The sequence below is a fragment of the Flavobacterium gawalongense genome, from assembly GCF_007097265.1.
GTDB lineage: Bacteria > Bacteroidota > Bacteroidia > Flavobacteriales > Flavobacteriaceae > Flavobacterium > Flavobacterium gawalongense.
Window position 1 is genome coordinate 115,344 of sequence record NZ_VJZP01000003.1, and the last position, 95,349, is coordinate 210,692.

The window sequence follows — 95,349 nt, forward strand, 5'->3', positions numbered from 1 at the left end:
GATGCCCGAAACCAAAGGATTATCACTAGAAGAATTAGAACATAAAATGCTTAACCATGAATAATATCAAAAAAAAACTCAGTGTTGTTTGTTTTGGAGAAGTGTTGTTTGATGTTTTTCCTACACATAAAAAAATTGGCGGTGCACCATTAAATGTCGCGCTCCGCCTAGCTTCTCTAGGAGTAAATGCTCAAATAATAAGTCGCATCGGTAATGATGAAATAGGCAAAGAGCTATTAAATTTTATCAAAGAAAATGGTGTGCCTACAAACACCATTCAAATCGACCAATCTTTTTCAACCGGTGAAGTATTGGTTCAATTAGACAAAAAAGGTTCTGCATCCTACACCATCAATTATCCTGTGGCTTGGGACAAAATAGAATGCAACCCAGAAATTGAAAATGTGGTAAAAAAAGCTGATGCATTTGTTTACGGAAGCCTTGTTTGCAGGGATTTAATTTCGTTTACTACTTTATTGGAACTTATCAATTATGCCAAGTACAAAATATTTGACGTCAATTTACGGGCACCGTTTTATACTAAAGAAGTACTTATTCGATTAATGCTGCAATCTGATTTTATAAAATTCAATGATGATGAATTGTATGAAATAAGTAGTTTCCTTAACTCTCCTTATCATTCATTGGAACAAAATATTCTTTTTATTGCAGAGCAAACAAATTCAAAACACATCTGCGTAACCAAAGGCAGCCATGGAGCCGTTTTATATTACAACGAAAAAATGTATTATAATAGTGGCTATAAAATTGAGGTCATTGATACTGTAGGCTCCGGAGATTCGTTTTTGGCAGCACTACTTTACAAATTGTTAAGCAATGACGAACCCCAAAATGCTATTGATTTTGCTTGTGCCATGGGTGCTTTAGTAGCAAAAAATGAAGGTGCAAACCCCAAAATAACAGATAAAGCGATTCATGCATTTATGAACCCCACAAAAAAATAACACAAAATAATCCAGATACCATTAACACAAACAATCATGAAAACTATTATCAAATCATGCTTATTTTCAGCTATGATGCTATTCGTAGCTGAGAGTACAATCGCACAAAACAAAAAGACTACAATAATTAAAAACGCGGATGCCAAATGGTGGAAACAAGCCGTTGTATATCAAATTTATCCACGCAGTTTCAAAGACAGCGATGGTGATGGAGTTGGAGATTTAAAAGGAATCATTTCTAAACTGGATTATGTAAAAAGCTTAGGGATAGATGCGGTTTGGCTCAATCCCATTTACACATCTCCAAATGATGATAATGGTTATGATATTAGCGATTATCGTGAAATCATGAAGGATTTTGGAACAATGGAAGATTTTGATCTTTTGTTAAAAGAGATGCACAAACGAGACATTAAACTCATCATGGATTTAGTGGTGAATCACAGTAGCGATGAGCACGAATGGTTCAAACAATCCAGAAGTTCTAGAGATAATAAATACAGAGATTATTACCATTGGTGGCCAGCCGAAAAAGGGAAACCGCCTTATAGATGGAGCTTTTTTGATGTAAATAGTGAGGCTTGGAAATATGATGCGCAAACAAATTCCTATTACCTTCATTATTTTTCTCAAAAGCAACCCGATTTAAATTGGGAGAACCCAAAAGTTAGATATGAAGTGTATGATATCATGAGATTTTGGTTAGACAAAGGCATTGATGGTTTTAGAATGGATGCATTTCAGTTTGCTTCTAAAGACACAACTTGGCCAGAATTACCAAAAGGATATGAAAAAAACATCATAAAATACTACGGAGTCGGGCCTCATTTACATGACTATTTACAAGAAATGAATAGAGAAGTTTTTAGCAAATATGATATTATGACCGTTGCCGAAGGTGCTGGAAGTTCTCCTGAAGATGCTTTATTATTTGTAGATCCAGATCGAAAAGAATTAAACATGGCCTACCATTTTGAAAGTGTTGATATTGGCAAACATTTAAATGATTTTGGTCTTGTAAAGTACAAAGATATTTTTTCTCGATATGATCAAACCTTTAAAGACAAAGGATGGCTTTCTATTTTTCTTGGCAATCACGATCAACCAAGAATGGTGAGTAAGTTTGGCAATGACACCCCTGAATTTCGAGCAATTTCTTCAAAGATGCTTTCTACCTTTATAATGACAATGCGAGGAACTCCGTATTACTATTATGGCGATGAATTAGGAATGATCAACATTCGATTCGATTCCATAGAGGATTATACCGATGTGGATACGCGCAACAAATATATTGGTTTAAAAAATAGAGGTGGCGATTTACAAGCCTTTCTAGAAGGTCAAAAACAAACATCCAGAGAAAACGGAAGAACGCCTTTTCAATGGGATACAGCTCAAAACGCAGGTTTTACCACTGGAACACCATGGTTGAAAGTAAACCCAAATTACGAAACCATTAATGCCGAAGTGCAAGAAAAAGACCCCAATTCAGTCTTAAATTATTTTAGAAAATTAGTGCAATTACGCAAAAAAGAGCCAACGCTTGTTTATGGAAAATACACGTTATTAGACAACGAAAATCCAAATGTATATGCCTATACAAGAGAACTAGATGGTAAAAAATTATTGATATTATTAAATTTTACGGATAAAAACAGCACTTACAACATTGGGATTTCCACTGCTAAATCTAAAATAATTTTAGACAATTACACTGGAATTAAAAAATTGGAAAACAATATTTTACGCCCTTACGAAGCCATCATAATAGAGCTCAAACAATAATTAAAAAACAACAAATTAGACCAAAATAGATAATTTCTAATTAAACTGTTTCTTGAAAATTGAATTACAACAAATAAATTGTAAATTCGTTTTTCAAGAAACAGTTTTTTATTCGGCTTTTACTATTTAGAGTATCGAAATATGAATAATCCCACTCTCAAACAAATTGCCTCTCAACTGGGAATTTCTATAACAACCGTTTCAAAATCTTTGAAAGGGTACTCAGATGTTAGTGAAAAAACAAAAAAGGCAGTTATAGATTTAGCAAACCAACTAAATTATACTCCAAACAGTTTTGCTGTAAATTTAAGAACTAAAGAGTCTAAGACTATAGGTTTGATAATCCCTACCCTTGTTCATGATTTTTTTTCAAGTGTAATTGACGGAATTCTTGAAGAAGCGGAGAAAAGAGATTACATGGTTATTATTTTACAGTCTAACGAAAAAGTTGAGCTTGAAAAGAAACAAATTGATCTATTATTAAATAAAAGAGTTGATGGGATTTTAATGTCCTTATCTAATGAAACCGGCGATTTTGAACATTTAAAAACTATCATTTCTCACAATACTCCACTAGTACTTTTTGATAAAATTGCAAAGCTTGTTAACTGTTCTAAAGTAACTATTAATGATAGGAAAGCAGCTTACGATGCCGTTTGTTATCTTATAAAAAAGGGATATAAAAAAATTGCTCATTTTAGAGGTTCCTATTTACCTCAAAATTCTATTGACCGATTTTTAGGTTACAAAAAAGCATTGGAGGATAATAACATTATCTATGATCCATCCTTGGTTTTTGTATGTGAAAACAATATGGATTTTGAAGATGGTTATGAAAATGCCATAAAGGTTGTTAATGAACATCCGGAAATCGATGCGATTTTTGCAGTTACTGATTTAGTTGCGATAGGAATTATTAAATATTTGAATGACGTCGGTATTCCTATTCCAAAACAAATTGCTGTTTTTGGCTTCAGCAATTGGTTTATGTCAAGTGTAATAAGTCCTAAACTTTCAACCATTGACCAACCTGGATTTGAAATTGGAAGAAAATCAGCATCAATTTTATTCGATGAAATTAATCTAAAAAAGAACAATTTACCTGTAGTTTTTCAGTCAATTGAATTAGGAACAACTATAATTGAAAGGCAGTCCACTTAAAAATCTAAGAATTTAACAAGGCAGTAAACTACAGTATTTAACAATTTAACTGATCTGCATTAATTAATTTATTTTGATAAAAAAAACAGAAATACGATAAAAATTAACATCTTGTAAAAGAATATACTAAAGTATAGCCGTTTTTAATAAATATAAATTAAGTCTAAGACTTATCAAATTTTAAAAAAACTGTTCCTGAAAAATATTTTCATAAAATTAAATACGTAGAAATCCAATTCATGAAAGATACCACTCTTAAGGAAATTGCAACAAAATTAGGAATTTCAATAACAACTGTTTCAAAAGCATTGAAAAACTATCCTGATGTTAGTGCAAAAACTAAACAAGCAGTAATTGATCTCGCTCAAAATCTACATTATACACCTAACAGTTTTGCAGTAAACTTAAGAACAAAAGAATCTAAAACAATAGGTTTGATAATCCCTACACTTGTTCATGACTTTTTTTCAAATGTTATTCAAGGAATTCTTGAAGAAGCTGAGAAGAGGGATTACCTGGTTATTATTTTACAATCAAATGAAAAATTCGAGTTTGAAAAAAAACAAATTGACCTTTTATTAAATAAAAGAGTTGATGGAATTTTAATGTCTTTGTCTAACGAAACTGATGAATTTGAACATTTAAAGACTATCCTTTCCCATAATACTCCACTCGTACTTTTCGATAAAATTGCAAAACTTGTTAACTGTTCTAAAGTAACTATTAACGATAGAAAAGCAGCTTATGATGCCGTTAGTTATCTTATAAAAAAAGGATATAAAAAAATTGCCCATTTTAGAGGTTCCTATCTACCCCAAAATTCTATTGATCGATTTTTAGGTTACAAAAAAGCATTGGAAGACAATAACATTGCCTATGATTCGTCTCTAGTTTTTGTATGTGAAAACAACCCTGATTTTGAAGATGGTTACGCAAATGCAAAAAAAGTAGTTAATGAACATCCAGAAATAGACGCTATTTTTGCAGTCACTGATTTAGTTGCGGTTGGAATTATTAAATACTGTAATGAAGTAGGTATTGCTATTCCAACACAAATTGCGGTTTTGGGTTTTAGCAATTGGTTTATGTCAAGTGTAATAAGTCCAAAACTTTCAACCATTGACCAACCCGGATTTGAAATTGGAAGAAAATCAGCATCAATTTTATTCGATGAAATTAATCTAAAAAAGAACAATTTACCTGTAGTTTTTCAGTCAATTGAATTAGAAACAAGCATAATTGAAAGAGAGTCAACTTAAAATTTCAACTATTTAATAAAACAGTAAACCCTAATTTATTTAATTTAACTTATAAATATTAATTTGTTTATTTTGGTAAAAAAAATAGAAATAAGATAAAAATTAATATCTTGTAAAAGAATATATGAAAGTATAGCCGTTTTTCATAAACATAAATTAAAATAAAGATTCATCAAGTCTTAAAGAGAAACCGTTTCTGAAAAAATATTTTTATAAATTAAATACGTAGAAATCCAATTCATGAAAGATATCACTCTTAAGGAAATTGCAACGAAATTAGGTATTTCAATAACAACTGTTTCAAAAGCATTGAAAAACTATCCAGATGTTAGTGCAAAAACTAAACAAGCTGTAATTGATCTTGCCCAAAATCTACACTATACTCCCAACAGTTTTGCCGTAAATTTAAGAACAAAAGAATCAAAAACTATTGGTTTAATTATTCCTGAAGTAGTGCATCACTTTTTCTCTAATGTGGTAAATGCCTTAATTGATGAAGCCGAAAAAAATGGCTATCTCGTTATTATTTTACAATCAAATGAATCATTAGCTTTAGAGAAAAAACAGGTAGAACTTTTGATCAAAAAAAGAGTTGATGGAATTATTATTTCACTTTCAAATGAGTCAAATAATGACGATCATTTAAAAGAAATCATCAACAGGAACATTCCTTTTGTCATGTTTGATAAAATCAACAAATTAATTACCTGTTCAAAAGTAATCATCGATGACCAAAAAGCAGCATTTAATGCTGTTCAACATTTGATTGATAACGGCTGCAAAAAAATTGTTCATATTCGCGGCCCTTTAAATCCTCAAAATGCTATTGACCGTTATATTGGATATAAAAAAGCTTTAGAAAAAAACAATATCCCTTTTGACACTAAATTAGTTTACACATGCGAAACCGTAACTTTTCAAGAAGGAATCGATTTTGCAAAACAAATCATAAAAGACCATCCTGATGTTGATGGTATATTTGCAATTACTGATTTGGTTGCAGTTGGTGTATTATCTTATTTTAATGATAACAAAATTAAAGTTCCTCAGCAAGTTGCAGTAATCGGTTTCAGCAATTGGTTTATGTCACAAGTACTAACCCCTAAATTAAGTACAGTGGATCAGCCAAGCCATGAAATGGGAATCGAGTCTTTCAACTTATTATTGGAAGAAATGAATTGTCATAAAGAAGGCATTCCATTTACACCAAGAACTATTGAATTAGACACAAGCATTATTATTAGAGAATCTTCTATAAAAATTTAATTAGCTTAACTTAAAATCAGCGGATTATAAAACATAAAAATTATTCTAAAAAATCAATATTTCGTTTAATTCCCTGAAATTTTGCTCTTTTAAGAGGCGAATTTTTAAACACAACTCTAAATGTTTCTTCAGTAATTTCTCTCCAATCTTTTTTGGACATGGAAAGCAATTCCGGATTTGGATTAAATAATGGCTCATTATGAACTTTTGAAAACTTATTCCATGGGCAAACATCCTGACATACATCACACCCAAAAGCCCAATCATCAAAGCTACCTTTCATTTCTTGAGGAATATTCTCTTTAAGTTCTATAGTAAAATAGGAAATGCATTTACTGCCGTCAACAATATGCGGCCCTACAATTGCTTCTGTTGGGCAAGCGTCAATACAAGCAGTACAAGTTCCGCAATGATCTGTTGTAGGATTATCATATTCTAAATCTAAGTCGATAATTAGCTCGGCAATAAAGTAAAAAGAACCTACTTTTTGAGTCAACAAATTACTGTTTTTACCAATCCATCCCAAACCACTTTTTGCAGCCCAAGCTTTATCGAGTACTGGAGCCGAATCAACAAAAGCACGGCCAGAAACTTCACCGATAGTTGATTGAATAGAAAATAAAAATTCTTTAAGTTTTTCCTTAATTACAAAATGGTAATCCTGCCCATAAGCATATTTTGAAATTTTATAAGAATCCGTATTTTGAAATTGTTCCGGATAATAATTTAATAGAAGAGAAACAACACTTTTAGCATCATCGACCAGTAAAGTTGGGTTTAATCGCTTATCAAAATGATTTTCCATGTATGACATTTCACCATTTCTATTTTTATTAAGCCAATTTTCTAACCGTGGCGCTTCCTCCTCTAAAAACTGGGCTTTAGAAATACCACAAGACAAAAAACCGAGGCGTTTAGCTTCGGATTTGATGAACTGGGTGTATTTAGATTTTTGAATTATGATACAAAAGTTAAAATTAATGGTTTATTCAAACTAGCCCTGATTACTTCACTTAGCTTCTATTTTTATAGGAGTTCAGTGAACTTCGTTTGAAGCGGCATCCTATCTCGTTTTTTAACGAGATAGATATAGCGAATAGCAGGAAATAGCTCCTAAAATTAAAACAATCCGCCTTGAATATTTGTATTTAATTTTCCTAGATGTTTATAGGCTTTGTCAGTGACTTCTCTCCCCCTAGGCGTTCTCATGATAAACCCTTCTTGTATGAGGAACGGCTCATATACTTCTTCGATAGTTTCGCTACTTTCGGATACGGCTGTCGCCAAAGTTGATAGGCCTACTGGTCCGCCTTTAAATTTTTCAATAATTGTAGTTAGTATTTTATTGTCCATTTCATCTAATCCATGGGCATCTACATTAAGTGCTTTTAACGCATAACGGGCAATTTCAATGTCAATTTTACCATTTCCTTTTATTTGCGCAAAATCACGAACACGGCGCAATAATGCATTGGCAATACGTGGTGTTCCTCTACTTCTACCCGCAATTTCGATTGCAGCTTCCATTGTGATAGGCATTTTAAAAATAGCTGCACTTCGTTCCACGATTGTAGTTAACAACTCTGTTGTATAATATTGCAGACGCGATGATATTCCAAAACGGGCTCTCATGGGCGCTGTCAACAGACCAGAACGAGTTGTCGCACCAATTAAAGTAAATGGATTTAGATTAATTTGAACAGTTCTTGCATTTGGCCCCGATTCAATCATTATATCAATCTTGAAGTCTTCCATCGCAGAATACAAATATTCTTCAACTATGGGACTTAAACGATGTATTTCGTCAATGAATAACACATCTCTTTCTTCGAGATTGGTCAACAAGCCAGCTAAGTCTCCCGGTTTGTCTAAAACAGGTCCTGAAGTAATTTTTATGCCTACTTGCAACTCATTGGCAAGAATGTTCGCTAAAGTTGTTTTTCCTAAACCTGGAGGGCCATGAAAAAGGGTGTGATCAAGTGCTTCATTTCTTTGATTTGCAGCCTGAACAAAAACCTTTAAATTTTCTAATATTTGGTCTTGACCGGCAAAATCATCGAATGAAAGCGGCCTTAATCTTTTCTCAAGATCAAGCTCATCAGCATTATAACCGTTTGTTGTTGGATCTAAATTTTCATTCATTTAACAAAGATAAAGAAAGTATTTAGTTTGGAAGAATTCCCTTTGAAGACTTTATCAAAATTATTAATGAAAAAATAAATTAATAATTTTCATATCTCTGGAAAACAAAAAAAGCCTCTACTTTCGCAAAGGCTTTATATTATATTTTAAGATTAGTGATGTAAAACTTCTTCACCTTCTTTCATTGGAACATTTTGAGGTACAAAATCAACATCATGTGCTGGATTACTGTAATCATAAGGCCAACGGTGTACTTCAGGAATTTCTCCTGGCCAGTTACCGTGAATGTGCTCTACAGGTGCGGTCCATTCAAGTGTATTAGATTTCCAAGGATTTTGAACCGTTCTTTTACCGTAGAAAATACTACTGAAAAAGTTGTATAAAAATACCAATTGAAAAGCTCCACCAATCAAAGCAAATGTAGTTATCAGAACATTTACATTTTGCAAATCATCAAATAATGGAAAGTTTGTGTTCGTGTAATAACGTCTTGGCAAACCGGCTAATCCAATAAAGTGCATTGGAAAAAACACACCATAAGCACAAACTGCAGTTACCCAAAAGTGAACATACCCCAGATTTTTATTAAGCATTCTACCGTACATTTTTGGAAACCAGTGATAAATACCAGCAAACATACCATAAAGAGCAGAAATACCCATTACTAAGTGGAAGTGAGCTACAACAAAATACGTATCGTGAACATTGATATCCAATGTACTATCTCCAAGGATAATACCTGTCAAACCACCTGTTATAAAAGTAGAAACTAAACCAATTGAAAACAACATCGCTGGGTTCAATTGTAAATTTCCTTTCCAAAGTGTTGTAATATAATTAAACGCTTTTACTGCAGAAGGGATAGCAATTAACAAAGTTGTAAATGTAAATACAGATCCTAAAAATGGATTCATACCCGAGATGAACATGTGATGACCCCAAACAATTGTTGATAAGAATGCGATTGCCAAAATTGACATAATCATCGCTCTGTAACCAAAAATTGGTTTACGGGAATTAGTAGCAATAACTTCAGATGTAATACCTAAAGCAGGTAACAATACAATATAAACTTCAGGATGTCCTAAGAACCAAAATAAGTGTTCAAACAAAACTGGAGAACCACCCTGATAATGCAATACTTCACCAGCGATATAAATATCGGATAAGAAGAATGATGTTCCAAAACTTCTGTCAAAAATCAATAATAAAGCAGCTGACAATAAAACTGGAAAAGAAACAATACCAATAATTGCAGTCACGAAGAAAGCCCAAATAGTAAGAGGCAATCTTGTCATAGACATTCCTTTAGTTCTAAGATTGATTACTGTAACTACATAGTTTAAAGATCCCATTAATGAAGATGCAATAAATATAGCCATAGAAACTAACCATAATGTCATACCCATCCCTGAACCAGGAATTGCTTGTGGAAGGGCACTCAAAGGCGGATAAATAGTCCAACCAGCTGATGCTGGTCCAGCTTCTACGAATAATGAACAAACCATGATTACACTTGATAAAAAGAATAACCAATAAGAAATCATATTCATAAAACCAGATGCCATATCTCGTGCACCAATCTGAAGAGGAATCAATAAATTACTAAAAGTTCCACTCAATCCGGCGGTAAGAACGAAGAAAACCATTATCGTTCCATGAATTGTAACTAATGCCAAATAAATATCATTTGCCATAACTCCATTTGGAGCAAATTTATCACCTAGTAATATATTAAATATTTTGAATGATTCTTCTGGCCATGCCAATTGCATTCTAAAAAGCATAGACATCCCAACACCAATAACCCCCATAATAATACCCGTTAAAAGGTATTGTTTGGCAATCATTTTGTGATCAATACTAAAGATATATTTAGTAATGAAAGTGTCTTTATGGTGGTGTTCGTGTTCGTGATCGTGTCCGTGATCGTGACCTTCTGCTGACATATATGTTACTTTAAATTTTTCTTAATAATTATTTCATAGCTATTTTAGCAACAGCTGCGGTGTCTTTGGTACTTGTAGAATCTTTACCTGTTCCTCCTTCAACGGGAGCCGGTGCATTGGCAGTTTTTACTTCTTGCACTAAAGTTGCTTTATCACTTAACCATTTTTTATAATCCTCCGGAGTATCTACAATAATTTTCATTTGCATATTGTAATGAGATGCACCACAAATTTTATTACATAACAACAAATAGTCAAAAGTATAAGGATCAAGTGCTGTTTCTCCTTTGGCTACCAATTCAGTGCTTTTTTTTGCTCTTAGCGTATTTATTTTAGCTACTTTTTCTACCATGAAAGGCAATTCTCTATATTCAGCTGTTGTGTAAATTGGCGTAAAAGCAAATTCAGTAACCATTCCAGGAACACAATTCATCTGCGCTCTAAAATGGGGCATATAAGCAGAATGTAGAACATCCTGAGAACGCATTTTAAAATGAACTTTTTTCCCTTTAGGGATATGCAACTCCGTTACAACAATGTCGTCTTGTGAATATGGATCAGATAAATCAACACCAACTGAATTGGCACCTTCAATAAACCTAACATTCGCTTTACCTAATACATTATCATTACCTGAGTATCTGGCTTTCCAGTTAAATTGTTGTGCATACAATTCTATAACTACAGTGTCTTCTTCTTCATCAACAAACATTATGTTTGTCCAAGCATACAAACCATAAAGAATTAAACCCGCAAGAACAACGGCCGGAATAACACTCCAGATTGCTTCTAGTTTGTTGTTGTCTGCAAAATATAATGCTTTTTGATCTTTTTTACCTCTGTATTTAAACGCAAAATAATGTAAAAGAACTTGAGTAATTGCTTGAACAATAAAAATTAAAACCCAAGTAATGTTCATAAGATTATCTACAAGCGCTCCATGCTCAGAAGCAGGCGTATGAAGAACAAGTGGACTCCATTTAAACAATCCATAGATTGTAAAAATATAAATGAATGCCAAGAAACCAAACATTAAATAACCTTGTACATTATTATCATTATCAGTAGCTACTTGAGAACTGTCCGAATTTGAACCTACTTGCGTAAGGTCGAATATTTTCGTCAATTGCCACAAAGCAACAGCTAATAAAACTAAAACTATAATTACCAACAAACTTGTCATCTGTTTTTTTCTTTAAATATTAATAATGAAAATGTTTACTTTCTTCTATAAATGGATTTCTTTTTGGCAACAAAGGAGCTTTAGTCAATGCTGTAAAAACAACATAAATAAATAATCCTAGAAAGAAAAGAACGGATGCGATTTCTGAAATTCCGATAAACCATCTATCTCCTACTGTCCCTGGCATTATCATATTAAAGAAATCTATATAATGCCCTAGTAATATTACAATACCAGCCATAACTAATACCCATGTAATTCTTTTGAAATCTGTATTTATCAAAATCAAAATTGGAAACAAGAAGTTCATCACAACAGCACCAAAGAAAGGAAGGTTATACAATTGTATTCTTGTTATAAAATAAGTTACCTCTTCTGGAATATTTGCATACCATATTAACATGAATTGTGAAAACCACAAGTAAGTCCAAAAAACACTTATTCCAAACATAAATTTAGCCAAATCATGAATATGACTTGTATTAACATGTTCTAAATACCCTCTTGATTTTAAATACAATGTCACCATAGTAATCATAGTGATACCGCTGACAAAAAAACTGGCAAAAACATACCATCCAAATAATGTACTGAACCAATGAGGATCAATCGACATAATCCAATCCCAAGACATAATAGATTCTGACACGATGAAGAAAACTAAAAATCCTGCAGATATTTTAAAATTCTTTTTGTACAAATTATTATCTGTAGCTTCATCTTGTGCCAAACAATTTTTTCTGGAATAATAACGGTATAGATTCCAACCAAATAAAAATATAGCGGCTCTAACAATCCAGAAAGGAAAATTTAAATACCCAGATTTAGTTTGAATTATTTTATCATGTGCTACAACTTCAGGATCTAACCAAATAAACAAATGATTAAAATGCAAACCACATAACACCAAGAAAATAAAAAATAAAACTGAACCTACCGGTAAATACGCAGTTATACCTTGCATTACTCTAAACAAAACCGGAGACCATCCAGCTTGGGCTACTTGTTGTATAGCATAAAAAGCTAACACACCCATTGAAATAAGCAAGAAGAAAATACAAGCAACATATAATGCGGCCCATGGCTTATTTTGCAGTTGGTGTAAAACATGTGTTAAATGCTCTTTGTGTTCAGTAGCTTCTTTAGCATCAGTAGTTTCTTTGTGTTCCGCTGCCACTTCATTTTCCTTGTGAGAAGAATTTGAAACTTCATGCTGAACTTCACCATGACCTCCATGACTATCAGCAGCAAGCAGATTTTCAACTTCCTGAATATCTTTTGGTGCAGTTAAAAAACCATATCCAATTCCTAAAAGACCAACAGCCATTAAGATGAAAGAAAAAGTTTTTAATTTACTTGAAAATGTATACATATCTATTACGATCAGTTTGTTCAACAATTATAATTCGCTTTTTAGTTTTAGAACATAGTCAGTAACTAACCATCGTTCATGGGCACTCAATTGATTAGCGTGTGATCCCATTGCATTTAAACCATATGTTATTACGTGAAAGACACTTCCTTCTGTAATTGGCCTGTCAGCATAGCTTGGTACTCCAAGGAATTTTTCTCTTTCAACTAATTTACCTTTACCGTTTCCAGTTGCACCGTGACAACTTATACAATAAATTTCAAAAAGTGCTTTCCCTTCTTCAGAGTTGTTACTCAATGAATCTAATGGTGACTTAAGATTAGCTTTTGCTAATTCGTAACCAGCAGTAGAATTTTCATATTCATAAACATCAAATCCTCTGTTTATAGTTCCTGATACAGGAAGTTGACCTTCTTTACCATTGTTAAATGCATCCGATTCAGAATAAGTTTCATACCCAACTGACTCATACATGTTTGGAAAATACTGATAGTTTGGCGCTGCATTATTATGACAAGACGAAACTAATATCGTTAAACCAAATAAAAGTGTTATTTTATATATCCTTTTCATAGCTATGATTACTGCTTTTCTATTACTTTAACTTCTACTGCTCCTGTGTTTTTGAAAAATGAAACTAACTCTTCTTCATTATCATTAATAGCAACTTCCATCAAAAAATGATTATCTGTTGTTCTCACATCTGGATTCTCAGCTTGTTTAAATGGCCATAACTTACTTCTCATATAAAAAGTAATAACCATTAAATGCGCAGCAAAGAAAACAGTCTCTTCAAACATAATTGGCACGAATGCCGGCATATTTTCAATATAACTAAAACTCGGTTTTCCACCAATATCTTGAGGCCAATCTTGAATCATTATATAGTTCATCATCCAAGTTCCAAATGATAACCCTAACAATCCATAGATAAAAGCACAAATGGCTAATCTTGTAGGAGCAAGTCCCATCGCTTTATCCAGTCCGTGAACAGGAAAAGGAGTAAAAACTTCTTCAATATGATGATGTGCTGCACGTGTTTTTTTAACGGCATCCATCAATATATCATCGTCATTGTATATGGCGTATATTACTTTATTACTCATGATGTAAATCTTTATTTGCTTCTCTTTCTCTTTTATAATTATCTCCAGTCCCTTTTAATATTGTTTTTACTTCCGCTTGAGCAATTACCGGGAATGTTCTAGAATATAATAAAAACAAAACAAAGAAGAAACCTATTGTTCCAATAAAAATACCGATATCAACGAATGTAGGTGAAAACATTGTCCAAGAAGATGGTAAGTAATCTCTATGTAAAGAAGTTACAATAATTACAAATCTTTCAAACCACATTCCAATATTTACAACAATTGAAATTATAAAAGAAAACATAATACTTGTTCTCAATTTTTTGAACCACATAAATTGTGGTGAAAATACATTACAAGTCATCATTGACCAATATGCCCACCAATAAGGTCCGGTAGCTCTGTTTAAGAAAGCATATTGTTCGTATTCTACACCAGAATACCAAGCAATGAAAAGCTCTGTAATATAAGCAACCCCCACGATAGAACCTGTAATCATAATTACAATATTCATTAATTCTATGTGTTGTATAGTAATATAAGCTTCAAGATTAGAAACTTTTCTCATAATGATAAGCAAGGTATTTACCATTGCGAATCCTGAGAAAACGGCTCCAGCAACAAAATATGGAGGAAAGATTGTAGTATGCCATCCAGGGATAACTGAAGTAGCAAAGTCCATAGATACAATCGTGTGTACAGAAAGTACAAGAGGAGTCGCTAAACCTGCAAGAACCAAAGAAACCTCTTCAAAACGTTGCCAGTCTTTTGCTCTACCGCTCCACCCAAAACTTAATATTGAATAAACTCTTTTATTAAAAGGAGTAATTGCTCTATCACGTAACATGGCAAAATCAGGTAACAAACCAGTCCACCAGAAAACTAATGAAACAGAAAGGTAAGTTGAAATTGCAAATACATCCCAAAGTAACGGCGAGTTAAAGTTTACCCAAAGAGAACCAAATTGATTCGGAATTGGTAAAACCCAATATGCTAACCATGGACGCCCCATATGAATAATTGGAAATAAACCTGCTTGAATAACCGAGAAAATTGTCATTGCTTCTGCAGAACGGTTAATAGCCATTCTCCAGCGTTGACGGAAAAGTAATAATACGGCAGAAATTAGGGTCCCTGCGTGACCAATACCAACCCACCAAACAAAGTTCGTGATATCCCAAGCCCAACCAACTGTTTTATTTAATCCCCATGTTCCAATACCTGTAGATACGGTGTAAATTATACAGCCTAATCCCCAAAGGAAGGCTATTAATGCGATTGAAAATACAATCCACCAATGTTTGTTTGCTTTACCCTCAACAGGTGCAGCTACATCTACAGTTACATCGTGATAAGATTTATCACCTATAACTAAAGGTTTTCTAATGGTTGCTTCGTAGTGAGACGACATAATCCTTTATATTGATTCTTAATTAATTATTTTTTGTACTAGGTATTTCTAACTTTAACGTGATAAATCACATTTGGTTTTGTTCCAACATGCTCCAACAAATGATACATTCTATCATCAGCAGCTAATTTAGTTACTTCTGCTTCTTCATCATTTACATCCCCAAATATCATTGCTCCTGTAGAACAAGCATTTGAACATGCAGTTTGGAATTCACCATCTACGATTGCTCTTCCTTCTCTTTTTGCTTTTAAAATTGTTGCCTGTGTCATTTGAATACACATAGAACATTTTTCCATAACTCCACGAGAACGAACATTAACATCTGGATTTAATACCATACGCCCTAAATCGTCATTCATGTGGTAGTCGAATTCACTGTTTTTGTTGTACAAAAACCAGTTAAAACGACGCACTTTGTAAGGACAGTTGTTTGCACAGTAACGTGTACCAACACATCTGTTATAAGCCATGTGATTTTGACCTTGACGACCGTGTGAAGTTGCAGCAACCGGACAAACCGTTTCACAAGGCGCATGATTACAATGCTGACACATTACAGGTTGAAAAGAAACTTGTGGATTATCACCCGCTTTTTCCATTTCATTAAATGTAGATAATGAACTTGATAAACCAGCTATATTTTCTTTTCTTTCGTTATCGCCTTCAAATGTACTTTCAGAAGAATAATATCTATCGATACGCAACCAGTGCATGTCACGACTTCTTCTAACTTCTGATTTTCCAACAACTGGAACGTTGTTTTCTGCATGACAAGCAATTACACAAGCACCACAACCGGTACAAGCATTCAAATCGATAGAAAGATTAAAATGATGCCCAATAGAACGATCAAAAGAATCCCATAAATCAACTTTAGTTGCTTCTACTTCTTTGTGATCTAAAGATACCATTGGTTGTTCGTTCCACTCTTTAGCATCTTTTGTATTGAATATCTCCAAAGAAGTTTCTTTAATAATATCTCCTCTTCCCATCAATGTTTTCTGACCTTGAACACAAGCAAACTCATGTTCTCCTCCAGCTTTCACCAATGTAACAGACTGTACATTATTGAACCCTTTATATAAAGAATAGGCATTTAAACCTACCATCATTTCTTCTTTCAAAGCCGCTTTACGACCATACCCTAAAGCTAGACCAACAGTCCCAACAGCTTGTCCTGGCTGAACAATTACTGGAACATTTTCTAATTTAGCTCCATCTGCAGTAGTTATAGTAGCATAACTTCCGTTTAAACCACCATTAGCAACAATTTCATTAGACAATTCGTATTTCTTAGCATCAGCATTCGAAACGGTAACATAATTATCCCAAGAAACCCTTGTAATTGGATCTGGAAACTCTTGCAACCAAGGGTTATTAGCTTGCTGTCCATCTCCCATACCTGTTTTAGTATACAAAACAAGTTCTAATCCTTCAGTCGCTTTTGATTTCGCTAAAGCACTTGCAGCGGCACTATAATCCGCAGAACCCGCAGATATTGTTGGTATAACACCAACAAAAACTCCATCATGCAATACTTTATTCCAAGAAGAACCCGAGATTATTGTTGAAGCATTAGCTTTAATATAATCATAGAATGTCCCTGAAATACCACTTAAAGACAATAAAACATCTTGAAATTGTTTAGTCTTGAAAAGAGGACGAATTGTAGGTTGCGTTATTCCGTAAGTTCCTTTTGTGATACTTACATCATTCCATGATTCTAAATAATGAGGAACTGCAGCTGCTATCGTACTTACTAAAGCTGTTTCATCTTCTTTTAAAGAAAATGACACCGATGTTTTTACTTTTTTAAGTCCTTCAACAAAAGAAGTACTATCAGCTAAAGTATAAACTGGATTAACTCCACTCATAATTAAAGTATGAACACTTCCCGCTTTCATATCCATAATTAATTGAGCCACTTTTTCGTTAGACCCTTTTCTTATTTGTCTTGCTCCAGAAGTACTAAAAGCTTCACTTGCCAACACTTGGTTGATAGCTAAAACTAATAATTGAGCATTTTTATCCTGAATACCAGAAACCAATACTCCTTTTGAACCGGCAGCTTTTAATTGTTGAGCTGCTTTTGTTACCTCTGCTTTAAATTTACCATCTAAATTTACCGCAGCAGACGAACCGGTCACAATATTATATATGTGTACTAATGCTTGTTTTTGATTAGCGGTTGACATAGGCACTCGCTTATCAGCAGCAGCACCAGACAAAGTCATGTTAGCTTCTAATTGAAAATGACGAGACATTTTTCCGTTTTTCGGAATTCTGCCTTGAGCATAACCAGAATCATATCCTCCACCTTGCCAATCTCCTAGAAAATCTGCACCAATAGAAACTATAAGAGAAGCTTTTGAAAAATCATAATCTACCAAAGCTCTTTCACCGTAAACAGCTTCAAATGCATCAAGTGCTTCTGACGAAGAAACAGCATCATAAACTACATGTTTTGAGTTTGGATTTTTAGCAATAAAATCAGTAATCAACTTTTCAGTTGAAGGACTTGCTAATGTATTTGTTAATAAGACAATTTGACCGCCTTTTGCTTTGGCATCATCAATACTTGACTTAATTTTTGAATCAGCAACAGACCAAGTTACATCTTTACCATCCATTTTCGGCTCCTTCAAACGCATGTTATCATATAATGATAAGATAGACGCATGAATTCTTGCATTGGCAGTAAATTTTGCCCCAGTAATAGTATTATTATCTATTTTAATAGGACGCCCTTCACGTGTTTTAACTAAAAGGTTTGCAAAATCAAAACCGTCAAAAACAGAAGTTGCGTAATAATCTGCTACTCCAGGAATAATTTGCTCTGGTTGTAACACGTAAGGTATTGACTTGTGCACAGGTCCTTCGCAAGCCGCAAGCGTAGCTGCCGCAGTACTAAATCCAACGTACTTTAAAAAATCACGACGTGTTGTAGAAGAAGATGACAATGCATCATTATTCCCTAAAAATTCATCAGTAGGAATTTCTTCAACAAATTCGTTGTTTTTAAGCGCCTCAACAATAGAACTATTTCCGTCTAGTTCTTCAACACTTTTCCAGTATTTTTTGTTTGATGACATATATAAATATTAAAATCTTAATAATTTGATTAATAGTGACATTTACCACATTCTAAACCTCCCATTTGTGCAGCAGTCAATTTTTCTACACCATATTTTTTAGAAAGTTGTTCATGGATTTTAGCATAATACTCATTGCCTTCCATTTTAACATCTGTTTTTCTGTGACAATCTATACACCAACCCATTGTCAATGGAGCAAATTGTTTTTGAATTTCATATTCCTGAACAGGACCATGACAAGTCTGACATTCAATCCCTGCAACCGTAACGTGTTGTGAGTGATTAAAATATACAAAATCAGGTAAGTTATGAATACGAATCCATTTTACAGGCTGCGTTTTTCCAGTATAAGATTGAGTTGTTTTATCCCACCCAACAGCAGTATATAGCTTTTGAATTTGCTCATCATAAAATGCTTTACTATACTCAGGTGTAGCTGTAGTTTCAGCAACTTCAGCAATATTTTTATGACAGTTCATACACACATTCAAAGAAGGAATTCCTGCATTTTTACTGACACGCGCAGCAGAGTGACAATATTTACAATTGATTTCATTGTCCCCCGCATGTATTTTATGCGAAAAATGAATTGGCTGAATTGGCGAATAATCCTGATCTACTCCAACCTGCATCAAATAACCATATACAAAATAAGCACTCGCCAACAACAAGAAAATTGAAGTAACCAATACTAAAAATTGATTTTTTGCAAATGCTTTCCAAATAGATATTGAAGGTTTTTTCGGAGCAACTTCTATCCCATTTGCCTTAGCGACTTTTCGCAAAACATTGTTTACCAAAAACAACATTATAACAAGCATTGCCATAACAAGAGCTAGAGCACCCAGAATAACATTATTTGAAATACCGCTTTCCTGAGCAGCAGCACCTGGAGCTGCAACAGCACCTGTTGCTGCCGGAGCTTCCGCTTTTGGTTCGGAAGTATATGCAATAATATTGTCTATATCTGCATTTGACAATTGTGGAAAAGCAGTCATTACCGCCTTATTGTTTTCTTCAAAAACTTTCACAGCATCAGCATCTCCAGACTTTATCAAATCAGAACTATTGTTCACCCATTTGTAAATCCAAGACATTTCATATTTACCAGACACACCTCTAAGAGCAGGCCCTGTAGATCTGGCGTCTAATTTATGACATGCCGCACAATTTGCATTAAATAGCCCTTTACCTTTTACAGGATCTCCACCTGTTGTCGCAGCTGGAGCCGCAGTAGCTTCAGTTGCCGCCGGAGCCGCAACTTGCGCAAATGAAGTTAAGGAAAACGTTAGCATCAAAGCTAAGCTGAAAAATAATTTCCTCGAGATCGAATTATGGTTACCCACCTTTTTCATATAGTATAATGATTATCTACTAAAAATTGGCACAGTTTTTTCTACAAACACTTTAGAAAAAACCGAACCTTTATTTTAAAAACTGCGACAAAAATACGACTTAAGAACTATTCTCAAAACCTTAAAATAGTCTTAAATTCAATTTATACTAATTCTAAATAATATTTATTATTTCATTTCATTCCATAAATATTACTTTTGTATAAAAACTATCACATTATGAGAATTTTAACATCCCGAAAAGCCTTTTTTTACGCTGTTACTTTATGCCTTACGACAAGCTATATAAATGCACAAGATCGAAATATCACGGTAAGTCAAGACCCAAAATTCGAACAATTGCTAAATGAAAAAAGAAAAATAAACGTTTCAAACGCCGCAAACGACCGGTATAAAATTCAAATTTTTAGCGGAGAAAGCGAAAAGGCAAAAAACATATTGACCGAATTCAAACAAGAGTTTAGCGACATAGACGGGACAATTCTATTCAACACCCCTAATTATAAAGTTTGGATTGGAAATTTTAAAACGCGTATTGAAGCAGAAAGAAATCTAATTGAGATTAGAAAAAAATACAATAACGTGCATTTGATAAAACCTAACAAATAACAAAAAAAGACACCCAATCAGGTGTCTTTTTTGTTTATTGAACTATCGTTTCTTGGTAATATCTTTTAAGAATAGCTTTTATATCTTCACTGCTTTTCTTACTGCTTTTAAAATCTTTTAAAAGTACTGGATAGGGCATCAACATAACTTTCATTTCATTATTTGATAAATAAAGAAGGCCGCCCCGAATAACAATCAATAAGCATTGGCACTGATGAGTCACTTGCTACGGAAGCAATTGCAACACCAATTAACCCAAACATCGCCCCCATAGCAATGGTATCATTAGGATTGTAAACTACATTTTCTATATAATATTTACCTTCAATTATTTCGATTTTAGCATAATATTTTGCACTAGAATACTTTAAGACATTTATATAAAAAACCTCACCGTCACTGAATCCGTAATAATTCAATTCTTCTGAATCAATGGTTATATTAAGCAAATGAAATCTTTCCTTTATATTCTTAATTTCAAAATTACTATCATCAAGTGGCTTACCATTTAAAACATCTGCATAGGTCAAATAAATGCCTTTTGAAGGAAACACGGTGATCGTTTTACTTTTAGCATTTTGATTAGTATCAAAAATCATGGCAATTTTATCATTATTACTTGTTTTCATGTAATTAGTTAAACATTCCTGCAAAACTTTTTTTAAATCTCTCATCGTGTTTATTGGTAACATCCATACCGTCACTTTCTGTGGAAGCGGTGTATGTTCCAACAATATAATCAACACCCCCTTTAGATTCTATTAATATCAATTACTAAAGTCGCATATGCTGTTTCAGACATTGCACGAGTAAGTTCCGAAACATATAGGTCATTAATTCGAATAGAAATTGTAGGTTTGTTTTCCTGTTTTGGACAAATTACGGAGAGGTAATCAAAAAATTCTTCTACCAAAGGTTTTTCAAAATTCGCTAAGACTTTTCTATTGAATCCACTTTTTTGAACAGTTCCGATATTTTCCTTAAACTGTCTTCCATCGTAAACATTTTCTACATAGAAATTAAAACCTGACACTTTATCATTTTTATCTTTCAGAGATATTTTATGATATTCGTTTTATTTTGAGAAAACACAACAGCGCTAACTGCAATAAAAAATAATGTAACTAGTTTATTCATGGAAATTAATTTTTAGTATGCTATAAAAATAAAAAAATCCCGACAAAATCGGGATTTTAATTATAAAATATTGAAATTCTATTTCAATTTCTTTTTAACCGCTACTTCATGGTACGATTCAATAACATCTCTTTCCTCGATGTCATTATATCCTTTTACTTGAATACCACAATCGTATCCTTTAGCTACTTCTTTCACATCGTCTTTGAAACGTTTCAACGCTAACAATTCTCCTGTAAATACAACTACACCTTCTCTGATAATTCTCATTTTGGCGTTTTTAACAATTTTACCATCCATAACCATACTTCCAGCAATTGAACCAACTTTAGAAATTTTGAATATCTCTCTAATCTCAGCAGTACCCAGAATTTCTTCTTTCATTTCCGGAGCCAACATTCCTTCCATTGCATCTTTCAAGTCATCGATAGCTGCATAAATGATAGAGTAGTAACGGATATCGATTTCTTCTTTGTCCGCTAATTGTCTTGCATTTCCAGCAGGACGAACATTAAATCCGATGATAATTGCATCTGATGCAGAAGCCAACATTACGTCAGTTTCTGTAATAGCACCAACACCTTTATGTATAATATTGATTTGAATTTCTTCAGTAGATAATTTAGAGAACGAATCGGACAATGCTTCAACAGAACCATCAACATCTCCTTTAAGGATAATATTCAATTCTTTAAATTGACCCAATGCGATTCTACGTCCAATTTCATCCAATGTAATATGACGTTGTGTACGTACGGATTGTTCACGCATTAATTGAGAACGTTTCGAGGCAATTTGTTTCGCTTCTTTTTCATCTTCAAAAATATTGAATTTATCACCCGCCGTTGCTGCTCCATCAAGACCTAGAACTGAAACCGGAGTCGAAGGACCCGCAACAGTTACTATATTCCCTCTTTCATCATGCATGGCTTTAATTTTACCATGATGCTTACCAGCCAACATATAATCTCCAATTTTCAAAGTTCCGTTTTGAACTAATATCGTAGAAACATATCCTTTTCCTTTATCTAGGAATGCTTCAACAACAGTTCCAGAAGCCGCTTTATTTGGATTTGATTTCAAATCTAAAAGTTCTGCTTCTAACAATACTTTTTCTAGTAATTCTTTAACCCCTGTACCTACTTTTGCAGAAATATCATGTGATTGAATTTTTCCACCCCAATCTTCAACAAGTAAATTCATACCCGCTAATCTTTCTTTTACTTTTTCAGGATTAGCGTTTGGCTTATCAATTTTATTGATAGCAAATATAATAGGAACTCCAGCTGCTTGAGCATGGCTAATTGCTTCTTTAGTTTGCGGCATGATGTCATCATCAGCAGCAATCACAATAATAGCAATATCCGTAACTTGAGCACCACGCGCACGCATAGCTGTAAATGCCTCGTGACCCGGCGTATCTAAGAATGCAATTTTTTGACCGTTATCTAAAGTTACTCCGTAGGCACCAATGTGTTGTGTTATTCCTCCAGATTCACCTGCGATTACGTTTTCTTTACGAATATAATCCAATAACGATGTTTTACCGTGATCGACGTGACCCATTACCGTAACAATAGGTGCTCTAAAAACTAAGTCTTCTTCTCTATCTTCAACAACTTGAATTGCTTCTTCGATATCTACAGTAATAAACTCTACTTCATAACCAAATTCATCGGCAACAATAGTCAATGTTTCAGCATCAAGACGTTGGTTCATGGTAACCATGATTCCAAGTGACATACAAGTACCGATAACTTTAGTAATTGGCACATCCATCATGATAGCAATTTCACCTACTGTTACGAATTCAGTAACCTTAATGGTTTTACTTCCTTCGTCAATAGCTCTTTGCTCATCATCAGATTTCTGACGGTGCGTGTCTCTTTTATCTCTTCTGTATTTAGCTGCTTTAGATTTCCCACCTTTTCCTTGTAGTTTTTCTAAAGTCTCTCTAATTTGATTTTTAACTTCCTCTTCTGTAGGCTCCACTTTTGCAACAATTGCAGGTCTGTTTCCTTTTACAAAACCAGGTCTTGCACTTCTATTTGCGTTGAATCCACCGCCACCTACATTTGGTGTAATCTTGTTAGGATTTGGCGCACCAGGAACTCCCGGTGTTGCAGGCGGTCTAGGAGCACCCGGTTTAGGGGCAATCCTTTTACGTTTATTTTTATTTGCATTGGCTGCAGCCGAACCTGGAGCACCCGGTTTATTCGGAGTGATTTTAGGTTCTTCCTTTTTCTTTTTCGGTTTGTTGAATTGAGATAAATCAATTATTTGACCCGTTAAAGTAGTTCCAGATAGTTTTTGATATTGTGTTGTGATGGTTTCATCAACAGGCGCTTCATCCGTTTTAACTGCTTCGGTTTTTACAACCACTTTTGGTTCAGCAGCGACTTCTTTGACAGCCTCTGTTTTCACCTCTTTTATCCCAACAACAGGTTTTACCTCTTTTTTGTCTGAAACAACTTTTTCTTGTAAAGGTTTTTCTGGTGACGGTTTTTCAGCTGAAACTTCTTTTTGAACAGATTTTACCTCAGGTACTTTGGCCGCTGGAATCTCTATTTTTTCAACAGCTTTTACAGGCGGGACAACGATAGCTTTTTTTGGATTAAGATCAATCTTACCAACTTGAACAGGACCTGCTATAACTGCTCTCGCTTTTATAACTTCTTGTTGTTTTAGACGCTCTTCCTCTATTTTACGTTTGTCTTCAATTTCTTTCTCTCGTTCTAAACGCAAAGCTTCTTTTTCTTTTTTCTTCTCTTCCCCTACTTCTTTCGAAGCTTCTTTATTCCCTTTGTCACCTGCAAACTGACCGCACAAGACATTGTATACATCATCAGAAATTTTTGTGTTTGGATTTGCTTCAATGGCAATTCCCTTATCTTTTAGATAATCCACAGCTCTTTCCAAAGAAATATTCAATTCCCTTAAAACTTTGTTTATTCTAATAATTCTCTCTTCAGACATAAAACCTTTTTATTATTACCTTTTTTGTTGTTCCTCACTCTAACCCTCTCCAAAGGAAAGGAATATGAAAGTGGAATATTTATTTTGCCAGAAGAAATGACTAACTATCAAATTCTTCTTTCAATATTCTCATTACATCTAGAATTGTTTCCTCTTCCAGGTCTGTTCTTCTTACTAAATCTTCTACATCTTGTTTTAAAATACTTTTTGCAGTATCTAAACCAATTTTTGCAAATTCTTCAATAACCCAGTCTTCAATTTCATCTGAAAACTCAGTCAATTCAACATCATCCTCATCAGCAGTTGCTCCCGCAACATCACCTTCACGGATAACATCTAATTCATAACCAGTTAATAAACCCGCTAATTTAATATTGTGTCCACCACGACCAATAGCTTTAGAAACTTCTTCAAGTTTCAAGAAAACCTCTGCTCTTTTAGTATCTTCATTAATTTTAATTGAAGAAACTTTTGCAGGGCTTAATGCTCTGGTTATGTACAATTGAATATTACTGGTATAATTGATAACGTCAATATTTTCATTTCCTAATTCACGAACAATTCCATGAATACGAGAACCTTTCATACCAACACACGCTCCTACCGGATCAATTCTATCATCATAAGAATCTACGGCTACTTTTGCTTTTTCACCTGGAATCCTTACGACTTTTTTCACCATAATTAATCCGTCAAATACTTCAGGGATTTCTTGTTCAAATAATTTCTCTAAAAACTTCTCAGAAGTTCTAGACATAATAATTTGAGGTTTGTTTCCTTTCAATTCAACGCTTTCAATTATCCCTCTTACATTATCTCCCTTGCGGAAAAAATCAGAAGGTATTTGTTTTTCTTTTGGTAAAATTATTTCATTCCCTTCATCATCAACCAAAATTACAACTCTAGGACGCACATGATGTACTTCAGCAGTGTAAATATCTCCAATTAAATCTTTAAATTGTTTATAAAGATTTGTATTATCATGCTCATGAATTTTTGAAATTAGGTTTTGGCGCAAGGCCAAAATAGCTCTTCTTCCTAAATCAATTAATTTTACTTCTTCAGAAACTTCTTCACCAATTTCAAAATCAGCTTCAATTTTTCTCGCTTCTGTCAATGTAATTTCTTCATTTTCAAAATCCAAATCCTCGTCAGCAACGATTACCCTTCTTCTCCAAATTTCCATATCTCCTTTGTCAGGATTTATAATAATATCGAAATTATCATCTGAACCGTATTTTTTCTTCAATGCATTTCTAAATACATCTTCCAAAATTGCCATAAGCGTTACACGATCAATAAGTTTATCATCTTTAAACTCTGAGAATGAATCGATCAATGCTAAATTTTCCATGCGAATTCTTTAATTAAAATGTTACTGTAACAATTGCTTCTTTAATGTCTCCGTAAGGCAGTTTAAGTTCTTTTTGAACTGTTTCCTTTCCTTTTCCTATCTTTTTAGGCTCTCTTGCTTTCCATGACAAAATTACAAAATCATCATTAGCTTCCACTAATTCCGCTTCAATTATTTCTGCCCCAGTCTTCACAATCAATGTTCGTCCTATATTTTTCTTGTATTGTCTTACTAATTTCAATGGCGACCCAACTCCTACCGAAGCTACTTCTAAAGAATAATCTTGTTCCTCGCGATCCAAGTTATTATCTATAAAACGACTCACATCGATGCAATCCTGAAGTGCAACTCCATTATCACCATCTAAATTCACAATAACCTTGAAAGCATCAGTGATAGTAAGGTCTATCAAAAAAATTGATGACTTTTCTAAAAGGCATTCTGTCAATAACGTATTTACTTTTTCTTTAAATGTCATATTTTTATAAAAAGAGGGGACATTTAGTCCCCTCATTATCTAGATTTTAATAAATAACGGTGCAAATATAGTGTTTTTTTTTATTAATTAAAATAATCGATTGCTGTTAAAATATTTCTTATCTTTAATCTAGCATTAAAATAACTGTTTTTTACATAATTTAAACTTTTTAATTATGAAACGAATTTTAGTCCCAACCGATTTTTCAGAACATGCTGAAGATGCCTTGAAAGTAGCCGCACAAATTGCCAAAAAAAATAATTGCGAAATATTCTTACTGCACATGTTGGAACTCCCAAGCCAAATGAGCGACGCTATTTCTGGCGGAAGCGGTATTCCAGAAGTAATGCTATTTATAAAAAAAGCAAACGAAACCTTTCAAAAAATCAAAGAACGCCCCTATTTAAATGGGATTTCAGTCAGTGAAACGGTACAATTTGAAAGAGCTTCGGATGGCATATTATCATTCTGCAAAAAAAACAAAATTGATTTAATTATTATGGGCTCCCACGGATCTTCTGGAATTGAAGAAATGCTAATTGGCTCCAATACCGAAAAAGTAGTACGCCTTTCAGACATACCCGTTTTAGTTATTAAAAAAGATATCGGCAAATTTGAAGCTAGAAATTTCGTTTTTGCATCTGACTTTTCGAAAGAAATAAAAAAACCATTCAAAAAAATGATTGAATTTACCAAAATCTTTGATGCGAATCTGTTTTTAGTAATGATTTGCACTCCCAATAGCTTCAAAACAACCCTTGTTGCCGAAAAGGTCATGAATGATTTTATTGCTGATTTTGACATTCAAAATTACTCCTTCCATATTTTTAATGATGTCAATATTGAAAACGGAATACTCAATTTTTCAAATACAATTAATGCGGATTTAATAGGCCTTTGCACACATGGCAGAACTGGATTAGCGCATTTTTTTAATGGAAGCATTAGTGAGGACTTAGTAAATCATACTGTAAAACCAGTAATTACTTTTAAAATTTAATTTTCAGTTACAAAAATCAACCTCAAATTAAATTCCCAAAACACTTCTTAGAATTCAAAAAAAATCTTTCAAAAATTTTCAAATAAAAAAAGCCTCTCAAAAATTGAGAGGCTTTACGTTGGTCTACAAGGACTCGAACCTTGAAAGACTGCACCAAAAACAGTTGTGTTACCATTACACCATAGACCAGCATTGCTTTGTTAAGCGAGTGCAAATTTAATACAAATTTTAATTTGTACAAATTTTTAAGCGCTTTTTATTCAAAAAAAATTCATTAAAGATCCCAAACACCCTTTAAAATTTAGGAAAAGACTAAAAACCAAGCTGTTGCTTCACTTCATTTGTTTTTTAGAAAATTTTGTTAATGCTCGCATCGTTACATAAAAAAACATTTTCTTTGTAACTCAAAATTTAACTACAATTTAGTACTGAAATATGGCAACATTCAATTTCAATAAATGGAATACGATTATAGGTTGGTTTACATTTGGAATCGCATTAACAACATACACACTCACAGTTGAACCCACAATGAGTTTCTGGGATTGTGGAGAATATATTGCCACAGCAGCAAAATTAGAGGTAGGACATCCCCCGGGAGCACCTTTATTTCAAATGATTGGCGCCTTTTTTGCCATATTTGCTTCAGATGACCAACATGTTGCCCTAATGGTCAATATGACGTCCGTTTTCTCTAGTGCCTTTACTATATTATTTATGTATTGGTCTTCAACAATTTTATTAAAAAAACTAATTTCTCGATTTTCCGAAACAAATAAAAATAATGATATTGTTATTTTAGGCAGTTCATTTGTAGGCACATTGGCCTATACTTTTTCTGATAGCTTTTGGTTCAATGCCGTTGAAGCCGAAGTTTATGCCATGGCTTCTTTATTAATTGCGTTGCTCTTTTGGTTGGGTTTACGTTGGGAACAAGACATGGAGACCCCTAGAGGGAATAAATGGTTATTGATCATTTCTCTAGTTATAGGACTTTCGTTTGGAGTGCATTTCATGGCTTTATTAACAATCCCAGCCATTGGTTTTCTTTATTTTTTCAAACATTATAAAATTGTTACCGTCAAAAGTTTCATCATTGCAAATATTGTAGTTATCACCATTTTATTGTTTATATTCAAACTATTGCTTCCTTTGACAATGGCTTTCTTTGGTAAAACCGAAGTTTTTATGGTCAACAATTTAGGATTACCGTTTGACTCAGGGACTATTTTTGTTGCACTACTCTTCATCGCTTTCTTTTACTTTGGTTTAAAATACACCAAACAAAAAGGTTTGATTTTCTACAATACTATAATTCTTTGCATATTATTCATTTTAATTGGCTTCTCCACTTGGATGATGTTACCTATTAGAGCAAATGCGAATACCGTAATAAATGAAAACAAACCTTCCGATGCACGTGAGGTTTTAGCCTATTATAACAGAGAACAATATGGCGTTAATCCGTTGTTCTATGGACCTCAATATACAGAAACCTTTGCTGGTTTAGATAAAGAAAATCCTTATTTAGACAAAGCTCCAAACTATGAAAGAGATTACAAAACAGGAAAATATGTTATTGTAAATAATTTCAAAAATGCGGAACAAAATAGCGATGACAATCAAAAAACTATTTTGCCTAGAATGTGGAGTACAGAGCATATAGAGAACTATATGAATTTCACAAATCCTCCACAATTTAAAATAAATCCGGATTATCCTTACGAAGATGACTTGGGCAAATATGGCATTGATCCAAGCCAACTAAGCGAAGAGGATTACAATAAGGCCATAGCGCAGTTGAGAAATGAAGTCGAAAAAACAGTGACTGAATTTAGACAAGCTTACGCTCAAAAACAAATAGACAATGGCGGTTACGTATCTTTCTTGAAAAGTTACGGGGATTACCTCATCATAGAAAAGCCAACAACGGTTGACAATTTTAGTTTTATGTTCGAATACCAATTTGGTTATATGTATTGGAGGTATTTGATGTGGAATTTTGTTGGACGCCAAAGCGATGTACAAGGGAAATACGATAATTTAGACGGAAATTGGATTAGCGGCATAAAATTTATTGACAGCCTGCATTTAGGCTCACAAGATAATTTACCATCAGATGTATTGAATAATAAAGGCCGAAATGTCTATTTCTTTTTGCCTTTTATACTCGGACTTATTGGCTTGATGTATCATGCCAATAAAGATTTAAAGAGTTTTTATGTTTTATTAGCCTTGTTTTTATTCACAGGCCTGGCACTAAAAATTTACTTAAACGAAAGACCTTTTGAACCTCGTGAAAGAGATTATGCTTTAGTAGGCTCCTTCTATGTATTTGCCATCTGGATAGGATTTGGGGTTTATGCGCTGTACGAAAGTGCCTGCAACTATTTGGCTCCAAAAATAGCCGGACCACTACTTATAGGAGCCAGTTTATTAGCCGCTCCTGTTCTTATGGCTTCTCAAAACTGGGATGATCATGATCGTTCTGATAAATATACCGCTGTTGCAATGGCAAAAGCATATCTTACTTCTTGCGATCCAAATGCAATACTTTTTACCATTGGAGATAATGACACTTTCCCGCTTTGGTACGCTCAGGAAATTGAAAAAATAAGAACTGACGTTAAAATCGTAAATACAAGTCTTTTCATGACCGATTGGTATATCGATCAAATGAAAACCAAAACATACGAATCAGATCCTTTGCCTATTTCATTCACACACGATCAATATGTAGGCGACAAACTGGATTATGTAGCGCATATACCAAAAGTAGAAAGCAGATGGGACGTAAAAGACTTTATAAGTTTTATTAAAAACCCAAAATCTACTGTTGAAATGCAAAACGGACAAACCATTCATTTTTATCCAACAAATAAAGTGAGAATTCCTGTTGACAGAAACACTATCATCAAGAACAAAGTTGTTTCTGCTAAATACAATGATTCAATTGTCCCTTATATAGATATCGATATCAAAGGAAATGCATTGTACAAAAACAGATTGATGATGCTTGATATTGTAGCTAATAACAACTGGAAAAGACCTATTTACTTTAGTGGTGGCGCCTTTGATAATGAAGATTATTTATGGATGAAAGATTATCTTCAGTTAGACGGAATGGTTTATAAATTAGTTCCTATAAAAACCAAAATGGGTAAAGACGACAACCAAATGGAAATGGGACAGATTGATGCTGACAAAATGTACTCAAACGTTATGAAATGGGATTGGGGAAATAGTGAAAGCCCGACGATTTATCACGACCCAGAAACCAGAAGAAACAGCATTACTTACCGAATGAATCTTGCCCGATTAATGAATCAGTTAATCGTTGAGGGAAAGAAAGACAAAGCTAAAAACATTATCGATTTGGCCATGACAAAAATGCCTTTGGATAAATTTGGGTATTATTCTTTGGTTGAACCATTTGCTAAAGGATATTATGCTATTGGAGAAAAAGCTAAAGCTCAGGAACTTCTTGAAAAATTAATGACTAAATACAAAGAAAATTTAAATTACTACATTAATCTCAATGCTGTAGATCAAACTGATATTGCTGTGGATATAATAACAGATATAGAACGTTACAGAGGTTTGCTTCTAGTAATGAAAGAAAGTGGTGATTCAACTTTTTACAATAAAAATAAAATAATTTTCAATACGTATATTAAAATGTTTGAACGTTTTGGTCGCGAAAAAGAGTAATTTAATTTGACAATTAGAAAATGTAGCGATATTGAAAAATGTCGCTATTTTTTTTTACTTTTAAATAAAAAAACAAATGAACCTTTATTGGATAAAAACAAATCGGATTATAAAAAAAATATTTTCAAATTATACTTGGGACATTCCCAATACCGAAAACAAAGTATACCTCACCTTTGATGACGGACCAATACCGGAAATCACTGAATGGGTTTTGGAAGAATTAAAAACACACAACGCAAAAGCAACTTTTTTCTGCATAGGAGATAACATTAATAAAAATAACAAAATATTTAAAAAAGTAATCACTGAAGGCCATGCGATTGGAAATCACACATTCAATCATCTGAACGGCTGGAAAACTACAACTGAAGCCTATTTGGAAAATTTCAAACGCTGTGAGGAAATCATTCAGCAATCTGGTATCAACCTAAAATCTAAATTCTTCCGTCCACCTTATGGAAAAATAAAAACTACCCAAGCTAAAGAAATAAGCAAATTAGGGTACAAAATAATAATGTGGGATGTCCTAAGCGCAGATTTTGATCAAAACTTATCTAAAGAAGATTGTTTGGAAAATGTGTTATCAAATATAGAATCAGGAAGTATAATTGTTTTTCATGACAGTATAAAAGCCTTCAAAAACTTAGAATATGTACTCCCTAGAACTTTAGCTTATCTAAAAGAAAACAACTTTATTTGTGATGTTATAGAATAAAAAAGAGCAATCACTACAACTGTTCCTGAACTATGCTAATTATAGTATTAGCATCTAACTCTCCGGATTGTCTCCAAATCATTAAGCCCTCTTTATAAATCATAAGGGTAGGAAGACCTTTTATTCGCAAAGCTTCGGCTAGTTCCTGATTTTTATCAACATCTATTTTTATTACTTTTGCTTTATCGCCAAGAGCAGCCGCAACATCTCTTATTACAGGATGCATAGAAACGGAAGATTCATTCCAATCTGTATAAAAGTCAATCAACACAGGGATTTGTGTATTTATAAGTTCTCCAAATTTTGACATAAAACCAAAAATTTAATTTTCTAAATTTACTAAAAAGAGATAATTATTATACAAATGTAACATTTTAAACGAATTAAGCCACATCCTTACCCTTTTTTAGTTCGATGACTGTAATTTCAGGCATTATTCCGACTCTTCCTGGATAAGCATGAAAGCCAAATCCTCTATTTACATATACATACCGGCCTACATTTTCATATAAACCAGCCCATTGCTTATAAACGTATTGCGCTAAACTCCATTTGAAATATCCTGGAATTTCTATACCAAATTGCATTCCGTGTGTATGGCCTGAAAGCGTTAAGTGAAAATGTTTATCATGATGCTGCACTTCATGTTCCCAATGAGAAGGATCATGACTCATCAAAATTTTAAAATCTTCTTTCTTCACATGTTGAGAAGCTTTGTTTATATCTCCTGCTTTCTTAAAATTATGACCCCAATTTTCTACACCAATTAATGCTATTTTAGCATCCCCTTTTTCAATAAAAGTGTGTTCGTTTAGCAACAATTTAAAATCAATTTGTCCATATAAATTTTTTATGGCTTGAAAATTATCCTCTTTATCCTTTTCTGTAGGCCATGTTATATACTCCCCATAATCGTGATTCCCTAAAACCGAATACTTCCCATACTCATGTTTTTTTATTCTGTTGAACGTTTCTATCCAAGGATGCATTTCCTTTGCATCAGTATTTACAATATCTCCGGTAAACAAAATCATATCTGAATTTTGTTCGTTCACTAAATCTATCGCATAATTTATTTTGTCTGGATTATCGAAACTTCCACTATGAACATCTGATATTTGAGTAATTGTAAAACCATCAAAAGCATCGGGTAAATCCGGAAAAAAGATTCGTTGTTTGATTACTTTATAATTGTATTTACCTACAGTAACTCCGTATATTAATGATAAGAATGGAACTGCTGCCAATCCTAACCCAATCTGACTGACAAACTTCCTTCTTGAAGCAAAGAAAGTTACATTGTCATTCTTCTCTATAAAATAATTTACTGACCCAGCTCCAATTCTAAAAACATCTTCTCCAAGCAATACAAGGGTCAAAACCATTTTGGGAACATAAACTAATAGCACCAAACCCATTGTAAACATAGTCATCTTGGTTTGTCCGACAGAGCGGTCAAATTGCATGAAAGAATAAATAATAAATACTAAAAGCAGCAAACTGATAATCTGGTAAGAGAACAAAACCCATTTCATCTTTATTAAGGTACGTAATGCTTGAAATGCATAAAGTTCTATGATAAGAAGGACAAAACATAATAATAGTATGCGAAGAATCATTTTGTAAAGTTTTAGACAAAATAACAAAACAATTAGTTAAAACGGATTGGTATTAATTAAAATTTAACGGATTCAAAATAGGCATTGTTTTTTAATCTACAAGAAGATCGTCACAATTGTAATAATAGTAAATTGTTTGAATGCAATTTTTAGACTTCACAAAATAAGTTCAGACATGAATTATAAGAAATATTTCAAACTGCCTATTCTTTATCTGACAAGTTTTGTACTTTTGAAAACTATACAAAATCTCAATCATGTCACAACAAAAACGCCTGTTCCTTTTAGATGCTTATGCTTTAATCTTTCGTGGTTATTATGCTTTTATAAAAAATCCTCGAATCAATTCTAAAGGAATGGATACCTCGGCCATCATGGGATTCATGAATTCATTGATGGACGTAATAAAAAGAGAAAAACCAGATCATCTAGCAGTTGCTTTTGACAATGGCGGAAGTCAATTGAGAAATGACATATTCCCCGAATATAAGGCCCATCGTGATGCAACTCCCGAAGCTATAAAAATTGCCATTCCATACATACAAGATTTGCTCAAAGCGATGCATATTCCTATTATAGAAGTGAAAGGTTATGAAGCTGATGATTTAATAGGAACGATTGCTAAACAAGCTGAAAAACAAAATTATAAAGTCTTTATGGTTACACCTGATAAGGATTTTGCGCAACTGGTCTCCGAAAATATTTTTATGTACAAACCCGCCCGAATGGGTAATGGAATAGAAATTTGGGGCGTTCCTGAAGTATTGGAAAAATTCGAAATCGAAAGACCGGATCAGGTAATTGATTTTTTAGGAATGATGGGCGACACCGCCGATAACATCCCAGGCTTACCGGGTGTGGGTGAAGTTACCGCCAAGAAATTATTAAAGGAATTCGGCACCATGGAAAACCTTTTGGCTAATACAGACAAGCTAAAAGGAAAAATGAAAGAAAATATAGAAGCCAACAAAGAAAAAGGATTATTATCTAAGACTTTGGCAACTATACTTTTGGATTGTCCTGTTATTTTTGATGAAACAGATTATGAATTATCGACTCCTGATGTCGAAAAAACAGATGCCCTTTTCAACGAACTGGAATTTCGAAGAATGGCGGAACAATTTGATGCGATATTTAAAAAAGGCGGGACTGCAACAGCAAATAAACCAGTTGATGAGGCTAAATTATATAAAAAACCACAACCCAAAAACGAAGAGCAATTTGATCTTTTTGGGAGTACTATACCAGATGATACCTCAGAAGAAACACGTCATCAATATTATAATTCGTTAGAGAACACCGAACATTCCTATCAGATTATTCAAGGCGATTTAGGACTGAAATTATTGTTACAAAATTTACAAAACCAATCTTCAGTTTGTTTTGATACCGAAACAACAGGATTAGATGCTTTGCATGCGGAATTGGTTGGAATCTCATTTTCATATGAAAAAGGAAAAGGATTCTACGTTCCGTTTCCAGAAAACCAAGAAGAAGCACAAACTTTAATCGAAAAATTTATTCCTTTTTTCGAAAATGAAGCTATTGAAAAAATTGGACAGAATTTAAAATACGATTTAAAAATTCTTTCTAATTACAATATAACAGTAAAAGGAAAATTATTTGACACGATGATTGCACATTATCTGATCAATCCAGATATGCGTCATAACATGGATATTTTAGCGGAAACCTATTTGAAATATTCTCCAAAATCCATCGAAACATTAATTGGAAAAAAAGGAAAAAACCAGAAATCAATGCGTGACATTGAATTGGAAGAAATTAAAGAATATGCCGTTGAAGATGCCGATGTCACTTTGCAACTCAAAGAAATATTCACTTTGGAATTAGATAAAACAGAGACTAAGAAACTTTTTGAAGAAATTGAAATTCCGCTGGTAAAAGTCTTGGCTGACATGGAAAAGGAAGGAATTCGCGTAGATACCGATTTCTTAAAATCTTTATCCAAAACATTAGACGATGATATTAAGATTTTGGAAGCATCTATTTACGAAACTGCCGGTGAGAAATTTAATCTGGCTTCTCCAAAACAATTGGGTGATGTTTTATTCGATAAATTGAAAATTGGAGGATTAAAGCAAAAGAAAACCAAAACCGGTCAATATGCCACAGGAGAAGAAATTTTAAGCTATTTAGCTACCGACTATCCAATTGTTAAAGACATTCTCGACTGGCGTCAATTAATAAAACTGCAAAACACCTATGTTGATGCTTTGCCAAACCAAGTAGACAAAATTACGAATCGAATACATACCGATTACATGCAAACTGTGGCCGCAACCGGACGTTTGAGTTCCAATAATCCAAACTTACAGAACATTCCGATTCGTACTGAACGTGGCCGACAAATCAGAAAAGCATTTGTGGCAAGAGATGAAAATTACACTATCGTTTCTGCCGATTATTCCCAAATAGAATTGCGAATTATTGCTGCATTGAGCGGTGAAGAAAACATGATTGCCGCCTTTCAGAATCACGAAGACATTCATAAATCGACCGCTTCAAAAGTATTTAACGTTCCGTTGGAAGAAGTGACACGCGAACAAAGAAGTCATGCCAAAACGGTAAACTTTGGAATTATATATGGCGTTTCGGCTTTTGGATTGAGTAATCAAACTTCACTTTCCCGTTCTGAAAGTGCCGCTTTGATTGAAGCCTATTACAAAACGTATCCTAGATTGAAATCGTATATTCAAGAACAAATTGAATATGCCCGAGAAAACGGTTTTGTACAAACCATTTTAGGCCGTCGTCGCTATTTAAAAGATATCAATTCAGCCAATGCTGTGGTCCGTGGTGCTTCCGAAAGAAATGCCGTAAATGCCCCGATACAAGGAAGTGCTGCTGATATCATCAAAATTGCGATGATTAGCATTCATAAAAAACTAACTTCCGAGAACTGGAAAAGTAAAATGCTATTGCAGGTACATGATGAGCTTGTTTTCGATGTTCACAATTCTGAGCTGGAAAAAATCAAACCAATAATCAAGTACGAAATGGAAAACGCTTTTAAACTCGATGTTCCTTTGGACGTGGAATTAGGAGCTGGTAAAGACTGGTTGGAAGCGCATTAGAATCTGTTTTTTCAAAATCAAATACAACTATTTGGATTGAAAACTATTAGTTAAAAGGCAAAAAAAGCCATTCAAAATTTTGAATGGCTTTTAAATTCGTCAACTTATTTTAAGGTATTACAATTTCCTCGTTGACTCTCTTTCTTTCAATTTTGTTTTGATTACAACTGTTTCATAAGGGAGATTCTCCTCTTTTGATTCTAATCTGTTAATAAGCAATTTGGCAGCGACTTCCCCTATTTCTATACCATGCTGACTTACAGTGGTTAAACTTGGCGACAATCTTCTGGAAGCAAGGATTCCATCTGCAAATCCTATAATAGAAATTTCTTCCGGCACTTTAAACCCTTTTTTAATAGCAATACGTAATGCCGCTACTGAGTCATTTTCTTCCAGAGCAAAGATTCCGTCAATTGTGTTATTGTCAAAAATCTTCTCAATTTTATCTTTCAAATCATCCTCAGAATCTGTTCGAATAATTAAATTTTCATTTACAGGTATGTTATTTTTTTCCAATGCCTTAAGATACCCTTCAGCTCTTAATTTACCGACACTTAAATTATCTACAGAAGAAAATAAAGCAATGTTTTTGCAACCTAAATCTATTAAACGCTGTGTAGAATTTAAAGCCGAATCGAAATCATCAACTACAACTTTATCACATTCTACGCCTTCAGCAATTCTATCGAACATAACTATAGGAGTACCATCATTAATAATTTCTTTGAAATGATTGTATTCATGAAGTTTTTGCGCTTCTTCTGAAACAGACAAAATAAATCCGTCAATAGTTCCATTACTCAACATTTCAAGAGTATGTGCTTCTTTTTCTAATGATTCATTAGAGATACACATTATTACATTATATCCTTTTTTGTCAGCAATTTTTTCAATTCCGCTAAATACTTTTGCAAAAAAAGAATTCAGAATATTGGGAATTATAACACCAATAGTTTTTGTTTTTCTATTTTTAAGATTCAGACCAATAACGTTTGGTTTATAATTTTTGAGTTTTGCGTATTCTTTAATTTTAATTTTTGTTAATTCACTAATTTCAGGACTATCATTAAGTGCTTTTGAAACTGTAGAAACAGAAACATTCAGTTCTTTTGCAATTTGTTTTAGAGTTGCTTTAGCTTTCATAGGTCGGAATTTATTGCTTTTTAATGATTATAAAAAACATGACAATTTAAAAATAGATTTATAATTGTGTTTCTTTTACAAAACAGTTACTTTATTATGTAAAAACTGCGTTTACAAAAGTGTAATATACAAATTTTATTTGACAACAAATGTAATACAATTATTGAAAGACCTATTATAAGTATAATTCAAAAAAACATATTATAAATTTAATCTAAATATACATTTGATTATCAGAGTAAAAACAAGGAAAAAATAATCATTTAAGGTATTTGTATTTAAAATAATTAATTGTACTTTTGCAACCCCTTTATTGGGGATGGAATGTTTAATTAAAAAAATATTATGGACGCATTAAGCTACAAGACACAATCAGCAAGCAAAGCCACCGTTACAAAAGAGTGGATTGTTGTAGATGCTGATGGTCACAACTTAGGTCGTCTTGCTTCAAAAGTCGCTATGATTTTGAGAGGTAAGTACAAACCAAGTTACACACCACACGTGGACTGCGGAGATAACGTAATCGTTATCAACTCAGAAAAAATTAACCTTACAGGTAACAAAATGGATGAAAAAACATACATCCGTCACACTGGTTACCCAGGAGGTCAAAGAACTTTAACTGCTAAAGTATTGCAATCAAAAAACCCTGCATTACTAGTTGAAAAAGCAATAAAAGGGATGTTACCTAAAAATAAATTAGGTGCTGAACTTTTTAGAAATTTAAATGTTGTTGTAGGATCAGAGCACAAACAAGGCGCTCAAAAACCTAAAACAGTTAACCTTAACGATCTTAAGTAATGGGAGTTATTCACAAAATCGGTAGAAGAAAAACCGCTGTTGCACGTGTTTATGTTTCGGAAGGAACAGGAGTAATCACTGTAAACAAAAAAGCATTCGAAACATACTTCCCAACTGCAACTTTACAATACAAAGTATTACAACCTATGTCCATGACAGAAAATGTAAGCAACTTTGACGTAAAAGTTAACGTTTACGGTGGTGGTTCAACTGGTCAGGCAGAAGCTGTAAGAATGGCATTAGCACGTGTTATGTGTGAAGTAAATGCTGAAAACAGAGGGATATTGAAACCAGAAGGTTTATTGACAAGAGATCCAAGAATGGTTGAACGTAAGAAATTCGGTCAGAAGAAAGCTCGTAAGAGATTCCAATTCTCTAAACGTTAATATTCAATCTGAACTTGTTTCAGATTCTCATGTTCATACGCTGGTTTTATTATCAGCTTAAACTGAAAAGATGCTGAAACGAATTCAGCATAAAAATTTAAAAAACAAAGTTGTTGTTGCTCTCCTACCGAGGTAGGAAATAGTTTAGCATCTAAATGTATATAGCCGAGAAATCGCCATTTATGCATTGCTAATCAACAGAACGTAAACTAGAACAAAAATGGCAAACAAAGTAGAAGTAAAAGAATTACTAGAAGCAGGCGTTCACTTCGGACACATGACTAGAAAATGGGATCCAAACATGGCTCCTTACATTTATATGGAGCGTAATGGTATTCACATTATCAATCTATATAAAACTGCAGCAAAAATTGAAGAAGCTAATGAAGCTTTGAAAAAAATCGCTGCATCAGGTAGAAAAATATTATTCGTTGCTACCAAAAAACAAGCAAAAGATATCGTTGCTGAAAAAGCAAAAGCTGCAAACATGCCTTACATCACTGAAAGATGGCCTGGTGGAATGCTAACTAACTTCGTAACTATCCGTAAAGCTGTTAAAAAAATGGCTACTATTGATAAAATGAAGAAAGATGGTACATTCATGACCCTTTCTAAGAAAGAGCGTTTACAAGTGGATCGTCTTCGTGCTAAATTAGAGAAAAATTTAGGTTCAATCGCTGACATGTCTAGACTACCAGCTGCATTGTTCGTAGTTGATATCAAAGCGGAACACATCGCAATAAAAGAAGCTCAAAAATTAAACATTCCAGTTTTCGCAATGGTGGATACCAATTCTGACCCAAGAGAGGTTGAATACGTAATCCCATCTAACGATGATGCTTCTAAATCAATTGATAAAATTTTATCTTTAGTTACAGCTGCAATTGTTGAAGGACTTTCTGATAGAGGTTCTGACAAAGAAGGTGAAGCTACTGCTGAAGTTGTTGCTCCTGCTGCTGCTGAAGCTGTAGAAGTAGCTCCTGCTGTAGAAGCAGCTGCTCCAACTGCAACTGAAGAATAAATAAACATTTAATTCCAAGTTTTAAATTCCTCTCCATAAAAAATTAGAAACCTAAAGTTGATAATTTAATAAAATTGGAAATTGGATTTGAAACTTGGAATTTTTTACTTTTAACCTTAAAAAATAATACAACATGGCAACAATTACTGCTGCAGACGTAAATAAATTAAGAACAATCACTGGTGCAGGAATGATGGACTGCAAAAAAGCTTTGGTTGAAGCAGACGGAGATTTTGATTTAGCTATCGAAAACTTACGTAAAAAAGGACAAAAAGTAGCTGCTAACCGTTCAGATAGAGAATCCACTGAAGGTGCTGCAATTGCTGTTGTAAATGCTGACAAAACTGCTGGCGTTGTTATCACATTGAACTGTGAGACTGACTTCGTAGGTATGAATGAAAACTTTGTAAAAATGGCTACTGATATGGCTAATTTGGCATTGAATTTTGACAATAGAGAAGCATTTTTAGCAGCTGATTTCAACGGAGTTACTGTTGCTGATAAATTAATAGAGCAAACTGGAGTTATCGGTGAAAAACTAGAAATAAGAACTTTCGAAAAATTAGAAGGTGCTTTCATCGGGTCTTACATTCACTCTGGAAACAAAATCGCTACTTTAGTTGGTCTATCTGCAAAAATTGAAGGTGCTGATGAAGTAGCAAGAAACATCGCCATGCAAGCTGCAGCTATGTCACCTATCGCATTAGACGAAAGTGGTGTTGACGCTGAAACTATCTCTAAAGAAATAGAAATTGCTAAAGATATCCTACGTCAAGAAGGAAAACCAGAAGCAATGTTAGACAATATCGCTAAAGGTAAATTGGCTCGTTTCTTTAAAGACAATACTTTAGTAAACCAAGATTACATTAAAGATAATAAAATGAGCGTTGCTGCTTATGCTAAATCTTTAGACAAAGATCTTATCGTTACAGGTTTCAAAAGAGCTGCTTTAGGATAATTTATTCTAAACTCAATATAAAATCCCATTTCAAAGTAATTTGAAATGGGATTTTTTAATTACTTTACAATTGTATTGATAATATTTTGTAATTGCGTGATCATATTGTCTTTATCTTTGAGTCTTTCCTCATAAAGCAACTCTATTTTTTCCGACTTTTCTTTGTTGTCTTGGTAAATATTTTCTACTTCTTGGTCTCCAATAGCATAATCATTATTAGTTTGATGATAAATGGTGTTTGGATTAATGGCCAAAATTGATTCTAAAGGAGTTTCTAGAATTTCCGCTATTTTAAATAATCGATCTACTGATAATTTGGCCTCACTTTTTCAATTTTAGAATAAGCAACTTGACTAATATCGAGCATGTGAGCCATATATTCATGTGAGAATCCTTTTTGTTTACGAATGTCTTTTATTTTTTCAATCACTGCTTCCATAACTAAATAGTATAATTTAAAATGTAAAAGTAATGAATATTATGGTATTGTTATGGTTTTGTAATAAAAATTTAACAAGATTTGCATTAACAAAAACAGTTATCGAGAAAACCATTTTGTTGCAAAAAAAATGTTTAATTTTAAAAACTAGAAAAATGAATTTAGAAAATTTAGGTTTAGTAGAGCTTAATGCTCAAGAGGTAAGAGAAATTGAAGGAGGAAATTGGGGAAGAGTTGTCGGCTACGTATTGGGAGCAATTGGCGCTTATGACGGATGGAGTGACTTTAAAAGCGGGTGGAATAGCGTGTATTAGCAACGATACTAAAATTAGGATCAAAAGTAGTTGTACGAGATTTAATTATAGAATATAATGGTTGACTTTTTTTCAAAAAAAAATAGTTTATACGTTTTAAAACATTTAGCTATAGCCGTATTAATTGGAATAATTGTAGAGTTTTGTAAATACGCTTTCAATCTTGAAGAACCTGCAAGTGATAAAATGAAAGAAGAGTTTATGTCTCATTTTATTTTATCATTAATTGGAGCGATTATTATCGCTCCAATAGTAGAAGAATCAATATTTAGACTTCCTTTGAAAAAAAATTATTTTTTTCCAATGAGTATTTTAATTTTATTGCTTTTTATCTCAACATCAAAATATAATGTCGTAATAATAGCTGGAATACTATATGTAATCGGCGTCATTTTTGCTCAACTTTTTAATAAAATAATTTCACTTCGATATATTTTAATAGCTTTATCCATAGCCTCTTTTGTATTAGTTCATTTTGACAATACTGACGAAAAAGAGTTGTATGCCTTAGATTCAGTCGATTTAATATTTTTATTTCTTCCACAGCTTGGTTTAGCATTAGTTTTATCAAAAGTAAGACTACAAACTACATTTTTAAATTCTATTGTTTTACACTCATTATACAACCTTATTATATTATCACTAGCATTATTAACAGATTTTTAAAAAAAATTACAAAATGAACATTACAGAAAATAATTTAGAAGAATTAAACCACGACCAATTAACAGAAATTACGGGTGGTGGCTTTTGGTATGACTTCGGTGCTTGGTCACATCGCTTTATTAACACTATGGGCGTCAACATTGCTGCTTATTCAAGTATGGATTATTCAGGCTAATACAGTGTTTTTATTTAATTAGCAAATACTACTGCCTTTAGGCAGTAGTATTATCAACTACTATAATGCCTATTTTAAAAATGTCTTCTATTGGTAAAACAAACCACAAATCTGACAACCTCTATTTTACTACATTATTTCCAAAGACTTAATTTTTATTTATGCCAAAAATCATTCAAACCTTTTGGTTGCCTAAAGATAATGAAAACCCTTTGCTTAATACCGGCGGTTTTGTATGTCCTGAAATTCATTATATGAGTTGGGCTTTTTCATGTTTGCAACTCAAAAAATTTTATTCTGATGTAGAATTACATACAAATCAAGCAGGAAAAGAGATTTTAATTGATTTATTAGGCTTACCCTATACCAAAGTGCATCTTTCTTTAGAGACCGAATTTATGCAAAATTTATTACCTGATATGTGGGCGTATGCAAAGATACACAGTTATAGTCTGCAAAAAGACCCATTTTTACACGTAGATGGGGACGTTTTTATCTGGAAAGCATTTGAAACGGAACTAATGCAATCCCCCTTGATTGCTCAAAATTTGGAGGATAACTTAACTATTTATCACCACAGCTTAGATGCAATAAAAAAACATGCAAATTATATTCCAGATTGGATAAATTTAGATTCAGAACACCCTAAAGCTTATAATGCGGGAATTATTGGAGGAACAGCTATTTCATTTTTTAAAGAATATATTGATTTAGCTTTTGAGTTTTATAAAAAGAATAAAAGTATTCTAGAAAATATAAAGAACATTGACACAAACATAAACACTATTCCAGAGCAATTGTTATTTTATGTTTTATCAAAGTCTAAAAACATCAAGATAAATTGTTTTTCCACTAAAAATGTAAATACCGCATCCGATTTTGAAGAGTTTGTTGATTTTTCGTCAATTCCTCAAGAAAAACAGTATTTTCATTTGTTGGGAGGCTTTAAAAGAAATAAAACGATGAATGATTTTGTTAGTTTTATTTTAAAACAAGAGTATCCAGACTATTGGAAAAAAATAATATCTCTTTATGAGAAAAAGGGAGTGCTAAGTAAAAACACAAAGCGCTACTTAGAATTTCAAGAAAATGCCCATAAAATCATCACTCCTCAAATTGTAGAGTCTAAAAACATTCATTTGGAGACCAAACATCTTTGTAAAATATTTGGACTAGAATTTGAAAACGAATTACAATCTGGATTTTCTAATAAGATTATTAAAGAAAATTATGAGCTAAATATAAAGAGGATTAATTTTAATAAAAAAGAATTTCAAAACCTTTCCATAAAACAAAATCCTTTCCCAATCTATAAAAAGGAAACAAATTTACTAAATCATAAAGATTTTGGTGATTATTACGTTTTTGTATCGCCATATCATGAAGTTATTTTTTCTAAATATGATTGGAAGGAAATTTTAAAAGACAATTCTTTAAACAGTCAGTCTAATATTAATCCGTATAAAAGACAGCTTATTTTATATTTGGATGTTAATTTGTTTTCATCAAATGAATTAACAATAAATGATTTTTTATTCGATTTTATTGAAAAACTGAAAGCAGACAGGTTAAAATTAAAAGACATTCTTAAAATTTACAGCAATAAAGACAAATCCTCCGAGAATATCTTATTTTTAATTAAAACATGGTATTCTTATGGCTTTATTTATTTCTCTAAGTCAAAAAATGATTTTATACCACAAGAGCCTTCAAAAATTTACACAGAACATCAAAATAATTTAAAAACACAAATACACAGTTGCCTAAAATCTATTTTAACACATTATAAAATAGAAAACTATAATCAAAAACTAATTTCCCAATTTAATAATTCAAAAAAAGCCATTTCACTTCATGAAATTATTAAGGTTTTAGAAAGTTTAGATTTTGAAACAAAAGGCGTTCGTGGAAATTTAGATAGTTTAAATGGAATACCTCTCCCTGCGATAGCATTGGTAAAATTAAGAGATTATTTGCCCTTGTACGTAATAATTACGAAAGTGACGGATACCCATGTGACTATTTATAATACCGAGATAAAAGAAGAGGAAGAGTACCAAAAAAACTATTTTTCAACAATATGGGAAGGTATTTTGATTCTTATGATACCAAAAAATTAATCTTTATAATTCAAATAGCCTTCCATGAACTTCAGTTCAGACCCCATAAATAACCTCGAAAATCTTATCGCCAAAAACAAAACCAAGAGCATTTCCATCTATGTGGTGGTGGTTTTAGGAATTTTGGTTTTCCTGTCCTTATTGCCCGTTATCAAAGTGGATATTAGCAGCCAAAGTCGCGGTACGGTGCGCTCTACTACCGATAATGTGCCGCTCACGAGTTTGGTCAATGGCAAAGTAACCTTTGTAAATCTCAAGAACAATCGTGTGTTGCAAAAAGGCGATACGCTAGTAAAGCTTACTCTGGATAATCTGGATACGGAGAAAGCAACCAATCAAACGCTTTCGACCACTATTCAAAATCAGATTCAGGATTTGTCGCTAGTTGTTTTGGGAAAAAGTAATTTACTAAAAACACCAGAATTGCAACAGGAATGGTATAGTTATTCCAGTAAACGAGATGAACTGCTCAGTAAAATTGCGCAAGCCAAAATAGGATATGATCGTAGCAAACAATTATACGACAAAGGTGTAATAGCCAAAGCAGAATTCGAAAAATACAGTTTTGAATTTACGTATGCCCAACAAGCACTGTCTGGATTAGAGAAAAATCAACGGTCTGTATGGCAAAACAAAAAGAGAGAACTCCAAGAACAACTCCAAAATTTAAACGGAACATTGCAAAAAATAAATGTAGAGGCTAAAAACTATGTCGTAATTGCTCCTTTATCAGGTATTGTTGAAAATTTTTCGGGGATTCAAGTAGGTTCGTTCCTTAATGCTTCGCAACCTATTGCTACTATTTCGGCAACGGATCAACTTATTGTGGAAAGTACTGTTTCTCCAAATGATATTGGACTCATCCAAAAAAACCAAAAAGTAAAATTCCAGATTGATGCTTTTAATTACAACCAATGGGGCTTATTAGAAGGGAAAGTAATTGATATAGACCGAAACATTACCATTCAAGGCGAACAAACTTTTTTCAAAGTACGATGCGCTTTAAACTCTACGGTAATGAAATTGCAATCGGGTTATAAAACACATGTATCAAAAGGCATGACGCTAACGATACGATACATTATAACACGAAGAAGTCTATATGATTTGTTGTTTGACAAAGTAGATGATTGGTTGAATCCGAAACAAGTGACAAAATAAATGGCTTCAATAAAAATAAAACAACATGATATTAAAGATTGTGGTGCTGCTTGTTTGGTATCTATTGGAAATCATTACAAAGTTAATATCCCAATAGCAAGAATCCGTCAGTATGCCAATACCGACAAACGTGGCACAAATGTCCTAGGAATTATCGAAGCTGCTGAAAAACTTGGCTTCACTGCCAAAGGTGTAAAAGGAGGCATAGATGCTATTGATAAAATTCCGCTCCCTGCTATTGCTCACGTGGTGATTAAAGAACAATTGCATCATTACATAGTGATTTACTCCGTTGGCAAAGGTAAAATTGAAGCAATGGATCCTGCTTTTGGAAAAATGGAAACCTATACCTTTGAAGAATTTCAGAAAATATGGTCTGGCGTTTTGGTACTATTTGCTCCAAATGATGATTTCACAACGTATAACGAAAAAGTTTCTCCCGTAAAACGTTTTTTGCATTTGGTACAACCTCATAAAACTATCTTGATTCAAGCTTTAGTCGGGGCGATAGTGTTTACCGTACTTGGACTGGCTATGTCTATTTATATACAAAAAATAACCGATTATGTTTTGGTGGAAGGCAATAGAAACTTACTGAATTTATTGAGCGTTTCTATGATTATTATCATTCTACTTCAAGGATATATAGGCTCAAAAAAGAGTGTTTTTGTCATGAAAACAGGGCAGTTGATAGATGCAAAATTGATTTTAGGATATTACAAACATTTACTTCATTTGCCTCAGCGTTTTTTTGACACCATGCAAATAGGAGAAATTACATCCCGAATAAGTGATGCTGTCAAAATACGTTCGTTTATAAACGAAGTGGCTATCGATATGATTGTCAATATATTTATCGTTATATTTTCTTTCACTTTGATGTTTACCTATTATTGGAAATTGGCTTTAGTGATTTTGCTCGTAATCCCGTTTTACGCCTTAATTTATTTTATTTTGAATAAATTCAATAAAAAAGTAGAACGAACCATTATGGAAAATGCAGCCGAATTGCAAACGCAATTGGTCGAAAGTGTTACGCATATTCGTACAGTAAAAGAATTTGGAATTGAAGAGTTTTCGAATTTAAAAACCGAAAATAAATTTGTGAAATTATTGTTTACCACTTATAAATCGGGTTTGAACGGCATTTTTGCTGGAACTTCTACACAGTTTTTAGCTTCTCTTTTTACGGTGGTTTTAATGTGGATTGGTTCAGGATATGTGATTGACAGAGCTATAACACCAGGAGAATTATTTTCATTTTACGCTTTGATAGGTTATTTTACTTCGCCAGTTGCATCCTTAATTGGAATGAATAAAACGGCACAAAATGCCTTGATTGCTGCCGATCGGCTTTTTGAAATCATGGATTTAGAAAGAGAAGAAACCGAAAATAAAATAGAACTACAAAGAGAGGATGTTGGCGACATTAAATTCGAAAATGTAAGTTTTCGTTACGGCTCACGAACGGAAGTGTTTAAGAACTTTAATGCCGTTTTCAAAAAGAACGAAACTACCGCCATTGTTGGCGAAAGTGGTAGCGGAAAAACCACTTTGATTTCGCTGTTGCAAAATTTATACCCAATAAAAGAGGGAAAGATATACATTGGCGATTATGACACACAGTTTATCCACTATCAAAGTCTTCGTACTTGCATAGGTGTGATTCCGCAACAACTCAATTTATTCTCTGGAAATATTATCGGAAATATTGCTCTAGGCGATTCATTTCCAAATATGCAACGCATCTTAGACTTATCCAAACAATTGGGAATTACGGAATTTGTCGAAAAACTACCAAATGGCTTTGACACTCAAATTGGCGAGAACGGAGCCATGCTTTCTGGTGGACAAAAACAGCGTATTGCCATTGCCAGAGCATTATACAAAAACCCCGAAGTTTTATTGATGGATGAAGCCACCTCTTCTTTAGACATCAATTCTGAACGAATTGTAAAAGAAGTAATAGACAATTTTAAAGCTCAAGGCAAAACAGTTATCGTCATTGCTCACAGATTGAGTACTATTGCTAATGCAAATACGATTTTGGTTATGGAAAATGGAATGATTGCAGAATCGGGAAATCACACCAATTTATTACACCAAAAAGGAAAGTATTTTGAATTGTGGAACAAACAAAGTTTCGTTTGACTCTATTAAAGACAACAAATTAAGTGTTGCTACTTATGCTAAATCTTTAGATAAAGATCTTATCGTTACAGGTTTCAAAAGAGCTGCTTTAGGATAATTAAACTTATTCCCTTATTAAAAACGCCTGATTTTATGAGGGCACTGAAAAAGTCCTTAAAGAATTAGATTTCATTAAAAGAGTAGAAAAATAAGATTTTCTACTCTTTTTTTCATCCTGAAAATGAAATACTTAAGCAAAACTCGAATTTTCCTTAATTGCCTTAAAATGTCTAATTACTAAAAAGAGATACTTTTTCAGTGGCCTCGATTTTATCAGGCGTTTTTTTTTGCGAATAATCAAAAATAGTGATTTTAAGTTCAATGATTAGAACTAGTTTTCATTTGCTAATATATTCAATTTTGAATTTAAAAAATACCTACTTATAGGTATTGTAGACACAGAAATTTGTAACGTATTTTGACAAAAATAAATATAACAAAATAAATTTAAATCTTAAGACTATGAAAAAAATAAATTTTTTAATTACATCTTTAGTTGTAATTGGCTTAACAACCATTTTTTATGCTTGTGAAGAAGAGTCGTCAATTGATTCTCCAGTAGATAACACAATTTGCACAACAACTAGTTCAGGTTGTGGTGGATCTTTTGAAACTTGCGCAAATTCTACTTCAGTTTGGTATACATACAACGGAAAAAAGTACACTTGCTCATCTACTAGTAATTGCAACTCGGCTGCAACGGCATTAGTTAATGATATGTGTTCAAAAAGTGCGGTATCGAAAACAGATTTCGATAAAAAAGTACAAGATGTATTAAATACTTTTCCTACCAATAATAAGTAAGCTAGTCAAAAAAATACTTTACAATATTTTTTACTTGAAAGCAGTTTTATATTGTTCAAAATATGAAAATAAAGTATCCAATCATTTAAGGGCATCTCTAAAAACTATGTTTTTTTTATAATTTTACTTATTTTAAATTATTGTAAATAAGACATTTACATTTTTGTAAATTCAAAAAAAGTGATTTTTTAGAGGTGCCCTTATGTAAAAAGATTTGCAGCAAACCCACACGATAGTAAAATCTTGGAAGAATCATTAGCCCAAAGTGAGCGAGTGAGAAAATATGTTGGAGGAATAAGACTAAGAATAGTTGGCACAGACAGGGGCTTTAGAGGTAAATCATAAGTTGATGGAACACAAATACTGATTCCAAAAAACAGAAAAGAAAGTTCGAGTTACAAACAAGAAGCTGTCAAGAAAAGATTTAGAGCAAGAGCGGCAATTGAACCCACGAAATCACATTTAAAAAGAAACCACGCTTTAGGATTAAACTTCCTCAAAGGCGATGCAGGTGAAGACCTAATAAAAAACACTTTTGTATTGATAAACGAATTTAATACACAAACAAGGAAGAGGTGGCAAAAAAGCAGGTGGCTGGTTAAGTGCTGTTGGTACAGTGGCAAGTTATGTTCCAGGCGCATCAACACAATCAACTATTTCTAATGTAGCCGCAATAGGTGTTACTGTGGCCGGTAAAGGGTATATTGTTAAAACAAAGGCACACTCATATCGATTGGATTGGAATGAAGAAGTCGCAGCAAAATTCTATAACGACTTTTGGGCAACAGATAAAAGTATAACTCCTGCAAAGAAAAAAGCATTTGATGAAACTGATATTTTCAAGTTGGTTCATATAGGCACAGACGATTCGTGGGCAGATGTACAATCTTCCATTTTTACTAATAAAACAGATGTGAATTATCATGTGGCTACTATTGCATCTTAAAAATATTAACAATATTTACAGCATTAAAAAAAAATTAAACATAAACAACTAAACACCAACACTTAACCCTTGAAATTAAAACAAATATGAAAAAAATTTACTTATTGTATGCCTTTTTGATGATACTATCAGTACAAGCACAAGAGACCAAAGAGCAATCGGTAAAATACCGTAGAAGTTCTCTATACACAGTCATGGTAGATGCACCAAATTTACCATATGCCGATTCTATAAAAAAATTCTTCATTAACAGTCCTATTCCTGAAAAATTTAACGATCATAATTTAGGAAATCGCGTTTTTACAAGTTTTGCTTCACCAACAGAAGCAAATCCAGTAACAGCCAACGAAATTCTATTAAACAGTATTGCAAAAGAAGCGATTGCCAAATGGTTCAATCGTTCTGAAAAAGGAGGATTCAATATGGATCTAATAAAATCCAGAGGGAGCTATGATGCCTCTGTGTTAGACATAGCTACTGCAAAAGCAAGTAAAAGAGGTCTTGATATGTTAGCTGATGCAGGTGAAGAATTAATCAAAAATACATTCGTATTGGTTAATGAATTTAAATATACTTCAAAAGAAGAAGTGGCTAAAAAAGCAAGTGGCTGGTTAAAAGTAGTTGGATCAGTTGCAAGTTATGTGCCTGGAGGATCAACAGTGTCAACCATTTCGAATGCAGCCGCAGTAGGAGCAACCGTTGCCGGCAAAGGCTATATTGTAAGAACAAATGCACATTTATACCGTTTGGATTGGAATGAAGAAGCAGCAACAAAATTCTACAATGAATATTGGGCCGATGACAACACAATCACAGAAGAAAAGAAACAAGCTTTTGACGAGTCAAAAATTTTCAAATTAGTTTACGTAGGTTCCGACAATTCTTGGGCCGATGTACAATCATCTATTTTCACAAAGAAAAGAGAAGAGCAATTGGTACAAAGAGCTACAATAAAAGCGGTCGATGCTGTTATTATAGAACTTCAAAAAAACCATGAGGAGTTCAAAACAAAAACCCCTCTTTTTACAGGCGAACCAATCACGGCAAAAATTGGAACAAAAGAAGGTGTAAGCAACAAATCTAAATTTGAAGTTTTAGAACAACAAATTGATGAAAATGGTAAAACTAGCTACGCAGTAGTTGGATCTGTAAAAGTTGATGAAGATTTTCCTATTTGGGATAATCGTTTCGGAGCAGAAGACGAAAACCCGGATAGTAAAATAGACAGAACTTATTTCAAAAAAGTAAGTGGGAAAGACTTCCATCCAGGAATGTTAATCGTTCAGAAAAAAGGAAAATAAGAACCTCAAATTAAATGAAAAATGAAAAAACAAATAATTACAGTATTATTAATGCTTATTGCATCAGCATCAACTTTTGCTCAGTCCGGGAAACAAAAAAAAGCAGACAAAGCAACCGAAGCATGGAGATATGAGATAGAATGTGCAGGTGTAGGAACTGATGGAACTTACCTAATAAAAGTTTGGTCCTATTCTAAAAAACCAAGCATAGCAATTACACAAGCAAAAAAGAATGCCGTTCATGGTGTAATCTTCAAAGGATTTGGTGGTGATGGCAGAGGTTGTTCATCCCAAAAACCTATGGCTACAAACCCTAACGTTGAAATGGAAAAAATGGATTTCTTTGAACCCTTTTTTGAAGAAGGTGGAAAATACATGAAATTCGTGTCTGAATCAACGGACGGAATGGTTGATGCTTCAGACAGAATGAAAGTAGGTAAAGAATATAAAATAGGAGTAATTGTATCCGTATCTAAAGATGCGTTAAGACATGATTTAGAAGCTGCTGGAATAATTAGAGGACTTTCATCTGGTTTTTAACCCTAAAAAATAAAAATTATGAAACTTAAATTAACTTTAATCATCTGCCTTTTCACTCTAACGTTTATATATTCCCAGAAAAAAATATCTGGAAACTATATCTACAAGACCGAGTGCATGGGCATTGAACATGATGGATCTTTGACCCTAAAAGCATGGGGCAACGGGAGAAATAGGGCTGACGCAGTGGAACAAGCTAAAAAAAATGCAGTAAGAGATGTGATATTTCAAAGTATTCTGGAAGGAAAGCAAGATTGCTTAAAAAAACCGCTAATCACTGAAGTAAATGCTGAAGAAAAGTATGAAGATTATTTTAACAAATTTTTTACAGACGGTGGCCAATACCTAAACTTCATTACATTAAAAGCCGAAAGGATTGGCGAAAAAATTAGCCGCGACAGAAAAAAGGCCAGAGAAAGTGTCACCAATGGCTTAGTGCTAAGCGTATTACGCTCTGAATTAAAAAGCAAATTAATTGCTGACGGGATTATCAAATAATAAAGTAATTATATACAATGAGAAAAATAACAACAAAAATATTCGCTATACTGTTTATACTTACGGCAAGTTTATCATATGCTCAAGCAAAAAAACCAACAATCATGGTTGTGCCAAGTGACGTCTGGTGTAATAAAAATGGCTATATGTTGGAATTCGACAATCAAGGCTCCATAGTAAAAATACCAGATTACAAAAGAGCTTTTCAAGAAAACGCTGATTTATTAACTGTAATAAGTAAAATCAATGGTTTAATGGCCGAAAGAGGCTTTCCATTAAAAAACATGGAATCTGCCATAAAAACATTGGAATCTGAAAGTGCTGAAAATGCAATGTTAACTTCAAAATCTGGCGCTGGAGTTGTTGAAAGTCCTGTAGACAAATTGAAAAAAGTCGCTAAAGCCGATATCATCATGCAATTAACTTGGACACTAAACACTACTGGTCCAAAAAAATCTGTAAATTTCACTTTACAAGGGTTAGATTCATACACTGATAAAGAGATTGCGACAGCAACAGGTACTGGAGCCTCATCTTTCTCGGTAGAGTTACCGGTACTATTAGAAGAATCTGTATTAGCACACATTGATAATTTCAACGTATCACTTCAAAAACATTTTGATGATATGTTTGAAAACGGAAGAGAAATTATCATTAGAGTGAAAAAATTCGATTCTTGGACCGGTGATTTAGAAAAAGAATACGATGGAAAAGAATTAAGTTCAGTTATTGAGGATTGGATGGCAGCAAATTCAGTAAAAGGACGTTTTAACACTAGTGATGCTACAGAAAACATGATTCTTTTCGAACAAGTAAGAATTCCTCTTTATGATACAACCGGAAAAGCGATTGATGCTAGAGGTTTTGCCAAAAGCCTACAAGAATTTTTAAAGAAAGCCCCTTACACAATTCCTAACAAATTAACGATGAAAGGTTTAGGACAGGCAGTAATAGTTTTAGGCGAAAAATAATCTAAATAATAAAACATGAAAAAATCAATTAATAAATTCATATATAGTTTTGCAGCAATAGTAAGTTTTACAGCTACTTCTGTAGCTCAAAATGTAGCAAAATCTGATGAGTTAGGAAAAATTGCACTTACAGCATACATTCCATCACAAGAAAGTATGTCCGAACATACAACAAATATGCTAACTAATAAATTGAATCAAATTATTAGCACAAATGGCATCGCTAATTCTAATTATAATTCTAGATTTATCATCACAGCTAATGCAAATGTTATGACTAAAGATCTAACGGCAACTGCTCCCCCTATGACAGCATTGACATTAGATGTAACATTATACATAGGAGATGGAATTGATGGTAAAAAATTCGCCAGCAAATCGTTAACGTTAAAAGGTGTTGGCACTAATGAAACAAAAGCATATATCGATGCGATGAAATCTATTAATCAAAACGATGCCGGAATTCAATCATTTGTAACCAATGCAAAAAACAAAATTATAGATTATTATAATGCTAATTGTAATAAGTTAATCAAAGAAGTACAAGTTCTTGACAAACAAAACTTGTACGAAGAAGCTATTTTCAAACTTACTTCCGTTCCAGTTGAATGTACTGATTGTTACAACAAAACAATGGCTGTAATCCCTGCTATTTACAAGAAGAAAATCAACAGAGATTGTTCTGTAAAATTAGCCGAAGCAAATCATCTATGGAATACAAACCAAGATTATGACACAGCCGTTTCAGTTGGCGAAATCTTAAACTCAATTGACCCTAGTGCTGCTTGTTTTAATGAAGTAAAAGCACTTTCTAACAGAGTTGGAAAAAGGATTCTTGAAATTGATAAAAGAGAATGGAATCTAAACTATGAAAAAGAAGTTGGTTTGCAAAAAGATCTGATCAAAGCATATCGCGATGTAGGTGTTGCCTATGGTAACGGTCAGCCAAAAAATGTTACTTACAACGTTATTGGTTGGTGGTAAAACATCAACTAAAAAATAATCAATACAAACCCCAATCTTAGTATTGGGGTTTTCTTTTCGACAAAAACCTTAACTTTGAAAAAACTAATTGTTTTTTATGTTTAGATCCAAAAAAGATATTGTGTTCATAATCCTAGCAGGAATTTTCATAACCAATGCTGTTGTAGCTGAATTAATAGGAGGGAAACTTATTTACGTAGGTCCTTATTTGATGAGTATCGGCATATTGCCATGGCCAATAGTATTTGTAACAACGGATTTAATCAACGAATATTTTGGAGAAAAAGGGGTTAAAAAATTGTCATTGATAACCGCAAGTTTAATTGCTTATTGTTTTATATTACTTTTCTTTGCTTTAAAAATACCCGCTGTAAAAGGAACAAATTTGGTAACCGATGCGCAATTCAATGGTGTATTTGGACAAAGCATGTGGATAATTGTTGGCAGCATTACAGCTTTTTTAGTTTCACAATTAATTGACGTAAGTATTTTTCACTTTTTTAAAAACAAAACCGGCAATAAAATGATTTGGTTACGAAGCACTGGATCAACTGTTATTTCGCAATTATTTGATAGTTTTATTGTATTAGGGATTGCCTTCTGGATGACCGGAAAAATGACTGCCGAAGTTTATATTGCTTCTGCATTTACTGGATATTTTGTAAAGTTGATTATTGCTATTTTACTAACGCCGTTAATTTATTTAGGGCATTCATTAATTGAAAAATACATTCATAATAAATAATCATGAAAAAAAAAAAACGATGTGCTTGGTGCGAAAAAGATGATTTATATCGAAAATACCATGACGAAGAATGGGGAGTTCCCGTGTATGAAGATCAAAAATTGTTTGAATTTCTGGTTTTAGAAACTTTTCAGGCGGGTTTAAGCTGGTACACTATCCTAAAGAAAAGAGAAAACTTCAAATTAGCTTTTGATAATTTCGATTATAAAAAAGTAGCATCCTATTCTGAAGATAAAATTCAGGAATTGCTACAAGATGCAGGAATTATTCGGAATCAGTTAAAAATTCGCGCCGCTGTTTCAAATGCGGTTGCGTTTATGAAAGTGCAAGATGAATTTGGCAGTTTCAGCAAATACATTTGGCAATTCACCGGAGGAAAACCAATTCAAAACAACCGACAGTCCCTAAAAGAAGTCCCTGCCACTACTCTCCTTTCTGACGCTATCAGTAAAGATTTGAAAAAACACGGGTTTAAATTTGTGGGATCTACTGTAGTTTATGCCCATATGCAAGCAACAGGAATGGTCGACGATCATCTGGAAGATTGCTGGAAGAGGAATTAGTATTCAGTTTGCAGTCGCAGTGTTCAGTTTTCAAGAATACCGCAAGTGACAACTGCAAACTGTGACTGAAAAATTTCAAACATTTAACATACAACCTATTAAATAATAAATTACATTTGCTTCACACTTTAGGGGTGTCTACAAAACGTAGGCTGAGATTTTACCCTCTGAACCTGACGCAGTTCATACTGCCGTAGGGAAAAGTAAGATGACTTCCGTGCATATTTATTATGTCCTTGTAGCCATTCCTAAAGTATAACTGTATACTAAATTCAAAAGGAATGGAGCTTAAAATCAACAATCAAACGAAACAATTTGCAACTGACAGTCTAACTGTTCAGGCACTTCTTGACTTGGAAATTCCCATCAAACAAAATGGAATTGCCGTAGCCATTAACAATTCCGTTATTCCAAAATCCAACTGGAATTCCCATCCTATAAAAGAAACCGACGACATTCTCATCATCTCTGCAACTCAAGGAGGTTGATTAGTTTGCAGTGTTCAGTCTCAGTGTTCAGTTCCGATAGCTATCTGAAGTAGATTTTAGATTATAAAAAACAACTAATAACTATATCCATCTTGTCTCCCTCTCCTTCGGAGAGGGTCGGGGAGAGGAAAAAATTCAAACAAATGAATAACGAAGAAAAAATCTCAAGAACCCCGTTTCCAAACTCTACAAAAATTTACGTAGACGGAGCCATTCACCCGATAAAAGTAGCGATGCGTGAAATTGCATTGGCAGATACTAAATTATCCAACGGAAGAATAGAAAAAAATCCACCTGTAACTGTTTATGATACTTCAGGTCCATTCACCGACCCAAATATCGAAATTGACATTCGAAAAGGATTACCCCGCATTCGCGAACAATGGATTTTAGACCGTAATGACGTTGAAGAACTGACTGAAATCTCTTCTGAATACGGAAAAAAACGTCTGAATGACGAAAAACTAAACGAGTTGCGTTTTGAATATTTGCACAAACCCATGCGTGCCAAAAAAGGAGCTAATGTATCTCAATTGTATTATGCAAAACAAGGAATCATAACGCCCGAAATGGAATACATTGCCATTCGTGAAAACCAACGCTTGGAGTTAATAAACGAACAAACCAAGGCGATGCAATGCCAACATGGCGGAAACAGTTTTGGAGCCAATACACCAAAATCTAAAATTACTCCTGAGTTTGTCCGTAGTGAAGTAGCCAGAGGTCGTGCCATTATTCCAAACAACATCAACCATCCAGAAAGCGAACCGATGATTGTGGGACGTAACTTCTTGGTAAAAATTAATGCTAACATAGGGAACAGCGCCGTAACTTCAACTATAGAAGAAGAAGTAGAAAAAGCAGTTTGGGCTTGCCGTTGGGGAGCTGATACGATTATGGATTTATCAACAGGTAAAAACATTCACGAAACCAGAGAATGGATTATCCGAAATTCTCCAGTACCAATTGGAACCGTGCCTATTTACCAAGCTTTGGAAAAAGTAAATGGCGTTGCCGAAGATTTAACTTGGGAAGTATTTCGCGATACCTTAATAGAACAAGCGGAACAAGGGGTTTCTTATTTTACAATCCATGCCGGCGTTTTATTGCGTTACATCCATTTAACTGCCAATCGCGTTACCGGAATCGTTTCCCGTGGTGGTTCTATCATGGCAAAATGGTGTTTGTTTCACCACAAAGAAAACTTCCTTTACACCCATTTCGAGGAGATTTGCGAAATCATGAAACAGTATGACGTAGCTTTCTCATTAGGAGATGGTTTACGCCCAGGTTCTATTGCCGATGCGAATGACGCCGCTCAGTTTGCCGAATTGGAAACACTTGGCGAACTCACAAAAATAGCTTGGAAACACGACGTTCAAGTATTTATTGAAGGTCCTGGTCACGTTCCAATGCACATGATTAAAGAAAACATGGACAAACAATTAGAACATTGTGATGAAGCTCCTTTTTATACTTTAGGACCATTAACAACAGATATTGCCCCGGGTTATGACCACATCACTTCCGCTATTGGCGCTGCGATGATTGGCTGGTACGGATGCGCGATGTTATGCTACGTGACACCAAAAGAACACCTTGGCTTACCCAACAAAAAAGACGTTAAAGACGGTGTTATCACTTATAAGATTTCGGCTCATGCCGCTGACTTGGCCAAAGGTCATCCTGGATCACAATACCGTGACAATGCCTTGAGCAAAGCACGCTTTGAATTCCGTTGGGAAGACCAATTCAACTTGTCTTTAGATCCAGATACAGCTCGTGAATTTCACGATGAAACATTACCGGCTGATGGTGCAAAAGTGGCTCATTTTTGTTCCATGTGTGGACCAAAATTTTGTTCTATGAAGATCTCACAAGAAATTCGTGATGTTGCCGAAGCCGAAAAAGGTATGAAAGAGAAATCACAAGAATTTGTAGAAAGCGGGAAAGAGATTTATAGCTAAAAAGAGAGAAGAGTAAAAATTATGATACTAATCTCAAATCCAATTGCAATAACAAACGAAATCAACACTATCCATGCTCTTTTTGAGAACGGGATGGAGTTATTTCATATTCGAAAATCTGAATTTACTGAATTCGAAATGGAAGTTTTTGTTTCTGCAATTGGACTAGAGTTTAGAAACCAACTTTCATTACACAGTCATCATCATTTAGCAAAAGAATTCGGAATACATCGCATTCATTTTACAGAAAAAATGAGAACTGAAACATCAGAAGAAAGCCTGAAAAAATGGAAAGAAAAAGGATTTAAACTCTCTACTTCCATTCACTGTATGGCTGATTTTGAAAAACTATCCGATGCATTTGATTATGCCTTTTTTGGGCCGGTTTTCGAAAGTATTTCTAAACCAAATTACGCTTCGAATCTTGATTTTAGAATGGAATTGAAACAAAGGAAGAACAACAAAACTGCATTGGTTGCATTAGGAGGAATTACATCCGAGAGAATCAAAGCTGCATTGGAATATGGCTTTGATGATGTGGCGCTTTTAGGTACCATTTGGAACAGCAGTAACACTATAGAAAATTATAAACTATGTCAGCAAATCGTCCATTTGTATTAACCATCGCCGGTTTCGATCCCACAGGAGGTGCGGGAGTTTTGGCAGATGCAAAAACATTCGAACAGCATCGTGTGTCTGGTTTTGCCATTAATACTGGCAACACCATTCAAACGGAAAATGTATTCTACGAAATGCAATGGACAGACTTGACTTTTGTTTTGAAATCATTGGACAAATTGTTTCAAAACTATACCATCAAGGCAGTAAAAATTGGAATTGTTCCTTCATTGGATTATTTAAAAGAAATTGTTTTTACTGTAAAAAGACTTTCACCAAAAACAAAAATTGTTTGGGATACGGTTTTGAAATCCACTACCGAATTCAATTTTATGAACATCGAAAATCAAGCTATTTTGATTGAAATATTGGAAGAAATTGATTTGATAACACCCAATTACAATGAGATTTTACAATTCTCTTCAGTAGAAAAAAACCCAGATGTAATTGCTCAAGAATTATCAAAACATTGTTCTATTTTACTAAAAGGAGGTCATAATCCAGACAAAATAGGTGTTGATTATTTATATCTGGGAAATAAGATTTTCAAGCTTACACCAAATAACACTTTGGTTTTCGAAAAGCATGGCTCCGGTTGCGTATTATCATCAGCCATTGCGGCAAATATAGCTTTGGAACAGGACCTGAAAACAGCTTGCAGTAATGCCAAAAAATATATAGAAACCTACTTACAATCTAACCAAACTAAATTAGGATATCATCATGTATAACAAGTTACAGTACATTTCACAGGGAAATACAGTCGAAGAACAATTATACAACATTCACAAAGCACTGGACAATGGTTGCGATTGGATCCAATTGCGATTCAAAAACCAAAATGCGTTTGAAGTTTTCACTTTGGCGGAAGCCGTAAAAATGTTATGCAAAGAATATTTAGCCACTTTTATCATCAATGACAACGTCTATTTAGCACAACAATTGGATGCTGATGGAGTCCATTTAGGTTTGAGTGACATGAACATTGAAGAAGCAAGACCCATTTTAGGAAAAACAAAAATCATTGGAGGCACTGCAAATACTTTTGATGATGTACTTCAAAGAACAGAAGAAAATTGTGATTATATTGGTTTGGGTCCATTCCAATTTACAGCTACCAAACAAAATTTAAGTCCGATTTTGGGACTTGAAGGGTATCTTTCGATTATCGAACAAATGAAAATAAAAAACATCAAAGTTCCCATTTATGCCATTGGTGGCATCACACTGGAAAATGTCGAAAGCCTTATGGAAACCGGAATTCACGGTATAGCCGTTTCTGGTTTGATTACACAAAGCGAAAATCCATCTCAACTTATCACTCAACTTAACGACAAATTATATGTTACCATTTAAAATAGGAGATAAAACCTTTGCCTCTCGCTTGTTTTTAGGCACAGGAAAATTCGGTTCCAATCAACAAATGGAAGAAGCCATTTTAGCATCTGGGAGCGAGTTAGTAACCGTAGCGCTAAAACGTGTCGATTTGGAAACCGAAACGGATGCCATTTTATCACATCTTAAACATCCGCAAATTAATTTATTACCCAATACTTCTGGCGCAAGAAATGCCAAAGAAGCCATTTTTGCAGCACAATTGGCTCGGGAAGCATTAGAAACCAATTGGCTCAAACTCGAAATTCATCCTGATCCAAAATATTTAATGCCTGATGCAATAGAAACGCTGAAAGCAACGGAAGCATTAGCCAAATTAGGATTTATCGTTTTGCCTTACATCCATGCAGATCCGGTTTTATGTAAACGTTTGGAAGATGCGGGAACTTCAGCAGTAATGCCTTTGGGCTCGCCCATTGGCAGCAACAAAGGATTAAAAACTATCGATTTTTTAGAAATCATTATCGAACAAAGTAGAGTTCCTGTAATTATCGATGCAGGAATTGGCGCTCCATCTGATGCTGCAAAAGCGATGGAACTCGGCGCAGATGCGGTTTTAGTAAACACTGCCATTGCGGTTGCGGGAAATCCAAAATTGATGGCAGAGGCTTTTAGAGAAGCTGTCATTGCAGGAAGAAAAGCATTTGAAGCACAATTGGCTCAAAAAGTAAATCGAGCAGTGGCTTCGAGTCCTTTGACAGCGTTTTTGTATGAGTAATCCTCTCCCCAACCCTCTCCAAAGGAGAGGGAGCCGAAACCGAATAATAAAAATGACGATTACTAAACAACCAACTTAAACGATGAAAACATTTAAATCGGTTTTTGACAACTACGATTGGGACACTATTAAATCCAAAATATACAGCACCACTGCGCTGGAAGTCGAACAGGCTTTGGCCAAAAGCAAACGCAATCTCGATGATTTTTTGGCACTAATTTCACCTGCTGCCCAACCCTATTTAGAGCAAATGGCGCAACAGGCCCATGAATTAACCAAAAAAAGATTTGGCAAAACGATTCAAATGTATGCTCCTTTGTATTTAAGCAACGAATGCCAAAACATTTGCACCTATTGCGGTTTTAGTTTGGATAACAAAATCAAACGAAAAACACTTACCGAAAGTGAAATTACATTGGAAATTGAGGTCTTAAAAAAAGCGGGGTTTGATCATGTTTTGTTGGTGACCGGCGAAGCAAATCATACCGTAAACATTCATTATTTTCTGAAGACAATTGCTCAAATAAAAAATGACTTTTCCACCATTTCAGCTGAAGTGCAACCACTTTCAACGGAAGAATACGAACAATTGCATAACGCTGGAATCTATTCCATTTTAGTATATCAGGAAACCTATCATCGTGATGTTTATAAACAATACCATACCAAAGGAAAAAAATCGAATTTCGACTTTCGTTTAGAAACACCGGACCGAGTAGGAACTGCAGGTATTCATAAAATTGGATTGGGTGTTTTATTAGGATTGGAAGATTGGCGTACGGACAGTTTTTTCAATGCCTTACATTTAGATTATTTACAAAAAACCTATTGGCAAACTAAATATGCAGTTTCTTTCCCTAGGTTACGACCGGCAGAAGGAGTTATTGAGCCCAACTTTATCATGGATGATACCGATTTGACGCAACTCATTTGTGCCTACCGTTTGTGGAATGAGGATTTAGAAATCTCCATGTCAACCCGTGAAAATGAAAAATTCCGTGATAATATTATTCCAATTGGTATTACCAGTATGAGTGCCGGTTCTAAAACCAATCCTGGCGGTTATGTCGTTGATCCACAATCATTGGAGCAATTTGAAATCAGTGACGAACGATCGGCTTCGGAGATTGCGAAAGTCATTTCCAGTAGAGGATACGAACCCGTTTGGAAGGATTGGGATAGAAGTTATACAAATATAGATTAACATTTTAGATTGCAGAATATGAGTATTATTCAAGATTTTTTACGGTATAACCGACAAATGATGTTACCGGAAATAGGTGATTCAGGACAAGAAAAACTCAAGAAAGCTACCGTTTTAGTGATTGGTGCTGGAGGATTGGGTTGTCCCATTTTGCAATATATAGCAACGGCTGGAATTGGAACTATTGGAATTGTAGATTTTGATAAAATAGAATTACACAACCTTCACCGCCAAATTTTATATACGGAGAAACATGTTGGTAAATCAAAAGCAATTACGGCAAAATCGGTTTTGGAAACTTTAAATCCACTGATTGATATTATCGCTTTTGAAGAAAAATTAACTATTGAAAATGCCGCACAAATCATCATGAATTTTGATGTAATTGTTGACGGTTGCGATAATTTTGCTACCCGCTATTTAGTAAATGATACTTGTGTGGCCTTAGGAAAATCATTGATTTACGGCAGCATTTTGAAATTTGAAGGACAAATGGCAGTTTTCAATAACAATGGAAATAAAAATCTTCGTGACTTGTTCCCAGAACCGCCGAATCCAAAAGATGTTCCCAATTGTAATTTGAATGGCGTATTGGGTACGCTTCCCGGAATTATCGGCACGATGATGGCACATGAAACTTTGAAACTAATTATGGATTTACCTACTTTAGAAAATGAATTGGTACTATTTAATAGCTTAGATTGGAGTTTTAACAAACTTAGATTTTAAAAACTTAAAACATCCCCAACATTAACAACACCTTTTTCGACACACACTAAATTGGTTCCAAAAAGAACATTCTTATCCACTTTTCGGTAAGTACTTAATGTCTTTAACGGTTCTTTTAGCACAATACTTTTCATTGGATCATTATTGACCATTATACATCTGGCACAAGGTTTTACATTTTTGAACGTAACATCCCCTAATTTGATAATCCCAAAGTGATCCTCTTCATGGGCACGCTTGCTGCTAATAACAATATTGGGTCTAAATCTTGCAACGGTAATCTTTTCTTCTAATTTTTCATTTAAGTGGTCTAAACTTTCGCTACCTACTAATAAATACGGATAACCATCGGCTAAGCTAACATTTAAAGTGACATTCAATGCCTTGCTCTTATGTTTTCTATCTCCAATTTCAATAATTTTTACCAATTTACAGGCAAAACCGAGGCATTCACTAAACCAATCTGAAGTAGTTTTATTAACCTCGAAAACTTCGCTTTGATCATCCCAAACAGACACTAAAATTGGATTATTTATGCTTTCATTAATCAAAAAAGTATGTTTTTTATCTTGGTAGGTTATCTCAATTTTGTCTTCTAAAATTTGAGGCTGAAACTGACTTAGAATAGGATGCTTTCTTTGGCTTATAAATTGATTGTTTTCATCAATTAGCATCCATCGTCTGTCATTTTCAAAACCCATTTCTTCAGCCCTGGCACTTTGACAACTGATTCCTCCTAAACTTTTGATGGGATAGATGTAGATTTCGCTAATAAAAGGAGTATTGTCCATTACATTTTAAAATTTAATTGGCTATAAAAATACTTGTTTTTCAAATTCAAGAATCAAAAAAGATAGCGGAACTTACTTTTTAGAAACATTCAAAATACTCATGAATTCTTCTCTGTCAATTTCCCTGCAGCCCAAACTTTCGAGATGAGGATTATAAACCTGACAATCTAACAATTTATAATTGGCTGCCTTTAATTGGTTTACCAAAGCAATAAAAGCCACTTTTGAAGCATTTGAAACTGTAGAAAACATACTTTCTCCACAGAAAACATGCTCTAAATCGACACCATACAAACCGCCTACCAACTCATCACCTTGCCAAACTTCTACTGATTTGGCAATTCCTAATTCGTGCAATTTACAATAAGCTTCAATCATATCATTGGTAATCCAAGTCCCGTTTTGTCCATCGCGCTTTATGTTTTGACAATTCGAAATTACGGCTCTGAAATTCAGATTAAAGGTAACTTTGAAAATATTTCTATTAAGAATGTTACGCATACTTTTGGAAACAATCAACTCATCCAGAAACAACACCATTCTGGGATTAGGTGACCACCACATTATGGGCTCCCCTTCTTCAAACCATGGAAAAATTCCACTTTTGTAAGCAAGTTGCAAACGCTCTGGCGATAAGTCCCCTCCAACAGCGAGAATCCCATCGGCATTCGCTTCGGAAACAGGCGGAAAAATTAAAGGAGCTGATAAATAATACATTCTTTATTAAAAAATAAACCCGACAGTTATTTGGAATACCTGTCGGGTTTGAATCACTATATCAATAGAAAATCAAATGATTAAAATGGTAAATCGTCTGCTTCTTCTTCGTTTAAATTTGTAGCTGGAGCAAATGCTTCAGCAGCTGGCATTGGAGGCGTTTGTGCATTAGGTGCATCAGCAGCTAATCTTTCCACTCTCCATCCTTGGATAGCATTGAAATATTTAGTCACCCCTTGTGGATCAACCCATTCGCGTCCTCTTAAATTAATAGAAACTTTTACCGCTTCACCCACTTTAAAACTATTCAACAAATCACATTTATCTTGTACAAATTCCACTAAAATATGTTGTGGATATTGTTCCTCTGTTGTTACTACAAGCTCTCTTTTTAAGAAACTACCGCTTCCTACATTTTTAGCATCCCCAAGCATTTTAATTTTTCCTGTAACTTCCATCTTCGTTATTTTTTATTGTTATTTAAGTTATTTTTTTGCTAAAAGCACTTTCCAAGCAGATAAAACATCATTGTCATCCAAATATTTTTTAGCCTCTAAGTGCACTTTTTCCTGATCATCAGAACTTAAAACGCCTTTTACAGCAAAATTCTGTTTTACAAATATACTAACTTCTTCCATTGTAGGCAAGGCTTCAATATTACCTAACATACCTAAATCATTTCCATCAAAAACAGGGCTTTCTTTTATAAAACTTGGAACAGCATCTACTCCAATTCCTAATGTTGATAGTGGTTTTGGCACTTCAAAAAGTCCTTGGTTTGATCTGGAATACCAGTTACCGCCTAATCTTGAAACTAAATCTATTTTATACTGATCAATTGCTCCGTTTTCGTCTAAAACTGCTTCAGCAATATGAATTCTCAACACTTCACAAAGTATTAAATTTCCCGCTCCTCCTTCACTTCCCAAAGGAATAATCTGAGTGACTTTGCATTCAAATTGAACTGGCGATTCTTTCACTCTGAAGGGTTTTACAATATCAGAAGGAATCGGCGTCAAACCCGATTTTATAAACTCATTTACCCCATCTGCATACTCCGTACTTGCTAGAGAAGTTTGTTGCACCATATCATAATTCACCACATTAATTACCACTTCACGAGTTGCTTCGGCATTGATTAAAGTGTGTTTAATCGAATTATCACGAACCCGTCTTGCCGGTGAAAAAATAAGAATTGGAGGATTGGCACTGAACACATTAAAGAAACTGAAAGGCGATAAATTAGGAATTCCATTAGTTCCAATAGTACTTGCAAAAGCTATAGGCCTTGGCCCAACAGAGCTTTGCAAATAGCCTTGCAACTTTACTGTTTCAATACTTTTAGGATCAATACTAATCATGCTTTTCTTCTTTGTACATAAATACGTTTCTTAACTCACAAAAGTAAGTAAATGGTTTAAATTTAAAAAGGACGATCAAAGATTTAAGAACAAATAAATTGAATAGTTTTTACTAAAACAATTCTTTGCATAAAACTAAAATAATAATGCTGATATTTCGTTATATTTATACCTCAAATTTTAATTTATGCAATTTTCAGAAAGAAAAAATACAACCCGTTGGATTATTATTTTTGCTTCTTTTTTAATAATTTCATTAATTCTCTGGAACACCTACACTTTTTTTCAAATCTTCAAAAATGAAGAACGATTAAAAATGAATCTTTGGGCAAAAGCACAAAAGACGCTCATCAATGCAGGTGAGAATACTGATGTAGAACTTCCGCTTCAAATTTTCAGTAATAATACCTCAATTCCCATAATACTTACAGAAAATGACAGCATCATAAATACCGTAAATATTGATGATGCCATTGTGAAAAATAAACCTAAGGCTAATGCATTTTTAGACGATTTAAAAAATGAGAACGAGCCTATTGTAATTGAATATGTGCCGGGAAAATTTCAAAAACTATATTATGGTAATTCGGCATTACTGAACAAACTAAAATATTACCCGATTGCTTTATTGCTCATTATAGTGCTATTTGGTGGCTTAGTATATAATTTCTACAGAAGTACCAAAATGGCCACGCAAAATAAACTTTGGGCAGGAATGGCAAAAGAGACCGCACACCAAATAGGAACACCGCTTTCTTCCTTGATAGGCTGGGTAGAACTCTTGAAATCTGAAAATGTAGATGAGAGCACTACTTTCGAAATTGAAAAAGACATTGAGCGTTTACAAACCATAACAGATCGTTTTTCAAAAATAGGTTCAGAACCAAAATTAGAAAACAAAGATATTGTGAAAGAAACGCTTCAGTCTTATGATTATTTGCAATCTCGATTTTCAAAACAAATTGAATTTTCATTCAAAGCACCAAAGTCACCTATTATGGTTTCTCTGAATCCAACTCTACACAGCTGGACGATAGAAAATCTGGTCAAAAATGCTATCGATGCCATGAAAGGAAGAGGAAAATTAGCTTTAGAAATTGAGCAAGAAGGCAATACTGTTAATATAAACATTATAGATTCTGGAGGCGGAATTCAAAAAAAACAATTCAAAACTATATTTGAACCCGGATTTACGACTAAAAAACGGGGTTGGGGCTTAGGTCTTTCTTTAACCAAAAGAATTGTGGAAGAATATCACAAAGGAACCATAAAAGTACTGAATTCCGAAATAGGAAAAGGAACAACAATGCAAGTCAGTTTTAAAAAAAGCAATTTAGTTTAACGGAACTCCAAACCAAAAAACCTTAGTAAACATCGTTTTTCTGACGTTTTTTGACTTACTCAAATATTCCTGTACAAATAACTCATGTTCTTTTGCTTGCCCCAAAACATCATTGATAGATTTTTTTAACGAAGTTAAATTAGAGGAATTCTCAGTTCCAATCGAACCGATGGTGTAAATAGCGTCTTGGCATTTGGCTAATTTTTCAATTGGTGCTTGAATCATGCTGCTAATTTCATCATCAGATAAAATGGGTTTAAACTTATTATTTCTATAATGAACAAAGTCGTTTAATAAGTCGACAGCCTCATTGTAATTGTTGACTATTGAATTCAATTTTTCAACATTCGAGTTTTGTCGTAAATAAGTCATCTCTTTCTTTTTACCTTCCAGACGTTCTAAAATCATGGCATTTTTAACTCCATTTTTTTCTATCCTTACAGCAGACTCAAATAATTTATCGATTTCTGATAAGGTATTGTATTTGGAAATTTCACTCTCAAAACTGAAATATTTTTTCGATTTATTAATTTGAGTTATACCTGCATAAAACTCATTATTGGTAATTGGATAATTTAGAAACTGCCATAAATAATCAAAAGGAATATGAGAAGAAATCAATTTTGTGGGTTCTGCCTTAAAATAATTCTCATTTAATTTTTTTAAAAATTTCCCATTGTTTACATAACCGGAACCCCAAGTAGGGTCAAACAAATACCACTTATCATCAATTTTTGCAGCACACCAGGCATGAGCCAAGTTTGCCACTTTCCCATATTGCTTTGTATAGCCTTCTATTATGTATGATTGTATTCCAATTTTATTCGAAATATCATTAAAAACCTCAGCATAATGAATACAAACACCTTTCTTTGTTTTTAAGGTTTTCATTATTTGTTCTTGCGGAGTTTCATTAAAGTTTACAGTAAACATATTAGCAACATCGTAGCTGATATTTGATGCGGTCCAATAAAAAACAGCACGAATTTTATCGGCATCTGTTTTAAAATTAGCATTTATATAATTGGCAATCGCCTCAGTAGAATTAGTAGAACTTGTGGAAATAGTAGACATTTTCTTGTCAATCAAAGCATATCCTGCATTAACCTGACCGAAACTTAAAAGGGTAAAAAAGAAAGAAAGAATTAAATAAATGTTTTTCATCTTACAGGGTAGGCTCAAAAATTAAAAGGGAATGGGTTTTCACCTATTCCCTTTCTAAACGAAAACCGTACCAATTTATTTTATTTGTGCAACTATTATAAATTGGTTTTAATACGTATTGCTAATGCTTCAAATTCTTCTTTAGACATTGAGACTTTATTTTGAAAACGCATTTCATCCATTTCATTCAAAGGAATCAGATGAACGTGTGCATGAGGCACTTCAAGGCCAATAACTGCCATTCCAATTCTTTTACAAGGAATTGTTTTTTCCAATGCTATGGCTATTTTTTTTGAGAACTGCATTAGTCCAATATACAAATCATCATCAATATCAAAAATTTTATCGATTTCTTGTTTCGGAACACAAAGGGTATGTCCTTTTGCATTTGGATTTACATCCAAAAACGCCAAAAAATTATCATCCTCAGCGATTTTATAACACGGGATTTCTCCGTTTATTATTTTTTTAAAAATAGAACTCATGAGTAAGGCTTTTAGATAATAGATTTTAAGATAATCGACATTTAGATGACAGATGTCAATCGTTTACTAAAAAACTGAACACCGTGACTGAACACTGAATACTGACTTTAGTCGCGGGAAATTTCTAGAATTTCGAATTTCAAAACACCATTAGGAACTGTAATCTCAGCAAATTCACCAACAGATTTCCCTAGTAAACCTTTACCAATTGGCGAGGTTACAGAGATTTTTCCTGTTTTCAAATCCGCTTCACTTTCGGCAACCAACGTGTATTTCATTTCCATTCCATTGGTTTGGTTTTTGATTTTCACATTGGACAAAACCAATACTTTAGAAAGATCAAGATGAGTTTCATCGATTAATCGAGCATTAGAATGTACTTCTTCCAGTTTAGCAATTCGCATTTCCAGCATTCCTTGTGCTTCTTTGGCTGCATCATATTCTGCATTTTCAGACAAATCACCTTTATCTCTTGCCTCAGCTATATCTGCAGATGCTTTTGGACGCATTACACTTTTCAAATAATCTAATTCTTCTCTTAACTTCTTTAATCCTTCTGCGGTGTAATAAGATACTGTGCTCATAATTTCGTCATTTATATAAATAGAAAAAATCCCATCAGGACGGGATTTCTTTCCACAAAGATACTATTAATTTTTTTAGCCTATAAATATATGTTAATCATATATAATTCAAAGTTAAATAAATTAAATTTGTTTCGCTAATTCTTTTACTATATTTTAAAATGAAAAAATACATCCTACTTTTCCTTATTATTTCTTTTTTATTTAGTTGTAGCGACAATGGTTTTGACAATAAAAATCCATACCTCCCAAATTATAGTTTTACTCTAGATATCAACATGAATTTACCCGCTTATTCTAATCTTCAGTATCCAAGTAATGCTATTTATTATTCGGGAGTAGGCGCCAAAGGCATATTTGTATTCAATACAGGAAGTGGCTATAATGCATTCGATGCCGCTTGTCCCAATCAGGCCTTAAGTAGCTGCTCTACCATGACTATAAAGGGAATAAATGTAGTTTGTCCCTGTGACAGCAAAGAATATAGTTTATTTACGGGACAAGGAAGTTTACAATATCCCTTAAAACAATACCGTGTCGAAGTGAACGGAAACGTATTGCGGGTATATAATTAAATTAAAAAAAGCCTGAAAATTTTCAACTTCCAGGCTTTAAAAATAGAGAACTCTTATAATCTAAAACTTCAATGTTAACCCTACAAGAAAGTTAATTCCAGCTTGAGGATAATAGCCAGCTCCTTCGATTGTTGTAATTGCCGGTGGATTAGAATAATCATCATCATCATAGGTATAGAAATAACCATTAGACACATACTTATAGTCAAAAATATTATTTACTAAGCCAGACAACAATACTGATTTGAAAATTGCCTTAGGCTTAAATTCATAAGAAACATTTATATCATTTACATAATAGGCTTTTAATTTAGACGCTTCAGAATCTATATTCCCCATATATTGATCTCCAACAATCTTAGACAACAAAGATACCTGAAGATTATTTATTGGCATAAAAGTCACAATATTACCCGCAATAAAATTCGGAGAATAAGCGATGTTTGTATCTCCCAAAGACGATAAAACACCATCTCTTTTAAAGTAAAAATCTTTATTTTTATTTGTACTTATAGTAACATTAGGACGAATAATTAAATTATCTAAAACTGCAATAGTGGCATCAATCTCAAGTCCTAAACGGTAACTATCTCCACTATTTTTTCTAATAGGACTTCCTACATCATCCAATTCCCCTGTTAGAATCAATTGGTCTTTGTACCCCATGTAATAAATATTAGCGTTCCATTTTACTTTTGCAGAAGCGTGACGCAATCCTAACTCAAAATCATCTAGTTTTTCCGGTCTTGGACTTCCGTTTTCATAATCGGTTCTGTTTGGTTCACGATTGGCTCTGGCATACGAGAAATACAACTTGCTTTTAGCATTGATATCAAAATTCAATCCTGCTTTTGGATTGAAAAAATTAAAAGTATCATTTACAAAACCTGTTTCCGGACTATTGGCTTTATAATGTACATTTCTAAGTTGTAGATCTCCGAATAAACTTAATTTCTCTGTTATTTGATAATTGGCTTTCGCAAAAACATTCCCATCAGTTTTTGAAGCAAAATCATCATAATAATGATCTCCCAATTCACTTTGAGAAGCATATCGTGCCCAAATGACTTTCCCAAAATGATCTCCTTCATATTTGTTGTAACCGCCTCCAAAGATAACATCCAGTTTTTCATCTGCATAATTCGCAGAAAATGTAGTTCCGTAAAAATCATTATCCAACCATTTTTGACGAATTAAATCGGTTGTAGTTATTGCACCAACTGGCTGTAATCCATAATCAGCAAAATCAGCATCTTCTTTATAATTTTCATAATACCCTTTTCCTTTGGTGTAATGAAAAGCTAAATTAGTATCCCAATTTTTGGACACTTTTTCATTCCAATGCAATTGATAATGATCTTGTTGGTAATTATCCGTTTCATTGTCATAATATCTAGTATTACCAAACTCATCCGTAAAAATTCCAGCTGAATTAAACGTTCTATCGCTATTTAAAGTAGCTTCATCAATCCCATTCCACGATTGATACGTTTTTTCTTTTCCACCAAAAGCCAGAGCTTTGATTAATGTGGTTTTACCAACATAGGTTCCTTGAAGAAAATAAGATTTCAAATCAGAACTTGCTCTGTCGATGTAACCATCTGATTTCAAAGCAGACAAACGTCCAGCTAATTCAAAATGGTCATTAATTAATCCCGTGCTGAATTTTACAGTATGCTTTCTAGTATTGAAACTCCCAAAAGAATTAGAAATTTCGCCATTGCTTTCTTTAGCATAACTATCCGTCAACATATTCAAACTGGCTCCAAAAGCACCTGCTCCATTGGTTGAAGTCCCTACGCCGCGTTGCAGTTGCAAACTCTCCACCGAAGAGGCAAAATCTGGCATATCCACCCAATAGGTCCCATGGCTTTCCGAATCATTATAAGGAATTCCATTGATAGTGACATTTACTCTTGTTGCATCGCTACCACGAACGCGGATTCCGGTATATCCTACTCCATTTCCAGCATCAGAAGTAGTGACAACTGACGGTAAATAATTCATCAAAATAGGAATATCCTGACCTAAGTTTCTGAACTTGATTTCTTTTTTATCCAAATTACTAAAACTAACCGGTGTTTTTGAAGTAACTCGAACAGCTGAAACCAGGACTTCATCGAGTAGGTTTACTTTGGTGGTGTCTTTGACTTGAGAAAAAGAGATAAAAGATGCAAGAAGAAAGACAAAAGACATATAATATGTCAGATTCTTGAAGTTTGAGACTTTGGAACTTTGAGACTTTGAGACTGAAATAGTATTCATCCGTAAAAAGATTACGAATAAAAGGGGGAATTATTCTTTGTTTAATTAATAAAGCTTGTTTTCCATGACAAATAAAGCAGTGTGTACGCTGTTTTTTTGTCATTTTTCCCTTGACAACATTACTTGTCCAGGTTCTTTGGGTATAATCTCAGCTTTATTCTGAACTTGATTCAGAATCTGAAATAAATTCAGATTTTAAGCACCCCTTTGAGACGGCGTAAAAGTAGTTTTTTTTGTTTAAAGTTTAAAGTTTTAGAAAATAAAAGTAAAACCGAACTAATCTAAATTAGGTTTTTTTCTGTTTTTCTTGACTTCAGACACATTCTTTTTATCTTTTATTCGCTTTCGAATAACTGACTTCGGAATCTTGGTGGGTTTGCGCTCTTTGGGAACAATTAACCCGTTTTTTACTATTTCCAAAAATCGCTTGATTACAATTTCTTTATTTTTAAGTTGACTTCGATCTTCGTCACAGTTCAAAATCAAAACTAAATCTGTTGTTAACCTTGAAGACAATTTAGTTTCCAGCAACAATTTTTCCTCTTCCGTCAAGGCTTGAGAATTTTTCAAATCAAAAGTCAAAACTACCTTAGAGGAAACTTTGTTTACATTTTGTCCGCCAGCACCGCTACTGCGAACGGCTTTGAAACTTAACTCTGATATGATTTTTTCTTTTTCCAATTTTATTGAGGCTGGTGTGCCGATTTTAATAAATCATTTACACTTTTTACCGGATTAAAGGTAATTAAAGGCACTTGAACAAATATGGTAATCCAGTTTGCCATAGCGCCATTCCATAATCCAGGTAATTCGTATGATTTAATAGCTCTTCCAAAAGTAGTTTTCTCCACTATAAAACCACTATTATGATCAACGTATTGAGTTAAATCAAACTTTTCTTTTTTATAATTCTTAATTCCACAAACTAAGTCTACAGGATTAAAATGAGTAGCACTATCGAGGATTTTCTGTTGACTCTCATTCGATAAATCCACTTGAGAACTTTCAACAATTTGCAATGAAACTGCGTCTTTTTCATCTTTTACCCAGAAAGGTCCCCCACCGGGTTCCCCTTCATTTTTTACCATTCCACAAACTCTGATAGGTTTGTTTAAAACAACTCTAAGTCTGTTGATTTTATTTTCTAAATCCAGTTTGTAAAAATCGTCTGAAATTTTAATGTTTAATTTTTCGGCCAAAAAAAGTAAGATCTCATCACTATTTTCTTGTTGGTTTTCTTTAGCATCTATTGCGCGTAAGTACTTAAATAATTGTTGTTGTACTTCTATTAAAATTCCTGCTAATGCTTTTTTATATAAAGCAATTTTTTGAATGTGATTTTGAATTACGTTATCAATGTTTTTTATAAAAACAATATCGGCATCCTGATTATTCAAATTATCTATCAAAGCGCCATGACCTCCCGGTCTAAAAAACAATCGTCCATTTTCATCCCTAAATGGTTTGTTTTCAAAATCCACTGCAAGAGTATCTGTATTCTTATTTTGATATGAATAACTCGTAGTAATGGTTGTCCCAGATTGTTTTTCAATCGAACCTTTTATAGTATCAATTATATTTTCAAATTGATTTTGATGGACTTCTGAAACCGTAAAATGCAAATGGGAATTATTATTTGAACTCGAATAATAAGCACATTCATACAAATGTTCTTCTAAAGCCGTTGCGATATGGGTCTTGTATTTATGAAAAGGAAGTACTCCCTTAGGTTTGCTTGAAAAATCAAAGAAATCTTTAGCTAAAAGTAACTTTATAAAATAATAGTTTTTATAATCTCTATTGAGCGAATCAAAGTCAGGAAATTCTTCTCTCAACTTTTCATCAATTGCCTTAAAAAACGGGAATTTTTCTAAGCCCACTATAAAAATAGATAGTTCTGTATCTTTTTTTCTGTTTATATAAGCATTAATACTTTCATTTTCAACATCAAAGTCTTTCAAAAAAGCAATCAAAAACTTAAACATTCTACTTGCCGCTCCCGATGCAGGAACGAATTTTTCCAATTTTAAATTTGATTTGTTTTCATCAAAAAACGTCGCTTTTTCTTGAAAATCATTTTCAGATAATTTTAAAATGCCGTTAAACAAAGTTGCGGGTCCTACCAGATTACTCTTTGCTATTCCATTTCTAAAAAAACTCAATTGTTGTTTGATGTTTTCTAATGGAATTTCATTTTCATAAATTTGTACAAAATCAACAGAAGAAAAACCCATTTTCTTAGCTTCTGTCAAATCATCAATGATAGAAATGGCTTTGTTTAATCGTAAATTCTTGTCTCCCGAAAGCGTTATAAATGGTTTTTTATTATCAATTAAGGATTGCTTAAAAACCGCAAACATAGATTCTCTTTTTTCAGGGCTATCTCTTAAATCATCTTTTTCCCAAGGAACGTCAATATCAGTCAGAAAAAATAAATCGTATTCGTGTTCAAGAGCCGCTTGGTCCAATAATGGATCACAATAGTTATAATACACTTCCGAAAAAACCTTGGTCACCATTAAATTAGTGTCACAAAAGAGATATTTATTAGCGATTAAAACACTTTTATTTTCCAATTGGGTTTGACCATACGCAATAGGCAGCATGTCATCAACATCACAAATAAGTTGATTTTCATTCCATTTTTCTTGAAGATAATCTCGTGCGAACTCAGGAACCCATTCCGTTTTATAATATTCGGCGAGTTGTTTTGCTAATGTAGTTTTGCCCGTACTTTCGGGGCCAAAAAGAGCAATTTTTATGATTTCTGTAGTTCCATTTTTTGGGAACTGTCTAAGGTTTTCTTCCATTCTAAATAACCGTAAACGGCAACAATTGTAAATACTAGATACTGAAAACTTGTAAAAGTAAAACCTTTTATAAAATACAAGGGAATGGAAATTACATCTCCAATAATCCAAAATATCCAATTTTCAATTTTCCTTTTTGCCATTAACCACATTCCAATAAAGAAAATACCTGTTATAAAGGTATCAACATAAGCATACCAAGTAGTGAATTTACCGAAATAATGATAAACCGAAACCACAAATGCGACCGTAAATATAAAAATAATTATGGCAATTCTTTTTTCATAATTGGAAATTTTTGAAATTGGAAATTCAACGGTGTCGCCTTTTTTCCTTGTCCAATGGTACCATCCATAAATACTCATCACAAAATAATACCCATTAATCATCATATCGCCCCATAAAGTCCATTTCCATAGTAGGTAAACATAAATAAATGTACTTACTAATCCTGTTGGAAAAACTAAAATATTGTCTTTTTTAGCATACCAAACACTGAATAGCCCAAAAATTACTGCTACAATTTCCAAAACAATATCTAATGTTGGGTAATCTTTGTATTGAGAAAAAAAGTATTCTATCATTAAATTTTAGATTGTTGATTTCAGAATTAAAAGAACCTCTCCCCAACCCTCTCCAGAGGAGAGGGAGCCGGGACGTAGAAATAGGAGTTCTTGTTTTATGCATTTTCTTTTTTGATTTTTAAAAAACTTCATTAATCAAAAAAATTAATGTCGTTTTCAAAGGCAGTTCCTATAACTACCAAATCAGCTCCTGCATGATACGCCTTTTGAATCCCTTGCAAATTTACAATTCCGCCTCCAACAACTAATGGAATTTCAATATTTTGAGCAACTTTTTTAATCATTTCGAGAGGAACAGCTTGTTTTGCACCACTTCCCGCTTCAAGATAAATCAATTTATTACCGAGCATTTCACCGGCTTGTGCGGTTTGAATTACATAATCAATATCATTCCGATCCAATGGTTTGGTTTTACTAACGCGTTCAACCGCGGTTTCATTGCCACTTTCGATTAAAATATAACCGGTCGAGATTACTTCTAAATCTGTTTGTTTCAAAATTGGAACCGCATTTACCTGATGTTCGATTAAATAATCTGGGTTTCTTCCTGAGATTAGCGACAGAAATAAAATTGCATCGGCTTCTGTTGAAATTTGGGATGGATTTCCGGGAAAAAGGACGATTGGTAAAGTGCTGTTTTGTTTCAGTTTTACAATTAAATCATCTAGAATATTAGTTGTAACAAGGCTTCCGCCAATGAAAATATGCGTGGCTGGTGATTGATTGATTTTTGAAATTAAAACGGCTAAATTCTCCCAAACTACTTTATCAGGATCGAGAAGAATGGCTAGCAGTTTTTGACTTTCGACTTTCGATTGGATGATTTCGTTATAAATGTTTGTCATTTTTGGCACGCAGACGACGCGGATTATTTAACTGATTACTGTGGCTTGATACTTGTTTGTCATTCCGACGAAGGAGGAATCTCTTAGTGTGGGTTTTCTCCTTCGTCGAAATGACAAGTTTGCGGGGGCATTGTTGAAACAAATAAACACTAATTTTCAAAGGCATAAACCAAAGTGAAATTTTGCTTCGCCTGTTCGCTATCGCTCGGGTCTATTTCTTCAAAATGAACCTTGAAATCTTTTACTAAACTATCAAAGTGAAGTTCAGCAATAGTTTGTTTAACTTCTAAATCGAAAGCATTGACTTTAATATGGTCTTTGAAACTGATTCCTTTTTCGTTTCGAATTTTGAAAATGGCTTCTTTGGCGCCCCAAATCACGGTCAGTTTCCGAATATATTCCTCCTTTTTTTCAGTCCCGAAGCTTCGGGATAAGAATTGAAATTCCGAGTCACAGAATTTATCTGCGATTCGGATGATTTTGTCTCTTTGCAATTCGATATCGATTCCTACGGTTTCGTCACTAATGATAATTGCCGAAAAATTATGGGAATGTGTTATCGAAATGTGTTTCTCTCCATTGAGATGCGGTTTCCCGAATTCGTCATAATACAAATCCAAATCCGTATGACCCGTTTCCTGCAATAATTTGCGAACACTCAGGAAGGCGCGTTGTTGCATTTCGGATTTCATTCCGTCAAGCCGGATGCGATTGGTATCGTTTAAAACCACTTGTCCGAACAATTCCGCATAGGTTTCGGTTACTTTCCAAACAAGGATTTGGGTGGTGGAATTGACATGTATGGTTTTGAAAAGCGGCATCGTGTTATGGTTATGGTTTCGTTTTTTAGCCCCGGTAGCAGCGGCATCCTTTTTATCCTGAACTTGTTTCAGGATAAAAAGATATAGCGAATAACGGGAAATAGCTCCAGAAACTGAAACAAGTCCAGCTTAAAAAAATTATTTAGTTAATGTTCAAAAGATTAGCGGATTAAACAATTCATAAATCTTTTAGAAAATAGTTAAATTATAAAGTTATTCCGTAAATTTGCAAAAAATTTTACACCCGAGTCCGCCGCGGCGGACGAACGGACGAAGTAATTACAAATATACTATAAAATAAAATATGAGTACTACAACTATGCCTTTTGTGGCTTTCAAAGTTAAAGACATTTCTCTAGCGGCTTGGGGAAGAAAAGAAATTGAACTAGCAGAAGCTGAAATGCCAGGTTTAATGGCGCTTCGTGCGGAATACAAAAACGAACAACCACTTGCTGGCGCTCGTATTGCAGGATGTTTGCACATGACAATCCAGACTGCGGTTTTGATTGAAACACTTATTGCTCTTGGTGCTGAGGTGACTTGGAGTTCTTGTAACATTTTCTCTACTCAAGATCAGGCTGCTGCGGCAATTGCTGCTGCAGGAATTCAAGTTTATGCTTGGAAAGGTTTGAACGAAGTTGATTTTGACTGGTGTATTGAGCAAACATTATTCTTTGGTGAAGACAGAAAACCATTGAATATGATTCTTGATGACGGTGGAGATTTGACAAATATGGTTATTGACCGTTTCCCGGAATTGGTTGCTGGAATCAAAGGATTATCAGAAGAGACTACCACTGGTGTTCACAGATTGTACGAAAGAGTAAAAGCCGGAACATTGCCAATGCCTGCAATTAACGTTAATGACTCGGTTACTAAATCGAAATTTGACAACAAATACGGTTGTAAAGAATCGGCTGTTGATGCGGTTCGTCGTGCTACCGACTTGATGCTAGCCGGAAAAAGAGTAATTGTTTGTGGATACGGTGATGTAGGTAAAGGAACTGCAGCTTCTTTCAGAGGTGCCGGTTCTATTGTTACTGTTACCGAAATTGACCCAATTTGTGCGCTTCAAGCAGCAATGGACGGTTTTGAAGTGAAGAAATTAGATACTGTTGTTGGAAATGCTGATATCATCATCACGACAACTGGAAATAAAGATATCGTTTTGGGAAGTCATTTCGAAAAAATGAAAGACAAAACTGTTGTTTGTAACATTGGACATTTTGATAACGAAATTGATATGGCTTGGTTGAACACGAACCACGGTGCATCAAAAATTGAAATCAAACCACAAGTTGATAAATATACTATCGCTGGAAAAGACATTCTTATCCTTGCCGAAGGTCGTTTAGTAAACCTTGGTTGTGCTACAGGTCATCCAAGTTTTGTAATGAGTAACTCATTTACAAACCAAACTCTAGCTCAAATCGAATTGTGGAAAAACAGCGCGGCATACAACAATGACGTATACATGTTACCAAAACACCTTGATGAGAAAGTAGCGATGTTACACTTAGCTAAATTAGGTGTTGAATTGGAAACGTTACGTGTTGATCAGGCTGATTATATTGGTGTTCCAGTTGAAGGTCCATTCAAACCAGAATATTACAGATATTAAACCATAATTGTCATTCCGACGAAAGGAGGAATCCCATTTAAGATTTGAAACCCTTGCAGCGATGCGAGGGTTTTTTGGTTGTAAAATGTTATTTCCCTTATATTTGTAACGCCTTGTAAAATAGCACTATACAAGTTTTGGTAGAAATTCCCGATAGTTAAGCAGCCTTTGGACTTGAAGTATTGCGTAATCTTGCTTTTTTGAAAAAAGTAAATCCTATTTCTGAAGAAAAAAACCTTTTGATACAAGAAGTTAAAGAGGCAGTTGTCATTCTTATTCTTGTAAAACAAGGAAAATTAAAAGCCAAACCTCCAAGAGAACTTCTCGATGTGCTATAATAGTCCTTCCCTTCAAAGTTTGCTTCACGAGCAACATAAAACATCCAAAACTCCTAACCTTTCAAAAGTCTAGGAGTTTTTTTTTACACCCGAAAACATCTCACGGCCAATAATTTTGTTTTCTCACCAATTTAATCCGTTCTCTATTTTTTCGTAAATTAGCCATCACTTAAAAACACTAATCACAAATCGAGCTTAGAATATAACATACCAAATATGAGAGCAAAAAGCATTTTAGAAACCATTGGAAACACGCCAGTGGTTCAAATCAACAAGCTGTTTGGAAACAGCAAAGAAGTTTGGATTAAATTAGAAAGATCGAATCCGGGAAATAGTATCAAAGATAGAATTGCGCTTGCAATGATTGAAGATGCCGAAAGTAAAGGGTTGTTGAATTCCGAAAGTGTAATTATTGAGCCTACTTCAGGAAACACGGGAATAGGTTTAGCATTGGTAGCCGCTGTAAAAGGATACAAAGTTATTCTGGTAATGCCCGATTCAATGAGCGTAGAACGCAGAAAATTAATGGAAATTTATGGCGCTGAATTTGTACTTACTCCTCGCGAGAAAGGGATGAAAGGAGCGATTGAAAAAGCTGCCGAATTAGTATTAGAAACCCCGAACTCTTGGTCTCCAAAACAATTTGACAATCCAGCAAATGTTGAAGTTCACGAAAAAACAACTGCACAAGAAATTATTGCAGATTTTCCTAATGGTTTGGATTATGTCATCACAGGCGTTGGAACAGGCGGACACATTACTGGCGTAGCAAAAGTATTGAAAGATAAATTCCCTAATCTAAAAGTAATTGCCGTTGAACCTGAATTATCTCCAGTGCTAAGTGGTGGCCAGCCAGGGCCTCATCCTTTACAAGGAATTGGAGCAGGTTTTATTCCATCCATTTACCGCAATGATTTAATTGATGAAGTAATACAAGTAAGCAAAGACGAGTCTTTCGAATACGCCAGAAGAATTGCTAAAGAAGAAGGGATTCTTGTGGGGATTTCAACAGGAGCATCATTAGCCGCGGTGTCCAAAAAACTGGAAACTATTCCAGATGGAGCAGTTGTGCTCACGTTTAATTATGATACAGGCGAAAGATATTTATCTATCGAAGGTTTGTTTTAAGCCTAAAAACTTAAAGTTTTGAAAGATAAAAGCTGTTAAATAATAAATACCACCTAAGCTCCTAGCCTTTAAAAGTCTAGGAGCTTTTTTAAACAAAAAATGTAAAAACACATCAATTATGCTTCAACTTCGAATGGAAGTATAGAAACGTATGATTTGTTATCTCTTTTCTTTTGGAACTTAACAACTCCATCTACTCTTGCGTGTAGTGTGTGATCTTTACTGATGTAAACATTTGCACCTGGATTGTGTTTAGAACCTCTTTGTCTTACGATGATGTTCCCTGCGATGGCAGCTTGTCCACCAAAAATGGTAACGCTAAACGTTTTGATTCGTTTGAATGAATATACTTCATCAAAATCGAATCTTGTTATTTTTATTTTTGAAATTTGCAAATTAGGAATTGAATTCCTAATTTTACAAGATGATACCAAGAGCACTTGCCATAAAAATTTCGGAATTAATAGAAAAATTTCCAATAATTGCCATTACAGGTCCCAGACAATCTGGCAAAACTACCTTGTCCAAGATACTGAAGCCCAACTATAAATATGTGAATTTAGAAAATTTATCGGACAGAGAATTTGCCAAAACGGATCCAATCGGGTTTTTAGAAACATATAAAAATGGCGCCATTATAGACGAAATTCAAAATGTGCCCAGTTTATTTTCTTATTTGCAAGTCGTAACCGATGAAAGAAATAATAATGGAGAGTATATTATTACAGGTTCGCAAAACTTCCTTATGATGGAGCAAATAGCACAATCACTGGCAGGAAGGGTTGCCATTTTTTCGCTTTTACCTTTATCTTACAGTGAATTAAAAAACAGCATTTATACTCCAAAAACATGGGAAAGCTATGCTATATCGGGCTGCTATCCGAGGAAAATAATTCAAGACATTAGTGCAACAGATTATTATGGAAATTATATAAAAACGTATATAGAACGAGATGTTCGTTTGCTTAAAAACATAACAAATTTAGACTTGTTTCAAAAATTCATACAATTAATAGCTGGAAGAGCAGGGCAGCTATTTAATCAAAGTAGTTTAGGAAACGAATTGGGTTTGGATAACAAGACTATTAATTCTTGGTTTTCATTATTAGAAACTTCTTTTATTGCTTTTAGATTACAGCCGTATCATTCCAACTTTAATAAAAGAATCATTAAAACCCCTAAAATATATTTTTACGATACTGGATTATTGTCTTATTTATTGGGGATTCGTAACGAAAATGATTTAGAATCTCATTTTGCAAAAGGTGCTATATTTGAAAACTTAGTGATTTCTGAATTGCAAAAAAATGCTATTAATAGTTCTGCTAATGCGAAATTTTTCTTTTGGAGAGATCACTCCCAGAACGAAGTAGATGTAATTATAGAATCAGGAATGCAACTGGATGCGATTGAAATAAAATCAGGAAAAACAATCAATCAAAACTTTTTTAAAGGGCTTGATTTTTTTAAATCCTTAAACGAAAAAACAAACTTACATCTGATATATGGAGGTGTGGAAAATCAAGAAAGAAGTAAATATAAAGTTAGCACTATTTATAATTTACCAGATATTAAGGAATTTAATTCCTAATTATCATAAAAATTAATTTTATTTGTAGCCACCGTTTTTTCATCCAAACACGCGAATACCTTAGCGAAATCCTTATCAGCTCAAGCGGATTTTGACCACTAAAATATAAATGTATTTATTGATCTCGACTGCGCGGATTGCCTCCTATTCGATAGCGGATTCACAATCAACGCTTCGAAATATCAAATTTCATTTCCCTTCTCGGCTCCCTCTCCTTCGGAGAGTCCCGAGGCTTCGGGATGGGGTGAGGAAAAAACAAAAAACCCGTTAGCCTAAGCAACGGGTTTTGTAATAATAGAAATCGCAGTAATTATGCTTCAACTTCAAATGGAAGGATAGAAACGTATGATTTATTATCTCTTTTCTTTTGGAACTTAACAACTCCATCTACTCTTGCGTGTAGCGTGTGATCTTTACTAATGTAAACGTTTTCACCTGGATTATGTTTTGAACCTCTTTGTCTTACGATGATGTTCCCAGCAATAGCAGCTTGACCACCAAAAATCTTAACACCTAAACGTTTTGATTCTGATTCTCTACCATTCTTAGAACTACCGACACCTTTCTTGTGAGCCATGACGTATTAGTTTTATTTTGTTATTATTCTTGTGTATCTTCTTTTTTAGCTTTAGCTACCTTTTTCTTAGGAGCTTCAACTTCTTCTGTAGTTGCTTCAACTGCTGCTTTTTTAGGAGCTACTTTCTTAGCACCAACACCAGTAATACCTTCAATTACAATTTGAGTAAGATATTGTCTGTGACCGTTTCTCTTTTTGTATCCTTTTCTTCTTTTCTTTTTGAAAACGATAACTTTATCTCCTTTTAAGTGTTGTAACACTTTAGCTTCTACTGAAGCACCTTCTATAGCTGGGGCGCCTAAAGTAATAGTTCCGTTATCATCTAATAAAAGAACTTTGTCAAAAGAAACTTTTGAACCTTCTTCATTAGTTAAACGGTGAACATAAACCTTTAAGTCTTTGCTTACTTTGAACTGTTGCCCTGCTATCTCTACGATTGCATACATACTGAATTGTTTTAATAATTTTTAAGGTTGCAAATATACAATTAAATATTTATCCTGCAATCCCTCAAGCAAAAAAATACTTTCCCTATTTTAAACTTTGTTTTTCAATACTTTATGTATTCTTAAACGGTATTCATCCAGTCGAAAATTGTTAAAATTAACCGAAATTTTAAATCATCAGACAATCATGACTAAAAAAAGGTATTTTTGAAGTAGAAATATTTTTCGTTTTTATCTATTGCAAATAGAAATGTATTAATCCGTATGAAAAAATTAATAATAATGTTAAGTACTGCGCTTATGCTGGGAGGAATAGCTTCGGCTCAAAAAATAGCTTTCGAAGAATATGATTTAGATAATGGCATGCATGTCATATTGCACAATGATCCATCGGCACCGGTCGTAGTAACCTCCGTAATGTATCATGTAGGCTCTAAAGATGAAACACCGGACAGAACAGGATTTGCCCATTTTTTCGAACATCTTTTATTCGAAGGAACCGAAAATATCAAACGAGGCGAATGGTTTAAAATCGTCACTTCGAATGGCGGAATAAATAATGCCAACACCTCTGATGACCGCACTTATTATTATGAAGTATTTCCTTCTAACAATTTAGAATTGGCACTTTGGATGGAATCCGAAAGACTAATGCATCCCGTAATCAATAAAATTGGCGTTGATACTCAAAACGGGGTGATAAAAGAAGAAAAAAGAAGTCGCTTTAATAATCAGCCCTATGGAAACATTATTGGAGCCGTAAAAGAAAATATATTCAAGAACCATCCGTATCGCTGGACCACTATTGGCTCGATGGAACATTTAGACGCTGCCACTTTAGAAGAATTTCAAGCTTTTAATAAGAAGTTTTATATTCCAAACAACGCCGTACTGGTTGTCGCAGGAGATTTCGAAAAAACAAAAGCTAAAGAATGGATTCAGAACTATTTTGGATTAATCCAAAAAGGGAAAGAAATAAAAAAACAAACTTTTGTTGAAGAACCGATTACACAAACCATAAGAGCAACATACGAGGATCCAAATATTCAAATTCCAATGGTTGTGGCTACTTATAGGACTCCTTCGATGAAAACAAGAGATGCCAGAGTCTTGGATTTGATTTCGTCCTATTTAAGTGATGGAAAAAGCTCAAAATTATACAAGAAAATCGTTGATGATAAAAAAATGGCTTTACAAATAGACGCTGTTGGCTTTAGTCAGGAAGATTACGGAATGTATATTTTGTATGGTTTGCCAATGGGAACGCACACTTCTGCTGATTTAATAAAAGAAATTGACGAGGAAATTGTAAAAATCCAGACCGAATTGATTTCTGAGAAAAATTTTCAAAAATTAAAAAATACGTTTGACAATCGCTTTGTAAACAAAAATGCAACCTTAGAAGGAATCGCTGAAAATCTAGCGACTTACTATTTGCTTTATGGCGATGTGCATTTAATTAATACGGAAATTGATCTGTTTCATTCCATAACGCGTGAAGAAATTAGAGATGTAGCCAACAAATATTTAAATCCAAATCAAAGACTTATTTTGGACTATGTTCCTTCAAAAGCGGAGGCTCGAAATTAAGACCTTTTCAATCATGAAAAAAACAACTATTCTATTATTCATTTTGTTCATAACAGGAATCATGCAGGCACAAAATCGTCCACAACCAAAACCTGGAACTTCTCCAGTCGTAAATATAAAAAAACCACAAACCTTTACTTTAGACAATGGTTTAAAAGTAATGATTGTAGAAAATCACAAATTACCCAGAGTAACTTTTAATCTTGCATTAGACAACGCTCCATTTGCAGAAGGCAATAAAAAAGGTGTCGATGAATTATGCAATAACCTGATAGGAAACGGAAGTGTGAAAATTGCAAAAGATGCTTTCAATGAAGAAATTGATTTTTTGGGTGCCAATATCAACTTTAGTTCACAAGGCGCTTATGCCAGTTCCCTTTCTAAATATTCAGGGAGAATCTTGGAACTCATGGCTTACGGAGCATTACACCCCAAATTCACCCAAGAAGAATTCGACAAAGAGAAAGCCAAATTATTAGAAGGACTCAAAGCCCAAGAAAAAAGCGTGCCTGCAATTGCTAACAGAGTGGTTGATGCGCTTGCCTTTGGAAAAAATCATCCTTCTGGCGAATACATGACCGAAGAAACACTTAAAAACGTAACGCTTGCGGATGTTGAATCCAATTATCAAAACTATTTTGTACCCGAAAATGGATATTTAGTGATTATTGGAGATATTAAATATGATGATGTAAAACCTATTGTTGAAAGACTTTTTGGTCCATGGGGAAAAAGAAGCACGCCAAAGCTGACGTATGCCGCACCGCAAAATGTGCCGTTTACCCAAATCAATTTTGTAGATGTTCCCAATGCCGTACAATCGGAGATTTCATTGGTGAATACCGTAAATTTAAAAATGAGCGATGCTGATTTTTTCCCCGCAGTTATTGCCACTTATATTCTTGGAGGAGATTACAGTAGTTATTTAAACATGAATTTAAGAGAAAAACACGGCTGGACATATGGTGCAAATGCAATCATTGGCACTGGAAAATACGTAACTAAATTGAGAGCAGCTTCTGCTGTAAAAAGTATCGTTACTGATAGTTCCGTTGTAGAATTCATCAAAGAAATTAAAAAAATCAGAACCGAAAAAGTATCAGCAGAATTACTTAAAAATGTAAAAGCCGGATACATTGGACGATTTGTAATGCAAGTAGAAAAACCACAAGCAATAGCACGATACGCCTTAAACATAGAAACCGAAGATCTCCCTGCTGATTTTTATGAAAAATACATCAAAACCATAAATGCCGTAACACCAGATGATATTCTTCGTGCCGCCAACAAATATTTCCTTATAGACAATACCCGAATTATAATCGCAGGAAAAGGATCGGAAGTGATTCCTGGATTGGAAAAACTAAAAATCCCTATATTTTATTTTGATAATTATGGCAATCCAGTAGAGAAGCCAGTTTACAAATAAAAGAAAATACTTATCCTTATGACCACCTAAAATTTGAAATAGCACACGGATGTCACAGATAAAACGGATTTACACAGATTTTTTGAAGATAGTAAAAAAGAAATTAGTGAAAATTCGTGTAATTTGTGGCTAAAAAAATCAAGTATAATTACAGACAAGCATATAAAAGAATAACAATTTTCAATATCAAACAAATTGCAAATTTCTGAAAGCTGAATACTCTAATCTGAATACTGAACACTATTTCTTGGCTGACAAATAAACTCCAATTAAAATAATAAAAGCACCAAAAAATTGAACCGGCGTAAGCATTTCATTATCTAATAATCCCCAAAAGAAAGCAACTACAGGAATCAAATACGTTACTGAAGTGGCAAAAACAGGTGAAGACATTTGTATCAGTTTAAAGAAAAGAATATTGGCAATTCCAGTTCCCACCACTCCCAAAATCATGATAAACAAAACCGAATGTTGCACTTTACCGACATGGATTACATCGAAAAAACCAGAGAAAAATAAAATACTTATTGTTGGTAACAACAGAAAAGCAAAATTACCGGTAGTAATGCTCAACGGACCCAAATCATGCAAATATTTTTTTAACAAATTGACATTCACAGCATAGCAAACAGAAGCAATTAGAACTAAAATAGCGTAATAGTAATTTTGTTCCGGATGATGAATAGCGCCATTCAAAATCAACAAAGCGCTTCCAATTAAGCCAATTAACACTCCAAAAAATTGATTTCGCCTAAACTGTAATCCAAACGCCAAAGTTCCCAAAACTAAAGTATTTAAAGGCGTTAAGGAATTCAGGATCGAACTTACGGAACTGTCGATTTCGGTTTGGGCAATTGCAAAAAGATAGGCTGGAATAAATGTCCCAAACATAGAAGTTAAGGCAATATATTTCCATTTTTCTTTTGGGATTTTTGCTAAACTTTTAAAACCTATCAACAAAAGAAAAACCGCAGCAAAAATGATTCGCAAGGATCCTAATTGTAAAGCAGTTAAGCCGACCAATCCTTTTTTTATCAATATAAATGAACTTCCCCAAACCAAGGCAAGAATCATCAAGTAAACCCACTTCAATTGTTTCGAATCCATAAACATAATTTTGCCCCAAAATTGTAATTATTTTATGAAATACCGTACCTTTTTTTTATTAATTTTGTGGCTGATTATTAGATAATTAATTTAAACTCCATGAAAATGAATTTCACAAAATCAATAGCAGCTATAGCGCTTACCAGTCTTTTGTTTGTAAGTTGCAAAAAAAACACTGTAGAAACCACTTCGACGACAACGGCTTCAACAGAAACAACTGTACCGAAAGTTAAAAAAGAAATTGCAACCGCCAATCTGCAAACCGCGAGTTTCAAAGTAGAAGGAATGTCGTGTGCTATAGGTTGTGCCAAAACAATTCAAGAAGATTTGACCGGACTTGAAGGAGTTCAAAAAGCAACGGTAGATTTTGATACAAAATTAGCTACCGTAACTTTTGACAAAACGATTCAAACTCCAGAAAAATTAACTAAAGTTGTAGAAGCCGCCGCAGATGGTAAAACATATACTGTTTCGAATATGAAGTCGTAAAATACGACTTTTACATTTTCATAAAAAAAGCATTCGTCTGGTGGCGAATGCTTTTTTTATGAAATTACTTCCACTTCAAAGTTTCCATCAACCGTTGCATATCGTTTTTGATATAACTTGCAGCCGGCATAATGGAGTCAAAATTAGGTTTTGTATAGAAATAAACGGAACCCGTTACAAAATGTTTGGTACTGTCCGTTGCATAAAATTGTGAGTTGGTTGCCGCATTCCCATCAACCTGATAAAACATGCCGTACACCTTTTTGCCGGGATTCAAATACGGTTGTTCCAATATATCATCTGCTTTTATAACATGTTCATAAGTGAGTTTTTGAGCATCACGCAACAATTTATTAATGTTATTATTCACTGGTTTATACGTCAGATAAATAGTGGCTTTCATTTTTGGATACGAAATAGTAAACCCACAATTTTTCTCCCCTTTAATAACAGCATCCGAATTCATTTCGAAAGCAAATGGGCATTCGTTTTCGAAATTTACATATTTTGCTTCCGGATAATCCAACCGCAAATAGCTTGATGGTTTGGGCACAACATCGTCTTTACAACTAAAACTCAAGAATGACACCAATACCATTATCGAAAAAGTGATTGTTTTTTTTAACATTTTTATTCTAAATTTATTTAATCTTTTATTTTTCAAAAGAAACACATTCCGCAATGATTCCCCTTCCTTCGGAGGGGGTTAGGGGGAGGAATTAATCAATCGTTACTTTTATTTGTTTAATTCGTTTTTTATCTACCACTTCTATCGTGAACAGACAGTTTTCAAATGAGATTTTTTGATCTTTTTTTGGAAAATTCCCTAAAATTTCAAGAATAAATCCGGCTAATGTCTCGGCTTCCCCTTTTTTAATTTCGAATAAATCTTCATTCACATTTATAATTCTATAGAAATCTTTGAGATTTATTTTCCCTTCAAAAAGATAATTTTTATCGTCAATTTGAGAAAAATTAATATTTTCATCATCAAATTCATCACTGATATCACCAACGATTTCTTCGATTACATCTTCCAAAGAAACCAAACCAGAAGTTCCGCCGTATTCATCAACAACAATAGCCAAATGACTTTTCATACTTTGAAAATCTTTCAGCAAGTTGTCCAGTTTTTTATTTTCAGGAACAAAAAACGGTTCTCTCAATAATGACTTCCAATCAAATTCACTCGTATTTATATGAGGCAATAAATCTTTCACAAACAAAACACCTTCTATTTGATCAATATTATCCCGATAAACTGGAATTCTGGAATATCCTTTTTCTATAATTTTTGGGCAAATAACTGAGAAAATTTCATCTATTTCTAAAGCAAAAATATCAATTCTGGGACTCATAACTTGCTTCGTATCTGTATTTCCAAAACTCACAATTCCTTCTAATATTTTTTGCTCTTCTGAAGAAGTTTCATCTGAGGCTGTCAGTTCCAGCGCCTGAGACAATTGATTGACGGAGAAGTTTGTTTTTTGTTTCCCTAATTTATTATGCAAATAGATAATGGCAGCGCGCATGGGTAAACTTATTGGAGAAAGTAATTTATCAAGTCCCACAACGGGATAGGCAATCAACTTAGCAAACTTAATGTTGTTTCTGCTGGCATACACTTTTGGCAAAACCTCTCCAAATAGCAACAATAGAAAAGTCACTACAATTACTTCGAGAATGAATTTTAAAATAGGTGAAGTTATAGCGACAAATAAATTTCTTCCAACAAATGAAAATAAGATTACAACTCCAATGTTGATGAAATTATTAGCAACAAGAAGTGTCGCTAATAGCTTTTTTGGTTTTTCTAAAAGTTCAGAAATGATTTTTCCTTTTGAAGCATTTCCTTCCAAAGTTTCGTCAATGTCTTTTTGTGACAACGAAAATAATGCTACTTCTGCTCCTGAAACTATTGCAGAACAAAAAAGTAAGGCAAATATCCCGACAAAACCAAACACTAAGTCAGTGTCTATGGCGTAAGCAAAAAATAAACTGGGCTCTGGGTCCAAATTAAAAAAGATTAGTTATAAAAACAATCAAAACGGCAAATCATTGACCGGCAAACCGTTGTTTTGAGGGTCAAAGTTAGCGTTTTTTACGGATTCTGAATTTTGGTTTTGTTTGTTATTCTCGTTATCCTTCTTAGTGGATAAAAAAGTAAATTCGGTCACTTGAATTTCGGTTGTATATTTAGTTGATCCGTCTTCCGCTTGCCACTGACGTGATTTTAATCGCCCTTCAACATATATTTTATCTCCCTTTGAAAGGTACTTTTCACAAAGTTCGGCCGCTTTATTGCGCACAACCAAATTATGCCACTCTGTAGAAGTGATTTTTTCGTTGGTTGTTTTATTAATGTAAACCTCATTTGTTGCCAATTGAAATCTACCGATACAATTTCCTCCATCAAAATAATGCATTTTGACATCATCCCCAAGATGACCTATCAGCATAACTTTATTCAACGTTCCGTTCATAATATAGTACAATTGTATTTCTACCAAAGATACATTTTTTTAGAAACTTTATAAATCCTTTTCAATAAAATTATGAATCACAATTGGGAATGGAAACATTTTCAAATCGGTACTGTTTATTCCGTTTTTGATGGCTCCTTTTATATTCACTTTCCAAAACTTGATATATAAATGTTGGTGTGATAATTTATGAATGATGCTTTTTTCGTTACATTCAGCAACACTTATAATTTCATAATTAGTCCCAAAATCTTTTTGTATTTGTGTTGAAATAAAATCGAAGTCTTCTTCCTTTTCGGTTTCAATCAAAGGAAATTCATACAAATTGTGCCAAATTCCTTTGCCAGTTCGCTTTTGAATTATTGTATTATTATTTTCATCATTAAGAACTAAATAATTAAAAAAGCGATTCCTTACTTTGAGTTTCTTAGACTTTACAGGCAATTGATCAACTTTGTTTTTTTGCAAAGCGACACAACTTCCGTTAAAAACACAAATACTGCAATTAGGACTTTTAGGAACACATTGCAAAGCCCCAAACTCCATGATGGCTTGATTAAAAATGGCTGGATTATCTTTCGTCATTAATTCAAAAGCCAGAGCAGCAAATTCCTTTTTGGCGGAAGCCGCAGCAATATTAGTTTCTATATCAAAATAGCGTGATAAAACCCGAAATACATTCCCATCAACAACAGGAACCACTTCATTGTAAGAAAAAGAAGCAATTGCAGCTGCGGTATATTCTCCAATTCCTTTTAATTTCAATAAGTCCTTATAAGTAGTAGGGAAAACTCCCGATAATTCATCCGCTACATGTTGAGCCGTTTTGTGCAAATTTCGGGCACGAGAATAATATCCCAAGCCTTGCCAAAGTTTCAAAACTTGTTCTTCATTGGCTTTCGCCAAATCAAAAACAGTAGGAAACGCAGCTGTAAAAGACAGGAAATAAGGCATTCCTTGAGCAACCCGTGTCTGTTGCAACATGATTTCCGAGAGCCAAATAGAATAAGGATTGGTAGTATTTCGCCAAGGCAAATCGCGCTTGTTACGTAAATACCATTGTATTAACAAGTTAGAAAAAGTCATGTTTTAATTATTTGTTGGCAAAAGTAAAAGTTTATGTTATTAAAATTTAATGAATTAGCTTGAATAATTGTTTTTTAAATTCCTATATTTGCAAACTCAAAAAAATAGTACAACATAATAAAATAGGAAAGAAAATGACGAAAGCAGATATCGTAGCAAAAATTTCAGAAAAATTAGGTCTTGAAAAAGGAGATGTGCAAGCAACTGTAGAGACTTTTATGAATGAAGTAAAAAATTCATTAGAAACTGGAGACAACGTTTATTTAAGAGGTTTTGGAAGTTTTATCGTAAAAACTAGAGCTGAAAAAACAGGTAGAAATATCTCTAAAAATACAACAATAAAAATTCCTGCACACAACATTCCAGCCTTCAAGCCTGCAAAGGTTTTTGTTGAAGGAGTGAAAATAAACAACGAAGCAAAATAATATATTAATTAATCATAAATCTTCAAGATATGCCAAGCGGTAAAAAAAGAAAGAGACATAAGGTAGCGACTCACAAACGTAAAAAAAGAGCGAGAGCTAACCGTCACAAAAAGAAAAAGTAGTTTTAAACTACTTTTTTCTTTTTAAACGTTCATTGAAATCGAAAGTTAGTAATCAGTATTCAGTTTTTAGTATTCAGTTAACTGCGTACTTAACACTACAAACTGCCAGCTAATTTTCCCCGGGTTCAATACCTGTTAAAATATTGTTTAATCCATTTGTTCGCCTCGGCGAATAGATAAAAAATTTACAGCGTGAATAAAGAATTAATCATTAGATCTAGTTCTGAAGCAGTAGATTTTGCCTTATTAAAAGATGGAAAACTAATTGAATTACACAAAGAAGAAGAAAAAAGCAACTTCCAAGTAGGTGATATTTTTATTGCCAAAATTAGGAAACCCGTTGCTGGACTTAATGCTGCTTTTGTAAATGTAGGCTTCGAAAAAGATGCTTTTTTACATTATCACGATTTAGGCCCTAATTTATCTTCCCAACTGAAATTCATAAAACTTGTAAGCGCAGGTAAATTAAAAGATTTCTCCCTAAAAACCTTTCAGTTTGAAAAAGAGATAGATAAAGATGGTACTATTACTGATGTAATAAGTGCTAATCAATCTATTTTAGTACAAGTCGTTAAAGAACCTATATCTACCAAAGGTCCAAGAATAAGCGCTGAGCTTTCTCTTGCCGGAAGATTTATAGTTTTAGTTCCGTTTTCTGACCGCGTTTCTATTTCGCAAAAAATAGAAGACAAAAAGGAAAAAGAACGCTTGAAACGATTAGTACAATCCATCAAACCAAAAGGATTTGGTGTTATTGTTCGCACAGTAGCCGAAGGCAAAAATACAGCCGAATTAGAAAAAGATTTGCAGAACCTGCTCAGCAGATGGACTGCAATGTGTAAAAAATTACCAACTGCTCATCATCCGTCCAAGGTATTAGGAGAACTCAACAGAGCATCTTCAATATTAAGAGACGTTTTTAATGATACCTTTAGTGGTATTCAAATTGATGATGAAGAGTTGTTCAACCAAACGAAGGATTATTTGCAAGAAATTGCACCTTCAAAACAATCAATTGTTAAGTTTTATCAATCAAATGATACGCCTATTTTTGAGAAATATAACATAGAGAGACAAATCAAAACTTCTTTTGGAAAAACAGTATCCATGAGTAAAGGGGCTTATCTTATTATCGAACACACTGAAGCTTTGCACGTTATAGATGTAAATAGCGGAAACCGTTCTAATAAGGCTACCAACCAGGAAGATACGGCCATGGAAGTGAATATGATTGCCGCTGCTGAAATTGCAAGACAATTGCGTCTTCGTGATATGGGCGGTATCATTGTAGTTGATTTTATCGATATGTCAAATCCTGAAAATCGTAAAGTTTTGTTCGAATTCCTAAGGGAAGAAATGAGCGATGATAAAGCAAAACATAAAATCTTACCTCCGAGCAAATTTGGATTAGTCCAAATTACAAGACAAAGAGTAAGACCAGAAGTAAATATTAAAACTAGAGAAGAAGATCCAAACAATGAAAATGGAGAAATTGAAGCTCCAATATTAATCATTGATAAAATTGCTTCTGATTTAGAAAGAGTTTTAAAAAATCACAAAGAAGTGGTACTTAATGTACATCCATTTGTGGCAGCATACCTTACCAAAGGTTTTCCATCATTACGTTCAAAATGGTTTCTTGAACATAAAAAGTGGGTGAAAATCATACCTCGTGACGCTTACACGTATTTAGAATATCATTTCTACGATAAAAAAGAAAATGTTATTATAGAATAGATTCTGAAATAAATTCAGAATAAAAAACCGCCTTTCGTGAGATTGGCGGTTTTTTTATGCGTTATTGTGAAAGAAGCGAGGCAATCAGGAGCAATTTACTTCGTCAGTTCGCTTCGCTCGTGTCCAGTTATTCGTTTCAAATGAAATTCACTGAACTCCTTAAAAATATGAAGTAATCTGGCTTAGTACATGGTTTTATGACTGATATTTTTAGCTATTATATTAGCTATTTACACATAAAAACTATATATTTGACTAATATATTAGCTATAAATGAAAAATTATTCCATAAACAAAACACCTTCACAAGTTCAATTGGAACTAGCTGAAAGGTTGCGGGAAATTAGGAAAGATAAAAAGGTATCACAATCAGAATTGGCAGATAAATCAGGAGTTTCGTTGGGAAGTATTAAGAGATTTGAGCACACAGGAGAAATATCTTTAGCATCGTTACTTAGACTGGCACATCTTTTTGACAGATTAGATGATTTTGATGCCGTTTTTAAAACCAACGAAGATTTGAAAGAAATAGAAAAATTATTTAACCGATAATTATGGAAAGAATCCAGAAAATAAAAGCATTTCTAAATCTGGATGATGCTAAAACCGAAATTGGAACTATGGTAGAAAACCAAGGCAAAATCTATTTCAAATACCATCCGGATTTTATTTTATGCGGATTAGAAATTTCCCCTTTTAAAATGAAATTATCCAATGCCATTTTAGCACCAAAAGAAACTCATTTTGAGGGGCTCTTTGGTGTTTTTTCAGATTCTATTCCTGATGGCTGGGGCAGATTATTGTTAGACAGAAAGTTGCTCTCCATGGGAGTCAATTTAAACGATATTACTCCGTTAGACCGATTGGCTTACATAGATAAAAACAGTGTTGGAGCAATTTCTTACGAGCCTGAATATGTAAACAGCTACACTAATTTTAATGCGGTAGATTTAGATCAGATTTCCAATGAAATTGAAACCGTTCTCAGCGGAACTTCAGAAGATGTAATTGAAGAACTATTTAAACTTGGCGGTTCATCGGGCGGTGCAAGGCCAAAAATATTGATTGGATTTAACCCAAATACCAAAGAATTGCTTTATGGAAAATCTGATTTACCGGAAGGTTTTGAACATTGGATAGTAAAATTTCCATCTTCTAATGATTTAGCTGACATTGCTTTAATTGAATACACTTACAATCAAATGGCACAAGCTGCCGGAATTGAAGTCAATGAATTTCGATTGTTTAAAAGTAAAAAAGGCAAGTATTTCTTTGGAAGCAAACGGTTTGACCGAATTCATAATAAAAAACTTCACTTGCATTCTGTAGCCGGATTATTGCATGACAATTTCAGAATGAGCACTTTAGATTACGGACATATTATGGATTGCGCTTTCACATTAGAAAAAGACTTTAATGCTTTTATTAAAGTCCTACGATTAGCCACTTTCAATGTTTTAGCCCATAACCGAGATGACCACAGTAAAAACTTTTCTTTTTTAATGGATAAAAACGGTTATTGGAAATTGGCACCTGCTTATGATTTAACTTTTTCCAACTCGTCTTATGGTTTTCACAGTACAACCGTTGCAGGTGAAAGTAAAAATCCAACTTTGGAACATTTGACAGTATTAGCCAAACATTTCGGAATTAAAAATCCTAACCCCATTTTTGAAGAGGTAAAAGGAGCTATTTCTCAATTTGGTATATTAGGGTCAAATAATGGAATTAGTACCGATTCCATGAAATTGATAAGTGGTAGTTTGAGATTCAAATAAAACTAAAAACCGCCTTTCGTGAGATGAGGGTACTGAAAAAGTCCTTTAAGGAATAAATACAATAATTTAAGGAGTAGAAATCTTAGTTTTTCTGCTCCTTTTTTCGTATATTTAGCTATAATTATAAGGGTTTTTAGATGTTAGTACAGCAACAAACAATACAATTCAGCGAGCATTCTACGTTGTATGATTTAATAGTTCCAAAGGAAAATATATTAAGAAAAATCAACGATTTAATTGATTTTTCCTTTATTTATGACGAGTTGTTAAATAAATACTGCACCACTAATGGGCGTATGGCAGAAAGTCCTGTTCGTATGTTCAAGTATTTGCTTCTTAAAACAATTTACACCGTTTCCGATGTTGATGTAGTGGAACGTTCGCGTTACGATATGTCCTTTAAATATTTTTTGGATATGAATCCAGAAGACGATGTTATCAATTCTAGTTCGTTGACAAAATTTAGAAAACTACGT

General features: G+C 33.7%; 93 protein-coding genes, 1 tRNA gene and 1 riboswitch (1 of these 95 cut by a window edge). Of the genes, 52 read left to right on the forward strand and 42 right to left on the reverse strand.

From position 1 onward, the window contains the following. The 6 genes from FNW38_RS03105 to FNW38_RS03130 form a co-directional block, all read left to right on the forward strand. On the forward strand, positions 1-64 hold the 3' portion of the coding sequence (locus FNW38_RS03105) for a sugar porter family MFS transporter (RefSeq protein WP_143385973.1). The gene continues 1,268 nt to the left of window position 1, outside the view; the window shows 64 of its 1,332 coding nt (coding positions 1,269-1,332); its start codon lies off the left edge, out of view; its stop codon occupies positions 62-64. Next, a complete protein-coding gene (locus FNW38_RS03110; RefSeq protein ID WP_143385972.1) occupies positions 57-965 on the forward strand; it encodes a carbohydrate kinase family protein in 909 nt (302 codons plus the stop codon). The genes FNW38_RS03105 and FNW38_RS03110 overlap by 8 nt, the downstream gene beginning before the upstream one ends. Positions 966-1,001: 36 nt before the next feature. Further along, a complete protein-coding gene (locus FNW38_RS03115) occupies positions 1,002-2,750 on the forward strand; it encodes a glycoside hydrolase family 13 protein (protein ID WP_235890130.1) in 1,749 nt (582 codons plus the stop codon). A gap of 141 nt (positions 2,751-2,891) precedes the next feature. Continuing rightward, positions 2,892-3,911 carry a LacI family DNA-binding transcriptional regulator gene (locus FNW38_RS03120; protein WP_143385971.1) on the forward strand — a complete coding sequence of 340 codons (1,020 nt, stop codon included), beginning with the start codon at positions 2,892-2,894 and terminating at the stop codon, positions 3,909-3,911. A 239-nt stretch (positions 3,912-4,150) separates the two neighbouring features. Continuing rightward, a complete protein-coding gene (locus tag FNW38_RS03125) occupies positions 4,151-5,170 on the forward strand; it encodes a LacI family DNA-binding transcriptional regulator (RefSeq protein ID WP_143385970.1) in 1,020 nt (339 codons plus the stop codon). Positions 5,171-5,410: 240 nt separating this feature from the next. Beyond that, on the forward strand, positions 5,411-6,436 hold the full coding sequence (locus tag FNW38_RS03130; RefSeq protein ID WP_143385969.1) for a LacI family DNA-binding transcriptional regulator: 1,026 nt from the start codon (positions 5,411-5,413) through the stop codon (positions 6,434-6,436). 40 nt (positions 6,437-6,476) lie between these two features. Here FNW38_RS03130 and queG read toward each other — a convergent pair whose 3' ends face one another. From queG to FNW38_RS03180, 10 genes are all read right to left on the reverse strand, one after another. Beyond that, positions 6,477-7,400, reverse strand: coding sequence for a tRNA epoxyqueuosine(34) reductase QueG (gene queG, locus FNW38_RS03135; RefSeq protein WP_143385968.1), 924 nt, complete (start codon positions 7,398-7,400; stop codon positions 6,477-6,479). A 155-nt stretch (positions 7,401-7,555) separates the two neighbouring features. After that, on the reverse strand, positions 7,556-8,578 hold the full coding sequence (gene ruvB / locus FNW38_RS03140) for a Holliday junction branch migration DNA helicase RuvB (protein ID WP_039108750.1): 1,023 nt from the start codon (positions 8,576-8,578) through the stop codon (positions 7,556-7,558). A gap of 152 nt (positions 8,579-8,730) precedes the next feature. Further along, entirely contained in the window at positions 8,731-10,527 is a 1,797-nt protein-coding gene (locus FNW38_RS03145; RefSeq protein ID WP_143385967.1) for a cytochrome c oxidase subunit I, read from the reverse strand. A gap of 28 nt (positions 10,528-10,555) precedes the next feature. After that, entirely contained in the window at positions 10,556-11,710 is a 1,155-nt protein-coding gene (locus tag FNW38_RS03150; protein WP_143385966.1) for a cytochrome c oxidase subunit II, read from the reverse strand. 19 nt (positions 11,711-11,729) lie between these two features. Beyond that, on the reverse strand, positions 11,730-13,082 hold the full coding sequence (locus FNW38_RS03155; protein ID WP_143385965.1) for a quinol:cytochrome C oxidoreductase: 1,353 nt from the start codon (positions 13,080-13,082) through the stop codon (positions 11,730-11,732). Between the two features lie 27 nt (positions 13,083-13,109). Beyond that, positions 13,110-13,655 (reverse strand): c-type cytochrome, encoded by a 546-nt coding sequence (locus FNW38_RS03160; protein ID WP_143385964.1) that lies wholly within the window; start codon positions 13,653-13,655, stop codon positions 13,110-13,112. Between the two features lie 8 nt (positions 13,656-13,663). Then, positions 13,664-14,188, reverse strand: a complete 525-nt coding sequence (locus tag FNW38_RS03165; protein WP_143385963.1) for a DUF3341 domain-containing protein — start codon at positions 14,186-14,188, stop codon at positions 13,664-13,666. Further along, entirely contained in the window at positions 14,181-15,584 is a 1,404-nt protein-coding gene (nrfD, locus tag FNW38_RS03170) for an NrfD/PsrC family molybdoenzyme membrane anchor subunit (protein ID WP_073204459.1), read from the reverse strand. The genes FNW38_RS03165 and nrfD overlap by 8 nt, the downstream gene beginning before the upstream one ends. Before the next feature lie 38 nt (positions 15,585-15,622). Then, complete coding sequence (locus tag FNW38_RS03175) at positions 15,623-18,679, reverse strand: TAT-variant-translocated molybdopterin oxidoreductase (RefSeq protein ID WP_143385962.1); 3,057 nt, start codon at positions 18,677-18,679, stop codon at positions 15,623-15,625. A 29-nt stretch (positions 18,680-18,708) separates the two neighbouring features. Further along, positions 18,709-20,037 carry a cytochrome c3 family protein gene (locus tag FNW38_RS03180; RefSeq protein WP_143385961.1) on the reverse strand — a complete coding sequence of 443 codons (1,329 nt, stop codon included), beginning with the start codon at positions 20,035-20,037 and terminating at the stop codon, positions 18,709-18,711. 219 nt (positions 20,038-20,256) lie between these two features. Between FNW38_RS03180 and FNW38_RS03185 the strand changes: the two genes are divergently transcribed. Beyond that, a complete protein-coding gene (locus FNW38_RS03185) occupies positions 20,257-20,646 on the forward strand; it encodes an SPOR domain-containing protein (RefSeq protein ID WP_143385960.1) in 390 nt (129 codons plus the stop codon). A 158-nt stretch (positions 20,647-20,804) separates the two neighbouring features. On the opposite strand, the gene FNW38_RS03190 is transcribed toward FNW38_RS03185, so the two are convergent. From FNW38_RS03190 to rimP, 5 genes are all read right to left on the reverse strand, one after another. Continuing rightward, a complete protein-coding gene (locus FNW38_RS03190; protein ID WP_143385959.1) occupies positions 20,805-21,275 on the reverse strand; it encodes a hypothetical protein in 471 nt (156 codons plus the stop codon). 122 nt (positions 21,276-21,397) lie between these two features. Then, the gene (locus FNW38_RS03195; protein WP_143385958.1) at positions 21,398-21,679 is read right to left on the reverse strand and encodes a hypothetical protein; all 282 of its coding nucleotides are present in this window, start codon (positions 21,677-21,679) and stop codon (positions 21,398-21,400) included. Positions 21,680-21,861: 182 nt separating this feature from the next. Next, positions 21,862-24,759 (reverse strand): translation initiation factor IF-2, encoded by a 2,898-nt coding sequence (gene infB / locus FNW38_RS03200; protein ID WP_143385957.1) that lies wholly within the window; start codon positions 24,757-24,759, stop codon positions 21,862-21,864. Between the two features lie 100 nt (positions 24,760-24,859). Then, positions 24,860-26,113 (reverse strand): transcription termination factor NusA, encoded by a 1,254-nt coding sequence (gene nusA, locus FNW38_RS03205; RefSeq protein WP_143385956.1) that lies wholly within the window; start codon positions 26,111-26,113, stop codon positions 24,860-24,862. Positions 26,114-26,126: 13 nt separating this feature from the next. Further along, positions 26,127-26,591 carry a ribosome assembly cofactor RimP gene (gene rimP / locus FNW38_RS03210; RefSeq protein WP_185963067.1) on the reverse strand — a complete coding sequence of 155 codons (465 nt, stop codon included), beginning with the start codon at positions 26,589-26,591 and terminating at the stop codon, positions 26,127-26,129. 175 nt (positions 26,592-26,766) lie between these two features. Between rimP and FNW38_RS03215 the strand changes: the two genes are divergently transcribed. Beyond that, on the forward strand, positions 26,767-27,591 hold the full coding sequence (locus FNW38_RS03215; RefSeq protein WP_143385954.1) for a universal stress protein: 825 nt from the start codon (positions 26,767-26,769) through the stop codon (positions 27,589-27,591). Between the two features lie 118 nt (positions 27,592-27,709). Here the strand turns inward: FNW38_RS03215 and FNW38_RS03220 are convergent. Next, a tRNA-Gln gene (locus FNW38_RS03220) sits at positions 27,710-27,780 on the reverse strand. 246 nt (positions 27,781-28,026) lie between these two features. Here FNW38_RS03220 and FNW38_RS03225 point away from each other — a divergent pair. Continuing rightward, positions 28,027-31,302 (forward strand): glycosyltransferase family 117 protein, encoded by a 3,276-nt coding sequence (locus tag FNW38_RS03225; RefSeq protein WP_143385953.1) that lies wholly within the window; start codon positions 28,027-28,029, stop codon positions 31,300-31,302. A gap of 76 nt (positions 31,303-31,378) precedes the next feature. After that, positions 31,379-32,020: a polysaccharide deacetylase family protein gene (locus tag FNW38_RS03230; protein WP_143385952.1), complete on the forward strand. Its 642-nt coding sequence runs from the start codon at positions 31,379-31,381 to the stop codon at positions 32,018-32,020. A gap of 13 nt (positions 32,021-32,033) precedes the next feature. Here FNW38_RS03230 and FNW38_RS03235 read toward each other — a convergent pair whose 3' ends face one another. Together FNW38_RS03235 and FNW38_RS03240 are read right to left on the reverse strand one after the other, a co-directional pair. Next, positions 32,034-32,330, reverse strand: a complete 297-nt coding sequence (locus FNW38_RS03235) for a thioredoxin family protein (RefSeq protein ID WP_143385951.1) — start codon at positions 32,328-32,330, stop codon at positions 32,034-32,036. 73 nt (positions 32,331-32,403) lie between these two features. After that, positions 32,404-33,639, reverse strand: coding sequence for a metallophosphoesterase (locus FNW38_RS03240; RefSeq protein ID WP_143385950.1), 1,236 nt, complete (start codon positions 33,637-33,639; stop codon positions 32,404-32,406). A gap of 257 nt (positions 33,640-33,896) precedes the next feature. Here FNW38_RS03240 and polA point away from each other — a divergent pair, with 257 nt between their 5' ends. Beyond that, entirely contained in the window at positions 33,897-36,737 is a 2,841-nt protein-coding gene (gene polA, locus FNW38_RS03245; protein WP_143385949.1) for a DNA polymerase I, read from the forward strand. 117 nt (positions 36,738-36,854) lie between these two features. Here the strand turns inward: polA and FNW38_RS03250 are convergent, their stop codons facing one another. Next, positions 36,855-37,880 (reverse strand): LacI family DNA-binding transcriptional regulator, encoded by a 1,026-nt coding sequence (locus FNW38_RS03250; RefSeq protein ID WP_143385948.1) that lies wholly within the window; start codon positions 37,878-37,880, stop codon positions 36,855-36,857. Between the two features lie 345 nt (positions 37,881-38,225). On the opposite strand from FNW38_RS03250, the gene rplM reads away from it, so the two are divergent. From rplM to tsf, 4 genes are all read left to right on the forward strand, one after another. Then, on the forward strand, positions 38,226-38,681 hold the full coding sequence (gene rplM / locus FNW38_RS03255; protein WP_035669714.1) for a 50S ribosomal protein L13: 456 nt from the start codon (positions 38,226-38,228) through the stop codon (positions 38,679-38,681). Further along, positions 38,681-39,067, forward strand: a complete 387-nt coding sequence (gene rpsI / locus FNW38_RS03260; RefSeq protein WP_035669712.1) for a 30S ribosomal protein S9 — start codon at positions 38,681-38,683, stop codon at positions 39,065-39,067. Before rplM ends, rpsI begins: the two co-directional genes overlap by 1 nt. 220 nt (positions 39,068-39,287) lie before the next feature. Beyond that, the gene (gene rpsB / locus FNW38_RS03265) at positions 39,288-40,088 is read left to right on the forward strand and encodes a 30S ribosomal protein S2 (RefSeq protein WP_143385947.1); all 801 of its coding nucleotides are present in this window, start codon (positions 39,288-39,290) and stop codon (positions 40,086-40,088) included. A 133-nt stretch (positions 40,089-40,221) separates the two neighbouring features. Next, positions 40,222-41,046, forward strand: a complete 825-nt coding sequence (tsf, locus tag FNW38_RS03270; protein WP_143385946.1) for a translation elongation factor Ts — start codon at positions 40,222-40,224, stop codon at positions 41,044-41,046. A gap of 59 nt (positions 41,047-41,105) precedes the next feature. Here tsf and FNW38_RS03275 read toward each other — a convergent pair whose 3' ends face one another. Beyond that, the gene (locus tag FNW38_RS03275) at positions 41,106-41,300 is read right to left on the reverse strand and encodes a hypothetical protein (protein ID WP_143385945.1); all 195 of its coding nucleotides are present in this window, start codon (positions 41,298-41,300) and stop codon (positions 41,106-41,108) included. A gap of 50 nt (positions 41,301-41,350) precedes the next feature. After that, positions 41,351-41,485, reverse strand: coding sequence for a helix-turn-helix domain-containing protein (locus tag FNW38_RS03280; protein WP_143385944.1), 135 nt, complete (start codon positions 41,483-41,485; stop codon positions 41,351-41,353). A 32-nt stretch (positions 41,486-41,517) separates the two neighbouring features. Here FNW38_RS03280 and FNW38_RS17710 point away from each other — a divergent pair, with 32 nt between their 5' ends. The 23 genes from FNW38_RS17710 to FNW38_RS03395 all read left to right on the forward strand — a co-directional run bounded on the left by FNW38_RS17710 (position 41,518) and on the right by FNW38_RS03395 (position 62,582). After that, positions 41,518-41,799 carry a hypothetical protein gene (locus FNW38_RS17710; RefSeq protein WP_235890129.1) on the forward strand — a complete coding sequence of 94 codons (282 nt, stop codon included), beginning with the start codon at positions 41,518-41,520 and terminating at the stop codon, positions 41,797-41,799. Between the two features lie 57 nt (positions 41,800-41,856). Continuing rightward, positions 41,857-42,465, forward strand: a complete 609-nt coding sequence (locus FNW38_RS03290; protein ID WP_143385943.1) for a CPBP family glutamic-type intramembrane protease — start codon at positions 41,857-41,859, stop codon at positions 42,463-42,465. 13 nt (positions 42,466-42,478) lie between these two features. Beyond that, on the forward strand, positions 42,479-42,640 hold the full coding sequence (locus tag FNW38_RS17405) for a hypothetical protein (RefSeq protein WP_185963068.1): 162 nt from the start codon (positions 42,479-42,481) through the stop codon (positions 42,638-42,640). A gap of 161 nt (positions 42,641-42,801) precedes the next feature. Then, entirely contained in the window at positions 42,802-44,760 is a 1,959-nt protein-coding gene (locus FNW38_RS03295; protein WP_143385942.1) for a DUF6734 family protein, read from the forward strand. A 24-nt stretch (positions 44,761-44,784) separates the two neighbouring features. Then, positions 44,785-45,921 (forward strand): HlyD family secretion protein, encoded by a 1,137-nt coding sequence (locus FNW38_RS03300; RefSeq protein WP_143385941.1) that lies wholly within the window; start codon positions 44,785-44,787, stop codon positions 45,919-45,921. Further along, the gene (locus FNW38_RS03305) at positions 45,922-48,072 is read left to right on the forward strand and encodes a peptidase domain-containing ABC transporter (RefSeq protein WP_143385940.1); all 2,151 of its coding nucleotides are present in this window, start codon (positions 45,922-45,924) and stop codon (positions 48,070-48,072) included. A gap of 501 nt (positions 48,073-48,573) precedes the next feature. Next, entirely contained in the window at positions 48,574-48,915 is a 342-nt protein-coding gene (locus FNW38_RS03315; RefSeq protein WP_143385939.1) for a hypothetical protein, read from the forward strand. Between the two features lie 616 nt (positions 48,916-49,531). Further along, positions 49,532-49,861, forward strand: a complete 330-nt coding sequence (locus FNW38_RS03320) for a hypothetical protein (protein WP_143385938.1) — start codon at positions 49,532-49,534, stop codon at positions 49,859-49,861. An 86-nt stretch (positions 49,862-49,947) separates the two neighbouring features. Further along, the gene (locus FNW38_RS03325) at positions 49,948-51,162 is read left to right on the forward strand and encodes a hypothetical protein (protein WP_143385937.1); all 1,215 of its coding nucleotides are present in this window, start codon (positions 49,948-49,950) and stop codon (positions 51,160-51,162) included. Between the two features lie 21 nt (positions 51,163-51,183). Further along, entirely contained in the window at positions 51,184-51,702 is a 519-nt protein-coding gene (locus FNW38_RS03330; RefSeq protein WP_235890128.1) for a hypothetical protein, read from the forward strand. An 18-nt stretch (positions 51,703-51,720) separates the two neighbouring features. Next, positions 51,721-52,200 carry a hypothetical protein gene (locus FNW38_RS03335; protein WP_143385936.1) on the forward strand — a complete coding sequence of 160 codons (480 nt, stop codon included), beginning with the start codon at positions 51,721-51,723 and terminating at the stop codon, positions 52,198-52,200. A gap of 17 nt (positions 52,201-52,217) precedes the next feature. Beyond that, entirely contained in the window at positions 52,218-53,171 is a 954-nt protein-coding gene (locus FNW38_RS03340; protein ID WP_143385935.1) for a DUF6175 family protein, read from the forward strand. A gap of 15 nt (positions 53,172-53,186) precedes the next feature. After that, on the forward strand, positions 53,187-54,155 hold the full coding sequence (locus tag FNW38_RS03345; RefSeq protein ID WP_143385934.1) for a hypothetical protein: 969 nt from the start codon (positions 53,187-53,189) through the stop codon (positions 54,153-54,155). 97 nt (positions 54,156-54,252) lie between these two features. Continuing rightward, positions 54,253-54,900 carry a queuosine precursor transporter gene (locus FNW38_RS03350; RefSeq protein ID WP_143385933.1) on the forward strand — a complete coding sequence of 216 codons (648 nt, stop codon included), beginning with the start codon at positions 54,253-54,255 and terminating at the stop codon, positions 54,898-54,900. Between the two features lie 2 nt (positions 54,901-54,902). Beyond that, a complete protein-coding gene (locus FNW38_RS03355; protein WP_144064464.1) occupies positions 54,903-55,463 on the forward strand; it encodes a DNA-3-methyladenine glycosylase I in 561 nt (186 codons plus the stop codon). Between the two features lie 120 nt (positions 55,464-55,583). After that, positions 55,584-55,680, forward strand: a riboswitch (TPP riboswitch). A 64-nt stretch (positions 55,681-55,744) separates the two neighbouring features. Further along, positions 55,745-55,951, forward strand: a complete 207-nt coding sequence (thiS, locus tag FNW38_RS03360; protein WP_143385931.1) for a sulfur carrier protein ThiS — start codon at positions 55,745-55,747, stop codon at positions 55,949-55,951. Between the two features lie 143 nt (positions 55,952-56,094). Continuing rightward, positions 56,095-57,918, forward strand: coding sequence for a phosphomethylpyrimidine synthase ThiC (thiC, locus tag FNW38_RS03365; RefSeq protein ID WP_143385930.1), 1,824 nt, complete (start codon positions 56,095-56,097; stop codon positions 57,916-57,918). Positions 57,919-57,939: 21 nt separating this feature from the next. Next, on the forward strand, positions 57,940-58,539 hold the full coding sequence (locus FNW38_RS03370; protein ID WP_144064463.1) for a thiamine phosphate synthase: 600 nt from the start codon (positions 57,940-57,942) through the stop codon (positions 58,537-58,539). Then, positions 58,512-59,267, forward strand: coding sequence for a hydroxymethylpyrimidine/phosphomethylpyrimidine kinase (locus FNW38_RS03375; protein WP_143385928.1), 756 nt, complete (start codon positions 58,512-58,514; stop codon positions 59,265-59,267). The genes FNW38_RS03370 and FNW38_RS03375 overlap by 28 nt, the downstream gene beginning before the upstream one ends. Further along, positions 59,260-59,892 (forward strand): thiamine phosphate synthase, encoded by a 633-nt coding sequence (locus FNW38_RS03380; RefSeq protein ID WP_143385927.1) that lies wholly within the window; start codon positions 59,260-59,262, stop codon positions 59,890-59,892. Before FNW38_RS03375 ends, FNW38_RS03380 begins: the two co-directional genes overlap by 8 nt. Then, positions 59,879-60,649, forward strand: a complete 771-nt coding sequence (locus tag FNW38_RS03385; RefSeq protein ID WP_143385926.1) for a thiazole synthase — start codon at positions 59,879-59,881, stop codon at positions 60,647-60,649. The genes FNW38_RS03380 and FNW38_RS03385 overlap by 14 nt, the downstream gene beginning before the upstream one ends. Positions 60,650-60,731: 82 nt before the next feature. After that, a complete protein-coding gene (thiH, locus tag FNW38_RS03390; RefSeq protein ID WP_143385925.1) occupies positions 60,732-61,853 on the forward strand; it encodes a 2-iminoacetate synthase ThiH in 1,122 nt (373 codons plus the stop codon). An 18-nt stretch (positions 61,854-61,871) separates the two neighbouring features. Further along, positions 61,872-62,582, forward strand: coding sequence for a HesA/MoeB/ThiF family protein (locus FNW38_RS03395; protein WP_143385924.1), 711 nt, complete (start codon positions 61,872-61,874; stop codon positions 62,580-62,582). Here FNW38_RS03395 and FNW38_RS03400 read toward each other — a convergent pair. The 4 genes from FNW38_RS03400 to FNW38_RS03415 form a co-directional block, all read right to left on the reverse strand. Further along, a complete protein-coding gene (locus tag FNW38_RS03400; RefSeq protein ID WP_143385923.1) occupies positions 62,579-63,373 on the reverse strand; it encodes an MOSC domain-containing protein in 795 nt (264 codons plus the stop codon). The genes FNW38_RS03395 and FNW38_RS03400 overlap by 4 nt on opposite strands. A 72-nt stretch (positions 63,374-63,445) precedes the next feature. Next, a complete protein-coding gene (gene aat / locus FNW38_RS03405; RefSeq protein WP_143385922.1) occupies positions 63,446-64,090 on the reverse strand; it encodes a leucyl/phenylalanyl-tRNA--protein transferase in 645 nt (214 codons plus the stop codon). Between the two features lie 80 nt (positions 64,091-64,170). Continuing rightward, positions 64,171-64,548 carry a DUF3127 domain-containing protein gene (locus FNW38_RS03410; protein ID WP_143385921.1) on the reverse strand — a complete coding sequence of 126 codons (378 nt, stop codon included), beginning with the start codon at positions 64,546-64,548 and terminating at the stop codon, positions 64,171-64,173. A 27-nt stretch (positions 64,549-64,575) separates the two neighbouring features. Beyond that, positions 64,576-65,451, reverse strand: coding sequence for a flavin reductase family protein (locus FNW38_RS03415; RefSeq protein ID WP_143385920.1), 876 nt, complete (start codon positions 65,449-65,451; stop codon positions 64,576-64,578). Positions 65,452-65,638: 187 nt separating this feature from the next. On the opposite strand from FNW38_RS03415, the gene FNW38_RS03420 reads away from it, so the two are divergent. After that, positions 65,639-66,793: a sensor histidine kinase gene (locus FNW38_RS03420; RefSeq protein WP_143385919.1), complete on the forward strand. Its 1,155-nt coding sequence runs from the start codon at positions 65,639-65,641 to the stop codon at positions 66,791-66,793. Here FNW38_RS03420 and FNW38_RS03425 read toward each other — a convergent pair. The 3 genes from FNW38_RS03425 to greA all read right to left on the reverse strand — a co-directional run bounded on the left by FNW38_RS03425 (position 66,785) and on the right by greA (position 69,026). Next, positions 66,785-67,957 carry a transglutaminase domain-containing protein gene (locus FNW38_RS03425; protein ID WP_144064462.1) on the reverse strand — a complete coding sequence of 391 codons (1,173 nt, stop codon included), beginning with the start codon at positions 67,955-67,957 and terminating at the stop codon, positions 66,785-66,787. The two genes, FNW38_RS03420 and FNW38_RS03425, sit on opposite strands and share 9 nt — an antisense overlap. A gap of 95 nt (positions 67,958-68,052) precedes the next feature. Then, positions 68,053-68,442: an HIT family protein gene (locus FNW38_RS03430; RefSeq protein ID WP_144064461.1), complete on the reverse strand. Its 390-nt coding sequence runs from the start codon at positions 68,440-68,442 to the stop codon at positions 68,053-68,055. Between the two features lie 107 nt (positions 68,443-68,549). Further along, entirely contained in the window at positions 68,550-69,026 is a 477-nt protein-coding gene (gene greA, locus FNW38_RS03435) for a transcription elongation factor GreA (protein ID WP_039108693.1), read from the reverse strand. Between the two features lie 161 nt (positions 69,027-69,187). Between greA and FNW38_RS03440 the strand changes: the two genes are divergently transcribed. Next, a complete protein-coding gene (locus tag FNW38_RS03440) occupies positions 69,188-69,601 on the forward strand; it encodes a Rieske (2Fe-2S) protein (protein WP_143385916.1) in 414 nt (137 codons plus the stop codon). A gap of 60 nt (positions 69,602-69,661) precedes the next feature. Here the strand turns inward: FNW38_RS03440 and FNW38_RS03445 are convergent, their stop codons facing one another. The 6 genes from FNW38_RS03445 to FNW38_RS03470 all read right to left on the reverse strand — a co-directional run bounded on the left by FNW38_RS03445 (position 69,662) and on the right by FNW38_RS03470 (position 76,926). After that, the gene (locus tag FNW38_RS03445) at positions 69,662-71,866 is read right to left on the reverse strand and encodes a TonB-dependent receptor (RefSeq protein WP_143385915.1); all 2,205 of its coding nucleotides are present in this window, start codon (positions 71,864-71,866) and stop codon (positions 69,662-69,664) included. Between the two features lie 276 nt (positions 71,867-72,142). Beyond that, positions 72,143-72,547, reverse strand: a complete 405-nt coding sequence (gene arfB / locus FNW38_RS03450; protein ID WP_143385914.1) for an alternative ribosome rescue aminoacyl-tRNA hydrolase ArfB — start codon at positions 72,545-72,547, stop codon at positions 72,143-72,145. A 2-nt stretch (positions 72,548-72,549) separates the two neighbouring features. After that, positions 72,550-74,676, reverse strand: a complete 2,127-nt coding sequence (locus FNW38_RS03455) for a DUF4301 family protein (RefSeq protein ID WP_143385913.1) — start codon at positions 74,674-74,676, stop codon at positions 72,550-72,552. Beyond that, positions 74,625-75,260, reverse strand: a complete 636-nt coding sequence (pnuC, locus tag FNW38_RS03460; RefSeq protein ID WP_143385912.1) for a nicotinamide riboside transporter PnuC — start codon at positions 75,258-75,260, stop codon at positions 74,625-74,627. Before pnuC ends, FNW38_RS03455 begins: the two co-directional genes overlap by 52 nt. 131 nt (positions 75,261-75,391) lie before the next feature. After that, positions 75,392-76,105 (reverse strand): geranylgeranylglyceryl/heptaprenylglyceryl phosphate synthase, encoded by a 714-nt coding sequence (locus FNW38_RS03465; RefSeq protein WP_143385911.1) that lies wholly within the window; start codon positions 76,103-76,105, stop codon positions 75,392-75,394. A gap of 149 nt (positions 76,106-76,254) precedes the next feature. Then, a complete protein-coding gene (locus FNW38_RS03470) occupies positions 76,255-76,926 on the reverse strand; it encodes a 4'-phosphopantetheinyl transferase family protein (RefSeq protein WP_144064460.1) in 672 nt (223 codons plus the stop codon). 304 nt (positions 76,927-77,230) lie between these two features. Here FNW38_RS03470 and ahcY point away from each other — a divergent pair, with 304 nt between their 5' ends. The 3 genes from ahcY to cysK all read left to right on the forward strand — a co-directional run bounded on the left by ahcY (position 77,231) and on the right by cysK (position 80,013). Further along, positions 77,231-78,547, forward strand: coding sequence for an adenosylhomocysteinase (gene ahcY / locus FNW38_RS03475; protein ID WP_144064459.1), 1,317 nt, complete (start codon positions 77,231-77,233; stop codon positions 78,545-78,547). A gap of 200 nt (positions 78,548-78,747) precedes the next feature. Beyond that, positions 78,748-78,885: a hypothetical protein gene (locus tag FNW38_RS17410; protein WP_185963069.1), complete on the forward strand. Its 138-nt coding sequence runs from the start codon at positions 78,748-78,750 to the stop codon at positions 78,883-78,885. Between the two features lie 216 nt (positions 78,886-79,101). Next, positions 79,102-80,013: a cysteine synthase A gene (gene cysK / locus FNW38_RS03480; RefSeq protein WP_143385908.1), complete on the forward strand. Its 912-nt coding sequence runs from the start codon at positions 79,102-79,104 to the stop codon at positions 80,011-80,013. Between the two features lie 116 nt (positions 80,014-80,129). Here cysK and FNW38_RS03485 read toward each other — a convergent pair whose 3' ends face one another. Continuing rightward, positions 80,130-80,387 carry a 50S ribosomal protein L27 gene (locus tag FNW38_RS03485; protein ID WP_394344744.1) on the reverse strand — a complete coding sequence of 86 codons (258 nt, stop codon included), beginning with the start codon at positions 80,385-80,387 and terminating at the stop codon, positions 80,130-80,132. Positions 80,388-80,437: 50 nt separating this feature from the next. Here FNW38_RS03485 and FNW38_RS03490 point away from each other — a divergent pair, with 50 nt between their 5' ends. Then, positions 80,438-81,604 (forward strand): ATP-binding protein, encoded by a 1,167-nt coding sequence (locus FNW38_RS03490; protein ID WP_143385907.1) that lies wholly within the window; start codon positions 80,438-80,440, stop codon positions 81,602-81,604. Between the two features lie 310 nt (positions 81,605-81,914). Here FNW38_RS03490 and rpmA read toward each other — a convergent pair whose 3' ends face one another. Together rpmA and rplU are read right to left on the reverse strand one after the other, a co-directional pair. Further along, complete coding sequence (gene rpmA, locus FNW38_RS03495) at positions 81,915-82,181, reverse strand: 50S ribosomal protein L27 (protein WP_026709571.1); 267 nt, start codon at positions 82,179-82,181, stop codon at positions 81,915-81,917. A 23-nt stretch (positions 82,182-82,204) separates the two neighbouring features. Next, positions 82,205-82,627: a 50S ribosomal protein L21 gene (rplU, locus tag FNW38_RS03500; RefSeq protein ID WP_143385906.1), complete on the reverse strand. Its 423-nt coding sequence runs from the start codon at positions 82,625-82,627 to the stop codon at positions 82,205-82,207. A 264-nt stretch (positions 82,628-82,891) separates the two neighbouring features. Between rplU and FNW38_RS03505 the strand changes: the two genes are divergently transcribed. After that, the gene (locus FNW38_RS03505; protein ID WP_144064458.1) at positions 82,892-84,217 is read left to right on the forward strand and encodes a M16 family metallopeptidase; all 1,326 of its coding nucleotides are present in this window, start codon (positions 82,892-82,894) and stop codon (positions 84,215-84,217) included. A 13-nt stretch (positions 84,218-84,230) separates the two neighbouring features. After that, the gene (locus FNW38_RS03510; protein WP_235890127.1) at positions 84,231-85,646 is read left to right on the forward strand and encodes a M16 family metallopeptidase; all 1,416 of its coding nucleotides are present in this window, start codon (positions 84,231-84,233) and stop codon (positions 85,644-85,646) included. Positions 85,647-85,886: 240 nt separating this feature from the next. Here FNW38_RS03510 and FNW38_RS03515 read toward each other — a convergent pair whose 3' ends face one another. Beyond that, on the reverse strand, positions 85,887-86,753 hold the full coding sequence (locus tag FNW38_RS03515) for a DMT family transporter (protein ID WP_144066631.1): 867 nt from the start codon (positions 86,751-86,753) through the stop codon (positions 85,887-85,889). Between the two features lie 105 nt (positions 86,754-86,858). On the opposite strand from FNW38_RS03515, the gene FNW38_RS03520 reads away from it, so the two are divergent. Next, complete coding sequence (locus FNW38_RS03520; protein WP_144066630.1) at positions 86,859-87,242, forward strand: heavy-metal-associated domain-containing protein; 384 nt, start codon at positions 86,859-86,861, stop codon at positions 87,240-87,242. 64 nt (positions 87,243-87,306) lie between these two features. Here the strand turns inward: FNW38_RS03520 and gldD are convergent, their stop codons facing one another. The 4 genes from gldD to mutY form a co-directional block, all read right to left on the reverse strand. Beyond that, positions 87,307-87,870, reverse strand: coding sequence for a gliding motility lipoprotein GldD (gene gldD / locus FNW38_RS03525; protein WP_144066629.1), 564 nt, complete (start codon positions 87,868-87,870; stop codon positions 87,307-87,309). Between the two features lie 91 nt (positions 87,871-87,961). Next, complete coding sequence (locus FNW38_RS03530; protein WP_144066628.1) at positions 87,962-89,257, reverse strand: gliding motility-associated protein GldE; 1,296 nt, start codon at positions 89,255-89,257, stop codon at positions 87,962-87,964. A 27-nt stretch (positions 89,258-89,284) separates the two neighbouring features. Further along, positions 89,285-89,725 (reverse strand): single-stranded DNA-binding protein, encoded by a 441-nt coding sequence (locus FNW38_RS03535; RefSeq protein WP_143386061.1) that lies wholly within the window; start codon positions 89,723-89,725, stop codon positions 89,285-89,287. A gap of 48 nt (positions 89,726-89,773) precedes the next feature. Further along, on the reverse strand, positions 89,774-90,811 hold the full coding sequence (mutY, locus tag FNW38_RS03540) for an A/G-specific adenine glycosylase (RefSeq protein WP_144064457.1): 1,038 nt from the start codon (positions 90,809-90,811) through the stop codon (positions 89,774-89,776). Between the two features lie 104 nt (positions 90,812-90,915). On the opposite strand from mutY, the gene FNW38_RS03545 reads away from it, so the two are divergent. The 5 genes from FNW38_RS03545 to FNW38_RS03565 all read left to right on the forward strand — a co-directional run. Beyond that, the gene (locus tag FNW38_RS03545) at positions 90,916-91,236 is read left to right on the forward strand and encodes an HU family DNA-binding protein (protein WP_262710382.1); all 321 of its coding nucleotides are present in this window, start codon (positions 90,916-90,918) and stop codon (positions 91,234-91,236) included. A gap of 314 nt (positions 91,237-91,550) precedes the next feature. Continuing rightward, positions 91,551-93,095: an Rne/Rng family ribonuclease gene (locus FNW38_RS03550; RefSeq protein WP_143385899.1), complete on the forward strand. Its 1,545-nt coding sequence runs from the start codon at positions 91,551-91,553 to the stop codon at positions 93,093-93,095. A 273-nt stretch (positions 93,096-93,368) separates the two neighbouring features. Beyond that, entirely contained in the window at positions 93,369-93,647 is a 279-nt protein-coding gene (locus FNW38_RS03555; protein ID WP_143387521.1) for a helix-turn-helix domain-containing protein, read from the forward strand. 2 nt (positions 93,648-93,649) lie between these two features. Next, the gene (locus tag FNW38_RS03560; RefSeq protein ID WP_143387522.1) at positions 93,650-94,873 is read left to right on the forward strand and encodes a type II toxin-antitoxin system HipA family toxin; all 1,224 of its coding nucleotides are present in this window, start codon (positions 93,650-93,652) and stop codon (positions 94,871-94,873) included. A gap of 137 nt (positions 94,874-95,010) precedes the next feature. Next, the coding region (locus tag FNW38_RS03565; protein WP_143387520.1) for a transposase at positions 95,011-95,349 on the forward strand (339 nt) is incomplete at its 3' end.

Excerpts from the sequence above, each read along its gene's own strand:
- FNW38_RS03110 (WP_143385972.1), top strand. The coding sequence starts at position 57 with ATGAATAATATCAAAAAAAAACTCAGTGTTGTTTGTTTTGGAGAAGTG.
- FNW38_RS03115 (WP_235890130.1), top strand. The coding sequence starts at position 1,002 with ATGAAAACTATTATCAAATCATGCTTATTTTCAGCTATGATGCTATTC.
- FNW38_RS03120 (WP_143385971.1), top strand. The coding sequence starts at position 2,892 with ATGAATAATCCCACTCTCAAACAAATTGCCTCTCAACTGGGAATTTCT.
- FNW38_RS03125 (WP_143385970.1), top strand. The coding sequence starts at position 4,151 with ATGAAAGATACCACTCTTAAGGAAATTGCAACAAAATTAGGAATTTCA.
- FNW38_RS03130 (WP_143385969.1), top strand. The coding sequence starts at position 5,411 with ATGAAAGATATCACTCTTAAGGAAATTGCAACGAAATTAGGTATTTCA.
- ruvB (WP_039108750.1), bottom strand. The coding sequence starts at position 8,578 with ATGAATGAAAATTTAGATCCAACAACAAACGGTTATAATGCTGATGAG.
- FNW38_RS03145 (WP_143385967.1), bottom strand. The coding sequence starts at position 10,527 with ATGTCAGCAGAAGGTCACGATCACGGACACGATCACGAACACGAACAC.
- FNW38_RS03150 (WP_143385966.1), bottom strand. The coding sequence starts at position 11,710 with ATGACAAGTTTGTTGGTAATTATAGTTTTAGTTTTATTAGCTGTTGCT.
- FNW38_RS03155 (WP_143385965.1), bottom strand. The coding sequence starts at position 13,082 with ATGTATACATTTTCAAGTAAATTAAAAACTTTTTCTTTCATCTTAATG.
- FNW38_RS03160 (WP_143385964.1), bottom strand. The coding sequence starts at position 13,655 with ATGAAAAGGATATATAAAATAACACTTTTATTTGGTTTAACGATATTA.
- FNW38_RS03165 (WP_143385963.1), bottom strand. The coding sequence starts at position 14,188 with ATGAGTAATAAAGTAATATACGCCATATACAATGACGATGATATATTG.
- nrfD (WP_073204459.1), bottom strand. The coding sequence starts at position 15,584 with ATGTCGTCTCACTACGAAGCAACCATTAGAAAACCTTTAGTTATAGGT.
- FNW38_RS03175 (WP_143385962.1), bottom strand. The coding sequence starts at position 18,679 with ATGTCATCAAACAAAAAATACTGGAAAAGTGTTGAAGAACTAGACGGA.
- FNW38_RS03180 (WP_143385961.1), bottom strand. The coding sequence starts at position 20,037 with ATGAAAAAGGTGGGTAACCATAATTCGATCTCGAGGAAATTATTTTTC.
- FNW38_RS03185 (WP_143385960.1), top strand. The coding sequence starts at position 20,257 with ATGAGAATTTTAACATCCCGAAAAGCCTTTTTTTACGCTGTTACTTTA.
- FNW38_RS03190 (WP_143385959.1), bottom strand. The coding sequence starts at position 21,275 with ATGAAAACAAGTAATAATGATAAAATTGCCATGATTTTTGATACTAAT.
- infB (WP_143385957.1), bottom strand. The coding sequence starts at position 24,759 with ATGTCTGAAGAGAGAATTATTAGAATAAACAAAGTTTTAAGGGAATTG.
- nusA (WP_143385956.1), bottom strand. The coding sequence starts at position 26,113 with ATGGAAAATTTAGCATTGATCGATTCATTCTCAGAGTTTAAAGATGAT.
- rimP (WP_185963067.1), bottom strand. The coding sequence starts at position 26,591 with ATGACATTTAAAGAAAAAGTAAATACGTTATTGACAGAATGCCTTTTA.
- FNW38_RS03215 (WP_143385954.1), top strand. The coding sequence starts at position 26,767 with ATGAAACGAATTTTAGTCCCAACCGATTTTTCAGAACATGCTGAAGAT.
- FNW38_RS03225 (WP_143385953.1), top strand. The coding sequence starts at position 28,027 with ATGGCAACATTCAATTTCAATAAATGGAATACGATTATAGGTTGGTTT.
- FNW38_RS03230 (WP_143385952.1), top strand. The coding sequence starts at position 31,379 with ATGAACCTTTATTGGATAAAAACAAATCGGATTATAAAAAAAATATTT.
- FNW38_RS03235 (WP_143385951.1), bottom strand. The coding sequence starts at position 32,330 with ATGTCAAAATTTGGAGAACTTATAAATACACAAATCCCTGTGTTGATT.
- FNW38_RS03240 (WP_143385950.1), bottom strand. The coding sequence starts at position 33,639 with ATGATTCTTCGCATACTATTATTATGTTTTGTCCTTCTTATCATAGAA.
- polA (WP_143385949.1), top strand. The coding sequence starts at position 33,897 with ATGTCACAACAAAAACGCCTGTTCCTTTTAGATGCTTATGCTTTAATC.
- FNW38_RS03250 (WP_143385948.1), bottom strand. The coding sequence starts at position 37,880 with ATGAAAGCTAAAGCAACTCTAAAACAAATTGCAAAAGAACTGAATGTT.
- rplM (WP_035669714.1), top strand. The coding sequence starts at position 38,226 with ATGGACGCATTAAGCTACAAGACACAATCAGCAAGCAAAGCCACCGTT.
- rpsI (WP_035669712.1), top strand. The coding sequence starts at position 38,681 with ATGGGAGTTATTCACAAAATCGGTAGAAGAAAAACCGCTGTTGCACGT.
- rpsB (WP_143385947.1), top strand. The coding sequence starts at position 39,288 with ATGGCAAACAAAGTAGAAGTAAAAGAATTACTAGAAGCAGGCGTTCAC.
- tsf (WP_143385946.1), top strand. The coding sequence starts at position 40,222 with ATGGCAACAATTACTGCTGCAGACGTAAATAAATTAAGAACAATCACT.
- FNW38_RS03280 (WP_143385944.1), bottom strand. The coding sequence starts at position 41,485 with ATGGAAGCAGTGATTGAAAAAATAAAAGACATTCGTAAACAAAAAGGA.
- FNW38_RS17710 (WP_235890129.1), top strand. The coding sequence starts at position 41,518 with ATGAATATTATGGTATTGTTATGGTTTTGTAATAAAAATTTAACAAGA.
- FNW38_RS03290 (WP_143385943.1), top strand. The coding sequence starts at position 41,857 with ATGGTTGACTTTTTTTCAAAAAAAAATAGTTTATACGTTTTAAAACAT.
- FNW38_RS17405 (WP_185963068.1), top strand. The coding sequence starts at position 42,479 with ATGAACATTACAGAAAATAATTTAGAAGAATTAAACCACGACCAATTA.
- FNW38_RS03295 (WP_143385942.1), top strand. The coding sequence starts at position 42,802 with ATGCCAAAAATCATTCAAACCTTTTGGTTGCCTAAAGATAATGAAAAC.
- FNW38_RS03300 (WP_143385941.1), top strand. The coding sequence starts at position 44,785 with ATGAACTTCAGTTCAGACCCCATAAATAACCTCGAAAATCTTATCGCC.
- FNW38_RS03305 (WP_143385940.1), top strand. The coding sequence starts at position 45,922 with ATGGCTTCAATAAAAATAAAACAACATGATATTAAAGATTGTGGTGCT.
- FNW38_RS03315 (WP_143385939.1), top strand. The coding sequence starts at position 48,574 with ATGAAAAAAATAAATTTTTTAATTACATCTTTAGTTGTAATTGGCTTA.
- FNW38_RS03325 (WP_143385937.1), top strand. The coding sequence starts at position 49,948 with ATGAAAAAAATTTACTTATTGTATGCCTTTTTGATGATACTATCAGTA.
- FNW38_RS03330 (WP_235890128.1), top strand. The coding sequence starts at position 51,184 with ATGAAAAAACAAATAATTACAGTATTATTAATGCTTATTGCATCAGCA.
- FNW38_RS03335 (WP_143385936.1), top strand. The coding sequence starts at position 51,721 with ATGAAACTTAAATTAACTTTAATCATCTGCCTTTTCACTCTAACGTTT.
- FNW38_RS03340 (WP_143385935.1), top strand. The coding sequence starts at position 52,218 with ATGAGAAAAATAACAACAAAAATATTCGCTATACTGTTTATACTTACG.
- FNW38_RS03345 (WP_143385934.1), top strand. The coding sequence starts at position 53,187 with ATGAAAAAATCAATTAATAAATTCATATATAGTTTTGCAGCAATAGTA.
- FNW38_RS03350 (WP_143385933.1), top strand. The coding sequence starts at position 54,253 with ATGTTTAGATCCAAAAAAGATATTGTGTTCATAATCCTAGCAGGAATT.
- FNW38_RS03355 (WP_144064464.1), top strand. The coding sequence starts at position 54,903 with ATGAAAAAAAAAAAACGATGTGCTTGGTGCGAAAAAGATGATTTATAT.
- thiS (WP_143385931.1), top strand. The coding sequence starts at position 55,745 with ATGGAGCTTAAAATCAACAATCAAACGAAACAATTTGCAACTGACAGT.
- thiC (WP_143385930.1), top strand. The coding sequence starts at position 56,095 with ATGAATAACGAAGAAAAAATCTCAAGAACCCCGTTTCCAAACTCTACA.
- FNW38_RS03370 (WP_144064463.1), top strand. The coding sequence starts at position 57,940 with ATGATACTAATCTCAAATCCAATTGCAATAACAAACGAAATCAACACT.
- FNW38_RS03375 (WP_143385928.1), top strand. The coding sequence starts at position 58,512 with ATGTCAGCAAATCGTCCATTTGTATTAACCATCGCCGGTTTCGATCCC.
- FNW38_RS03380 (WP_143385927.1), top strand. The coding sequence starts at position 59,260 with ATGTATAACAAGTTACAGTACATTTCACAGGGAAATACAGTCGAAGAA.
- FNW38_RS03385 (WP_143385926.1), top strand. The coding sequence starts at position 59,879 with ATGTTACCATTTAAAATAGGAGATAAAACCTTTGCCTCTCGCTTGTTT.
- thiH (WP_143385925.1), top strand. The coding sequence starts at position 60,732 with ATGAAAACATTTAAATCGGTTTTTGACAACTACGATTGGGACACTATT.
- FNW38_RS03395 (WP_143385924.1), top strand. The coding sequence starts at position 61,872 with ATGAGTATTATTCAAGATTTTTTACGGTATAACCGACAAATGATGTTA.
- FNW38_RS03400 (WP_143385923.1), bottom strand. The coding sequence starts at position 63,373 with ATGGACAATACTCCTTTTATTAGCGAAATCTACATCTATCCCATCAAA.
- aat (WP_143385922.1), bottom strand. The coding sequence starts at position 64,090 with ATGTATTATTTATCAGCTCCTTTAATTTTTCCGCCTGTTTCCGAAGCG.
- FNW38_RS03410 (WP_143385921.1), bottom strand. The coding sequence starts at position 64,548 with ATGGAAGTTACAGGAAAAATTAAAATGCTTGGGGATGCTAAAAATGTA.
- FNW38_RS03415 (WP_143385920.1), bottom strand. The coding sequence starts at position 65,451 with ATGATTAGTATTGATCCTAAAAGTATTGAAACAGTAAAGTTGCAAGGC.
- FNW38_RS03420 (WP_143385919.1), top strand. The coding sequence starts at position 65,639 with ATGCAATTTTCAGAAAGAAAAAATACAACCCGTTGGATTATTATTTTT.
- FNW38_RS03425 (WP_144064462.1), bottom strand. The coding sequence starts at position 67,957 with ATGAAAAACATTTATTTAATTCTTTCTTTCTTTTTTACCCTTTTAAGT.
- FNW38_RS03430 (WP_144064461.1), bottom strand. The coding sequence starts at position 68,442 with ATGAGTTCTATTTTTAAAAAAATAATAAACGGAGAAATCCCGTGTTAT.
- greA (WP_039108693.1), bottom strand. The coding sequence starts at position 69,026 with ATGAGCACAGTATCTTATTACACCGCAGAAGGATTAAAGAAGTTAAGA.
- FNW38_RS03440 (WP_143385916.1), top strand. The coding sequence starts at position 69,188 with ATGAAAAAATACATCCTACTTTTCCTTATTATTTCTTTTTTATTTAGT.
- FNW38_RS03445 (WP_143385915.1), bottom strand. The coding sequence starts at position 71,866 with ATGAATACTATTTCAGTCTCAAAGTCTCAAAGTTCCAAAGTCTCAAAC.
- FNW38_RS03455 (WP_143385913.1), bottom strand. The coding sequence starts at position 74,676 with ATGGAAGAAAACCTTAGACAGTTCCCAAAAAATGGAACTACAGAAATC.
- pnuC (WP_143385912.1), bottom strand. The coding sequence starts at position 75,260 with ATGATAGAATACTTTTTTTCTCAATACAAAGATTACCCAACATTAGAT.
- FNW38_RS03465 (WP_143385911.1), bottom strand. The coding sequence starts at position 76,105 with ATGACAAACATTTATAACGAAATCATCCAATCGAAAGTCGAAAGTCAA.
- FNW38_RS03470 (WP_144064460.1), bottom strand. The coding sequence starts at position 76,926 with ATGCCGCTTTTCAAAACCATACATGTCAATTCCACCACCCAAATCCTT.
- ahcY (WP_144064459.1), top strand. The coding sequence starts at position 77,231 with ATGAGTACTACAACTATGCCTTTTGTGGCTTTCAAAGTTAAAGACATT.
- cysK (WP_143385908.1), top strand. The coding sequence starts at position 79,102 with ATGAGAGCAAAAAGCATTTTAGAAACCATTGGAAACACGCCAGTGGTT.
- FNW38_RS03490 (WP_143385907.1), top strand. The coding sequence starts at position 80,438 with ATGATACCAAGAGCACTTGCCATAAAAATTTCGGAATTAATAGAAAAA.
- rpmA (WP_026709571.1), bottom strand. The coding sequence starts at position 82,181 with ATGGCTCACAAGAAAGGTGTCGGTAGTTCTAAGAATGGTAGAGAATCA.
- rplU (WP_143385906.1), bottom strand. The coding sequence starts at position 82,627 with ATGTATGCAATCGTAGAGATAGCAGGGCAACAGTTCAAAGTAAGCAAA.
- FNW38_RS03505 (WP_144064458.1), top strand. The coding sequence starts at position 82,892 with ATGAAAAAATTAATAATAATGTTAAGTACTGCGCTTATGCTGGGAGGA.
- FNW38_RS03510 (WP_235890127.1), top strand. The coding sequence starts at position 84,231 with ATGAAAAAAACAACTATTCTATTATTCATTTTGTTCATAACAGGAATC.
- FNW38_RS03515 (WP_144066631.1), bottom strand. The coding sequence starts at position 86,753 with ATGGATTCGAAACAATTGAAGTGGGTTTACTTGATGATTCTTGCCTTG.
- FNW38_RS03520 (WP_144066630.1), top strand. The coding sequence starts at position 86,859 with ATGAATTTCACAAAATCAATAGCAGCTATAGCGCTTACCAGTCTTTTG.
- gldD (WP_144066629.1), bottom strand. The coding sequence starts at position 87,870 with ATGTTAAAAAAAACAATCACTTTTTCGATAATGGTATTGGTGTCATTC.
- FNW38_RS03535 (WP_143386061.1), bottom strand. The coding sequence starts at position 89,725 with ATGAACGGAACGTTGAATAAAGTTATGCTGATAGGTCATCTTGGGGAT.
- mutY (WP_144064457.1), bottom strand. The coding sequence starts at position 90,811 with ATGACTTTTTCTAACTTGTTAATACAATGGTATTTACGTAACAAGCGC.
- FNW38_RS03555 (WP_143387521.1), top strand. The coding sequence starts at position 93,369 with ATGAAAAATTATTCCATAAACAAAACACCTTCACAAGTTCAATTGGAA.
- FNW38_RS03560 (WP_143387522.1), top strand. The coding sequence starts at position 93,650 with ATGGAAAGAATCCAGAAAATAAAAGCATTTCTAAATCTGGATGATGCT.